The 114,984-nt window shown below is 60.9% G+C and carries 96 protein-coding genes, 6 tRNA genes, 2 pseudogenes and 1 riboswitch (2 of these 105 cut by a window edge); of the genes and pseudogenes, 56 read left to right on the forward strand and 48 right to left on the reverse strand.

The window, feature by feature from the left end; translation table 11 throughout:
- From ACK28C_RS08215 to ACK28C_RS08230, 4 genes are all read left to right on the forward strand, one after another.
- On the forward strand, positions 1-805 hold the end of the coding sequence (locus ACK28C_RS08215) for a hypothetical protein (RefSeq protein WP_409152042.1). It extends 911 nt beyond the left edge of the window; 805 of the gene's 1,716 nt are visible here — the last part of the coding sequence; its start codon lies off the left edge, out of view; its stop codon occupies positions 803-805.
- Positions 806-870: 65 nt separating this feature from the next.
- Positions 871-1,692, forward strand: coding sequence for an aminotransferase class IV (locus ACK28C_RS08220; RefSeq protein WP_015556271.1), 822 nt, complete (start codon positions 871-873; stop codon positions 1,690-1,692).
- A 55-nt stretch (positions 1,693-1,747) separates the two neighbouring features.
- Positions 1,748-2,677: a bifunctional enoyl-CoA hydratase/phosphate acetyltransferase gene (locus ACK28C_RS08225; RefSeq protein ID WP_015556270.1), complete on the forward strand. Its 930-nt coding sequence runs from the start codon at positions 1,748-1,750 to the stop codon at positions 2,675-2,677.
- 155 nt (positions 2,678-2,832) lie between these two features.
- A complete protein-coding gene (locus ACK28C_RS08230; protein WP_015556269.1) occupies positions 2,833-3,045 on the forward strand; it encodes a hypothetical protein in 213 nt (70 codons plus the stop codon).
- 18 nt (positions 3,046-3,063) lie between these two features.
- Here ACK28C_RS08230 and ACK28C_RS08235 read toward each other — a convergent pair whose 3' ends face one another.
- A complete protein-coding gene (locus ACK28C_RS08235; protein ID WP_015556268.1) occupies positions 3,064-4,917 on the reverse strand; it encodes a bifunctional diguanylate cyclase/phosphodiesterase in 1,854 nt (617 codons plus the stop codon).
- 25 nt (positions 4,918-4,942) lie between these two features.
- Positions 4,943-6,298, reverse strand: coding sequence for a hypothetical protein (locus ACK28C_RS08240; protein ID WP_409152043.1), 1,356 nt, complete (start codon positions 6,296-6,298; stop codon positions 4,943-4,945).
- 318 nt (positions 6,299-6,616) lie between these two features.
- On the opposite strand from ACK28C_RS08240, the gene ACK28C_RS08245 reads away from it, so the two are divergent.
- Both ACK28C_RS08245 and ACK28C_RS08250 read left to right on the forward strand, forming a co-directional pair.
- On the forward strand, positions 6,617-7,852 hold the full coding sequence (locus ACK28C_RS08245) for a coenzyme F420-0:L-glutamate ligase (RefSeq protein WP_015556267.1): 1,236 nt from the start codon (positions 6,617-6,619) through the stop codon (positions 7,850-7,852).
- Between the two features lie 457 nt (positions 7,853-8,309).
- Positions 8,310-9,659 carry a TolC family protein gene (locus ACK28C_RS08250; protein WP_409152044.1) on the forward strand — a complete coding sequence of 450 codons (1,350 nt, stop codon included), beginning with the start codon at positions 8,310-8,312 and terminating at the stop codon, positions 9,657-9,659.
- 297 nt (positions 9,660-9,956) lie between these two features.
- On the opposite strand, the gene ACK28C_RS08255 is transcribed toward ACK28C_RS08250, so the two are convergent.
- Positions 9,957-12,083 carry a methyl-accepting chemotaxis protein gene (locus ACK28C_RS08255; RefSeq protein ID WP_015556266.1) on the reverse strand — a complete coding sequence of 709 codons (2,127 nt, stop codon included), beginning with the start codon at positions 12,081-12,083 and terminating at the stop codon, positions 9,957-9,959.
- A 1,100-nt stretch (positions 12,084-13,183) separates the two neighbouring features.
- On the opposite strand from ACK28C_RS08255, the gene ACK28C_RS08260 reads away from it, so the two are divergent.
- A complete protein-coding gene (locus ACK28C_RS08260) occupies positions 13,184-13,417 on the forward strand; it encodes a hypothetical protein (RefSeq protein WP_208872783.1) in 234 nt (77 codons plus the stop codon).
- 2,067 nt (positions 13,418-15,484) lie between these two features.
- Here ACK28C_RS08260 and ACK28C_RS08265 read toward each other — a convergent pair.
- From ACK28C_RS08265 to ACK28C_RS08275, 3 genes are all read right to left on the reverse strand, one after another.
- Positions 15,485-15,760 (reverse strand): hypothetical protein, encoded by a 276-nt coding sequence (locus ACK28C_RS08265; protein ID WP_243440577.1) that lies wholly within the window; start codon positions 15,758-15,760, stop codon positions 15,485-15,487.
- A gap of 262 nt (positions 15,761-16,022) precedes the next feature.
- Entirely contained in the window at positions 16,023-16,352 is a 330-nt protein-coding gene (locus tag ACK28C_RS08270; protein ID WP_243440576.1) for a hypothetical protein, read from the reverse strand.
- On the reverse strand, positions 16,353-16,886 hold the full coding sequence (locus tag ACK28C_RS08275; protein ID WP_243440575.1) for a hypothetical protein: 534 nt from the start codon (positions 16,884-16,886) through the stop codon (positions 16,353-16,355).
- A 1,890-nt stretch (positions 16,887-18,776) separates the two neighbouring features.
- Here ACK28C_RS08275 and ACK28C_RS08280 point away from each other — a divergent pair.
- Positions 18,777-19,739: pseudogene (locus ACK28C_RS08280) on the forward strand (LPD23 domain-containing protein); the annotation flags it as partial.
- A gap of 180 nt (positions 19,740-19,919) precedes the next feature.
- Here ACK28C_RS08280 and ACK28C_RS08285 read toward each other — a convergent pair.
- From ACK28C_RS08285 to ACK28C_RS08300, 4 genes are all read right to left on the reverse strand, one after another.
- The gene (locus ACK28C_RS08285) at positions 19,920-20,708 is read right to left on the reverse strand and encodes a hypothetical protein (protein ID WP_409152045.1); all 789 of its coding nucleotides are present in this window, start codon (positions 20,706-20,708) and stop codon (positions 19,920-19,922) included.
- Between the two features lie 2,341 nt (positions 20,709-23,049).
- Positions 23,050-23,124 (reverse strand) — tRNA-Val (locus tag ACK28C_RS08290).
- A 140-nt stretch (positions 23,125-23,264) separates the two neighbouring features.
- On the reverse strand, positions 23,265-24,380 hold the full coding sequence (locus ACK28C_RS08295) for an aldo/keto reductase (RefSeq protein ID WP_015556264.1): 1,116 nt from the start codon (positions 24,378-24,380) through the stop codon (positions 23,265-23,267).
- A gap of 296 nt (positions 24,381-24,676) precedes the next feature.
- The gene (locus ACK28C_RS08300) at positions 24,677-25,210 is read right to left on the reverse strand and encodes a methylated-DNA--[protein]-cysteine S-methyltransferase (protein WP_015556263.1); all 534 of its coding nucleotides are present in this window, start codon (positions 25,208-25,210) and stop codon (positions 24,677-24,679) included.
- Between the two features lie 301 nt (positions 25,211-25,511).
- On the opposite strand from ACK28C_RS08300, the gene ACK28C_RS08305 reads away from it, so the two are divergent.
- Entirely contained in the window at positions 25,512-26,066 is a 555-nt protein-coding gene (locus tag ACK28C_RS08305) for a YqiA/YcfP family alpha/beta fold hydrolase (protein WP_015556262.1), read from the forward strand.
- Between the two features lie 254 nt (positions 26,067-26,320).
- Here ACK28C_RS08305 and ACK28C_RS08310 read toward each other — a convergent pair whose 3' ends face one another.
- The 4 genes from ACK28C_RS08310 to ACK28C_RS08325 form a co-directional block, all read right to left on the reverse strand.
- Entirely contained in the window at positions 26,321-28,105 is a 1,785-nt protein-coding gene (locus ACK28C_RS08310) for an ATP-binding cassette domain-containing protein (RefSeq protein ID WP_015556261.1), read from the reverse strand.
- Positions 28,102-29,133 carry an HlyD family efflux transporter periplasmic adaptor subunit gene (locus tag ACK28C_RS08315; RefSeq protein WP_015556260.1) on the reverse strand — a complete coding sequence of 344 codons (1,032 nt, stop codon included), beginning with the start codon at positions 29,131-29,133 and terminating at the stop codon, positions 28,102-28,104. The genes ACK28C_RS08310 and ACK28C_RS08315 overlap by 4 nt, the downstream gene beginning before the upstream one ends.
- Positions 29,134-29,240: 107 nt before the next feature.
- Entirely contained in the window at positions 29,241-30,350 is a 1,110-nt protein-coding gene (locus ACK28C_RS08320; RefSeq protein WP_015556259.1) for an ABC transporter permease, read from the reverse strand.
- Between the two features lie 2 nt (positions 30,351-30,352).
- Positions 30,353-31,477 (reverse strand): ABC transporter permease, encoded by a 1,125-nt coding sequence (locus ACK28C_RS08325; protein WP_015556258.1) that lies wholly within the window; start codon positions 31,475-31,477, stop codon positions 30,353-30,355.
- A gap of 478 nt (positions 31,478-31,955) precedes the next feature.
- Between ACK28C_RS08325 and ACK28C_RS08330 the strand changes: the two genes are divergently transcribed.
- The 6 genes from ACK28C_RS08330 to ACK28C_RS08355 are packed head-to-tail and all read left to right on the forward strand — an operon-like array spanning position 31,956 to position 37,851.
- On the forward strand, positions 31,956-32,702 hold the full coding sequence (locus tag ACK28C_RS08330) for a dihydroorotate dehydrogenase electron transfer subunit (protein WP_409152046.1): 747 nt from the start codon (positions 31,956-31,958) through the stop codon (positions 32,700-32,702).
- A 14-nt stretch (positions 32,703-32,716) separates the two neighbouring features.
- Positions 32,717-33,658 carry a dihydroorotate dehydrogenase gene (locus ACK28C_RS08335; protein ID WP_015556256.1) on the forward strand — a complete coding sequence of 314 codons (942 nt, stop codon included), beginning with the start codon at positions 32,717-32,719 and terminating at the stop codon, positions 33,656-33,658.
- A gap of 19 nt (positions 33,659-33,677) precedes the next feature.
- The gene (locus ACK28C_RS08340) at positions 33,678-34,898 is read left to right on the forward strand and encodes a hydantoinase/carbamoylase family amidase (protein ID WP_015556255.1); all 1,221 of its coding nucleotides are present in this window, start codon (positions 33,678-33,680) and stop codon (positions 34,896-34,898) included.
- Entirely contained in the window at positions 34,895-36,178 is a 1,284-nt protein-coding gene (locus tag ACK28C_RS08345) for a dihydroorotase (protein WP_015556254.1), read from the forward strand. Before ACK28C_RS08340 ends, ACK28C_RS08345 begins: the two co-directional genes overlap by 4 nt.
- Positions 36,179-36,180: 2 nt before the next feature.
- Positions 36,181-36,390 (forward strand): hypothetical protein, encoded by a 210-nt coding sequence (locus ACK28C_RS08350; RefSeq protein ID WP_015556253.1) that lies wholly within the window; start codon positions 36,181-36,183, stop codon positions 36,388-36,390.
- A 3-nt stretch (positions 36,391-36,393) separates the two neighbouring features.
- A complete protein-coding gene (locus ACK28C_RS08355; RefSeq protein ID WP_015556252.1) occupies positions 36,394-37,851 on the forward strand; it encodes a sodium:solute symporter family protein in 1,458 nt (485 codons plus the stop codon).
- A gap of 317 nt (positions 37,852-38,168) precedes the next feature.
- On the opposite strand, the gene eno is transcribed toward ACK28C_RS08355, so the two are convergent.
- Positions 38,169-39,464 carry a phosphopyruvate hydratase gene (gene eno / locus ACK28C_RS08360; RefSeq protein ID WP_015556251.1) on the reverse strand — a complete coding sequence of 432 codons (1,296 nt, stop codon included), beginning with the start codon at positions 39,462-39,464 and terminating at the stop codon, positions 38,169-38,171.
- A gap of 106 nt (positions 39,465-39,570) precedes the next feature.
- Positions 39,571-41,205: a hydroxylamine reductase gene (gene hcp, locus ACK28C_RS08365; RefSeq protein WP_208872771.1), complete on the reverse strand. Its 1,635-nt coding sequence runs from the start codon at positions 41,203-41,205 to the stop codon at positions 39,571-39,573.
- A gap of 614 nt (positions 41,206-41,819) precedes the next feature.
- Between hcp and ACK28C_RS08370 the strand changes: the two genes are divergently transcribed.
- The 5 genes from ACK28C_RS08370 (at position 41,820) to ACK28C_RS08390 (ending at position 46,129) form a co-directional block, all read left to right on the forward strand.
- Positions 41,820-43,235 carry a uracil-xanthine permease family protein gene (locus tag ACK28C_RS08370; RefSeq protein WP_015556249.1) on the forward strand — a complete coding sequence of 472 codons (1,416 nt, stop codon included), beginning with the start codon at positions 41,820-41,822 and terminating at the stop codon, positions 43,233-43,235.
- A gap of 264 nt (positions 43,236-43,499) precedes the next feature.
- Positions 43,500-43,733 (forward strand): hypothetical protein, encoded by a 234-nt coding sequence (locus ACK28C_RS08375; RefSeq protein WP_208872769.1) that lies wholly within the window; start codon positions 43,500-43,502, stop codon positions 43,731-43,733.
- A 149-nt stretch (positions 43,734-43,882) separates the two neighbouring features.
- Positions 43,883-44,101 (forward strand): hypothetical protein, encoded by a 219-nt coding sequence (locus ACK28C_RS08380; protein WP_409152048.1) that lies wholly within the window; start codon positions 43,883-43,885, stop codon positions 44,099-44,101.
- Positions 44,102-44,384: 283 nt separating this feature from the next.
- On the forward strand, positions 44,385-44,627 hold the full coding sequence (locus tag ACK28C_RS08385) for a hypothetical protein (protein ID WP_409152049.1): 243 nt from the start codon (positions 44,385-44,387) through the stop codon (positions 44,625-44,627).
- A gap of 632 nt (positions 44,628-45,259) precedes the next feature.
- Positions 45,260-46,129, forward strand: a complete 870-nt coding sequence (locus ACK28C_RS08390) for a hypothetical protein (protein ID WP_015556248.1) — start codon at positions 45,260-45,262, stop codon at positions 46,127-46,129.
- Between the two features lie 1,210 nt (positions 46,130-47,339).
- On the opposite strand, the gene ACK28C_RS08395 is transcribed toward ACK28C_RS08390, so the two are convergent.
- From ACK28C_RS08395 to ACK28C_RS08435, 9 genes are all read right to left on the reverse strand, one after another.
- Positions 47,340-47,416 (reverse strand) — tRNA-Met (locus ACK28C_RS08395).
- An 8-nt stretch (positions 47,417-47,424) separates the two neighbouring features.
- A tRNA-Met gene (locus tag ACK28C_RS08400) sits at positions 47,425-47,501 on the reverse strand.
- 13 nt (positions 47,502-47,514) lie between these two features.
- Positions 47,515-47,601: transfer RNA gene (locus tag ACK28C_RS08405), tRNA-Leu, on the reverse strand.
- Between the two features lie 48 nt (positions 47,602-47,649).
- Positions 47,650-50,949, reverse strand: coding sequence for an FtsK/SpoIIIE domain-containing protein (locus ACK28C_RS08410; protein ID WP_015556247.1), 3,300 nt, complete (start codon positions 50,947-50,949; stop codon positions 47,650-47,652).
- Positions 50,937-51,686, reverse strand: coding sequence for a hypothetical protein (locus tag ACK28C_RS08415; RefSeq protein ID WP_015556246.1), 750 nt, complete (start codon positions 51,684-51,686; stop codon positions 50,937-50,939). The genes ACK28C_RS08410 and ACK28C_RS08415 overlap by 13 nt, the downstream gene beginning before the upstream one ends.
- A 27-nt stretch (positions 51,687-51,713) precedes the next feature.
- Positions 51,714-52,886 (reverse strand): amidohydrolase, encoded by a 1,173-nt coding sequence (locus tag ACK28C_RS08420; RefSeq protein WP_015556245.1) that lies wholly within the window; start codon positions 52,884-52,886, stop codon positions 51,714-51,716.
- A gap of 354 nt (positions 52,887-53,240) precedes the next feature.
- Positions 53,241-54,125: a triphosphoribosyl-dephospho-CoA synthase gene (locus ACK28C_RS08425; protein WP_015556244.1), complete on the reverse strand. Its 885-nt coding sequence runs from the start codon at positions 54,123-54,125 to the stop codon at positions 53,241-53,243.
- A gap of 28 nt (positions 54,126-54,153) precedes the next feature.
- Positions 54,154-54,996: a YitT family protein gene (locus ACK28C_RS08430; RefSeq protein ID WP_409152050.1), complete on the reverse strand. Its 843-nt coding sequence runs from the start codon at positions 54,994-54,996 to the stop codon at positions 54,154-54,156.
- 249 nt (positions 54,997-55,245) lie between these two features.
- Positions 55,246-56,256 carry a hypothetical protein gene (locus ACK28C_RS08435; protein WP_015556242.1) on the reverse strand — a complete coding sequence of 337 codons (1,011 nt, stop codon included), beginning with the start codon at positions 56,254-56,256 and terminating at the stop codon, positions 55,246-55,248.
- 328 nt (positions 56,257-56,584) lie between these two features.
- On the opposite strand from ACK28C_RS08435, the gene miaA reads away from it, so the two are divergent.
- From miaA to mgtE, 5 genes are all read left to right on the forward strand, one after another.
- On the forward strand, positions 56,585-57,577 hold the full coding sequence (gene miaA, locus ACK28C_RS08440; protein WP_243440573.1) for a tRNA (adenosine(37)-N6)-dimethylallyltransferase MiaA: 993 nt from the start codon (positions 56,585-56,587) through the stop codon (positions 57,575-57,577).
- On the forward strand, positions 57,571-58,416 hold the full coding sequence (gene ispH, locus ACK28C_RS08445; protein WP_409152051.1) for a 4-hydroxy-3-methylbut-2-enyl diphosphate reductase: 846 nt from the start codon (positions 57,571-57,573) through the stop codon (positions 58,414-58,416). Before miaA ends, ispH begins: the two co-directional genes overlap by 7 nt.
- A gap of 24 nt (positions 58,417-58,440) precedes the next feature.
- Positions 58,441-59,991, forward strand: coding sequence for a S1 RNA-binding domain-containing protein (locus ACK28C_RS08450; protein WP_015556241.1), 1,551 nt, complete (start codon positions 58,441-58,443; stop codon positions 59,989-59,991).
- A gap of 363 nt (positions 59,992-60,354) precedes the next feature.
- Positions 60,355-61,533 carry an Mbeg1-like protein gene (locus tag ACK28C_RS08455; RefSeq protein WP_409152052.1) on the forward strand — a complete coding sequence of 393 codons (1,179 nt, stop codon included), beginning with the start codon at positions 60,355-60,357 and terminating at the stop codon, positions 61,531-61,533.
- A gap of 565 nt (positions 61,534-62,098) precedes the next feature.
- Positions 62,099-63,520 (forward strand): magnesium transporter, encoded by a 1,422-nt coding sequence (mgtE, locus tag ACK28C_RS08460; protein ID WP_015556240.1) that lies wholly within the window; start codon positions 62,099-62,101, stop codon positions 63,518-63,520.
- Positions 63,521-63,580: 60 nt separating this feature from the next.
- Here mgtE and ACK28C_RS08465 read toward each other — a convergent pair whose 3' ends face one another.
- Positions 63,581-64,522 carry a DMT family transporter gene (locus ACK28C_RS08465; protein WP_015556239.1) on the reverse strand — a complete coding sequence of 314 codons (942 nt, stop codon included), beginning with the start codon at positions 64,520-64,522 and terminating at the stop codon, positions 63,581-63,583.
- A gap of 176 nt (positions 64,523-64,698) precedes the next feature.
- Between ACK28C_RS08465 and ACK28C_RS08470 the strand changes: the two genes are divergently transcribed.
- Positions 64,699-65,598, forward strand: coding sequence for a LysR family transcriptional regulator (locus ACK28C_RS08470; protein ID WP_208872759.1), 900 nt, complete (start codon positions 64,699-64,701; stop codon positions 65,596-65,598).
- A gap of 20 nt (positions 65,599-65,618) precedes the next feature.
- On the opposite strand, the gene ACK28C_RS08475 is transcribed toward ACK28C_RS08470, so the two are convergent.
- Positions 65,619-66,542, reverse strand: coding sequence for a cation diffusion facilitator family transporter (locus ACK28C_RS08475; protein ID WP_015556237.1), 924 nt, complete (start codon positions 66,540-66,542; stop codon positions 65,619-65,621).
- Positions 66,543-66,646: 104 nt separating this feature from the next.
- A riboswitch (NiCo riboswitch) is annotated at positions 66,647-66,756 on the reverse strand.
- Between the two features lie 450 nt (positions 66,757-67,206).
- On the opposite strand from ACK28C_RS08475, the gene ACK28C_RS08480 reads away from it, so the two are divergent.
- The 9 genes from ACK28C_RS08480 to phnE all read left to right on the forward strand — a co-directional run bounded on the left by ACK28C_RS08480 (position 67,207) and on the right by phnE (position 77,427).
- Entirely contained in the window at positions 67,207-68,394 is a 1,188-nt protein-coding gene (locus ACK28C_RS08480) for a CdaR family transcriptional regulator (RefSeq protein ID WP_015556236.1), read from the forward strand.
- Between the two features lie 225 nt (positions 68,395-68,619).
- Positions 68,620-69,789: a M20 family metallopeptidase gene (locus ACK28C_RS08485; RefSeq protein WP_208872757.1), complete on the forward strand. Its 1,170-nt coding sequence runs from the start codon at positions 68,620-68,622 to the stop codon at positions 69,787-69,789.
- 152 nt (positions 69,790-69,941) lie between these two features.
- Entirely contained in the window at positions 69,942-70,880 is a 939-nt protein-coding gene (gene ftcD / locus ACK28C_RS08490; protein ID WP_409152053.1) for a glutamate formimidoyltransferase, read from the forward strand.
- A 158-nt stretch (positions 70,881-71,038) separates the two neighbouring features.
- A complete protein-coding gene (locus ACK28C_RS08495) occupies positions 71,039-71,587 on the forward strand; it encodes a TRAP transporter small permease (protein ID WP_409152054.1) in 549 nt (182 codons plus the stop codon).
- A 4-nt stretch (positions 71,588-71,591) separates the two neighbouring features.
- Positions 71,592-72,863, forward strand: a complete 1,272-nt coding sequence (locus ACK28C_RS08500) for a TRAP transporter large permease (protein WP_409152055.1) — start codon at positions 71,592-71,594, stop codon at positions 72,861-72,863.
- Between the two features lie 58 nt (positions 72,864-72,921).
- Positions 72,922-73,953: a DctP family TRAP transporter solute-binding subunit gene (locus ACK28C_RS08505; RefSeq protein ID WP_208873968.1), complete on the forward strand. Its 1,032-nt coding sequence runs from the start codon at positions 72,922-72,924 to the stop codon at positions 73,951-73,953.
- A 960-nt stretch (positions 73,954-74,913) separates the two neighbouring features.
- Positions 74,914-75,867: a phosphate/phosphite/phosphonate ABC transporter substrate-binding protein gene (locus ACK28C_RS08510; RefSeq protein ID WP_409152056.1), complete on the forward strand. Its 954-nt coding sequence runs from the start codon at positions 74,914-74,916 to the stop codon at positions 75,865-75,867.
- Positions 75,868-75,869: 2 nt separating this feature from the next.
- On the forward strand, positions 75,870-76,610 hold the full coding sequence (gene phnC, locus ACK28C_RS08515) for a phosphonate ABC transporter ATP-binding protein (protein ID WP_015556235.1): 741 nt from the start codon (positions 75,870-75,872) through the stop codon (positions 76,608-76,610).
- Complete coding sequence (gene phnE / locus ACK28C_RS08520) at positions 76,600-77,427, forward strand: phosphonate ABC transporter, permease protein PhnE (RefSeq protein ID WP_015556234.1); 828 nt, start codon at positions 76,600-76,602, stop codon at positions 77,425-77,427. The genes phnC and phnE overlap by 11 nt, the downstream gene beginning before the upstream one ends.
- 300 nt (positions 77,428-77,727) lie before the next feature.
- Here phnE and ACK28C_RS08525 read toward each other — a convergent pair whose 3' ends face one another.
- The 6 genes and pseudogenes from ACK28C_RS08525 to ACK28C_RS08550 all read right to left on the reverse strand — a co-directional run bounded on the left by ACK28C_RS08525 (position 77,728) and on the right by ACK28C_RS08550 (position 82,726).
- Positions 77,728-79,863, reverse strand: a complete 2,136-nt coding sequence (locus tag ACK28C_RS08525; RefSeq protein WP_409152058.1) for an ATP-binding cassette domain-containing protein — start codon at positions 79,861-79,863, stop codon at positions 77,728-77,730.
- 105 nt (positions 79,864-79,968) lie between these two features.
- Positions 79,969-81,414, reverse strand: coding sequence for a FibroRumin system radical SAM peptide maturase (locus ACK28C_RS08530; protein ID WP_208872746.1), 1,446 nt, complete (start codon positions 81,412-81,414; stop codon positions 79,969-79,971).
- Positions 81,408-81,578: a FibroRumin family radical SAM-modified Cys-rich RiPP gene (locus ACK28C_RS08535; protein WP_409152060.1), complete on the reverse strand. Its 171-nt coding sequence runs from the start codon at positions 81,576-81,578 to the stop codon at positions 81,408-81,410. The genes ACK28C_RS08530 and ACK28C_RS08535 overlap by 7 nt, the downstream gene beginning before the upstream one ends.
- Positions 81,563-81,730, reverse strand: a complete 168-nt coding sequence (locus tag ACK28C_RS08540; protein ID WP_208872742.1) for a FibroRumin family radical SAM-modified Cys-rich RiPP — start codon at positions 81,728-81,730, stop codon at positions 81,563-81,565. The genes ACK28C_RS08535 and ACK28C_RS08540 overlap by 16 nt, the downstream gene beginning before the upstream one ends.
- A gap of 168 nt (positions 81,731-81,898) precedes the next feature.
- A pseudogene (locus tag ACK28C_RS08545) lies at positions 81,899-82,321 on the reverse strand (transposase family protein); the annotation flags it as partial.
- A 42-nt stretch (positions 82,322-82,363) separates the two neighbouring features.
- Positions 82,364-82,726, reverse strand: coding sequence for a transposase family protein (locus ACK28C_RS08550; RefSeq protein WP_208872740.1), 363 nt, complete (start codon positions 82,724-82,726; stop codon positions 82,364-82,366).
- 114 nt (positions 82,727-82,840) lie between these two features.
- Between ACK28C_RS08550 and rhuM the strand changes: the two genes are divergently transcribed.
- The gene (gene rhuM / locus ACK28C_RS08555) at positions 82,841-83,545 is read left to right on the forward strand and encodes a virulence RhuM family protein (protein WP_015556232.1); all 705 of its coding nucleotides are present in this window, start codon (positions 82,841-82,843) and stop codon (positions 83,543-83,545) included.
- 6 nt (positions 83,546-83,551) lie between these two features.
- On the opposite strand, the gene ACK28C_RS08560 is transcribed toward rhuM, so the two are convergent.
- Positions 83,552-83,701 (reverse strand): hypothetical protein, encoded by a 150-nt coding sequence (locus tag ACK28C_RS08560; RefSeq protein WP_409152061.1) that lies wholly within the window; start codon positions 83,699-83,701, stop codon positions 83,552-83,554.
- 340 nt (positions 83,702-84,041) lie between these two features.
- Here ACK28C_RS08560 and ACK28C_RS08565 point away from each other — a divergent pair, with 340 nt between their 5' ends.
- From ACK28C_RS08565 to ACK28C_RS08610, 10 genes are all read left to right on the forward strand, one after another.
- Positions 84,042-84,641: a hypothetical protein gene (locus ACK28C_RS08565; RefSeq protein ID WP_015556231.1), complete on the forward strand. Its 600-nt coding sequence runs from the start codon at positions 84,042-84,044 to the stop codon at positions 84,639-84,641.
- 22 nt (positions 84,642-84,663) lie between these two features.
- The gene (locus ACK28C_RS08570; protein ID WP_015556230.1) at positions 84,664-85,380 is read left to right on the forward strand and encodes a DUF6935 domain-containing protein; all 717 of its coding nucleotides are present in this window, start codon (positions 84,664-84,666) and stop codon (positions 85,378-85,380) included.
- Between the two features lie 198 nt (positions 85,381-85,578).
- Positions 85,579-85,652, forward strand: a tRNA-Gln gene (locus ACK28C_RS08575).
- 120 nt (positions 85,653-85,772) lie between these two features.
- Positions 85,773-87,296 (forward strand): sodium:solute symporter family protein, encoded by a 1,524-nt coding sequence (locus ACK28C_RS08580; RefSeq protein WP_015556229.1) that lies wholly within the window; start codon positions 85,773-85,775, stop codon positions 87,294-87,296.
- A gap of 154 nt (positions 87,297-87,450) precedes the next feature.
- Entirely contained in the window at positions 87,451-88,248 is a 798-nt protein-coding gene (gene rpsB / locus ACK28C_RS08585; RefSeq protein ID WP_208872736.1) for a 30S ribosomal protein S2, read from the forward strand.
- Between the two features lie 3 nt (positions 88,249-88,251).
- Entirely contained in the window at positions 88,252-88,848 is a 597-nt protein-coding gene (gene tsf, locus ACK28C_RS08590) for a translation elongation factor Ts (RefSeq protein ID WP_015556228.1), read from the forward strand.
- 151 nt (positions 88,849-88,999) lie between these two features.
- A complete protein-coding gene (pyrH, locus tag ACK28C_RS08595) occupies positions 89,000-89,716 on the forward strand; it encodes a UMP kinase (protein ID WP_015556227.1) in 717 nt (238 codons plus the stop codon).
- A gap of 56 nt (positions 89,717-89,772) precedes the next feature.
- Entirely contained in the window at positions 89,773-90,330 is a 558-nt protein-coding gene (frr, locus tag ACK28C_RS08600; RefSeq protein ID WP_015556226.1) for a ribosome recycling factor, read from the forward strand.
- A gap of 122 nt (positions 90,331-90,452) precedes the next feature.
- Positions 90,453-91,259, forward strand: a complete 807-nt coding sequence (locus ACK28C_RS08605) for a protein-glutamate O-methyltransferase CheR (protein ID WP_015556225.1) — start codon at positions 90,453-90,455, stop codon at positions 91,257-91,259.
- A gap of 106 nt (positions 91,260-91,365) precedes the next feature.
- Positions 91,366-91,439: transfer RNA gene (locus tag ACK28C_RS08610), tRNA-Cys, on the forward strand.
- Between the two features lie 202 nt (positions 91,440-91,641).
- On the opposite strand, the gene ACK28C_RS08615 is transcribed toward ACK28C_RS08610, so the two are convergent.
- The 3 genes from ACK28C_RS08615 to ACK28C_RS08625 all read right to left on the reverse strand — a co-directional run bounded on the left by ACK28C_RS08615 (position 91,642) and on the right by ACK28C_RS08625 (position 96,314).
- Positions 91,642-93,858 carry a methyl-accepting chemotaxis protein gene (locus tag ACK28C_RS08615; RefSeq protein WP_208872734.1) on the reverse strand — a complete coding sequence of 739 codons (2,217 nt, stop codon included), beginning with the start codon at positions 93,856-93,858 and terminating at the stop codon, positions 91,642-91,644.
- 129 nt (positions 93,859-93,987) lie between these two features.
- A complete protein-coding gene (locus ACK28C_RS08620; RefSeq protein WP_015556224.1) occupies positions 93,988-94,830 on the reverse strand; it encodes a class I SAM-dependent methyltransferase in 843 nt (280 codons plus the stop codon).
- A 224-nt stretch (positions 94,831-95,054) separates the two neighbouring features.
- Positions 95,055-96,314 (reverse strand): ZinT/AdcA family metal-binding protein, encoded by a 1,260-nt coding sequence (locus ACK28C_RS08625; RefSeq protein ID WP_208872732.1) that lies wholly within the window; start codon positions 96,312-96,314, stop codon positions 95,055-95,057.
- 208 nt (positions 96,315-96,522) lie between these two features.
- Here ACK28C_RS08625 and ACK28C_RS08630 point away from each other — a divergent pair, with 208 nt between their 5' ends.
- Complete coding sequence (locus ACK28C_RS08630) at positions 96,523-97,002, forward strand: hypothetical protein (protein WP_208872731.1); 480 nt, start codon at positions 96,523-96,525, stop codon at positions 97,000-97,002.
- 162 nt (positions 97,003-97,164) lie between these two features.
- On the opposite strand, the gene ACK28C_RS08635 is transcribed toward ACK28C_RS08630, so the two are convergent.
- The 11 genes from ACK28C_RS08635 to rpsT all read right to left on the reverse strand — a co-directional run bounded on the left by ACK28C_RS08635 (position 97,165) and on the right by rpsT (position 107,500).
- Positions 97,165-98,121 (reverse strand): Rpn family recombination-promoting nuclease/putative transposase, encoded by a 957-nt coding sequence (locus ACK28C_RS08635; RefSeq protein WP_208872729.1) that lies wholly within the window; start codon positions 98,119-98,121, stop codon positions 97,165-97,167.
- A 122-nt stretch (positions 98,122-98,243) separates the two neighbouring features.
- Complete coding sequence (locus ACK28C_RS08640; protein ID WP_015556222.1) at positions 98,244-98,864, reverse strand: V-type ATP synthase subunit D; 621 nt, start codon at positions 98,862-98,864, stop codon at positions 98,244-98,246.
- A gap of 14 nt (positions 98,865-98,878) precedes the next feature.
- Positions 98,879-100,288, reverse strand: coding sequence for a V-type ATP synthase subunit B (locus ACK28C_RS08645; RefSeq protein ID WP_015556221.1), 1,410 nt, complete (start codon positions 100,286-100,288; stop codon positions 98,879-98,881).
- The gene (locus tag ACK28C_RS08650; RefSeq protein ID WP_015556220.1) at positions 100,278-102,002 is read right to left on the reverse strand and encodes a V-type ATP synthase subunit A; all 1,725 of its coding nucleotides are present in this window, start codon (positions 102,000-102,002) and stop codon (positions 100,278-100,280) included. The genes ACK28C_RS08645 and ACK28C_RS08650 overlap by 11 nt, the downstream gene beginning before the upstream one ends.
- A gap of 104 nt (positions 102,003-102,106) precedes the next feature.
- Positions 102,107-102,445, reverse strand: a complete 339-nt coding sequence (locus ACK28C_RS08655) for a V-type ATP synthase subunit F (protein WP_015556219.1) — start codon at positions 102,443-102,445, stop codon at positions 102,107-102,109.
- Positions 102,435-103,439 (reverse strand): V-type ATPase subunit, encoded by a 1,005-nt coding sequence (locus tag ACK28C_RS08660; RefSeq protein WP_015556218.1) that lies wholly within the window; start codon positions 103,437-103,439, stop codon positions 102,435-102,437. Before ACK28C_RS08660 ends, ACK28C_RS08655 begins: the two co-directional genes overlap by 11 nt.
- A gap of 15 nt (positions 103,440-103,454) precedes the next feature.
- A complete protein-coding gene (locus ACK28C_RS08665; RefSeq protein ID WP_015556217.1) occupies positions 103,455-104,033 on the reverse strand; it encodes a V-type ATP synthase subunit E in 579 nt (192 codons plus the stop codon).
- Positions 104,034-104,046: 13 nt separating this feature from the next.
- The gene (locus ACK28C_RS08670) at positions 104,047-104,529 is read right to left on the reverse strand and encodes a V-type ATP synthase subunit K (protein WP_015556216.1); all 483 of its coding nucleotides are present in this window, start codon (positions 104,527-104,529) and stop codon (positions 104,047-104,049) included.
- A 100-nt stretch (positions 104,530-104,629) separates the two neighbouring features.
- Entirely contained in the window at positions 104,630-106,609 is a 1,980-nt protein-coding gene (locus ACK28C_RS08675) for a V-type ATP synthase subunit I (RefSeq protein WP_409152062.1), read from the reverse strand.
- A complete protein-coding gene (locus ACK28C_RS08680) occupies positions 106,602-106,931 on the reverse strand; it encodes a hypothetical protein (RefSeq protein WP_015556215.1) in 330 nt (109 codons plus the stop codon). The genes ACK28C_RS08675 and ACK28C_RS08680 overlap by 8 nt, the downstream gene beginning before the upstream one ends.
- Before the next feature lie 293 nt (positions 106,932-107,224).
- Positions 107,225-107,500 carry a 30S ribosomal protein S20 gene (gene rpsT / locus ACK28C_RS08685; protein WP_015556214.1) on the reverse strand — a complete coding sequence of 92 codons (276 nt, stop codon included), beginning with the start codon at positions 107,498-107,500 and terminating at the stop codon, positions 107,225-107,227.
- A gap of 161 nt (positions 107,501-107,661) precedes the next feature.
- On the opposite strand from rpsT, the gene ACK28C_RS08690 reads away from it, so the two are divergent.
- The 9 genes from ACK28C_RS08690 to ACK28C_RS08730 all read left to right on the forward strand — a co-directional run.
- Positions 107,662-109,662, forward strand: a complete 2,001-nt coding sequence (locus ACK28C_RS08690) for an ATP-dependent DNA helicase (RefSeq protein WP_409152063.1) — start codon at positions 107,662-107,664, stop codon at positions 109,660-109,662.
- 2 nt (positions 109,663-109,664) lie between these two features.
- The gene (locus tag ACK28C_RS08695; RefSeq protein ID WP_409152065.1) at positions 109,665-110,057 is read left to right on the forward strand and encodes a type II secretion system protein J; all 393 of its coding nucleotides are present in this window, start codon (positions 109,665-109,667) and stop codon (positions 110,055-110,057) included.
- Positions 110,058-111,029, forward strand: coding sequence for a prepilin-type N-terminal cleavage/methylation domain-containing protein (locus tag ACK28C_RS08700; protein WP_409152066.1), 972 nt, complete (start codon positions 110,058-110,060; stop codon positions 111,027-111,029).
- Positions 111,026-111,565 (forward strand): hypothetical protein, encoded by a 540-nt coding sequence (locus ACK28C_RS08705; RefSeq protein WP_243440570.1) that lies wholly within the window; start codon positions 111,026-111,028, stop codon positions 111,563-111,565. Before ACK28C_RS08700 ends, ACK28C_RS08705 begins: the two co-directional genes overlap by 4 nt.
- 235 nt (positions 111,566-111,800) lie before the next feature.
- Positions 111,801-112,736, forward strand: a complete 936-nt coding sequence (gene pilM / locus ACK28C_RS08710; RefSeq protein ID WP_208872715.1) for a type IV pilus biogenesis protein PilM — start codon at positions 111,801-111,803, stop codon at positions 112,734-112,736.
- Positions 112,733-113,365 carry a hypothetical protein gene (locus tag ACK28C_RS08715; RefSeq protein WP_015556212.1) on the forward strand — a complete coding sequence of 211 codons (633 nt, stop codon included), beginning with the start codon at positions 112,733-112,735 and terminating at the stop codon, positions 113,363-113,365. The genes pilM and ACK28C_RS08715 overlap by 4 nt, the downstream gene beginning before the upstream one ends.
- Positions 113,365-113,916 carry a hypothetical protein gene (locus ACK28C_RS08720; protein WP_015556211.1) on the forward strand — a complete coding sequence of 184 codons (552 nt, stop codon included), beginning with the start codon at positions 113,365-113,367 and terminating at the stop codon, positions 113,914-113,916. The genes ACK28C_RS08715 and ACK28C_RS08720 overlap by 1 nt, the downstream gene beginning before the upstream one ends.
- A gap of 4 nt (positions 113,917-113,920) precedes the next feature.
- A complete protein-coding gene (locus ACK28C_RS08725) occupies positions 113,921-114,541 on the forward strand; it encodes a hypothetical protein (protein ID WP_015556210.1) in 621 nt (206 codons plus the stop codon).
- Between the two features lie 47 nt (positions 114,542-114,588).
- On the forward strand, positions 114,589-114,984 hold the start of the coding sequence (locus ACK28C_RS08730) for a type II secretion system protein GspD (protein WP_409152067.1). 1,398 nt of this gene lie beyond the right edge of the window; the window shows 396 of its 1,794 coding nt (coding positions 1-396); the start codon lies at positions 114,589-114,591; the stop codon falls past the right edge of the window.

Here is a 114,984-nt window from a genome sequence, read left to right on the forward strand (position 1 = left end):
CGCCTGGTCGGAGACGATCTGGCGCCCCTCCGCCTCCCTGATCTACGAGCGCGACGGCTGGCGCGCGCGGCTGAACTGGCGGCGGGACGAGTACGTGGAGGACCAGAAGGACTCCCTCCACAAGTATAAGGGACGCCTGGACCGCGAGCCGGAACTGGTCCTCCAGACCCCGTGGTTCAGGACCTCCCCCTGGGCCTGGCTCAGCCTGGCCGCCTCCTTCGGCAGCTATCGGGAGAAGCTCCTGGCTCAGGAAGGGGATTTCACGTCCCGGTGGGGACTCGAGGCCCACAGCTATTTCGAGAGGCCTCTCAGCCCGGAGGTGGAACTCTTTGCGGACCTGAGGGGCGCCGCCTGGTTCTACGACCGGGACGACGCGGACCAGCAGATGCTCAAGAGCTTCGTGGGACTGCGCTATCGCCTGGGGGCCTTCGAGATGGGCTCCGCCTACGAGCGCCGGTATGCGTGGGGGAAGAGCGCCATGCTGTGGGACCAGTATCGGAGTGCGGAGAGGATTCACCAGAAGGTGCGCTTCCCGTTGGGGCGCGAGGTCTATGCGGCGTTCCGGGGGAGCTACGACCTGGAAGAGGCCATGATGGACGAGGCGATCTACAGCCTTCAATGGTCCACCGACTGCATGTTGTGGGACCTGCACTTCATGGACGACCGGACGTCGGGGAACGACGACAAGGTGGGGCTGTCGCTCTCCATCCTGGCCTTCCCCGACCGGGACGCTTCTCTGGGCCAGAGCCTCGCCCAGGACCCCTTCCTCCGTCCGAGGGATATCCCCAGGGAAAGCAAAAGGTAAAGACCGGGCGAAGCGGCCACCGGTTTCGCCCGCCTGGTTTTATAATGAAGTGAGGGACGCTTCTCATGAAACTGTGTTACGTGAACGGACGTTTCACCCCGCCGGAGGAGGCGGCGCTCCCGTTGAGCGACCTCCTCGTCCAGCGGGGCGTCGGCGTCTTTGAAGTGATCGGGACCTATGGAGGGCGGCCGCTTCTCTTGACGCCTCACCTGGAGCGCCTCCTGAACGGGGCGGAGCGCGAGCGCATCCGCCCGACGCTCTCCATGGAGGACATGAAGCGCCTGGTGCGCGAGGGGCTGGCCCGGGCCGGGGGCGACGTTCAGGTCAAGGTGTACCTGTCGGGAGGCGACGTCTTCGACGACGTGGAGGGCTTTACGGCCCCCCGCTTCTTCATGATCTTCGAGGAGCTCTCCCCGCCCCCCCGCAAGGCCTACGAAGAAGGTGTTGCCCTGGCGCCCCTGCCCTTCGGGCGGAAAGACCCCGCCGTGAAGAGCGTGGACTACCGCACGACCTATGCCCTGTCGCGGTCTGGCGCCTTTGAGGTGCTCTACTGCCCCGACGGGGAGATCACGGAGGCGGGGCACAGCACCTTTTTCCTCGTCCTGGAGGGTCGGCTTGTGACGGCCCCCCTCTCCCGCGTGCTGAAGGGGACGACGCGGAGCGTCATTCTGGAGTTGGCCCGCGCCGAGGGGATCGAGACGCAGGAGCGCTGCCCGCGCGTTGACGAGCTGCCGCGCGCCAGCGAGGCCTTCATCACGGGGAGCGTGAAGAAGGTGCTGCCCGTGGTCCGGGTCGGGGAGCAGCGGATTGGGACCGGGCGGCCGGGGCCGGTGGCCGCACGGCTTCTGAAGCTCTACCTGGACCGCATTCAGAACTGGCTGGAGTGAGGGGGCGGCCCCCTGACATATTCGCAAATCTCATTTTGAAGGAGGATGCTGCATTATGGAACAGATTCGTTCGTTGTCGCAGTTGATCGAGGGAGCGAAGAAGCTCTGCGCCGAGAAGGGGAAGAAGCGCCTCTCCGTGGCTATGGCGGAGGATGCGGGGCTGATCGCCGCCATCGAGGAGGCCCGCAAGGCCGGGATGGTGGAGGCGACGCTGGTGGGCAACCCCGACAGGGTCAGGGCCTGCATCCAGGAGGCGGGCGCCTCCGAGAAGGACTACAACGTCATCGAGGAGCGCAATGAGGCGAAGTGTGGCATCGTGGCCGTGACGGAGGTCTCCGCGAAGCGCGCTGACATCTACATGAAGGGCCAGCTCCACACGGACCATTTCCTGCGGGGAATGCTGAACAAAGAGGTCGGCCTCCGCAGCGGCAAGACCATCTCCCACTGCTATTTCCACCACATCCCCGGCTACGACCGCGTCCTCTTCATCGCCGATGCCGCGTTCAACATGTACCCCGACGTGAAGCAGAAGGCCGACATCCTTCAGAACACGGTGAACTTCGCGCGGGCGCTGGGCGTGGAGTGCCCGAAGGTGGCCTGCCTCGCGGCGGTTGAGGTGGTGAACCCGGACATGCCCTGCACGCTGGACGCCTGCGCGCTGGTCCAGATGAACCAGCGCGGCCAGATCCGAAACTGCATCGTGGACGGCCCCCTGGCCCTGGACAACGCCATCAACGAGGAGGCCGCGAAGATCAAGAAGATCAACTCGCCGGTGGCCGGACATGCGGACATCCTGTTCGTGCCCCAGATCGAGGTGGGGAACGTCCTGGCGAAGTCCATCACCTACTTTTCCAGGGACAGCGAGACGGCGGGGCTCATCATCGGCGCTGCGGCGCCCGTGATCCTCACGAGCCGCGCGGACCCGATGCGCGCGAAGCTGCTCTCCATCGCCGGCGCGGTGATGATGGCACACCACAAGGGGTAGCGCGGACTGGCAACAGCGACATCGACGGCGGGGGCCTGCGTGGCCCCCGCCGCTTTCGTGTGCCGGGAGTGGGACAGACTTGTCGTGATCTCCGTGGCCAGGTCGTATCCCGTCTCCTGCGGTAAGTGTATAATGAGGACCAGGAGGTGTGCTCTATGTCCATCGCCGTGTCCGAAGTGAGTGCCAACTTGAAGAAGCCCCTTGCACCTGTAGGAGCGAAAGGAATTGATGTTGCAAAGGGCGGCAGGGGAGCAGCGAAGCTATCAACCCCATGTCAGGATCGGGTGGACGTCGCGAAATCCCTCTTTGGAGTCCTTGCTGCAGACGTCACTTTGGAAGAGGCCATGGAGGAGAGGCGGAGCCGCTAGGGGATTTGGCGCCGGACGTCAGAGCTGCGGCATCTCCTTGATGAGTTCGGCAAAGACGGAGACGTCCTTCAGGAACTCATCGGCCTTTTCCACGGGGAGCGGCACGGAGAAGAAGAAGCCCTGGCCCGCCACGTTGTACTCCGCGAGCCACTGGTTCTGGTCCTTCGTCTCGATGCCCTCCGCCACGATGCCGAGGTTGAGGGAGCGGGCCATCTCGATGACGCTCTTCACCAGGCTTGCGGTCTTTCTGGACTTCAGCATCTGATCGATGAAGGAGCGGTCTATCTTCAGGCTGTCCACGGGCAGCTGGCTGATGTACTGCAGCGAGGAGTAGCCCGTCCCGAAGTCGTCCAGCGCGACGCTGATGTTGAGCTTCTTAAGCTTTTCCAAGCGTCCGCGCGCCTCCCCCAGGTTTTCCATCAGGACGTCCTCCGTGATCTCCAGGGTGAAGCGATCCGTGGGGAAGGTCACGTTTTTCAACTTCCCCTCGATGAAGTCGAAGAACGAAGCGTCCTTCAGCGAGAGCCCGGAGGCGTTGGCGTTGAGGTGGAAGTTCAGATTGGGGTACTTCCTGGTGAAGCTCTCCATGACGGCGAGGGCCTGCGAGACGATGGATCGGTCGATGGCCGTCAGCAGGCCCGATTCCTCCGCTTCGGGGATGAAGGCGCCAGGCGGCAGGATGTCGCCCGTTGGATGCCTCCATCGCGCCAGCGTCTCAAAGCCCAGGAGCTGCATGGTGGCCGTGTTGTAGATGGGCTGGAAGTAGGGGATGAACTGGTCGTTCAGAAGGGAGGTCTGGATCTCCGCAGTGACCTTCAGGATATCCTTGTGCTTCGCCTCCTTGTCCCGATGTTCCGTCGCGGGGGAGACGAAGAGGACGCAGCCCAGGCCGCGCTTCTTCGCCGCCTTCATGGAGCTCGACAGGCCTCCCAGCACCTGAAGCGCGGAGAAGTCCTTCGGGATGTCCAGCATTGCGGTGAGGCAGGCGCTTGGAAACACGCTGTCCCCGTCGATCCAGATGGGGAGGGAGATGAGCTTCAAGAGTCGGTCCAGGGTGGACTCCAGGTAGGATTGTGAGCTCACGCCCTTCAGGATCGCCATCACCTCGTCCCCGCCCGTGCGGAAGATCGTGGCGAAGCCGTGGAGGATGGTCTTGGTGCGCTCGATGACCTCGATCAGGACCTTGTCCGCGGTGTCGGAGCCGTACTGCTCGTTGAGCAGCTTGAATCGGTCCATGTTGAGAAGGATGACGCTGAAGGTGTAGCCGTCCGCGCTGTTCAGCTTGCGGAGCTCCTGGTTCAGGGAGTCCATGAAGCAGTCCCGGTTCGGAAGGCCCGTCAGGGAGTCGTAGTAGGCGATGCGCAGCAGGCGCTCGTTGGCGGCCTGCTGCTCGCTGAGGTCGAACAGCGCGGAGAGCGTGAGCTTGTACGCGTTCCACGTCACGGAGCCGGTTAGCTGCTTCACGGGCAGGGCCACCCCCTCGGCTCCCAGGAGGATGAGGGCCTGCCCGTCTGGAAGGTCCTGCCTCTCCCGCTCCGCCGGGTCCTGCGCGTCCTCGGAGTGAGGGTCCAGCTTTGCCCTGGGGACGAGGATGGAGGGGAGTTTTTTGCCCTTCAGGAAGTCCTCCGGGCCGTTGATCAGGGAGAGGAGAGCCCGGTTGGCGTACAGGATGCGGTCCTGCTCGTCGCTGATGACGAGGGGGACCGGCAGCTGATCCAGGATCGCATCACGGGAGGCCAGCAGCTGCTCCGTCGAAAGGGAGGCGGCCTGCCGCCCCGAAAGGGCCGAGTCTCCGTCATCCGCCGGCAGAAGCGCCGACAACGCCTCGTCCAGGAGGCCGAAGGATGGGGCGGCAGGTCGGAATGGCTTCATGGCTGTCCCTTCATCATATCAGTCCTTAAAACCGATGGAACTCGTAGGCTGAGAACTGTGCGATGAGGCGCAGAGCGGCCAGCTGATCCTTCGTCGGCGTCGCGCGGTCGTCCGACCCCAGAGCGGCGAGCCCTATCAGGGACCGGTCGTCGCAGATGGGGAAGAGGCAGGTCATGGAGGCCATGCTTGCCCACGGGCACTTGCCGAGCCCCCAGGCTTTGAGGGCGGTGTCGGCGCTGACGTCCCTGAGGTCGATCTGCGCCTCGTGGACCAGTGGAGCGGCGACGGGGAGGGACGTGAGGAGGACGCCCTCGTCGGGGTCGTCGGCCAGACGGTTGGTCCGTTTGGCCGCGCAGACGTACCCGCCGCGCGCCTGGTCCCAGATGGCCAGGATGCAGTTGGGGAGGCGGCCCTGTTCCATGAGGACGTCGGCCAAGAGAGAGCAGAAGTGGGCCCGGTCCGGCGCGCCCTTCAGGACCTTCAGGACGTTGGAGAGCGTCATGGCGGTGAACTCCCCGGCGAGGTTCTCCTCGGAGGCCCTGCGGCTCTGCTCTCTCAGGGCATTGATGGCGATGGCCCGGACGGCCAGGTTCCCCAGCAGCTCCATGAAGTTCAGCACGTGGGCGTCCGGCAGGTTGTCCCAGGTCAGGACGCAGAAGAGGCGGAGGGGCTCCTCCGCGATGGGCAGGACTGCCTCGAAGGGTGCGCGGTCGGACCGGGTGAGGACGGGGGTCGGGGGGAGGTGCTCCTCCTGATACACCCCCGTCCGGTCCGGGACGGAGTCGGCCCGGCCGGCGATCGGCGTCAGGGCCGTGCCGTCGTCGTTGAGGATGGTCACGGTCTTGGGGAACAGGCTCTCGCGCAGGACGTCCGCCAGAAAGGCGGTGAAGTACTGCAGCGGCATGGGCTCAAAGATGGACGCCAGCGTGTTCTTCGTGGTCAGGATCATGTAGGAGAGGCGGGAGAGGCGCTGTTCCGTGGCGTCGATCTTCTGGAAGGTCTGCCACAGACGGATCATCCCGGCGTAAGGCTGAATCTCCGAGAGCAGGGCGTCCTCCGGCCGCTTTCCCAGGAGGACGAAGATCGCCCACTGCGCCCCGCGGATGCGGAGGACGCAGGGCCAGGGGTCGCTGCCCCGCGCCGCCTCCACCTCGAAGGAGCCCTTGGGGGGGCGCTGGGGAAAGAGGGGCCCCAGCTTCAGGTCGGCCTCCTGGAACGTCAGGGAGTCGGGGGACAGCCCCACGGCGTCCAGAACCTGGTAGCCCGCCTCCCTGGGTTCGAGGATGAGGGCGGTCAGCCCCTTTGACCTGAGGAACTCCGAGAGGTACTCCAGCGCGCCCCCGGATACGATAAAGTCTATTTTGCGATACAGATCTTCCATGAATGCCACCTCCGGCTTGAATGGCGCCCCCATCGACGTGGGGCGGTCGGTCAAAGACACGTCCTGGAGCGCCCTGGGGTCCGCATGTTTGGGAACGCGGACCTCGATGCGTTTTTGCCGCACTGTCCCCGCTATTCTATCGCTTTTCAGACAGAAAATCGACAATCCACGGACCCTTTCGATGATTTTCGGGAAAGGGTGGCGACGGGGCGCCACACGGGACCCTCCTGCTTGTATTATAATAGAAAAAATACGGTATCACACTCTGCCGCCCTCCGCGTCGAGGCGGGGGACGGCGGCATCTGGAGGCTGAAAGTTATGGAAGAGAAGCACGGGGTGGAAAGAGGCGGGCCCGAAGGGCACCGGCGTCGGGTCGGAGTTGAGGCCCACGGGATTCGGCTGCCCGTCATCCAGCGGGGGGACGACCTGGTGCGGATTGTGGCGGAGAGCCTGATCGAGGCGGCGCGCTCCCCCTACGCTCCCTTTGCCCTGCGGGACAGGGATGTCGTCGCGGTGACGGAATCCCTGCTGGCGCGGGCCCAGGGCAACGTCGTCTCCCTGGACGACATCGCCCTGGACGTCGCGGGGAAGCTGGATTCGGATGAGGTGGCCGTCGCGTTCCCCATCCTGAGCCGCAATCGGTTCTTCCCCCTGTTCAAGGCGCTGACGAAGGCCATTCGGGGCCGAGTGCACCTCTTCCTGTCCTGCCCCGCGGACGAGGTGGGCAACCACCTGGTGGACCCCATGGAGTACCTGAAGCGCGCGAGTGGCCTGCCGGAGTGCTTTGGCCTCGATGAGTTCCGCCGGCGCTTCGGGGAGTACCGCCACCCCTTCACGGGCGTGGACTACGTCGAGCTCTACAGGGGCGTGGCTCCGGACCGGATCGAGGTCCACTTCACGAACAACCCCCTGAACGTCCTGAAGGCGACGAAGTGCGTCATCATGGCCAACATCCACCAGCGAGGCACCTATGCGGCGCTTCTGAGAGAGCAGGGCGCGTCGGTCCTGACGCTGGACCAAATCTGCAACGCCCCGTTGCGCGACGGGGGCGGGTACAACGCGGAGTTTGGCCTGCTGGGGTCCAACTTCTCCAGGGAGGGCAGCGTGAAGCTCTTCCCCAGAGACGCGGAGCGCTTCGCCCTGGACCTGCAGCAGGAGGTCCTGCGGCGGTCCGGACGCAGGGTGGAGGCTATGGTGTACGGTGACGGCGCCTTCAAGGACCCCGCCTGCGGCATCTGGGAGCTGGCGGACCCCGTGGTGTCCCCAGGGTTCACGGAGGGGCTGCGGGGCACGCCCTCGGAGATCAAGTTCAAGATGGTGGCGGACAACGCCTCCGGGGACGCAGAGGCGGCCGTACGCGAGGCCATACGCTCCAAGCCCGCGTCGGATGGGAAGGAGTCGGGGCTGGCGGAGTCCCGGAACGCCCTCGGTACGACGCCGCGGCGCTATACGGACCTCCTGGGCTCGCTGTGCGACCTGGTGTCCGGCAGCGGGGATCGGGGAACTCCCGTCGTACACGTCTCCGGGTACTTTGACTCCTGGAACGACGAGTGACGGGCGCTCCTCTGGGCAGCCCTCTTAAAAAGCAGCACTTTTGCGCCGGACCGTCCTTGCGGGGACGGTCCCTTTTTGTGGCGAGGGCAGGATGAGCGTGCCCTTTGGCCTTTTCGCAAGGGCGTTTTGGCGTTCCCCCTTCCCCCTCTTCGATCTTCACAGGAGCCCTTTGCCGCGTTCACATTGTTCTCATATCGGAGGGGTATTTTGTGCCGCATGGAGAGTGCTTCCGTGATGGACGGACCTCCCCTGCGAATGGCGCTGCGGCTGTCCCGATCCTGGGAAGTGCGTAGGACAGGATACGCTCCTGTTTTTTCGTCAAATGGCGGTTTGAAGTTTTGCGATGAAAGCGTAATCTGGTCCGCACAGGTTTTTTTCGTGAGGGGCTCTCTTCTTCCCTGTGGCTGTCCGGTGGATTGGAGCGATCTCCTTTTGAAGTTTGGAGGCTGAGAACGACATGAGATCGGAAAAGAGAAGAAGGGGCGGGAGCGCTGTTCTCCTTGCGGTCCTGCTCTGTTTGGTTCTGGCCGTCTTCCAGGCTTTCCCTGCACGGGGAGAGGAGACGGCCCGTACCCTGACGCTGGAGGACTGCCTGGCCTTGTCGGAGGCGAACCATCCCGACCTTGTCGGGGCGGACGCGAAGAGCGAGGCGGAGCGCCGGCGGCTCTCCCTGGCGGCCGCGGAGGACCGCCTGCAGGCGTCGGTCAGCGCGTCGGCGAACCGCTCCGAAAGGGAGGGGGCGTCCGCGGGCAGCAGCTACACGGTCGGGATTACGGCGAGCCTCAAACTCTTCGACACGAACCGGACGAAGTACGCCGTCGAGGCCCAGCAGAGCGTGCTGTCCGCCACGGAGGCCGAGGGAAGGAAGACGCGGCTGCAGGTCCGTGCCGGGGTCAAGAAGGCCTACATGGACCTGCTGCTGGCGGGGGAGGTCCGGGGCCAGAGGCAGGAATCGGTGGATTCGTTCCGGCGGCATCTGGAGCGCGCGAAGGGCTACTACGAGACGGGGCTCAAGCCGAAGATCGACGTGACGAAGGCCGAGGTGGACCTGGGGAACGCCCAGCTGGCGCTGGTGGAGGCGGAATCTGAGGTTCGGGTTGCGCAGGCCGCGCTGCTGAACGCGATGGGCGTGGACTCGATGGGGCCGTTCGAGGTCCGGATGGCGGAGCGCAAGCTGCCGGAGGCGGCGGAGGACGATGCCGAGGCCCTGGCCCTGGAGCACCGTCAGGATTACGCGGCCGTGGACCTGCGGACGCTCGCCGGAAAGGCCGAGGTGCGCTCCGTGGCGCGGGGCTCCTCCCCTAGCCTGTCGCTGAGGGGCGGGTACAGCGCCGGCGGCGAGGAAATCTCCTCGCTCAGCTCGGAGTGGAACGCGGGCCTTTCCCTCACCGTCCCCGTCGTCGACGGGGGGGCGACGGCGGCCCGAACGGATGCTGCGAGGGCTCAGGTCAAAAGCCTGGAGGCGGCCCGCGAGGCCCTGCGGCAGAACATCCTTTTGGAGGTCCGCAAGGCCGTTCTGAACGTCCGCAACGCCAGGGAACGCATCCGCATCGCGGGACTGACGGTCGCCCAGGCGGAGGAGAACTACTCCCTGGCCGAGGGGCGCTACCGGACGGGCGTCGGCGATTCCCTGGCGCTCTCGGACGCGCTTTTGGCCCTCACCGACGCACGGCTCTCCGTCTACCGGGCCCGCTACGACCTCCAGGTGGCCCAGTTCGCGCTGGAGAGCGCGACGGGGGTCGAGCTGACGGAGCCGGAGGGCTCCCCGAAGGAGGGGGAGGGTAGGGACGGCGAGTGTTTTTCATAAGACGCGCCTGTCTGACATTTCCCGCCAACGCCTCCACAAGGCAATCCATTGCCTTGCTTCGGCACAGCCGACCGACACGACGCCGACCGCCTGTCGGCGTCCGTAAGTCGTGTCGTCTGGCTGAGCTGCGGAAGTCCCCCGGACTTCCTTCGCCCTCAGCCGCCTTTGGCGGCACCTCCCCTAAGGGGAGGCGAGGCAACCCCTCCGACCAAAGTCTGCCTCCCCAACAAGGGGAGGCAGACCATAGTATCTCTTTAAGTTAAGAGCGATTGGGATTGGCCCTTCAGACTTTAGCAATCAGCCTTTTAAAGCCGCCCTCCCGGCGCCCGAAGCGCCCGCGGACACCTTGAAGCGCGAAAGGGCCCCCTTCAGTCTGTCCGCCAGGACCGCAAGGCCGTCCGCCTGCTTCGCAACTTCCTCCGCCACCCTGGCCGTCTCATCCGAGGAGCTCTGTATCCTCTCCATGTTCTGAAGCATGTCCACCGTCGATTTTGTCGCGGCATCGATGCCCGAGGCGATCTCCCGACTTGACGCTGCCTGCTCCTCCGCCACCGCCGCGATGTTCTGGATTCGGTCGTTCGCCTTGTCTATCTGCCCCATGGCCTCGTTCAGGGACTCCTTGGCCTTATCCGCCTTCTCCGTCGTCCGCGTCAGAAGCTCAGAGGACTCCGTGCTCGAATTCATCGTGTCCCTCGCCCCGGCCTGCAGCGTCGTGATCAAGCCCTTGATGTTGTTCGCCGCCTGACCGGAATCCTCCGCCAGCTTACGGACCTCCTCAGCGACAACGGCAAAGCCACGCCCGGCCTCTCCGGCCCGCGCCGCCTCGATCGCGGCGTTCAGCGCCAGCAAGTTCGTCTGATCCGCTATCGACGTGATGACCCCAACAAATCCGCTGATCTGCCCCACGGATTCCACAAGCTCGCGGAGCCTCTCCCCGCTCTCCTCGGACTTCTTGAACAGAAGGCCCATATCCTCGATCGTCTCCTGTACCATCTCCACCGCCTGGCCTGAGACCACCGTGGTCTGAGAGATGAACTCCGCACAGTCCGTCGCCGCCTGTGCCGCGGTCATCGACGCCGCGGACATCTCCTCCGTCCCCGCGTTGCTCTCCTGCAGCGATGACGAGTTCGACTCGCAAAGCGACACAACGCTCTCTATGGCCTGTTTTGCGTTTGCGATGGACTCGCTGGACTGACTTGACGAGGTGCGCATCGTGTCCGCGCTCTCTGCGCTGCGCTCCGCAATCTCCATGGCTTCCGTTATCGTCCGGCGCTGTGCCCCAACCATCTCGATGAGGGCATCCGACAGCTTGCCCAACTCGTCGTTCCTCTCCTCGCCCAGATCCGCCCGTGTCAACGTCAGGTCCCCGCCCCCAGCCCGTTCTGCCACGGACACCAAAAGCGAGAGCGGCTTCGTGATCATCCGTGAGATCAAAAACGCTATCAGCAGCCCGACAACCACAGAGACCACCGTCAAGGCAATCAACATCAGGACGGAGAGGCTCAAATTGTCATCCGTTTGAGTGATGATTCCCCTCGTGCGTTTCTGCGACACATCGAAGATGGCGTCGCTCAGCTCGTCCAGGTCGTCCCCCTGCTGTTTGACGATCTTTGTGAGCTCGCTGATTCGGACGAGCTGGTCCGCCAGCTCCCTCACGCCAGTCGAAAAGGCGTGCAGGTGCGTCAGTGCGTCCGCAAGGTCTCTGCGGATCTCCTCCGAGCGCGTATCATCCAAAAGCTTCTGTCCCCGCTTCCCCATCGCGTCCACCCGCGAGAGGATGGCATCGATGCCCGAGACGTCACGGTTCGCCATCACCCAGGAGTAGCTTCTGCGGACCTCCCCTATCTCCGTGGTCAGCGCCTCGCCCTCGCGGACCCTCTCGAGCCTGCGCTGGGCCTCGGTGGCGTTCCCTGCCGAAATGTCATTCTGCAGCTTCCGGTATATGGGCACAAGGGCTTCGTTGAGCTTGTCCAAAAACTCCTGAGAATCCTTGGCCAGGCCCTGCACCGTGTTCCGCTTCGCCTCCGCGAGGGAGACGACCTCCTCCATGTTTTTGGAGTAGGCCTCGAGGGGACCCTTCAGGTCCGAGATCCTGCTCAGGGCGACCAGTCGGGGGTCCTCCCGATACATCCTCTCACCACGGGCGATACCCTCCTCCAGGGCCTTCAAGGAGTCACGCCCTGTCTTCATATCATCGGCGTCCTCCGCGTACAGATATCCCCTGGCGGAAAAGCGCAGGCCGCTTATTCCGTCGTTCAGGTCCGTGATCAAAGCGAGCACCTCGGATATCTTCGCCATCAAGCGGTTGTCCTCCTGCACCCCCGAGATCTTCGCCCGGGAAAATGCCACCGCGACGACGAACACCAGCAGCACCAGCCCAAACCCCAGAGATAGCTTCAGCGAAATCCTCATGTTGCGAAACATACAGTTCACTCTCCTCAAAATAGCGTCCTGCCCCGATAGCCGATTCGAAAACGCTCCCTATATTAAAGCCAACTCCACGGATAATGTCAATAAAATTCCTGGCAAGTTCAATAACTTAAACTGTTTTTTCAAAAATATAGTAAATACCAAAATAGCCTAAACACACCGGGTGCTCTTTTTTGCCTGTGAGTTGGGATGAAATGAGGGAGGGGAGGGGCACCTCCCCTTGCGGGGGAGGCGAAAGCGAAGAGGCGCGTTTTTCAGGCCCCCTGATGAAGCCCCTAAGCTATGCCCCGTTTCTTGGGCACAGCCCACTGCGTTCGCTGGCAGTCTGCTTGTGCAAGGGGGGCTGTCGAGCCTCGAAGGGAGGACTGAGAGGTTGTTTTGGCCCCGAAGGGGATCGTCCTCTCGCTCTTTCGCTGATCTGCCCCGCCCCCGCGCTTTCAATCCGCCTCGGGGCGTGCGTATTTCTACGATGTCCCCCTCCGTGTATCCTTACGTTGTCCGTCGGAAGCCCATCCCCTAATGCTTCCTCCCGGACGGGACGAGCGTCATCGAGTTCTTCGAGACAGCGAACAGGAGCACGAGCTTCCACGAGTTCCATATCTTCAACAAGAGGGTGGAGTTCAGCGACGGGGAGGATGTGCCCCCAGATGGCCGACGACGTGAAGACGATCCTCGATGAGGCCGGAGTCTCCCGCGAGGCGTTCGACACGGACACGAACGGCGTCCGGGGTCGGCGGGGGAGGAAATAGCGGGGGACAGGGTTTTACCCCCGCCCCCTCCCGTCGCCTACCGTCTTACGACGGTGGAGCCTGGCTTAAAGCAGATGCTTACCGTCAGGTGTCCCAGCTTCAGATGGAGCTTGAAGCTGAGGCTTCTCAGCCAACGAAACACGTGAGGTTCCTCCCTTCAAATCAAAAAGGGATGTTCGCCCCGCTAGAGACGAACCAACACGAGGGGTTGCCCCGTGAAGACTGAAGACGGCAGAGTAGCGGTCCCTCAACTGGCTGATACGGTATCCATATTTTATCAGAGCAGGATAAAAATATCTCCCTTTTCTTCAGCGCTAGCGGACGCTAAGAAAAGGGAGGCACCTCATGATGTTTCATTGGCTGGCTAGATTATACCACAAAAAAAGAGCCTCTTTCCCGTGTTCTTTGAAGCTGGCGAACTCCAAAGAGGAAAGAGGCACGCTCTCATATGCGGCTAGATTATACCACAAAAAGCGCCTCCTTGAAATTTCGGCGCTAGCGAACACCGAAAAAGGAGGCACCCCTGCAATAGCTGAGGTAAGTATACCACACGCCCCTCTCCAGGAGGGGCTTTTTTGATACCAGGAGGGAATCATGAAAATCCACCTGCCCGACAAAGGACTGACCCTCAGTTTCCCCGACGACATGACCGAGGACCAGATGCGCGACGCCATCAACCGAAATTTCTACCCGGAGAAGCTGTCTTCTCAATCGCTCACCCCTGGGGCTGATGCTCTCCGACCCGTTGCAGAACATGGCGACATTTGGGCTGGGCAAGCTGTTCCCCAACGCCGGGGCCGTCACCCGCACCCTGGGAGGGCTCGCGCTCAACATGGGGGGCGAGGGGTTGGAGGAGGTCCTGGAGGGCGTAGCGGCGAACAAGGCCGTGGGAGACCCCAACGACTGGAGCGAGCTGGGGTACGAGGGTCTTCTGGGGGCCCTGTCCGGTGGGTTGTTCGGGGGCGGCGGCATGGCGGTTAATGCCGCAGTCAACGCACTAACGAAGGGCAACAAGAGCACTCCCCCCGCCGCAGAGACAGGCGCTGCACAGGCCCCCACTGACCCTGTGGCCGGGGCCTTGGAGGAGATTCGCAGGGAGGACGACACCCGGCAGGCGCTCTCCGGCACGGAGCGTGCCGAGCTGCTGCGATGGGCACATGGGGAAACCGGGCGCATGGCCGAGGAGGCGCAGTTTGCCGAGGACGGAACGCCGGAGAACCCGCTGAGCGAGGCTGACCTTGTGCGGTATCAGGAGATACAGGACGCTATGAAGCGCAGGGACTACGCTGCGCTCTCAGCGATGCGGGGGGAGGCGGAGGATGCCCGGAATGTAGCCCAGCAGGATGGAGAGCAGTACGAGCAGCAGGGCGTAGGGCCTGCACAGACAGCGCCCCGACAGGCGGAGAGTACAGGGGCTAGGGGAACCGTACGCACCCGGACGCCCGCCGAGCTGCGTCAGCTGGCCAAAGACGTGGAGGCAAGGATGATCGCCGCGGGCCACGACGTTGAGGAATCCAAGGCCATGGGCCTGCTGGCGTCGGAGTTCGCGCATCGCTTTGCGGAGCGCACGGGCACGGAGGCAAAGGACGCGCTGAACATCGAGTTCCGGCGGGGGAAGGCACAGGAGAAACGGGGGACGCAGGGCAAGGGGTACGCTCAATCCTCGACACGCCAGAGCGAGGAGTACGACCCCGGCGACCCGAAGACCTGGCCGGTCGGGGCCGCCCGGGACGAGGCGTTGGCGCTCGAGGCGTGGCAGAACTTCGAGAACGACGATGAGGTAGAGACCTGGCCGGAGAGTCCGGAGAAAACTCGTGCCCTGGAACTCCAAAAGGAGAGCAGGCAGATCGATGCGTGGATTGAAAACCTGCCCCGTGAGGAGTTCGACCGGAGGCTGCGGAGCGACGACCCGGAATTCGTCTGGAAGAACGAGCGGGGGACGGAGCTCGAAAATGAATTGCACGCGCTGAGAAAAAGCCTGAGGAAGGGAAAGCCCAAGGGGGCCGAAAGGCGTCTACTCCAGCTCATCGAGGCCGAGGAGGAGGCCGCGGCACGGGAGGCGGAGGAGGAGTACTACCAGCGGCAGGCCGAGGAGACCAAGAACATCCGCCACGGGCGGGCTGCTATGGAGAAAGTCATCGCCGAGCACACCGACGTGATGGACGCCACGTTAAAAACTTTGCCTGTGGGTTGGGGCGCCCCCAACGGCAGGACGTACTTCCTGCCGGACGGGACGAGCATTATTGATTTCTTCGAGACCGCGAACAAGAGCACCAGCTTCCACGAGTTCGGGCACCACATCCTCAACAAGGTGATGGAGTTCAGCGGCAGGGAGGGCGTGGACCCTCAGATGGCGAAGGACGTGGAGACAATCCTCAAGGAGGTGCACGTCTCCCGAAAATCATTCGACGCCGATATAAAGAACGCCCGCAGGCGAGCGCACGAGTTCTTCGCCCGCGGGTTCGAGAAGTACCTGGCCGAGGGGAAAGCCCCGACAAAGACCCTGCGGGACGTGTTCTCGCGCATCCGCAACTGGATGATCGAGGTTTACGAGAGGATTGCGAACATCCCCGGCAAACAGCTTTCCGACGAGATGCGGGGCGTCTACGACCGGCTGTTCGCCTCGGACGGTGCGTTCGGCGACGTCTACGGCGCGGAGGACGTGAAGGCCGGAACAAACGCCCCGGCCCAAACGCAGGAGATGGTCACGACCACGACCCGGAAGGGTGTGGAGGTTGTCATGCGGAGGGCCAGCAGCCCCGCGTGGCGCACGGCGGAGACGGACGCCGTGGCCGAGGAGCTGGAGCGCAAGATGCTGGCCGTCGGCAAGGACCGCGAGGAGGCGCGGGTGTTCGCCAGGGTCGGTGCATCCGTCGCCGGGATGCTGGCGCGGCGCGCCAATATCTCCCCGGCCGACGCCATGAAGCTGACGCTCCGGCGCGGCGAAGACGCCGTGCAGAGTGAAGGGTTCGCGCAGCCGGTGAACGCCGGCGTGGACCTTGGACAAAAAGTGCCCATACTGGACCTGAGCGGGAAGCTGGAGGACGCTAAGAAAGCGACACCGCAAGAGCTATTTGCATTCTTGAAGGCGGAGTTCATTGGCAGAGAGCCAAATATAAGCTCTGATGGCGAGGCGTTGATAGGTATCCCCTCCAACTCTGCGGCAAGACACGTTGTGCGCTCTTCACGGAAGGGGCTGACCTATGAGGATATGGACACGCGGACGGCGGGGCTGCTGTCGCTGCGTGAGGTTTTGCAGAATGCGCGCCTGATAGAGAGCCATAAGAACCAGAAGGATAATAAAAAGCATCTCAAAAACGTACATCGCTTTTATATCCCTGTCTGGTCTTCCGACGGGCTGAAAACGTTGCGCGTCGTTGCTCATGAAAGAAAATCCAGCGATGGCAGGATACCTGTTGAAGTTGATTTGAATGACGTCATCATTGAGGGGGCAAGCAGAAACCCTGCGCGCCTCTCTGGCACACCCCTTTCGGGAGTTCTTCCAGAACGGCAACTACGCAGGGTTTCTGAGATCACTATAGCCGATATGCTCCGGGGCGTCAAGGACGCGGAGGGCAGGCCGTACGTCGGGGAGGAGTATCGGCAGATCGGCACGAAACGCAAGAACGAGATGGATGCCTCGCTGGCGAAACACAGGCCGGACCTGACGCCGGAGCAGCGCACCGACGCTATCTCCGAGATCGAGAAGCTGGGTGAGGAGGTCAAGGCCGGAGGCTCGCCGAAGCACGAGAAGGCCGCCACAAAGTGGCTGCTGGGCGGGCACATCATCCTGCCGGAGGACAACTACAAAATCCTCGACGCGCTCAAGATCTGTGAGCAGCAGCACCTCGACCCGATGAGCTTTGGCGACCCCAACGAGATACTGGCGAAGTACACCATCAAGGAGAGCGCCGCTGAAAAACGGGTGAACCCGGACACCGTCTCGGAGCTCAGCGACAAGAAGGAGTACCCCGATGGCATAACCGTCTACACGGTGCAGAACGATAAGGCTGGACAGGCCGCTGTAAGGAAGATTATTGATACGCACTGGGGCGAGGACGCCAACCCGTGGTGCCTTGCGGCACGGGGGAAACGCGGCGGAATGACCGACGCATGGAGGATGTGGCGGAATTATGATTCCATCCCGAAGCGTATTGCGTTTCAAAATGGGAAGTTGTTGGCGTTTTGCGCATCCGATAAGGAGGAAACGCAGTGGTGGGACAGGGAGGATGAATCGTTTCCTGCAATCCCATACAGACTGGGGAAAGGCGACGGTGTCATTTATGGTTACCATGAAGATTTGGGACACAGCTCGAAGGTAAAAGAAAAGCTAAAGGATGGAACAATACGCGAGTTCTATCCGAGTAATCAGATTAAACGAATAATCCTACCCGGGAAGTTTCTTCGTGAATGGTACCCGAACGGGCAGATGCAGACGGACTATACTCATGGTGGCACAAAAACAGAATGGCACGAGAATGGACGGAAGGGATACGAATCTCTCCCTGATGGAACTGAACGCCAGTGGCATAAAAATGGACAAATGTTGTACGAAAAACTGCCTGACGGAACATCTCATAAATGGGCTTATGACGGGCTTATATTAAGTGAGAGGTTCTCCGATGGGACACATATTGAATGGACTTGGGCTCATGGCCCCAGAGGCAAAGGTGTGGAAGTGATAGAAACCCTGCCCAACAGGACAAGGCGAGTATGGGTTTTGACCAGCGCCCGAGAAATCAAGCAAATGCCAAACGAGGCAAAGCTGGATTTTATCAGAAGCAAGCAGCCCAAATACATGATTTTGCCTGACGGGACACGGCGCGAGTATGAGCAGGAAGCAGAGGTCTACAACCAGATCGCCTATAACGGGACACCACGCCAGAGCGCCTCCGGTCAGCAGGAGGCACGCGAAGACCCCGGCGCTTTGCTGCGCAGGGTGTGGGGTAACAACCTGGCATACCAGACGCGCGAGGACCTGGAAGGAGTCATCGCCGCCATCAATGGAGGTCTCACCATAGAGGGGTTCCCCGACGATGGAGTAGGGTATTTCCTGACCCGCGAGGCGCTGGACCGCATGGGGCTGGAGCGGCCAAACCGCGTGGGCTATGACGAAAACGACCCCACGACGTGGCCGGAGGGGCCGCGTAAGGAAGAAGCCGTAAAGTATCGCGCACTTTTGGATGAAACACCCCTGGACGGGGACGAATACGAAAAAATCGAGGCAATCCTCGACCGGCTGTGTGATGAAGAAGCCCGTGACGCGGAGAAAGAACGCGAGATATACAGCAGGCTTGAGGAGTGGTATGCCGGTCACCTCAACGCTATGAAGGACGACGCAGAAGATCGCCTGCGGGATATGAGGCTGTTCGGGGTCAACAGCCTTGCGGAGCTCTACGACCGCATGGACGAGGCGGAGGCGACTCCGGCGTCCGAATGGGACCCTGAGCTGCGGGCGTTCATGGAGCGTTTTGTGACGGTCACGAAGTACTACGAGCCGTTTCTGGGGCGGGGGCCGGAGGACTATGCGTTCTATGAGGCGGGGAGCGACCCCGGCGAGACGATGGAGAAGCCGACCCGCTGGCGTGGGGTCCCGGAGCTGGAGGAGCTGTTCCTCGACCTGGCGGAGGTCGAGAAGAACCTGGCGTTCGACGATGACAAGGAGGTGCAAAAAGGCCTTCGTAAAGAGAAGGCCGGCATCGTCAAGGAGGCCCACGCCATCCTGAAGCGAATGCACAAGGAGCTCGACGCCCTCATCGACGAGAACGAGGCGCGGCAGAAGGCACTGTGGGCCAAGGCGGAGGAGGCCGGGATAAAGGTAGAGGACGATCAGCACCCGGAGACGTACTACCAGATCATCGGCAGGCGCGGGGCAGAAACCCTGGATGCTGCTGAAGAAGGCACGGCCCGCCTCGACAACCTGAACGTCGCCCGCGAGATGGAGCAGGCCGGGAAGGACGCCAGGGCGATTCGCCTGGCTACGGGCTGGGAGCGTGGGGCGGATGGGAAGTGGCGGCACGAGATTCTGGACGGGACCTTCCGGCGCGAGGGGTTCATCACCAACCCGGATCTGCTGGAGTTTCGTGAGCTCGAAAGGAAATTTATTGACGGGGATATCACGGAAGAAGAACAGGCCCGGCTTGAGGAGCTGAAGCCTGTTGCACGGCAGATAAGGGAGCCATCCCGGCTCTCTGATTTTTACGACGCGCCGGAACTTTATGCGGCGTACCCGGAATTGGCGGATATCAATGTCAGGTTCCAGACCGGGCACAGGGAAATTAGCGGGAGCTATAACCCATTCGGGAACACAATTTCACTCAATGCGTACCTCCGAAGTGATATCGCAAAGACAGCGCTTATCCACGAGATACAGCACGCGATACAGAACATCGAAGGGTTTGCCGGCGGCGGGAGCTTTGCGATGGAGGGCGAAAACTATCACCGCCTTGCAGGAGAAGCGGAGGCCCGGAATGCCGGGAGACGCACGCTTCTGTCCGACAAAGAACGCAAAGAGCGCCTGCTGGCTGAAACAGAGGACGTGGCACGGGAAGATCAGATCATCCTGGAAGGGATGATGGAGGCATACTCTGAGCAGCAGGCCGAGGAGACCGAGAACATCCGACGTGGGCAGGCCGCCATGGAGAAGGTCATCACAGAGCAGACCGACGTGATGGACGCCATGCACCGGGAGGAGCTTGGAGATATCGCGTTCCTTTGGGGAAATAAGGGGGCCGGGATAGCTCACATCTTGGAATATCATATCCCGGAGGGGACAAGGCCACAGGAGTTTATGAGAACGTTGGTCGATGTTATTGCAAAAGGAGATGTGGGGAAAGAATATCCTATCCAGAATGGGCGGAAACGGCGCGTCAATATAACAAAAGGCCCTTATACCGTCGTGCTGGGTAAAGAGTACGATGGCAAAAAAGTTAATTGGGTTGTATCTGGATGGGATGAAGATGTGCCGGATAAAAGAACCCCCCGCCCCGATACGCCGGACAAGGGCCAAGACTTCTCCGGCGCTACGCTCTCCGAAGCTACATCCTCCGCAACGAAGAGGGAGCGGGCCAGGGGGACTGCCCTAAGTAAACCACCTCTGCCCCAAAAAAGCAAGCCCGAGTCCGCTATCAACGCCCGTTTGACGGTCCAGCCAGACGGCATGAGCTTGATCGAGTTCTTCGAGAACGCGAACCGGAGCACGAGTTTCCACGAGCTGGCGCACCATGTCTTCCGGATGCTGGACGAGCTCAGCAGAGTGGAAGGGGCAGACCCTCAGCTGAGGGCCGACGTGGACGAGGTGCTGCGGCACGCGGGGGTGACGCGGGAGGAGTTCGATTCCGAGGACGCCGAGGTGCGCCGGCAGGCCCGGACGCAGGCTCATGAGTACTTCGCTCAGGGGTTCGAGACGTACATCGCCGAGGGCAGGGCGCCGAGCCGGGCCCTGTGGGGCGTATTCCGCAGGCTGCGGGCGTGGATGATCGAAGTCTACCACGACGTGGTGCAGGCGCTGGGCATCGAGCTCAGCCCGGAGATGCGGGATATCTACGCCCGCCTGCTGGCGACCCCGGAGGAGATCACCGCGGAGACGACCGTGCAGGAACTGGCCGTCGAGAACGCGGCGATCAAGGAGGAGATTAAGCGCTATCAGGCCGAGCTGCGGGAGCGGACGGAACAGGAGCAACTGGGGTACGAGGCCCCCGACGAGTGGAGCTTCTACGAGGTCCCGGAGGATGCCAGGGAGGCCGTGACCGGCTGGCTGGGACAGCTTGAGGAGTACGAGTTCAAGCGCAACGCGCACGAGGCCGTGCAGAACGTGGCGCGGCTCATTCGCGAGAACGGTGGGCTGCGCTTTGGGGATTTCATCGTGCAACTGGGAGAGGACCTGGCGCGGGACGTCCGCAAGCGCTGGCCGGGGCTGTTCCGGAACACGACGGAAGGGCCGCAGCTTGCGTTGGACGTCCTCACCGAGGCGCTTCAGGCGCACGGCATTGATCTTGACGTTCAGGGGCTCGTGGACTGGCTTCAGGAGAACGTCAACGAGGTGGTGAAGAAGCCCGCCCCGCTAGTGGAGGTTAACGCCGACACGCTGAACGCGCTGGTGGAACATCTGGGCGTGGACGGCGCGCGGGAGTACATGACGGACCGCCGGCGGTACCTGACGAGGCTTCAGAAGGCGCTCCAGGCGGAATACGACCAGGACAAGAACAACGCTCAGGTCAAGGCTGACCTCGAGGCGACGTACCGGGAACAGAGGGAGATCGCCGAAAGCGTCAAGGCACTGGACCAGACGCTCTCAGCGGAGGGCGACGTCGTGCCCGAACGCACTATGGAGCCGGTGGCGCTCACTCCGGAATCCGGACGCTCCATCGACGAGGCGGACGACAGCGAGTTGCTGATGTTGCCCGACGGGTCGACAGCCCTTGGCATGATCGACGAGGACGTAGCCGCAGCGGCGGGGATACAGGCCGGGGTCATTCAGGCCAACGTCGGGGCTGTGAGGCACGCGGAAGAGAAACACGGAGCCCAGATACTCGATGCAGGGTATCCTGATGTGCAGACGTTTATTCTGGACAGCCTGGCAGAGTTCAATGAGGTGCGCAGGGGGTCTGGGGATTCTCTTTTGCTCATCCGTCGCGGAGACGAAAAGAAACATCCCACCGTTGCGGTGGAGCTGATCAATGAGGATGGGGTCTATCGTGTAAAGACAGCGTGGTTTGCAAACAAAAATTATGTCAGCAGAAAAAAATTGCTTGCGACGAGGAGCGCAACCCCCGTCAACGGCCCTGCTTCCGTTCTGGCTTCGGGCTCCGGGAGTCAGGAGGTGCAGGGTAACTCCCGGCGTTGGAGCGCTCGCCAGACAAGCAACTCTGTTGAAAGTATAGCATCAGCTAGCAAGGACGGCAACCCCGAAGCCGTGCTCACGCTGTCCGAAGCGATGCGGCGCGGGTACGCCATGGCGGAGAAGTACAGCAAGGCCGCCTGGCGCCAGGGGGTCAAGGAAGGGCACGCCAAAGGACGCGCCGCAGTGGAGGCGCGTATTACCGCGCTCAAACAGAAGCTCAAGGAACGCCAGGAAGTCAAGGCTGAGGTTGGAGAGCTTGTCAAGGGCATCAACCGGATGGCGGGCTCCGAGACGGTCACCTGGGCAGCGCACAAGGAGATCGAACAGCTCCTGTCCTCCTACGACCTGAAACGGCGCAGCAAGAAGACGCTGGAGCACAGAACGGAGGTCGCCCAATGGCTTAGGGAGGACCCGGAGCTTGCGGAGGCCTTGAACGAGAAGGACACCGCGCACCTTGGGGAGACAACGCTCAACGAGATGACCATAGACGACCTGCGCGCCCTGAACGATCAGGTGCAGCAGATCTACGACCGCGGCGCTGAGGAGTACAGGATATGGGACCTTGAACGCACGGAAAGGAAGGACACGATCTACACCGACCTGCGGGACACGCTGGAGAAGCGGAAGGCCGACCTGCCAAAGGTCGTCACCGGGCCGGAGGACCTCAAGAAGCAGTACAAGGGGTTGAGTGGTAAGGCGGCGAAGGCCAGAGACTGGACCTATGCCGTGACGCTGGCAAAGGACCGCTTCTTCGACTGGCTTGACCACGGGCGCACGGGTTATCACGGACCGTTCGTCAAGTACTTCGTCGATATGACGGCAGCAGCCCGAGACGAATCGTTGCGGCACATTCAGGCGCGGCGGGAGTGGGTGGAGACGGGGCTGCGGGAACTGGGGTTCCGGGTGTCCGACTTCGCGCGAATCGCGACCACGTACAACGGGAAGGACTACACCTGGAGCGAGATTCAGGAAATCTACATGGGACTGCGCAACGAGAAGAAGGCACAGGCCATCCTGAACGGCAACTTCAAGAACTCTCTCGACGCCTCGGGCGACACAGCGTACCTGGTCAGCCTCCTGAGCGAGGAGCACAAGCGGGCGGCGGAGCTGGTGGCGGAGGACCACAACCGGAACGTGGACCGCATCGAGGCCGGGATGATCGCGGCGTACCAGAAGGGCATGGAGCGGGAGACGGACTACACGTCGATACACCGGCTGGGATATCCTGCCGAAGGTTTTCAAGGCGGGGATTGTGACGCTGATGTAAAACGGGGCCCTGCGGGGCCCTCTTTTTTTGTTTTTGCTTCAAGGGCGCTTCAAGGAGAACAAAAAAGGTTCAGGAGAAAATCTCCTGAACCCTTGCTGTCACTGGTGGGCGATAGAAGAATCGAACTTCTGACCTCTTCCGTGTCAAGGAAGCGTTCTACCTCTGAACTAATCGCCCCAACGGTGAAACATTATATCAGTCTCTTGCTTTTTGTCAAACCAATGGGCCGTTCCCAGTCCGCAGGTCGTGAGGCTTCATCGATTGAGCGCGTTTAAGATGCCTCCATCGTCCTTTCATATGGCAGGGCTGAAGTGGAATTACGCGAACGCCGCCGCCCTGGCCAGCTCGTCCCGAATCGCGATGTGCTGCGGGCAGACCTGCTCGCAGTGGCCGCACCGAACGCACTCCGCCGCGCGCTTCCTGCCGTGCCCGCCGACCAGCCAGGACTCCTGGTGTTTGGCGGCAGCCAGGTCGCTGTAGAGCGTCAGGGCGTTCATCGCCGTGAACGTCCCGGATATCCCGACCTCCACGGGGCAGACCTTGGAGCAGTAGTTGCAGGTCGTGCAGGGGATCAGCGGGATGTGGGCAAGTTCCTCCCTGGCTTCCTCCAGCGTTCGCCGCTCCGCGTCGGACAGTCCCGTGAAGTCCTTCATGAAGGACAGGTTGTCCTCCATCTGCGCCAGGTCGCTCATGCCGGAGAGGACGGTGAGCACGCCGTCCAGGTCCGCGGCAAAGCGAATGGCCCACGACGCCATGGAGGCGTCGGCATCGGCCCGCCTCAGGATATTCGCCACCGACTCCGGAGGGGTCGCCAGCATTCCTCCCTTCACGGGCTCCATGACGATCACCGGCTTGCCGTACTTCCGGGCCATCTCGTAGCAGGCCCTGGACTGGATGGCCGGGTTCTCCCAGTCGCCATAGTTGATCTGAAGCTGAACGAACTCCATTTCGGGATGTGCCTTCAGGATATCCTCCAGCTCCTCCGGCGTGGAGTGGAAGGAGAAGCCTGCGTGCCGGATGAGCCCTTCCTTTTTCTTCTCCTGCACGAAGCTCCACATGTCGAAGTCATTAAAGAAGTGCGTCCTTCCCTCTCCCAGGTTGTGCAGCAGGTAGAAATCGATGTATCCGGCCCCCGTTTGCCTCAGCGAGGTCTCGAACTGCGCCACGGCGTCCTCGCGGGTCTTGCATTCCAGCCACGCGGCGTTCTTGGTGGCCAGCTGAAATTTCTCCCTTGGATAGCGCTCCACCAGCGCCTCGCGAATCGCGTCCTCGCTGCCCGGATAGGCCCAGGCGGTGTCGAAGTAGGTGAACCCCTCCGCCAGAAAGCGATCCACCATCCGTTTCGTCTGCCCGACGTCGATCGCGTCGCCATCCCTGGGCAGGCGCATCAGGCCGAAGCCCAGCTTTTTGATCCCTTCCTCAAGGCAAGTCATCGTAACTCCCCCCCATGTTTTTCGCCCTGACACAAGTTCCGTCAAACCGCCCAAGTTCAGCGGCATCGGGTCAAAAGCGCCGCCACTTTGGGATAGCGTCAGTGTATATCCTGAAGTCGACTCCGGGTCAAGATGGAAATGGATGAAACCATGTCACGCTGTAAGGGCGATACCGTGTGAAAAAACGACTTCAACTTACCCCAAAGCATTGTTTTTATATGTGCTTCATTGGCAAGACCGGAGGTGAAAAAAGATTGGTCTGCGATGGGGGTAGGGTGTTAAATGCCCGCTGAGGCTCAAAGCGCCGTACCGCGCCGGGGCACGAAAAGGCGCGACATGTCGACGCCCTCCAGGGTCAGGAGCTTTTGCTTTTTGTCCACGCCGCCGGCGTAGCCCGTCAGGCTTCCGTTCGCCCCCACCACTCGATGGCAGGGCACGATGATGGAGATGGAGTTGTGTCCCACGGCACCCCCCACGGCCTGAGCGGACATGCGGGCCAGTCCCCGCTGCCTTGCGAGCCGGCCCGCGATGTCCCCATAGGTCACGGTGTGACCGAAGGGGATGGCGCGCAAAATCTGCCACACCGCAAGCTGGAAGTCGGAGCCGATCTCCTTCAGGGGAGGAGTGAAGTCCGGAGCCCGACCGGAGAAGTAGACGTCGAGCCACCGCCGCGTGGTGTCAAAGACCGGCAGATTCCCTTCCTCCGTATCCTCCGTGATCTTGTCGCAGAAAAATTTTTCGCCGTCAAACCAGAGCCCGATCAGGCTCTCGCCGTCGCTTCCCAAGGTGATGGCTCCCAGGGGCGACGTGTAGCGTCCAAGGTATTGCATGGGTGCTCCTCCTCATACCGGCGCCCTGAAGGCACAGAGGGGCGCGTCGCAGTCGCCGCACCTCTCCACGTTCTGCAGGCAGGTTGCAGCCCTGGGGGGCCCTTCGCCCCGCCAACACGAGTATAGTATAGCGATTTTTTCCTGGGACATACGGTTGTTGTCGGCCATGGAAACGGCCTTCCGAGGCCGGCCTGCGGGGCAAAATGAAAGGCGCGTTCCATCTGTTAGAATGGACGAAAAGACGGGGTCGTCCCCGACACCCCGCCCGCTCCTGGGGACGGCAGATGAGGAGGTCTAGCAGATGTTCATCAACATTCATGGATTCGGAGGGCAGGGGGAGAATACGAAATACCTCTGGCTTCGAAAGACGTACCCGGAGGAGGAGATATTCTGCCCCACCTTCGACTACACCACGGCGCATCCGGAGGAGGTCCTGTCGCGTTACGAGGCGGAGGTGCGCGCCCAAGTCAAGGCGGGCCGGAGCGTGAGGGTCGTGGGCACGTCCTGGGGCGGCTTCTTCGCCTACTGCCTGAACGCCCTGTTCCCCAGCCTGCCCACCGTCCTCGTGAACCCCTCGCTGAACCCCCACCTGTCGAGGCGCTGCATCGTGCTGAACCATGACCTGTTGCTGGAGTACATGGAGGTTCTGAGCCGCCACATGCTGCGCCACAGCGACGCGAGCTGTGCCGTCATCATCGGTTCCCGGGACGAGGTCATCCCCCATGAGGTCGTGACGGTCCCCATCTTCGCGCCGGAGAGCGTACACCGCTTCGACGTGCAGCACAGCTTTGACATGGACGCGGAGCCGGAGTTGCCCCGGCTCATGATGGAGCACTTCGGGAGGACCTTTGCCTGAGCGGAGAACGCTTTGAGGTGGACCGCCCATTGCAGAGGTCAGCGGACGGCAACCGGAAGGCTCTCTGAAGGGCGTAGCTCCTTTTTAAAATTTCAGGGAATCGCTGAAGGATACCCTGAGGTTTGATGTTCCTTGACTTTTAACAACTTTTGAAGATCGATCAACCCTTCCTTAAGTTTCTCGTTTTGGAAGCGATGGGGCGTGAGGGGCTTCGGTCGTTGCCCTCCAGGGATGAGCGCTGTCAAAAATGCCCCCTAAAGCAGGGACGCTGGGGCCGCGTCCTGTCTCTCGATCAGGGCGATGAACGCCTCCTCCAGGGTCGGGTCGGGACAGGCCTCCGTCCGCACGGAGGCCTTGAGCGCGTCGGGAGGGCCGGAGGCGATCGTCCCGCCCCGGTACACCAGCGCGATGCGGTCGCAGTACTCCGCCTCGTCCATGAAGTGCGTCGTCACCATCACGGTGACGCCCTTCAGCGCAAAGCTGTTGATGCAGGTCCAGAACTCGCGCCGCGTCACGGGGTCCACGCCGCTCGTCGGCTCGTCCAGGAACAGGACGTCCGGCCCGTGCATCACGGCGCAGCCCATCGCCAGGCGCTGCTTGAAGCCGAGAGGCAGCGAACCCGCACGGGAGGAGAGGTAGGGGGCGAGGCCAAAGGTCTCGACCACGCGCTCCAGCGCCGCGTCGCCCCTCAGCCCGTAGATGCCGGAGAAGAACCGCAGGTTCTGCAGCACGGTCAGGTCCCCGTACAGCGAGAACTTCTGCGCCATGTAGCCCAGTCGCGCCCGCGCCGCGCCGGGAGCCGTCCTGAGGTCCAGCCCCGAGACGGCGCACTCGCCCTCCGTGGGGGTGAGGAGCCCGCACATCATCTTGAACGTGGTGGACTTTCCGGCTCCGTTGGGCCCCAGGAGGCCAAAGATCTCGCCCCGTTCGATCGAGAAGGAGACGTCGTCCACCGCCGTGAAGTTCCCGAACCGCTTCGTCAGGTGCCGCGCCTCCACGGAGACGCGGCCCGTCCCCTTTTCCTCGAAGAACGCCGCCACCGCGTCGCTGCCGCGCCGGGCTCCGCCCAGGAGCTGCATGAAGGAATCCTCAAAGCGGGGCGGCGCAGGCCTGAGCGTAAGGCGGGAAGAGGGATCGGCCAAAACTTCGGCCTCGCAAGCGATGGCGTCCAGGTTCTCTCTCAGCTCCGCACCGTCGTCGCTGGTCAGAACGCGCACGCTGGAGCCCTGGATGACCGCGTCCAGGGTACACTTACGCTCCATCAGGGGGGCGATTAGCTTCCGACGCCTCCCGCCGGCCCCGCCCAGCAGGAAGACCCGGCCCTCGACGCGCTTTGCCAGGTCCTCCGGCGTCCCGTCGTAGAGCAGCTTGCCCTCGTTGAGGAGCAACACCGCGTCGCAGGCCTCCGCCTCGTCCAGGTAGGCGGTGCTCCAGACGACGATCCGGTCCCGAACCAGGAGCCCCCGCACCATGCGCCACAGCTCCCGCCGCGCCAGGGGGTCCACGCCCACGCCCGGCTCGTCCAGCAGCAGGACGGGAGGCCGGGAGAGCAGCGTACAGGCCAGGCCCAGCTTCTGCTTCATGCCGCCGGAGAGCCGGCCCGCCAGGCGGCCCGTGAAGGGCTCAAGCCCCGTGAAGGCCAGGAGCTCCGCATAGCGGTCGGTCCGCTCCCGGCGGGGCACGGAGCGCAGCTCGGCGTACAGGTTCAGGTTCTCCATGACCGTCAGGTCCTCGTAGAGCCCGAAGCGCTGCGGCATGTAGCCGACCCGCTCGTGGATGGCGTCCGCGTCCTCCGCCGTGTCGCACCCGCACACGGAAACCCGCCCTGCGGTGGGCGCCAGGAGGCCGCAGAACAGGCGCAGGAGCGTCGTCTTGCCCGCGCCGTCCGGCCCCACCAGCCCCGTGATCCGCCCGCCTCCAATGCGGGCCGTGATCCCGTCCAGCGCGGTGCGTTTGCCGAAGGTGCGGACCAGCCCCTCGACGACGATCTCCGAGGTCTTCTGGGAATCGATGGGCAGCCGCTTCTCGACCTCGCTCATCTTGACGCCGCGCCCTCGGAGGCCTCGATGGATTCCATCAAGACGGTGACGGGCATCCCGTTCTTGAGCCGCCCATCCCGATCGTCCTCCACCAGAATTCGAGCGCGGTAGACCAGGTCGGTGCGCAGGTCCTCGGTCTGCACCTGCTTGGGGGTGAACTCGGCCGTCGGGGAGATGAAGGTGAGCGTGCCCTCGATGGGGGCGGGGGACGAGTCCGTGACGATTTGGGCCGGCATGCCCACCCGGACCCGTCCCAGCTGAGGCTCAGGGATGTAGGCCCGGACCTGGATGGGGCGCTCGAGGGCCAGGGCGTAGACGACCTGGCCGGCCCCCACGACGGTTCCCGGTTCGGTGACGCGGGTCAGGATGGTCCCATCGGCCGGGGAGCGCAGCTCCGTGTCCGAAAGGGCGTTCTCGGCCGCCGCAAACCGGGCGCTGGCCGCCTCATAGGCCGCCTCCGCCGCCTCGATGTCCTCCCTGCGGTAGCCCTCGCGCATCAGGGCCAGAGCGTTCTCGGCCGCTGCAAGCTCTGCCCTCAGTGCGTTGCGTTGCGACGACGCCCGGTCCAACTCACTCTTGGCGACGGCCTTCTGGGCGAACAGGTTCGAGATGCGGCTGTAGTCCTTCTCGGCCAGGTCCAGCGACGCCTGGACCCGATCGCGCTGCGCCGCCGCCTCACGGACCTCCTCGGTGCGGAACCCCCGGTGCAGCTTGTCCAGGGCCGCCTTGGCCTGGAGCATGGCCCCCCTGGCCTCGGAGCGTTTGATGCGGTAGGGGACGGGGTCCAGGATGCTCAGCAGGTCGCCGGACGCCACCCTCTCGCCCTCCTCGCGGTAGACCGCCTCGACGCGGCCCGATACGCGAAAGCCCAGGAGCACCTGTCGGATCTCCACGTTGCCGTAGAGCCGAATCCGATGGGGGTCCTTCTCGCGGAAGCGATCGATCAGCCCATCGAGCTCCCCGTTCGCGTAGAGCGCGCCGAGGACGGCAGCGAGAACGAGAAGCAGAAGGGCGAACCGTTTTTTCATGGAAAAGACTCCTTTCTTTCTCCGGGGCTCCTCCCCGGAACCCCGGCAAGGGCCGCGGGCCCTTGCAACCCGATTTATGGACCGATCGGGGAAAAACGGCGCAGGGGTCACTGAACCCTGCGCTTGAAGAACCACCCGGCGGCGCCGAGCGTCACCGTCGCGATCCCGCCGAGCCAGAGGAGCTGCACGGCGACCTCGCGCAGGGGAATGCCCTTGAGGTAGACGCCGAGGGCGATGACGATGATGTGGCGGGAGGGATTGAACAGGGTCAGGGTCTGCAGGGCGTGGGGCATGTTCTCGATGGGCGTGGCGAATCCGGAGAGCAGGACGAAGGGCACCATGCAGGTGAACACCCCCAGGAACGCCTGCTGTTGCGTGTTGCAGAGCGAGGAGACGAAGAGCCCCACCCCCGTGCAGGCCAGGATGAAGATCAGAAAGCCGAAGGCCAGGAGCCCCAGGCTCCCCAGACAGGGCACGCCGAAGACCGTTCGGGCCAGGACGTGGATGGCGACGCCGATCCCGAAGGCGATGGCGACCGCAGGCAGGGTCTTACCGACCACGATCTCCAGGGGCGAGAGCGGCGAGACGAGCAACTGCTCGAACGTCCCGAGCTCCCGCTCACGCGCGACGCTCATGCCCGAAACGACCAGGGACAGCATCTGGGTCAAGACGACCAACAGCACCGGCAGGGTGAACCAGAGGTAGTCGTGGTTCGGGTTGAAGAGCTGCCGGGGCTCCACGGACAGGAGCGCGTCGGTCCCGGTGAGGGTTTTTCTGAGCCCGCGGGCGAAGCCGTTCGCGATGGAGGTGGCGTAGCCATAGGCGATCTGGACCGCGTTGGCCTTCCGTCCGTCCAGGACGACCTGCACGGACGTCGGCTCGCCGCGCATCAGGGACGCCGAGAAGCCTTCGGGGATGCGCAGGACCATCAGCGCCCGCTGTTCGGCGATGGCGGGCTCGATCTCCCGGACGCTCGACAGGGCGAAGGAGCGCGTGAAGGCGGGCCCCGCCGTGAAGGCCGCCTCCAGCCTGCGCCCCAGGTCGCCGTCGTCCTGGTTCAGGACCGCCAGGGAGGCGTTACGCACCTCCATGGTGATGGCGAAGCTGAAGAGAAAGAGCATGACGAAGGGCCCGACGAACACCTGAAATCGCGTCTTGGGGTCCAGCAGGACGGCGTAGAGCTCCTTGACGATCAGGGAGCGAATGCGGGCGAACATGGTCAGGCCAGCACCTTTTTGGTGTATCGGAGCGTCACGGCCAGGAAGAAGAGCCCCAGCAGCCCCAGCCTGATCATGTTGGGGAGCAGGAGCGGCCAGACGTCGCCGGCCAGGAAGAGGGTCTGGAGGCAGGTCACCAGGTATCGCGCCGGCAGGACGGCGGCGATCGCCCTCTGGACGAGCGGCATGGAGTTCAGCTCGAAGATGAAGCCCGACAGGAGCACGACGGGCAGGAAGGCGGAGAGCAGCGCCGCGAAGGAGGCGACGTACTGGTTTTTGGAGAGCGTGGAGATGATGAGGCCCTGCCCCAGCGCCGACATCATGAAGAGCGACGCCACGGCGAAGAGGGCAGGCAGGGAGCCGCGGAACGGGACGCCGAAGAGCGACACGGACAGAGCCAGGCTGAAGAACGTGGAGAAGATCGCCAGGAGGTAGTAGGGGATCAGCTTGCCCAGCAGGAGTTCCAGCGCGCTGACGGGCGTGGAGAACAGCGCCTCCATGGTCCCGCGCTCCCACTCGCGGGCCACCACCAGGGCCGTGAGCATCGTCCCGATCAGGGCCATGATCACGGCCATGATGCCTGGGATCAGCGAGTACCGGCTCTCCAGCCCGTCGTTGTAGCGGAAGTGGGGCTCCACGACGATGGGCAGCGACGTGCGCGACAGCTCCCCTCCCCACTGGAGGATCGCGGCCAGCGCGTAGTTCTCCGCCAGGGCGCCGGAGTTCGGGTAGCTTCCGTCCGTCAGCAACTGAAGGCTGGCCTTTCGGCCCGAATTTTGATTCAGGTTTTGATTGAAGTAGAGGGCGGCGGAGGTGCCCTGGGGGACGATCAGGACGCTCTTGAGCTCTCCCGTGACCAGAGCCGGCAGCAACTCCTGCCGCGACGCGGCGAGGCTGGGGCTGAAGTAGGGGTTGGCGGCGAACCGTCGGGCCAGGTCCCGCGCCGGCTGGCCGCCGTCCTCCAGCGCGATCCCGATGCGAATTTCGCGGGCGTCCAGGGAGAGCCCGTAGCCGAAGAGAAAGAGCAGGGTGAGCGGCAGCACGAACGCGATGACGATGCTGCTGGGGTCCCGCACGATCTGCAGCGCCTCTTTTTTCGTCAAAGCCCAGAGCCTTTGAGCGAACATCGGTCCCATCTCCTTGGCTTGAAGATTTTTCGGAAAGGTCGGCTCGCACGTTTGGGGTCCTGCCCCAGCGGGCGCGGACGCCCTGTCCTCTCAACGTCGTCTCTCAACTTAATTATGATAGCACTTCGATTTTGAAATCCCATACGCTGCTGTAACGATAAACCCCCTGCCGCGGGATGCCGCAGCCCCGTCGACCTTGAAGCCTGTCGGCAGTGCGCCTTGCCCATGGCTGCACCCTCGGTGCAAACTCGCAGTGTCTTTTCCCGCTCATCTATGATAAGGTAAATCCAATGGGTAGAGCCCATGGGGGATTCGGTCCCTCCGTCATCGTCCAGGCGTCACCGCTCCAGCGAAATTCGGGCACCCGTGGGCCGTTTTTTCACCGCCTGCGCAAGGGGCTGCAGGGCCGGGTGTCGATTAAGAGTTTTTTAGACGGAGCCGCAACGGGAAGGAGACAGCAATGTACCTGAAATGCCGTGTGCTTCAACAGGCGAAGGTCGGCGCAGAAGCCTTCGCACTCGACCTCGACGTGCAGGATATGGCCGGGCTCTCCCGCCCGGGGCAGTTCGTCATGGTCCGGTGTTGGGAGGGCGACGACCCCTTCCTGATGCGTCCGTTCAGCATCAACTCGGTGGACAGAAAGAACGGGGTCATGACGTTGCTCTATCAGGTCAGGGGCCGTGGAACCGCCCTCATGGCCGCTCTGAGGCCGGCCGACAGCGTCGCGGTCCTCGGCCCGCTGGGGCGGGGGTTCCCCGTTCGGGAAGGTGCCTCGCGGGTCGCCCTCATCGGTCGGGGCATGGGGATCGCGCCGCTCCTTTTGCTGGCGCAGGACTACGCAGCCCATGGCACGGAGCTGCACGTCTACCTCTCCGCAAGGAGCGAGGAGGGCCTGTTCAACCGATCGCAGTTTGAGCGCCTTGGGGCCAGGGTGACGACGACGACGGCCCCCTCCCTCAACGTCACGGACCGGATGGCGGAGGACTGCCGCAGCCTGAATTTTGACGCCGCCTATTCTTGCGGTTCCCGTCGCCTCGGTCTGGGCATGAAGGAGTTGCACCTCAAGTACGGTTTCCCCGCCTACGTCTCCCTCGAAGAGCACATGGCCTGCGGCCTTGGAGCCTGCAAGGGGTGCGCCTGCAGGACGCGACGCTCCGAGGCGGGGGGAGAGTACGCCCTGGTGTGCAGGGACGGTCCGGTCTTCGACGTGGACGAAGTGCTGTGAGACGGAGGATGACGATGTCGGAGCTCAAGTATCGGACGGATCTGTCGGTGAAGGTCGGCGGCATCACCTTTAAGAATCCGGTCATGCCAGCCTCCGGAACCTGGGATTGTTTTGAGAACAACGCGGGCCTTTTCCCCATGAGCGAACTCGGCGCGGTCCTGGTCAAGAGCGTTCATCGCCTCGTTCGGCAGGGCAACCCGCCGCCGCGCATCGCAGAGGTGACGGGCGGCATGATCAACGCGGTGGGCATCCCCTCCGTCGGCATCGAGGCCTTCATGACGCAGGAGTTGCCGCGCTATGACGGCATCGGCGCGCCGGTCGTCCTCAGCCTATCGGGCAATCGAAAGGAGCACTACCGCGAGGCCCTGGAGATTGTCGCCAACGATCCGCGCATTGCAGCGGTGGAGCTCAACCTCTCCTGTCCCAACATTGGCACGGGGTTGGCCTTCTCCTCCACCCCGGACGTCCTTCGCGAGACCCTCAAGGCGGCGCGGGAGGCGACCCGGCTCCCGATCTTCGTGAAGCTAGCCCCCAACGTGACCGACATCCGTGTCAGCGCGAGGGTCAGCGAGGAAGAGGGGGCGGACGCCGTCACCATCGCCAACACGTGGCGCGCCATGCTGATCGACGTCGAGACGCGCTCCCCCGTCCTGAGCAACGTCTCAGGCGGCATGTCGGGGCCGGCCGTGAAGCCCCAGACCCTGTTCCTGGTCTGGCAGGCCCGCGCCGCAACGGCCATTCCGATCATCGCAAGCGGTGGGATCGCGCGCTGGCAGGACGCGGTCGAGTACTTCCTCGCGGGGGCGTCGATGGTGCAGGTCGGCAGCGCAAACTTCCAAAATCCCGCGGCCATGGTCCAGATCGTCGACGGCATAGACCGCTATCTTGCGGAGCACGGCCACAGGGCCCTCTCCGAGATACGGGGGCTTGCCCATCAGCGCCGTGGAAATTCCTGAACGGAGGCAGGAGAACGTCATGCAGCACAGCGTTTCAGAGATAAGGTACTGCGGGGAGCTCTTTGAGGCCTTTTACGACGTGGGGAGCACGAGGGAAGGAGGGGTTACGCGGCTTGGGTACTCGGCCGTCGAGGACGAGATGCACCGCCGTTTCGAGGCCCTCGCCAGGGAACTGGGGTGCGGTGTCTTTACGGACGAGGTGGGCAACACCTTTGCGTCCAACGGGGAGGAGGGGGACTACTACCTGTTGGGCTCTCACCTGGACTCCGTCGTCGATGGCGGGCGGTACGACGGCGTCGCGGGCGTCATCGCCGGCCTGATGGTCGTCAGGCGCCTTCAGGAGGAGGAGGAGGTCAGGCTCCCCCTCAGGGTCGCGGCCTTTCGGTGCGAGGAGTCCAGCAACTTCGGGCTCTGCACCATCGGCTCTGGCCTGATCGCCGGCCAGGAGAAGTACTCTTCGGACATCGGGAGCCTGAGGTCGCGGGACGGCGAGCGACTCGACGAGATATTTCAAAAGCGGGGGCTGTCCTTCTCCCCGAAGAATATCTCAGGGATAAAGGAGTACCTGGAGCTGCACATCGAGCAGGGCAAGGTCCTCGAGGAGACGGGAACGGAGATCGGCATCGTCAGTACCATAGCGGGGCCGCGGCGTTTTCGGTTCATCCTGCGAGGCATGGCGGAGCACTCGGGCGCCACCCCCATGGGCCTGAGAAACGACGCCCTGTGCGCCGCAGCCGAGGTCATCCTGGCCGTGGAACGGATCGGGCGCGAGGAGGCGGTGCATCAATCCGTCGCGACCGTCGGCGTGGTGGAGAACCGCCCCAACGTCCTGAACGTGATCCCCGGTGAGGTGGCGCTGGGCATCGACCTGCGCGGCATCGAGGAGGAGAGCCTGGATCGGATGGAGCAGGCCCTCCGCTCGAGGGCGCAGGACATCGCCAAAAGCCGCGGCGCGACCTGCCTGGAGATGAAGATCGGCAGCGTTCCGCCCGTCGCCATGAGCCGCCGCGTTCAGCGGGGGCTGGAGCGAGCGGCGTCACGCCTTAAGATCAGCTCAAGGAACATGCCGAGCGGCGCAGGACACGACGCGATGTCGTTTGCCGCGCTGTGCGACACCGGCATGGTCTTTATTCCCTGCCGGCACGGCGTATCTCACAACAGGAAGGAGTTTGCCTCGCTGTCCAGCATCTGTGACGGTGCAGCGGTGATCTGCGAGTACCTGAAAGGAGAAGCGGTATGATCCTGATTCAAAACGGGAGGGTTATCGACCCCAAAAGCGGCCTGGACGAGGTTCTGGACGTCATCGTCCAGGACGGTCGGATCGCCGGCATGGGGAAGTACGCGAGGGGCGGGGAGTTCACGGAGGTCATCGACGCCGAAGGCTGCACCGTTGCGCCGGGCCTGGTGGACACGCACGTGCACTTTCGCGACCCAGGGCTCACCTACAAGGAGGACGTTGCGACGGGGGCGGCGTCCGCCGCGGCGGGCGGCTACACGACGGTCATCTGCATGGCGAACACGAAGCCGCCGTTGGACGACGCGGAGGCGCTGAAGGACCTCAGGCGGCGCGAGTCGGACCTCCCCATCCACGTCCTGAACACGGCCTGTGTGACCCGCGGCATGAAGGGGCAGGAGCTGACGGACATGGACGCCTTGAAGGCCGCGGGGGCGATCGGCTTCACGGACGACGGCCTGCCCATCAAGGACGTCAAGCTGATGATGAGGGCGATGGAGCGGGCGCGGGAGCTCGGCGTGCCCATCAGCCTGCACGAGGAGGACCCGGACCTCATCGGAAGCCCCGGCATCAACCAGGGAAGGATATCGAAGGAGGTCGGGGTGCCCGGCGCCCCTGCCGTCGCGGAGGAGACGCTGATGGCCAGGGACTGCCTTCTGGCCCTGCACACCGGGGCCAGGGTCAACATCCAGCACCTGAGTTCCGGCGTGTCCGTGGAGGTCCTGCGCCTGATGAAGAGGCTGGGCGCGGACGTCTGGGCGGAGGTCACGCCGCAGCACTTCTCCCTGAACGAGGAGATCGTCCTGGAAAAGGGAACGCTGGCCAAGGTCAACCCTCCGATTCGGACCGAGGAGGACCGATACCAGCTCATTCGCGGGCTGAAGGAGGGCGTCATCGACATCATCGCGACGGACCACGCGCCGCACGCCTCCGAGGAAAAGGCCCAGGACCTCCTGCACGCGCCCAGCGGGATGATCGGGCTGGAGACGGCCCTGGCGCTTGGGATCACCAACCTGGTGCGAAAGGGGCACCTCACCCTGCTTGAGCTCCTGGAAAAGATGACCGCAAGGCCGGCAGAGCTCTACGGGCTCTCCTGCGGCAGCCTCCGAGAGGGCGGAGATGCGGACCTGGTGGTCTTTGACGAACGGGAAAGCTGGACCGTGGGGAGCCGCTTCTTCTCGAAATCCTCCAACTCTCCCTTCACGGGCATGACGCTCTACGGACGGGTAAAGCACACGCTCTGCGGCGGCAGGGTGGTCTATACGGACGGAAAGGACGTGAGGTGAACATGAAGCAAAAGCTGTTTGGTTGTGTTTTCCTGGTGTTGCTCCTGTTGGGGGCGCTGCCGCTGTCGATGACCTGGGGTGAGCAGGGATACCTCTTCGGGTGGCTGCCCGTGGCCCTGGCGTACTGGTGGACTCTCATGGTCGTGAACCTGGCCTTTGTCCTCCTGGTCTGTCGGGATTTTGTAAGAAGCAGCAAGAAAGGAGAAAAATAAGGCATGAACACAGGGGTATTGAGCCTCGGAGTGATCGTCCTCTACCTGGTGGCGATGCTGGTCATCACCGTCGTCCATGGGCGCCGCAAGAAAAAAGCCTCCGCGCTGGACTTCTTCCTTGCGAACCGTGGGGTGAACTCCATCCTGCTGCCGCTCACCATGATCGCGGCCATGCAGAGCACCTTTGCCTTTCTGGGGTCGCCCGGAATGTACTACACCCACGGCATCTCCTTCATCGTCCTCGTCCTGAGCCAGGTCTGGGTGGCGCTGATGGTGGTGTACTTCGGGAACAAGATTCGGCTGCTGGCCAACGAGCGCGGCTACATGTCCCTGGGGGACTACCTGGAGGACCGCTTTCAGAGCCGGTATCTGAAGGTCATGGCGGCCTGCGTCTCCGTGCTGATGACGATGATCTTCCTTGCGATGCAGTACGTGGGCAACGCGCGCGCCATGAGCGTGGTGAGCAGCGGGGCCATCAGCTACAACGCGGCGATCCTGGTCAGCGTGGCCTTCTCCCTGCTCTACGTCCTGATCGGGGGGGCGGGCGGCGTCGTGCTGCTGGACGCCGTACAGGCCGTCATCCTGTTGATCGGGATCGTCCTCGCGGCGTGGGTCGCCCTGGTCCCGTCGGGAGGCATCGTCAACCTGTTCACCCAGGTTCGCCAGACGGCCCCGGAGCTCCTGTCGCGGCCCGGCCTGAAGGGGCTGTACACGGACAAGTACTGGGTGATGCAGTTCATCGTCCTGCCGTTCGGGATCTGGCTCTGCCCCCACGTCTGGAACAAGTCCCTGATGGCGCGGGACGAGGAGGCGCTGGCGCGGTCCGCCATCAGCATCCCCATCTCGCAGATCCTGATCTACGGCTTTTCGACGCTGTTCATCGGACTTGCCGGGCACATTCTGGTGAGCGCCTCCGAGGTCCGCGCTGCGGACAACATTTTGCCGATCCTGATGCTGAAGTACTCCAACTGGTTCGTGGCAGCGCTGATCATGGCGGCGGCCATCGCGGCCGGCATCTCCACCATCAACGCCATGCTCCTCGTGAGCTCGCAGCTCGTCTCCCAGGACCTCATCCTGCTGACCCGAAGGGGCCGGATCTCCAATGAGCAGAACATGCGGATATCGCGGATCATCGTGTTCGCGGTCGCTGCGATCTGCGGCCTGATCGCGCTGAAGCCGCCCGCAACCTTCGTGCAGGTCATCCAGGATGTGGCCTATACGGGCCTTGCCCAGCTCGCGCCCCCCTTCCTGCTGGGGATGTACTGGAAAAGGTGCTCTCGGCTGGGGGCCTCCGTGGGGCTGACGGCAGGGATCGCCATCCTGTTCGGCACGCGCATCCTGGGCGTTTCCCCGCTGGGGTGGCCGGGGTTCATGTGGGGTTTCTTCATCAACATCATCCTGACGGTCGTGATCTCCCTTCTGGGGAAAGAAGGGGAGGCGCCGACCGCCGAAGTGCACTGACGGGAGCTGTGGGCTCGATTCAAACCGGGGCCGTCGAAATCCATCGACGGCCCCGGCTCGTACCTTGCTCCCGAGTGAGGAGGCGGCGGACCTGCCGCGTCATACCAATTTGCGTCTAAAGGGAAAGAAAGGCCCCCTGCAAGGGGGGCTGCCCCGAAGGGGCTGGGGGGTGTTGAGCCTGAGAAACAACCCCTCCGGTTCGCTGACGCGAACCACCTCCCCTTTCAGGGGAGGCAATCCATATCAGATCATTTCAATTCCCAATTGCCTCGTCGTCTTTGCCCGACGGCCTCGTCGCTCAGCCGGCCCGGTGCCCTTCAGCGATTGAACGCGTGGACGCCCGGATAGGCGGCCGCGTTCCCCAGCGCCTCCTCGATGCGCAGGAGCTGGTTGTACTTGGCGGTGCGCTCTCCCCTTGACGGCGCCCCCGATTTGATCTGGCCCGTGTTCAGGGCGACGGCGAGGTCCGCGATCGTCGTGTCCGCCGTCTCGCCCGATCGGTGGGAGACGACGGCGGTGTACCCCGCCCTGTGGGCCATGCGGACGGCATCCAGCGTTTCGGACACGGACCCGATCTGGTTCAGCTTGATCAGGATGGAGTTTCCGCAGCCCATCTCGATCCCCCTGGACAGGCGTTCCGTGTTCGTGACGAAGAGGTCGTCGCCGACGAGCTGCACCTTCCCGCCGAGCTGTCGGGTCATCTTTTTCCAGCCGTCCCAGTCCTCCTCGTCCAGCCCATCCTCGATGGACCAGATCGGATACCGATCGACCAGAGCCTCCCAATGGGCGATCAGCTCATCGGAGGTGAGGTCCAGGCCGGACTTCGGCTGATGGTAGAAGCCGACGCCCTTTTCGCTCTTCCACTCGCTGGATGCGGCGTCCATGGCCAGGACGAAATCGCGCCCCGGCTCATAGCCAGCCTTCTGGATGGCCTCAAGGATGGACTGAATCGCATCCTCGTCGTCCTTCAGGTCGGGCGCAAAACCACCCTCGTCCCCAACGCCCGTCGCGCGGCCCCGCCCCTTCAGGATGCCTCGAAGGGAGTGAAACACCTCGGAGCACCAGCGGTACGCCTCGCGGAAGGACGGTGCGCCGACGGGCATGACCATGAACTCCTGGATGTCGAGGGAGTTGGCGGCATGGGCACCCCCGTTCAGGATGTTCATCATCGGCACGGGGAGGAGGCTCGCGTTCACGCCCCCCAGAAAGCGGAACAGCGGCACCCCCATGGACTCCGCCGCGGCCCTGGCACTGGCGATGGACGCGGCGAGGATCGCGTTGGCGCCCAGCCTGGACTTGTTGGGCGTCCCATCCGCCTTCAGCATGGCGAAATCGACGGTGTGGACGCTCTGAGGGTTCAAGCCCCTCAGGACGTCGTTGATGACCGTGTTGACGTTCGCCACCGCCCTGGCCACGCCCTTGCCGCCGAAGCGCTTTTCGTCGCCGTCCCGAAGCTCGACCGCCTCGAACTCGCCCGTCGAGGCTCCGCTGGGGGCGATTCCCCTCCCGACGGTCCCGTCCGACAGGACGACCTCCGCCTCCACGGTGGGGTTGCCGCGGGAATCCAAAATCTCCCTGCCCGTTACCTTCTCAATGGCTGCATGTTTCCACATCGCTTCTACGCGCCTCCTTTAACTGTTGTCCCCGTACCGCAATCCGGAAGGCCGCAGGGCAGTGGGCAGCAATCTGCCCCGTGCCCCTGCGGCCTTCTTTCGGTCGTCAGGCGATCAGCAGTTTCAGGTCCTCGTCCACGGTGCCGATCCCTGCGATGCCGAAGTTCTTCACCAGCACGCCCGCCACGTTGGGGGACAGGAAGGCGGGGAGCGTCGGCCCAAGGTGAATGTTCTTGACCCCCAAGTAGAGGAGCGCCAGCAGGACGATAACGGCTTTCTGCTCGTACCAGGCGATGTTGAAGGCCAGCGGCAGCTCGTTGACGTCCTTCAGGCCGAAGACCTCCTTCAGCTTCAGGGCGATGAGGGCCAGGGAGTAGGAGTCGTTGCACTGCCCGGCGTCCAGCACGCGCGGTATGCCTCCGATGTCCCCCAGGTCCAGTTTATTATACCTGTATTTCGCGCAGCCCGCCGTCAAAATCACCACGTCCTTCGGCAGCTTGTCGGCGAACTCCGTGTAGTACTCCCGCGACTTCATCCGTCCGTCGCAGCCGGCCATGACCACGAACTTCCTGATGGCGCCGGACTTCACCGCGTCCACCACCTTATCGGCCAGCGCGAACACCTGCTCGTGCGCGAAGCCGCCCACGATGCTGCCCCGCTCGATCTCCTCCGGCGCAGGGCACGTTTTAGCCTGCGCGATGATCGCGGAGAAGTCCTTCACCTCGCCGTAGGCGCCGTCGATGTGCCTGCATCCGGGGAAGCCCGCCGCCCCCGTCGTCCACAGTCGGTCCTTGTAGCTCTCCGCCGGAGGGACGACGCAGTTCGTCGTCATCAGGATGGGGCCGTGGAAGCTCGCAAATTCCTCCTTTTGCTTCCACCATGCGTTTCCGTAGTTGCCGGCGAAGTGGGGGTACTTCTTGAAGGCCGGGTAGTAGTGCGCAGGCAGCATCTCGCTGTGCGTGTAGACGTCCACGCCCGTCCCCGCCGTCTGCTCCAGGAGCATCTCAAGGTCCCTCAGGTCGTGTCCGGAGATCAGGATGCCCGGGTTCTTCCTGACGCCGATCTCGACCTTCGTGATCTCAGGATTCCCGTAGGCTCCCGTGTTCGCCCGATCCAGGAGCGCCATGCCCTCCACGCCGTACTTGCCCGTCTCCAGGGTCAGGGCGACCAGGTCGTCCACCGTCAGAGCGTCGTTCAGCGTGCTCGCCAGCGCGCGTTGGATGAAGGCGTCCACGGCCTCGTCGTCCTGCAGCAGGGCGTTCGCGTGCTTCGAATAGGCAGCAAGGCCCTTCAGCCCATAGGTGACCAGCTCGCGAAGGCTGCGGATGTCCTCGTCCGACGTCGCCAGGACGCCCACCTTTGCCGCTTTCGCCTCGAATTCGTCCCTCGTCCCCTTCCAGGAGGCCGCTTCAGGCAGCCCCGACGCATCCTTGACGCGCGCCAAAAGCTCCTCCTTCAACCTCAGCGTCTCCTCGATTCGGGAGACGATCGCGTCCCGGTCGAAGTTCGCGTTCGTGATCGTCGTGAAGAGGTTCACGGTGACCGAATGGTTCACCTTCTTGTCCACTTCCTGCCCCTCGCTCCGCAGGCGTTCCGTAACGCAGGAAAGCCCCTTCGTCACATAGATCAGAAGGTCCTGCATCGCCGCCACGTCCGGCTTCTTGCCGCAGACGCCGCTTTTGGTGCAGCCCTTTCCGCCCGCCGTCTCCTGACACTGAAAACAAAACATGCTGCAATCCATCTTCATATACCCCCCCATGTTTGATTCACGATCCATTTTTAGGCCCCATGAGCCCGATGTCCGCTCATTGCGCGCCGGGCTCGTGGCCTCCTGTCAACCGCGATCCGAACGCCGTTTCGAAAATACTATAGCCCGCTTCGGTCGGTTTGTCCGTTGTTATGACAACGCCCCGTGAATTCATGAACACTCCAGGGCACGTTGATGACGTCGTTGAGGTGATTTTAGGATGAACCTGTGGACGCTGACTCCAAGTTCACGGTGATCGTATACTTCGTTGTTTTTCTCCGGTCATCGACAGACACCTTGACGAAACCGGAAATGCCCGTTAGAATACCGTGGGTTTTAGAAATTGATCCATCTGGGGGCAGCAAAGTGGCCGTTACCAAAAGAGGCAAGCTCGACGTCATACAGAAAATATAAAGGGCACACAGGAAAAATTTTTTTCCGGTGTGTCCTTTTTTTATACAGGGATTTGGAGGCATGACCGCGCGGCGACAGGGAGGGCATCCTCTCCGTGTGCCCAGCTTCCGGCTCCTGCCAGACGGGAAGGCCCGTTCTGGCGCCGGTTCCGTTTTTCGCGGCCGTTCCTGACGTTGAAAGGAGATTGAATAACGATGAGCGGGGAAATGAAAAGTATCGGCAATGAGGCCATCTACGACGCCAGGTCCCTTGGCGTGGGCAGGATGTTGATCCTGGGCGTGCAGCACCTGTTCGCCATGTTCGGGGCCACCGTCCTGGTGCCCCTTCTGACGGGGCTCAGCGTCAGCTCGACGCTCCTCTTTGCGGGGGTGGGCACGCTGCTGTTCCACATGATCGCAAAGTGGAAGGTGCCCGCCTTCCTGGGCTCCTCCTTTGCCTTCCTGGCAGGCTACGCGGCGATCGCACCGAAGGGCGACCCTGCGCTTTTGCCCTATGCGTGCTTTGGGGTTGCCTGTGCGGGGCTGGTCTACCTCCTGCTGGCGGCGGCATTTCGCGCTTTCGGAGCCAGCCGTGTCATGCGATATTTTCCGCCCATCGTCACGGGGCCGATCATTATCGCCATCGGGCTGACCCTGTCGCAGTCCGCGATAGAGAACTGCTCGAAGGACTGGTTCATCGCCCTGGTCGCCATCGTGGTCGTCATCGCCTGCAACATCTGGGGGCATGGCATGGTGAAGATCATCCCGATCCTGCTCGGCGTGGCGGGGTCCTACCTGGCAGCGGTAGCGATTGGCGCCGTGGACTTCAGCACCATTGCGGCGAAGCCCTGGTTCGGCTTCCCCGTCGAATATGGTCAAACGGTGTTCGCGATCTTCACCAACGGAAGGGTCAACTTCGACCTGTTGATCTCCTCGGTCATCACCATCGTGCCCATCGCCTTCGCAGCCATGATGGAGCATATCGGCGACATCTCCGCGATATCCTCCACGGTGGGCATCAACTTCATCAGGGACCCCGGCCTTCACAGGACGTTGACGGGCGACGGCCTGGCGACGACGGCGGCCTCCCTCTTCGGTGCGCCGGCGAACACGACCTATGGCGAGAACACCGGGGTGCTTACGCTGACGAAGGTCTACGACCCAAAGATCATACGCCTGACGGCGGTCTTTGCCGTCCTGCTCTCCTTCTGTCCCAAGTTCGCCGCGGCCATTGAGAGTATGCCCACGGCGACGATCGGCGGAATCTCCCTCATCCTCTATGGCATGATCGCCTCCGTCGGCGTCCGAAACATCGTGGAGACGAACGTCGATTTCTCGCAGAGCCGCAACGTCATCGTCGCCGCCCTGATCCTGGTGCTGTCGATCGGCATCAACTACAGCTCGGCCGGAGCCCTCAACTTCACGCTGGGGGGCATCGGCATCAAGTTTTCCGGCATCGCCACCGGGTCCCTGGTCGGCATCCTGCTAAACGCCGTCCTTCCCGGCAAGGACTACAAGTTTGACGATGACGTGCCCAACCGAACGGGGGTCAACCTGGAGATCGCCCAGGGCAAGAGCCTGGACTGGCGGGCTTCCGATGGCGTGGAAGGGCAGGATACGGTGATATCCTAAGGAGAAACGACCCTGCCGAAAGGCGGGCGGAAAACCGTAAAAACAAGACAGCCGGCGATCGGGTGAGCGACGCCGGCTGCCTTGTTAAAACAGGGATGCGAAAAAAACGTTCTCGGCGGTGAAGGAGAATCCTGAGGAACGGGAGGAGCTGGGCGTTCCGAAGCTGCGGCAGCTATCCGATGTGCCGTGCAAACCCGGACGACAAGGACGGCAGACCTGGGTTTAGGCAATGATACAATATCCTCGGAAAGGAGGAGGGGCTTTATGTTTCAATCGACAATGTCAGAAGCTCGACGTAAGGAAATTGGAAGACAGGTTGCAGATGCAATGAAATTTGGTAATAAGGATCTCGCAATAAAGCTTTCGATGCAAATTCCTTTAGACCTACCAACAGCGAGGGTTCTTAAAGCGGATGGGGGAGTAGAGCGCTTGAAAAATTTTGGATTCAACCTTGATGATGTGGTAGTAGCCTATGGAAAAGAATGGCTTGAGTCCTGATGTTTTTCGTTGAAAGAGAAAATTTTTTCCTTGACCGAAGATTTTTGTCGAGCCGCACAAGGATGGCCAGACGTACAAAGGCGAGATCGTTCATGTAAACGAGGAACGTGACCAAGGAGGTACAGTTACAACTCATGTTTCAATCTACAATGTCAAAAGAACGTCGGAAGGAAATAACAGATCAAGCTCTTGCAGCTTTCAAAACAGGAGATAAGGAACTTGCTTATAGAATCATCATGCAAATTCCATTGGATATCCCTACGGCCCGTGTTCTCAAAGCGGATTGGGGAGTAGAGCGCCTGAAAAATTTTGGGTTCAACCTCGATGACGTGGTAGCAGCCTATGGAAAAGAATGGCTTGAGTCCTGATATTTTTCGTTGAAAGAGAAAATTTTTTCCTTCAAAAGGCCGGACAATTCAGTGCCATCGCTTCAACGGAGGATCGAAGCGGCTGCAACGCGGCGCTGAAGGAGCTTTCGTCCGTGCTGTTCGAGGCGTCTCGGGATGGAAATGCCCTCCACGCCCTCAAGCTGGAGCGCCAGTGTGTCGCATCTGGGCGTTGGAAAACGATACTTTCCGGCACAAGGGGACGCCAGGACGGATAAAGCAGTCCTCTCAATGCTAAAATAGGCATATAAGGAGGTGCGGTTATATGAAAACCATGTTTCAATCCACTATGCCGATGGAACGAAAAAAAGAGATTTGTCAACAAATTATCGATGCAATGAAAGCTGGAAAGAAGAATCTTGCAACGAAACTTGCCATGCAAATTCCACTCCCTTTACCGCTCGCAAACGTTGCAAAACAAGATATGGGCGTAGAACGTATGTTGAAGCTCGGTTGTAATTTGGATGATGCGGTAGCAGCCTATGGAAAAGAATGGCTTGAACAGTAGAGATTGAGAAGGAGCTACCTTAGCTAAATTAACTTCTGCCTTCAGAAGTATTGCTTCAACGGAGGATCGAAGCGGTTACAACGTGGCACTGAAGGAACTTTTGTCCGTATCGTTCGAGGCGTCTCGGGATGGAAATGCCCTCCATGCCCTCAAGCTGGAGCGCCAGTGTGTCGCATCTGGGCGTTGGAAAACGATACTTTCCGGCACAGGGGGACGCCAGGACGGAATACTATGCCGCCCGGCAGGCGAATCTGAGAGCCGGGCTCGAACACTTCCAGGAGCTCTAGCGCGAGGCGCTTTCTCCGGATGCGGTAAAGCTGGAGAAGGAAATCCAGGAACTCGATCTCATCGGGGCGCCGAAGATTTTTGTCGAGCCGCACAAGGATGGCCAGACGTACAAAGGTGAGATCATCCACGTGAACGAGGAACGCGGCTACTGCGTGCAGAGGATCGGCAGTGGCCTATACGTCCATAAACTGGACAGGACTGGATGTTCTCCCGGAGCGTGGTCAGAACCTGAAGATCGTTTGTGCCAGGGACGGCAGCACAGCGCGTATCGAGCCTCTGGAACAAAAGGACAAAAAAACGTTGCACAGATAGCCTGTGTGGCAAGATGGAAAGGAACGGGTTTCATGAAGAAGCTGCAAACGGGAAACGTGGTTATTGTTGTTCTGGTGTTGGGCATTCTGGCTGCCGGGGCGTATTTCCTGATGGGCAGCGGCTTGTTCATCAGTACGCCGGCCGTCGCCTCGATGACGCCGGAGGAGCTCGCCGCAGAGAATGAGGCGCTCATGAAGCAATTTCAGGAGGCTGGAAGATCGATTGGAGGGATGGCCGTCCTTGGAAGGAGCAAGGCGGCTTTGGAATGGCTTGAAAAGTACGCTCCTGATGGGCATCCTACGCCGTTACCGGACGACCCCAAGGCTGCCAATGAGGGGTTGAAGAAGCGCGTTGCCGATGCCAAGGTGATTTTTGAAGCGATGCAGGCCGCTGAAAAACGGGAAAATCCATGGTTGAGGCAATATTACGGCGAGGAAAACGAACAGACGCTTAAGAAACTCGGAATCAAGAGTTTGAAGGTTAAAGAGGCGCAGGACGATGAAATCAAAAAGTTCCTGAAGCCTGCAAGGACAACGGCAAAGGCCTTGAAGGGTTTCCTCTTGAAGCACGGTCGTGAAATCGCTCAGGACAAGAATTACAACCTTGCTTCGGTCTTGGACACCCCTGAGCATATCCTGGGGGTGGTGAAGCCGTATCTTGAGGAAGATGTAGATTACAACGACAGTCGTTTTTCGTTCCACGGCGACAACAAAGAGTGGTGGGTGGGTTACAAACTCGACGGCTTGTCCGACGAGCTTCGTCAGAAGATTGTTGAGGGTAACATCGGCTTGTATCGTGACCTGTACAAGGCCCCTGACAAGGGCAAGTACCTTATGGATATCAACGCACTCTACGATGGCGGAGACATTGTGTTCCTGAACGTGAATTCCATTCTCTTATAATACGTCGAATTGCAGCGTTAATTCTTCTTATTGGGGCGGCGTTTGCCGCCCTGTTCGGTTCCGGCCGACTGGTCCTGATACCAAATCGCGTCTAATATGGATTGCCTCCCCTGAAAGGGGAGGTGCCGCCAAGGGCGGCGGAGGGGTTTGGCCAGACGAGCGGCCTCACGCAAGCCGATCTTTCGGGAGGATTGCGGCGGCCGGTTGGTCGGCTGTGCCGAAGCAAGGCAATGGATTGCCTTGTGGAGGCGTTGACGGGGAATGTCAGACAGGCGCGTCTTATGAAAAACACCCCTCCCCTTCGGGGAGCCTTCCGGCTGCCGTTCGCTACCGCTCACGGGCTGTCAGTCCCAGCCCCTTCGGGGCAGCCCCCCACACCTTGCAGGGGGGCCTTTCTTTCCCTTCTTTAAACGCGAATTGGTATGAGGCTTCGCGGGCCGTTTCATCGTGGGGTGGTCGGGCCTGTGCCGCTCAAGCGCTCAGGGTATTTCTTTTCTACGCCCGCAATTCCGGCGCAAAGAGCCCTTCCAGCTGCGGCAAACGCCCCTGCCGGGGACACGTCACGCACGCCTCTGCGGCGGGCAGCATATGCCAGCCTGTCCATATAGCGGTGTGCGGCTGTTCCTTCAAGGTCAAACATGCATCGAGCGGCAAGGGTTATAAGACGTTTTCTTGTCTCCTGCATGATCATCCCTCCCGCAATTATTGTATCACTCCCGCCTCCGTATGCCCACCAGATTCAGCGCGGCGGCCGGTCGGTCGGCTGAGGGCGAAGGAAGTCCGGGGGACTTCCGCAGCTCGGCCAGACGACGCAGCTTATGCAATCGCGTCAGCGATTGCAGCGCTGCGTTGGTTGGCTGTGCCGAAGCAAGGCAATGGATTGCCTTGTGGAGGCGTTGGCGGGGAATGTCAGACAGGCGCGTCTTATGAAAAACACCCCCCAGCCCCTTCGGGGCAGCCCCCCTTGCAGGGGGGCCTTTCTTGCCCTTTAGACGCGAATTGGTATGAACGCCTAGAGCGCCAGTCACGTCGTCCGACGAAAAGGAGGACGTGTTTAAAAAAACAGACTACGCTCATATCATGATTCCTTCGCTTATCTTGTCCTTTTTCTTGACGATGGTCCAGGTGGGGGCAAGTAAGCGAAGGCCCCCTCCGTGAGGGGGCCTTTCTATTCTCTGAATCCCTTTTGAAACTCAGGGTTTTTCGCTTCTGGTGGCGGCGACTGGAATCGAACCAGTGACACTGCGGGTATGAACCGCATGCTCTAGCCATCTGAGCTACGCCGCCTTGAAAATTGGTTGCGGGGGCAGGATTCGAACCTGCGACCTTCGGGTTATGAGCCCGACGAGCTACCTGACTGCTCCACCCCGCGATGTCGTGTCCGCTGGTGCCGAGCGCGGGACTCGAACCCGCACGGACAAACGTCCACAGGATTTTAAGTCCCGTGTGTCTACCAATTCCACCAGCCCGGCGACACTCGAACATTATACCATCTTTTATCGCTACGTCAAACTTTTTTTTCAGCCCCTCAGGAATTCCGGGCCCAGGAGCGAGATGTCCGCAATCGGGCCCTGAAGGCGCTCGACGGCCGAACCGTTCCCAACCAGCATGTCGCCGTGTCCCAACAGGTGCTGCGCCTGGGTAAACCCCTCGCCCAGGATGATCTGGCTGTTGCTCTTGCTCGCCACCTTCAGCGCCACGCGCAGCTGAAGGTTGGCCTTGATGACGCCGGTGACGACCTTCGCGTCCGGGCGCTGTGTCGCCAGCAGCAGGTGGAATCCGGCGGCCCTTCCCTTCTGGCAGAGTCGCTGGATGAAGTGTTCGAGGTCCTTGGCCGTCTCCTTGTGCATCATGAGGTCGGCGTACTCGTCGATGATGAGAACCCGTCGCCGCAGCCGCTCTTCGGCGACGGCGTTGTAGTCCGTCAGATGAGAGACCTTCGCCCCCTCCATGAGCTCATAGCGCCGCTCCATCTCCTCAACGGCTTCCTTCAGGGCCTCCATGGTTTCCTCGACGTCGCAGAGGATCCGCCCCTCCTCCAGGGCCCGCAGCCCCGCCAGATCGACGAAGGTGAGCCGCTTGGGGTCGATCAGGGTGAAGTTCACGCTGTCCTTCGGCGCGCAGAGCAGGAGCCCCACGACCACGGAGCGGAGCAACACGCTCTTTCCGCTCCCGGAGGTTCCGCCGATCAAGATGCTGGTCATGGAGGGTTCTGCCAGGTCGGCCCAAAAAACGCTTCCATCCACCCTCATCCCCAGGGGGAAGACGGCCTCCGAACGGGGGCGGCTCTCCTCGCCTTGCCGGAGTAAAGTTTTAAGGGAAAGCGCCTGAGGGCTGGACCGTGGAACGTCAACGCCAACGTAGCCGCCATAGGCCTGAATCACGGGGGGCACGGGAAGGGCCATCTGAACTTGAAGGTCGTCCGCCCGGTTGTCTATCTTCTTCACGGTCGTCCCCCTGGCGGCGTCGGGCAGGACCTTCAGGCGTATAAAACGGGGGCCACAGACGACCCCAGCGTCGGCGACCGACAGTCCAAGGTCCTTCAAGGCCTTGAGCAACTGCACCATACGATCAAGACCCTCTGCATGACAAAATATTTCTTGAGGCACTTCGCCAAAGTCATCACGAGCTTTGTCGCCCGATTCGCTTCCTGACTTCTCCGGAACAGTTTGAGGAGTGGGGGCCGCGCCCAAATCGTTACGACAAAATATTTCTTGAGGCACTTCGCCAAAGTCATCACGAGCTTTGTCGCCCGATTCGCTTCCTGACTTCTCCGGAACAGTTTGAGGAGTGGGGGCTGCGCCCAAATCGTTATGACAAAATATTTCTTGATGCACTTCGCCAAAGTCATCACGAGCTTTGTCGCCCGATTCGCTTCCTGACTTCTCCGGAACAGTTTGAGGAGCGGGGGCCACGCCCAAATCGTTGGAGCAGTCCCCGTTCTGCGGACGCTGCTGGCAGAGCTCGGAGTTCACCGCCACGGGCAGAGGCAGGCGCTTCTCCTCCGATGCGCTGCCGCTTGTATCCTTCGGTCCACTGGTGGAAGGTGTGGGGTCTTTCCCGCTCCCTGTGTCCTTGCTCCGGTCGCCATCACCGGGTTTTCCGCTCTCCCCGTCAAGGCCGAGAAGGTTCCAGCGGAAGCCCTCCTTCATGTAGCCCGAAAGGTCCTCCGGCGTCGCCAGGCGAGGTCCACCCGATGGCGGGTAGAGGGTAACGTCTCCGTTACAGACCTTGTTTTGGAACGCCACGAGGCCGTACCAGGCCGCGCGTCCATCCGGTTGGAGGACGACCGTCCTCCCCTTCAGAGCCCTGAACTGTCCGAGGAGCTCATGAACCTGCTTCCAGTTTTCGGGGCCCTTGAGCGCCCGCTCGTCCGTGACGTAACAGCAGAACCCGTTGGGATTTTCTTCCAGAAACTTGATCCCCCTGTCGATTGCGGCTGCCGCGGAACGATGATGTCGGGTCGCCATGATGATGAAGGCGCATGGCGCCTCCGGGCCCTCGGCGGAGCGTTTCCCGGACAGCCGGAGATACTTATCGGCAGAGCGGGACACTTTAAACTCCGGATGTGCACCCAGCCACATCTCAAGCGCACTCAGAAGGTGATTCGCGTTGGGGGGCCAGGAATTGGGGTCCGAGGCCACCTTGTCGCACTCCTCGCGGTAGGCCTCAGCCAGGGCGTGTTCGACCTCATGGGCTGCGTCCGCCCCAGCTCCCGCCTCCTGGATTGCCTGATTGGCCAGGGTTATGACCATTCGAGGAGAGTATCCCGGCTTCAGCGTCGTATTGAGGCGCGCCATCAGCCATTGGTACTTCTGCTCCACCTCATCGTCATCGTCGAAAAAGGCCTTGATACGCTCTTTGATCAATTGCTTCGCCTGCTCCAGGTTGCAGTTTGCCATGGGGAGGCGGTGATTTAAGAACTTCTGCCTTACAGCGTCGTCCAACCTGGGGGAAAAACGCTGTTCCCACGTATCTGCGCGAAGAAAGGCCAGGGGCAGAACTCCGTAAACATCGTTGATCAGGAGGCTTGCCGCCGTCCCCCAGGCGTTGAGCAGGTCCTCTGAAGTCATGCCGTCGAGCTGATCGAAGCAGACCAACATGGGGACGCGGACGTAGCGCAGGACGTGCCCCAGGGAGAGGAGCCTGTCCCGTGCCTTCTTCTCCTGCGCTGCCGGCGTCATCTCGTCCCAATTGCAGGCGATCACATCCAATTTCTCGGAGAAGCTCTCGTCGGACTCCCCCCTCATCCAGCGGAGAATATCATTCTTCAAGGAGGCGTCCTCCGTGCTGGCGTAGAGCAGCAGGCAACGAAGGAAATCGTTATTGACCCTATCCAATTTCATCTGAAGAGGCTCAAGTCGAGCCATTCCGCCAAGGGCATCCTCTCTAAAATCCCTGCGATAAGCTTTGTCCAGCGCCTCGAGCAGCAGATCGATTTGCAGCTTCCCGTCCCCGTGCTCCCGCCCCATGCTGATGAAGACCTCCCGCAGCAGGTCCTGCAAGACGCTCTCCGGGTCCATGAAAGCCCTGACCGTTACGAAGATCGCGATTTCCCCGCTTTCGCGAATCCTGCGGAGGACGCGCTTGAGCATGTGGGTCTTGCCCGCTCCGGCCTCTCCGAGGATCAGGCCGGCAAAGGTCTCTGCAGGGTTCTCTCTCGTCATCTTCAGGAGCAGGTCAATATGGTCGACGACGGTACGGTTGAGGGAGTCGAGGTCGGGGTTGGCGTTGTCCCAGGGATTGGGGGCCGCGGACGAGGCAAAGGGATTCTTCGCCACCAGCTGGCTGCGAATCACGCTGTCGTTCAGGCTATCCATGTCATCGTCCCCATCCTGAAGCCGTTCTCGTCCACAAAGCCGTCCTGAACCTGGTCTGGCGTCATCAGCGTCACGTCCCCGGCGTGAAGCTGCACGGCCTCATCGTCGCGCAGCCGCCGGAGCATGTCATCGAAGACCTCGCGCGGCCAGCCCAGACGACCGCGCAGGTCGCAGATGCGGACGAAAGTACTCCCTCGATCGAGCTCCCGAAAGGCCGCATGAAGCTGTTCCCTGCGTTTGTCGAACGTGTCCGCCAGAGTTTCACATGCTGTCCCGGCTGCATCTTTCTTCACAGGTCCCATCGCCCCAGAGGCGAAGAAACGAGGCGCAAACTCGGCAGCGAGCTTCAACGTGACCTGTCCGCTCTCCAACAGGTTGTTTAAAATCCTTATGAGCTCATCCTTTTTGATAAACGGCATTCCGTTAAGCAGCTGCGGACCACTTTTTCCCGCTTTTCCCCGTATAAAGCACAAAACGACTTCGGCCAGATTGGTCCCGCGCAACAAATAAACAGCATTGCCCTTGCTGCAGATTGCCAGTTTGTCTTCCAAATGGGGTGTAAGGATCTTTATCACATTTGGGTTTGTCAAGTTCCTTCCCGTCAACCCCAGACGCTTGCGGAGCTGGGAGCTCATTGCCTTCCGCATCGCGCTCAGGGTCATGAAATCCCTCCCGCTGCGGCGCAGGACCTCCAGCAGCTCCCCGGCGACGCTCAAATCCCTGTCCTTATCGCTCATGCCCGATTCTCCTTCGTCTCTCTCCGCTTACGCGCTCGCCAGGAAGTCCGCCGCGAACTGGGCCATGACGGCCGCTCCGCGCGTCAGGATGCCCTCGTCCACGGTGTACTTCTCGTGGTGGTTCGTGTAGGTGATGCCCTTCTCCCGATTCCTGCTGCCGATGAAGGCGAAGATGTAGGGGATTCTGCCGCCGTCGGAGAGCCAGGGGAAGTCCTCGCTGCCCATCATGGTGGGCATGTGCCCGACCGCCTGCTCTCCGTAGAGCTTCACCACGGCCTCGCGGGCGATCGCGTTGAGCTTGTCACTGCCGTTGATGAGGGGCGGGGTGAGGCGCTTGTACTCCAGGGTCCCCTTCGCGCCAAAGGCCGCGGCGGTGTCCGCGATGATCCGGCGCATGATCTCCGACTTGCTGAGGTCCTCGTCGAAGGTGCGGACCGTCCCCTCCATGCGCACGCGATTGGAGATGACGTTCCAGCGGGGGCCGCCCTCGATGAAGCCGATCGTCAGCACCAGGGGGTTCAGGGGGTCGTTCATGCGCGAGACGCACTGCTGCAGGTTGTTGATGATGGCCGCCGAGACCGTGATGGCGTCCACGCCGAGGTGGGGGGCGGAGGCGTGGGCCGCGACGCCCTCCACCTCGATGGTGAACTTGTCGCAGCAGGCCATGCGGCTGCCCGGCGTCACGTCGATCAGCGGCGCGTCGAAGTTGCCCCAGACGTGGGCGCCGTAGATCGCGCTGACGCCATCGAGCGCGCCGCCCTTCAGCATGTCGAGGGCGCCCGAAGCGACCTCTTCCGCCGGCTGGACCAGCAGGCGCACCGTGCCGTGCAGCTCCGCCTTCACCTCGTTCAGAATCTGCGCGGCGCCCAGCAGCATGGCGACGTGGTTGTCGTGCCCGCAGGCGTGCATCCGTCCCTCGTTTTTGGAGGCGAAGGGCAGGCCCGTATCCTCCTCGATGGGCAGGGCATCCATGTCGGCCCTCAGGGCCACCGTGGCGCCCTGACTCCCTCCGCGAATGTCGGCGACGAGGCCGTAGCACCCGGAGACCTCCCGGACCGCGATCCCCATCGCCTCCAGGTCGCGCCGAATTTGGGCGCTGGTCTCCTTTTCCTCGTTGGAGAGCTCCGGGCACGAGTGATAGTAACGCCTGCGCTCCACGATGTAGGGCTCGTACCTCTCCGCCAATGCCTTGATGTCCATCTCTCAAAACCCCTCTCTGAAAATTGAGCAGCTAAGGAAACACTGAAAGTCGTTGAGAACTGTCAACCGTATAGACTCCTTCAGTGCCTGAAACTTCATCAGGCCGCGCGAAGCGCGTGGGGATTGGGACTGACGGCCCGTGAGCGCTAGCGAACGGCTGCCGGATGGCTCCCCGAAGTGGGGGGCGTAGCCCCATTTTAAAATTTTAGGGAAGCGCTGAAGGATACCCTTTATTTGATGCTCCTTGATTGCTTTCAACAACTTTTGAAGATTAATCAGCGCTTCCCTAAATTTTCAGGTCAAAAAACAGTATAGCACCGGGGGGGTGTTCGACAGGACGAAACCGGGGCGCAGCTATTCCTCGCGGCCGGACCTCGTGGGGCGGAGCGCCTCGAGGTCCCGGACGAACAGCGCGGCGGCCAGGGCAACCTCCGCCCCTCTGGGGCTTACATCCGCCTCCCTCAGCCGCCTGTCCAGGGCGTCGACGGCCTTGCGGCCCTCTGAAGTGAGGACGCCCCCTGCCAGGAGGGCGGCCTTCGCCTCCGCCTGAACCCGGAGCATCCCGTCGAGCCCCGCCCTCTCCGCCAGGGCGGAGTCCGAGTTCCCGGCCAGGATGCCGAGCAGCGCCTGAGCCGCGCTCTCCCGCCCGGAGGGGGAGTCGTCCCCCTCCTCGAGCTGCCGCAGGAGGTCCACGGCCTGTACCACGACGGGGAAACCCCTCTCCGCCTCGCCTCGCGCGCCGTCCACCCCGTAGAGCGTCCAGGCCCTCTCCCCCGGCGTCAGTTCCGCGCTACCCTCGTCCAGCCCGCGCAGTTCCCGCTCCACCAGGCCGCGAACGCAGGAGGAGGCCGTCAGAGCCAGGGCCAGGGGCGTCAGGTTCCGCTCCTGCGCAAAGAGCCGGCCGGCCGCCGCGCTGAAGAGCCCCAGGAAGAAGATGCTTCCCTTGAAGGAGGTGCGCCCCCGGACGACCCCCTGCACCTCGCGCTCTCCCTGCATCCCCGCGGGCCGCAGCAGCGTCATGACGTCTTCGGGGTTCATCGCCTCCGTCTCAAGCCCGATGGAGGCGCAGTTGATAAAACAGGGGAGGAGCCCCAGAGCTCCCTCGACGATCGTTTGAAACGCCGTCCCCGCCGCGTCGGCCAGGGGCGTGACCAGTCCCGGCTTGGGCCAGGCCGCCCCCGCGTTCAACATCGACTTGACGGCGAGACGGGCGATGTTGAACACCAGGATATCGTTCATTGGGCCACCTCACCCCCCGAGGTCCGGCTCATGCCCTCAGCCAGCTCTTGAAGCCTTCCCCCACGACCTCGGAGACCTCGGAGAAGATGACGAACGCGGTCGGGTCCAGGGAGGCGATATAGCGCTTCAGGGACGCAGCCTGTCGCCTCGGCAGGATCACCAGCAGCAGCTCGAGCGGCGTGTCTCTGTAGGCACCCTTCGCCGGGATCAGCGTGGCCGTGCGCTCCAGGTCCGTCATGATGTAGTTCTTGATCTCAAGGACCCGGCCGCTGATGATCAGGGCCTGGGTGCGGCGGTGGAAGGAGTGTACCACGTTGTCGATGGTCAGCGTCTCCACGTAGAGCATCAGCGCGCCAAAGAGGACCTCTTCCAAAGAAACCGCCACGAAGGAGGCCAGCAGGATGACGAGGTTGATGTAGAGGGACATCGTCCCGATGTCGGCCCCCCAGCGCTTCCTTGCGGCGGCGGAGACCACGTCCATCCCTCCGGAGCTGGCGTCGACGCGGAACAGCATCCCGTAGCCGATCCCGCCGATGATCCCGCCAAGGATGGCAGCCAGAAGCGGCTCCTGGATCACAGGGTACTGAAACATCTCGACGACGGGCAGGACCAGGCTGGTCAGGATGGTGACGTAGAGCGTCCAGAGGGCGAAGCGCATCGACAGGTAGTGCCAGCCCCACAGGAGAAGGAGTGCATTGCCCACCGTGATCACCCAGACCGGCGAGAGCCCCCAGAGGTAATTGGTGATGAGCGCCACCCCGGTCACTCCGCCTGAGGCGAACTTGTAGGGCATCATCAAGGCGATGATGGCAAAACAGGTCAGCACCGTTCCAATGGTCGTGCTGATCAGAGTGTCCAGCTCCTCCGTCATCAACCTGTGCAGAAAATCTGCTGCCCTGCTCCGCTGCGTCCTCTCGCCCATCTGATACCCACCGTCCGTCAAGATAAAATTAGGCCCCGCAGAGGGGCCTTTCAATCATAACACAGACATAACACAGACGGTGCACAACGCAGACCGTGCGCGGCGAGGACGAGGGCGTCCTCTGCGGGAGAGCAAAATTTATAGAGGACAGATGACGGCGAGGTCCCCCGAACGGCGCAGCGTCCCCCTGGGGCATGGTCAAGCTCTCCGCGCCATGCAGGCCATCGAGGCTTTGTGGTACGCCCTGTCCAGGAGCTGAAGCGTTCGGACGGCATCCTGATACTCGACGCTGCCCATCACGAAGGATGCAGGGTTCAGGAGCTCCTTCCTTCGTTCGTAAGCCCTTTGCACCTCGTCCATCGTGGCGCTCCGTGCGATCCCCAGACAGCTGAAGGCCTCTTCGTCCGTGAGGTCCTGCAGCGTTTCGAGCCCACTGCTGGCTGAGAATACGTTCGTCGGCTGCGGCTGCACCTGTGCCTGCGGCTGCGCCTGCACCTGCGGCTCAGCGGCGCCCGTCTCCCAGGGGGGCAGCAGGGCCTGGCCTCGAATGGGCGCTGCTGCGGGGCCGGAGGGAGAAGGAGAGGGGGAGGGGGAGGGGGCAGCGCCTCTCGTAGCGCCTCTTGTGGCGCCTTTAACGTTTCGGTAGGAGCTGAACGTGTAACAGAGGGCCCCGATCGAGGCCACCGCCTGCACAACCTTTCTGTTCAGCGTTTCGTCCTCGTCGTCGAGCACGACGCACCAGCCCGCCAGCAGGGCGATCGTCAGGCCCGTAAGGGCGAGCAGCCTGCCCGTTGAAATCGCGTTTTTGCCGGAAGACCGATACGTGAGAATGTTGTAAGCGCTGAAGAAGTCAAAGACGAGCGGGAAATAGGGCTCCTCGTACACGAGCCAGCAAGCCAGAATGGAAATGACGATCGACAGAACCGTGAAGGCATAGGTCTCCACCCCATACCGCGTCCCCCGCCTCAGGAGCAGAAAGCGTATCACCGTCGGGAACAGGACGCCTCGGAACAGGACGTAAAGACACATATCCAGGATGAGCTGCAGCACGAGCTGCGAGGTTAGCTGTTCCTTCATCCCTGGCATCACCAGCGGGATCAGGACGGGAAGAAGCGAGATAAGGGGAAAGACGAGATAGGCCAGCCACAACTTTCTTCTGTCGATCGCGTTCTGTACCTCGATCGGGCTTCGTTTGCTCTGCATCCTCATGCTCAAGCGCCTCCTCAATTAGAAATAGACTTTACGATTTTTATATATCTTACTATTTTACAATATATCAAAAGGGTCGATTCCGCAAGGCCGTCCTTCCCCAGCCCTCCCGCGCCAGCACCTCGGCGATCGGCACAGACGTGTCGCCTCGCTGACCGGAATTCGGCTTTCAAGCCGGTCCCGTCGCGGAGGGGCCGCCGTCCATTTACGGGGTGGCACCATCGTCTGGAGGGCGAGCCCTTGAATGGGGCGCAATGTGTTATACTTAACGAGTGTTTACCTGAATTTTTTGAAGGGGTCGGACGGATGGCGAAGGGTGGCTGTTCTTTTGAATAACGGTGAACGGCAGCCTGTCATTGCGCTGATCGGGCCCACGGCTGTGGGCAAGACGGCGCTGAGCTTCGACGTCGCAAAAAAGTTGAACGCGGAGATCGTCTCGGTGGACTCACGCCAGGTCTACCGCTATATGGACGTGGGCACGGACAAGGCGCCCGCCTCCGTTCGGCGCGAGGTCCCGCACCACATGATCGACGTCGCGGACCCCGACGTCAGATTTTCCGTGTCCTCGTTCGTGGAAGGCGCGATGGACGCCGTTCGCCGCATCAACGCGCGCGGACGGGTGCCCCTCTTTGTCGGAGGGACGCCCTTCTACTACAACGCGCTGTTCGGCGCCTCCATGAACGCATCCCTGCCCCATGATTCGGACGTCCGCCGCCGCTACGAGGCCATGGCGGAGGCCGAGGGTCCCGCGGCGCTGCACGCACGCCTCATGGAGCTGGACCCCGACACGGCGGGCCGCCTCCACCCCAACGACGTCCTGAGGGTCTCGCGGGCCCTGGAGATATGGGACCTGACGGGGACGCCGCCCTCGCGGCTCTATGCGGAGGGGACGAAGCTGGATTCGGGACTGGACGTCCTCTACCTCGGTTTGGTTCGCCCGCGGGAGGACCTGGCCCGGCGCATTGCCCTCCGGCTGCGCGCGGAGTTCGACGGGGGGTTTCCGGAGGAGGTCGCCTGGCTGATCGACCACGGCTTTGATGAGCGCTTCCCTCCCATGCGGGGCTTGGGGTACCGCGAGCTTGCGGCCTGGAGGCGGGGGCGGATGACTTTGGACGAGGCCTTTGAGGGAGCGGGGTGCCGAACGCGCGCCTTTTGTCGAAGGCAGATGACGTGGTTTCGTCATTTTCGGCCCGCCTTGTGGTATGATACGTTCGCCCTGTCCGTCGAGCGGGTGGAGGAAGCCCTCCTGGAAGCGGCCCTTCGTCACCTGGAGGGACGCCCTGTCGAGGCCGGAGGCTGCGCGGGGGCGCCGGTGTGGTGAAGCAGGTTGTCATGGCGCTTCACGCCGGCTTCTGCTTCGGCGTGAAGCGAGCGGTGGACGCCATCCTGGAGGCCCTGAAGGAGGGACGGCCCGTGTGGACGATCGGGCTGCCGATCCACAATCCTCAGGAGGTGGAGCGGCTCAAGGGGATGGGGCTTCGTGTGGCCTTGGACGAGAGCGAGGTCCCGCCGGGGGCGGACGTGTTTATCCGAGCGCACGGCGAGCCTCTTGAGGTGCTGGAGGCCCTGAGGAAGAAGGGCGCGCGGGTCTTCGACATGACCTGCCCCTTCGTGGGCCGCGCTCAGAACCTCGCCTCCGAGCTGTCTCAGGCGGGGTGGCACGTGGTCCTGCTGGGCGACCGCCAACACCCGGAGATCCGCGGGATCATGGGGCACACGGACGGGCCGTTGGACGTGGTGAAGGACGAGGACGAGGCGGCCCTCCTGCCGGAGCGGCCCCGCATGGCCCTCATCTCTCAGACCACGCAGCAGGAGGAGCGTCTTGCCGCCGTGGCGGGGGTGCTGGTCCGGCGCGCGAAGGAGCTTCACGTCTGCAACACGATCTGCCGCGCTACGATGGAGCGCCAGGAAGCGGTGCGGGCGCTTTTGAAACAGGTGGATGGAATGGTCCTCATCGGCGGACGTGCGAGCGCCAACACGGGCAAGCTGCGGAACATCGCCGAGGCGAACGGCATGGACGTCCTTTGGGTTGAGGATGCTCAGGAACTGGATGACAGCCGGGGGTGGTTTGAGGGCAGGAACAGGATTGGTATTGCCGCGGGGGCGAGCACGCCCGAGTGGCTTATCACAGAAATAAGCAATAAAATCGCGAGAATGTAGGCAGGCAAGGGGGATAAGTGGGTTATGGAACAGGAAATGAACAGGGATATGGAACTGGAGCAGGCTGCACAGAGCGACGGGCAGGAGATGGATCAGGGCAAGCTGATGGAGGAGTACGACGTAGCGACGCGCCTTCATCCGGGCGAGATCATCAAGGACGGCACCGTCGTCGCTGAGACGGAGAACGGCTGGCTCGTCGATGTCGGCTATAAGTGCGAAGGGTTGCTCCCCGAAAAGGAGTGGACGCACCGCATCCTCATCGAGGACGTGGAGAAGCCGAAGACGGGCGACAAGATCGAGGTCCAGGTGGTCAAGATCCGCGACGGCGAGGAGGCACAGCTTCTTCTGAGCCGGTGGCGCAGCGAGTTCGACCGTCGATGGGCTGAGCTCGAGGCCCTGCTTGAGGGGAACGAGACGGTTCAGGTGAAGGGGCTCCGCAAGGTCAAGGGCGGCCTGATGGTGGAGTGCTGCGGCCTGGAGGGCTTCATCCCCATGTCCCATATCGCCGAGAACGGCCGAGGCTCCAACCTGTCGAGCTTCATCGACGAGACCTTTGAGGTCAAGCCCCTGGAGCGGGACAAGCGGAAGCATCGTCTGGTCTTTTCCCGTAAGGACCTCGTGGCGAAGGAAAACGCCGAGAAGCGTGCGAAGTTCTACGACGAAGTCCACGAGGGCGACGTCCTGGAGGGCGAGGTCAGCAGCATCACGGACTTCGGCATCTTCGTGAACCTCAAGGGCGCCATGGACGGCCTCGTCCACGTCAGCGAGATCACGTGGAAGCGCAACGTCCGCATCCGCGACCTCTACAAGAAGGGCGACAAGGTCACCGTCAAAGTCATTGGCCTCGACAAGGAGAAGGACCGCATCTCCCTGAGCATCAAGCAGGTTCAGGGAGACCCCTGGCTGACCGCCGGCGAGCGGATCCACAAGGGCGACGTCATGAAGGGCGTCGTCACCAATGTGACGGACTTCGGGGCGTTCGTCGAGCTGGAGCCGGGCATCGAGGGCCTGATCCACATCGGCGACATCAGCTGGGCCCGCATCAAGCATCCGAGGGACACCTTCCGCAAGGGGCAGGAGGTGGAGGTCCTGGTGATGGATATAGCCCTGAGCGAGGACCCGAAGAAGTGCCGCATCAGCTTGGGCTACAAGCAGCTCAACGACCCGTGGAAGGACATCGACAAGCGCTACGCCGTCGGCCAGGACCTCAAGGTCAAGGTCGTGCGCCTCGCGGAGTTCGGTGCCTTCGTGGAGGCGGAGGAGGGCGTGGAGGCCCTTATCCACATCTCTCAGCTCAGCAACAGGCGCGTCGAGAAGCCGGGCGACGTGCTGCATGAGGGGCAGGAGGTCGTGGCCCGCATGATCGAGGTCAACCCCGAACAGCGCAGGATGCGCCTCTCCCTGAGCGCCCTGGAGGAACCGACGGAGCCCCAGCAGCCCAAGCGCGACGAGCGCCAGCAGCACCGGAAGGAGTCCCGCGAGGATCGCCGTTCCAACGCAGGCGACGCGGGGCTGGACGAGGGCGGCCTGTACCAGAACCCCTTTGCCGAGGCCTTCAAGGACAAGAACTTCTAAGGAAACACTGATTAAGTCGTTGAGAACTGTCAACCGTATGGGCTCCCTTCAGTGCCTGAAACTTCATCAGGCCGCGCGAAGCACGTGGGGATTGGGACTGACGGCCCGTGAGCGCTAGCGAACGGCTGCCGGAAGGCTCCCCGAAGTGGGGGGCGTAGCCCCATTTTAAATTATAGGGAAGCGCTGAAGGATACCCTTTGTTTGATGATCCTTGATTGCTTTCAACAACTTTTGAGGATTAATCAGCACTTCCCTAAAAGACGAGACGACGGCGTTTGCCGTAAGCGGAAACTCGAAGGGGCGGCCGGTCCGCCCCTTTTTGTATCTGCCCCTCACGTTCGGGGGACGGTAAGGGGGAACGCTATGCAGAGGAGGCGAGGACAGGTGGCGAACCTCTTTGACTACCTTGAGTGGCGGGGCGACGTCCCCTTCTCCGTGGACCCGTTCAACGAGGTGGACAACCTCGTCCTCTCCGAGCTGGCGTATGCGGACTTCGAGGGCGTCGTGACGCCGCAGGACGAGCCCGTCCCCGTCCGCGCGGTTCGCGACCGGTACTTCCGCCTGCACACGCGCGAGGAGGTGCGGGCCAGGAGGACCTTTATCGGCCCCGCCCCGTTGCTCCTGGACCCGCTTGCGGACTCCGTCCGGTATCGGGACATGCGGATGGCCTGGTACTGCAACCACATCTCTATGGAAGAGGTCGCGCAGATGGCGGCCGTTACGCTGTGGCCCGGCGACGGCACGGTCTATGCAGCCTTCCGCGGCACCGACAACAGCCTCGTCGGGTGGAGGGAGGACTGCACCTTCAGTTACCTGGCCGAGACGCCCGGTCAGAGAATGGCCGTAGAGTACCTGAACGACCACTTTCGAGACGGCTCCCTGCCCCTCCGCGTGGGAGGGCACTCCAAGGGCGGCAACTTCGCCGTCTACGCCTCCGTCCTCTGCGATGAGGGGATCAGAAAGAGGATTCGGAACGTGTTCACCAACGACGGCCCCGGCCTCGCGAGCGCCGTCACGCGACTGCCGGCCTATCGGGATATCGCTCCCCGGATCGTCAGCATCATCCCGGAGAACTCCCTCGTCGGCATCCTGATGGACAGCGCCGTGGAGCACAGGATCGTCCGGAGTTCCAACGCGGGGCCGACCGCGCACGACGCGCTGTCCTGGCTGGTCAGGGGGAACCGTTTTCTCCCGGCGGAGGGGAGGAGCGGCTTCAGCGTGTTCTTCGAGCGATCCGTGCGGGCCTGGCTTGCGGACCTCTCGGATGAGGAGAAGCGCCGCTTCGTCGAATCCGTCTTTGGCGTCCTGGAGTCCACGGGGGCCCTGACCCTGGAGGAGATGCGCCAAACTCCGCTGCGGAGCGCTCTCGCCATCCTCAAAGCCGCGCGGGCCCTCTCTTCCGATCGGCAGAGGCAGGTCCGTGCGGTCCTGGCGCGACTGGCCGAAAAGGGCGGGACGGTCTTCGCTCAGGCGTTCGGCGGGAGCGCGGCGAAGCTGCAACGGCGTCTGTCCGCGTGGCTGAGGGGCGACCCGAAAGGCTGATGGTGACGCTTCCTTCCCTGTCTTCCCTTTGATTTCGTCGACGTCAATAGCCAGAGAAAAACAAATTCGCAGGCAAAATTTTAAACGTGCGACGGACACCGGTTTTATGCGTTTTCTGCCGCACCGGACGGGTGCAGGGTCAAAGTCGGCTTACCTGTACAACGACGGGCTTGAGCCTCGATCAAGTTGTCGCAACCTGTGGATTGGGGCCCTCCTGGATGCGTTGACTTCCCCGAACGAAGAACATAAAATGAAGGGCGCAGCGTTGTCTGAAGGGGCGTGACCGCCCCCGTTCAGCCTGCGCATCCGAAGGATCGAGCTGGAGGTGAGTTCATGGACGGCGGCGGCAGTCAAAGCGACGGACAAGGCGTTCCCTTATCGCACAGAATCGCGCGGCCCGGCGCCGTTCGCCCCTGACCGTCGGCCCCGGAAAACGCGGAACGTCATCGTCCCTCCCCGTGCGGCGCAGCCGGGGGCTCCGTCCCTTCTGCCTTGCGCCCACGTTGCAGCGGCCCCGACGGGGGTCCGCTCATTGCCTTTAGTCTTTTAAGGAGGCGTGGGACCAATGGACCATACGCGCACCATCCCTGCCGAGGAGAGCGCCTCCACGGCACAGCACCCCAACTACGAGGAGAAAATCGCTCAGGTGGTGCGGGGGAACCTGACCCCGAAGATCATGCGGGAGCAGCTCCTCACCTATCACGAGAACGACGTCGCCGCCGCCCTGGACCTCTTGAAGAAGGAGGACCGCTACCGGCTTTACAGCGTCCTGAATCCCGAAACCCTGGCGGACGTCCTGGAGTACTCCGAGAAGATCAACGAGTACGTCGGCGAGCTCAACCTCAGGAAGAGGGCGGAGGTGCTGGCGCACCTCGAGCCCTCGGTGGCCGTCGATTACCTCCAGGAGGTCGAGAAGGGAGAACGCGCCGCCATCATCGACCTGATGCCGGACGACGCGAAGCAGGAGATATCCCTTCTGAGCTCCTTTGACGAGGACGAGATCGGCAGCCGGATGACGACGAACTTCGTCATGATCCACATGGGGATCAGCGTGCGCCAGGCGATGCGCGAGCTGGTGGAGCAGGCCGCGGACAACGACAACATCTCCACGATCTACGTGGCGGACGACGACGGGATATTTGCGGGAGCCATCGACCTGAAGTCCCTGATCATCGCGCGGGAGGGGACGGAGCTGGACTCCATCATCATGACCTCCTACCCCTACGTCTACGCGAACGAGCTGATCGAGGACTGCATCGAGCGCATCAAGGACTACTCCGAGGACTCGATCCCCGTGCTGGACCAGGAGAACCGGCTGAAGGGGGTCCTCACGGCGCAGGACGTGGCCGAGCTCATCGACGACGAGATGGGGGAGGACTACGCCAGGCTGGCCGGTCTGACGGCGGAGGAGGACCTTCAGGAGCCCCTCTCGATGAGCATCGTCAAACGCCTGCCCTGGCTCCTGGTGCTGCTGGGCCTGGGGCTGGTGGTGTCGAGCGTCGTGGGCCTCTTTGAGGCGGTCGCCGCGGGGCTGACGATCATCGTCGCCTTCCAGTCACTCATTTTGGACATGGCGGGCAACGTCGGAACCCAGTCCCTCGCCGTCACCATCCGCGTTCTGATGGACGACCAGTGTACCGGGCGGCAGAAGCTCTACCTCGTCGCGAAGGAGGCGAAGATCGGGCTCTGCAACGGGCTGATCCTGGGGTCCCTCTCGATCCTCTTCATCGGCCTCTACCTCCTCCTCGTCAAGGGGGAGGCGGCACACTTCGCGTTCTCGATCTCGCTCTGCGCCGGGGCGGCGCTGGCTCTCTCCATGTCCCTGTCCAGCATCTCCGGGACGACGATCCCCATCCTCTTCAAAGGGCTTGGCGTGGACCCGGCCGTGGCGTCGGGCCCGCTCATCACGACGGTCAACGACCTGATCGCCGTGGTGACGTACTACGGGCTGGCCGAGGGGCTCCTGCGCGGGGTTCTGGGGGGCTGAGGGGTTGCGAAGGCCTCGTCGAAGGTTGGTGCCCGGCCCCAGGGGGGCGGGCACCAACCTTCAGGCGTAGCGAACGTCCTCGCCCTGACCGGCGGCGGCCCCTTTGGGGGCCGGTTTGCCCCTGGCGACGAAGAGGACGCTGAGGAGGATCAGGGCCGCGCCGGCGTAGCCTCTGGCGTCCAGCGTCTCCCGCAGAAAGAGGAAGGCGAGGAGCGCGGAGAACACGGGCTCCATGGCGAAGAGCAGCCCTGCGTGCTCCGGCGTCGTGTACCTTTGGGCCACGGGCTGAAGAACGAAGCCGAAGGCGCTGCAAAGGAGGGCGAGCCCGAGGACTGCGGCCCACTGGGCGGCGTTCGCCGGCCAGGCGGGGACCTCCAGCAGTAAGGAGGCGACGAATCCCAACAGGGCCGCGAAGGCGAGCTGCCAGACCCCCAGGAGAAGCCCGTCCTCCTGGTGGGTGAAGATGTCCGTCAGGAGGATTTGACAGGCGTACAGCAGGGCTCCGCCCAGGCAGAGGAGCTCGCCCCATTGCAGCGTCATGGCATCCCGAAGGGTCAGGAGGCCAATGCCCGACATCACAGCAGCCGTCCCGACCACGGTGGCGGCGTCGGGGGCCTTCCGCCGGAAGATCGCCTGGAGGAGGGGGACGAACACGACCGTCGCGCTGGTCAGGAACCCCGCTGCGGAGGCCGAGGTGGTCCTGAGCCCGTACATCAGGAAGGCGAAGAGTCCGAACAGGAACAGCCCCAGGATCGCTCCGTGCCGGAGGGTGCGTGACGTGGTGCGGCGAAGCTGCCGCGCGAAGATCAGCGCCACCGTCAGGAAAGCGATGCCGAAGCGCAGAGCGATCATTGAAAGGGGAGGGATTCCCTCAAGCCCCATCTTCATCAGGAGGTAGGAACTCCCCCACGCCATGGCCACCAGCCCCAGCGCCGCATCCGCCCTCTGCTGCGTCCAGCGGATTCCCCGCGGCCCTGCCACAAAACTCGTCAGCGTCCTCATGCTCATCGCTCCTTTTGCCCCGAAACGACCAAAAAAGCCCGGACTGCGGGCCCCTTTCCACGTTCTCCTGCACCGGCGGGCTCGGAGGACCCGTGCACTTATCCTTAGTTTTATGATAGGGGACGGCTTGTTATTTTGAAATAGAATGTTTATACTGCCCGACAATACATCATGTAATGGGTGAGGCCATGGAATCGACGTTCAATCGTTACGAGGTGTTTCTCAAAGTGGCGGAGCTCGGCAACATTACGCGGGCTGCGGAGGCGCTGAACTACACCCAGTCCGGGGTGAGCCACTCCATTGCAGCCCTGGAAAGGGAGGCGGGCTTTCCCCTGTTCCTGAGGGGCAGCGGTGGCGTCGCGCTGACGGAGAGGGGGCGGCGGCTCCTCGCCCCCGTTCAGGAGCTGGTGAACCGCCAGCGGAACCTGGCTCAGGCCATTCATGAAATCAACGACGTGGTCTGCGGCACGCTGCGCCTCGGCACCTTTACGAGCGTGTCCGCCCAGTGGCTCCCATGGATCATCAGGGACTTCCAGAGAAGCTGTCCCAGGGTGGAGTTCGACCTGCGGGCGGGGGACTACGACGAGATCGGCGAGTGGATTCGGCGGGAGAAGATCGACTGCGGGTTCCTCTCCGCGCCTGTGCCGGAGGGGCTGTCCTTCCGGCCCCTGAAGGAGGACCCCATGAAGGTGATCCTCCCCGTGGGGCACCCCCTTGCGGAGCGCGGGAGCCTGACCCTCCCGGAGATCGCGCAGGAGCCCTTCATCATCCCGATGAAGGGCTCGGACAACGACATACAGGCGTTGCTGCGCCGGTCGGGGGTTTCCGTGCGCGTCCGCTACGCGCTGAACGACGAGTTCTCCGTCATGTCCATGGTGGAGCACGGCTTCGGCGTCAGCATCATGCCGGATCTGATCCTGCGAAACTTCCGCTTCAGCCTCCTGAGTCGGGACCTGTCTCCCGAAGCGCACCGGACGCTGGGCATTGCGTCGCTGCCCCCGGAACGGGTCTCCGTCGTGGGGCGGACCTTCATCCGATACCTGTCGGGGCCCGCTGTGGACCTCTGGAGGCTGTAGGTGCGGGGGAGGGCTGCGCGTCACGCAGCGGGGTTCACGTGGATCATGATGTGCTTGACTCCGGGGAAGCGCTGCTCCACGGAGAGGTGGACGCGCTCCGCCACGGAGTGGGCCTTTCGGAGGGACTCGTCGCCGTCCACCGAGATCTCGAGGTCCACGTAGACCCTGTTGCCGAAGCGCCTGGTGCGGAGCAGGTCGACGCGCACCACGCCCTCCTGCGCGGCGATGAAGTCTGCCAGCTCCCGGTCGTAGCTCCTGCCGCAGGAGGTGTCCAGCAGCTGTCCCAGGGCGTCCCTGGTCGTCCTGAGGGCGACGGTCAGGATCACGAGGCAGATCACGACGCCGGCGGCGGGGTCCAGCGCGGGATAGCCCATCATGGCGCCGGCGATGCCGATGAGCGATCCGATGGAGGAGAGCGCGTCCGACCGGTGGTGCCATGCATCCGCCATGAAGGCCGCCGAGTTGAGATGCAGGGCGCAGCGCCGCGTGTACCAGTACATCGCTTCCTTGACGGCGATGGACACGACCGCCGCCACGAGGGCGATGGAGCCGGGACCGCCACGCTGCGCGTCGTTTCCCGACAGGAGGGCCTCGAGGCCCGCCTTCCCGATCAGCCCTCCCGTCGCCAGCAGGATCAAGCCCAGGAGGAGGGCTGCGACGCTCTCAAATCGTTCGTGCCCGTAGGGGTGGTCGTCGTCCGCCGCCCGCTTTGAGAGGAGCACTCCGACGAGGGCGATGAGCGTAGCGAGGACGTCGGAGAGGGAGTGAGCCGCGTCCGAGACCATGGCGCTCGACCGCCCCGCGACGCCCGCAAACAGCTTGAACGCCGAGAGCGCCGCGTTGCCGGTGATCCCCGTCAACGAGAGGCGTCGGACGACGGCCCTCTCGTCCTGGGCGTCCGCCCCCCTCGTCCCCTTCATCACCGTTTCTCCGCTGGCTGTCATATCAGAGCCTCCGTTCCGCCGCCCGTGCGGCTGTGTGATATCTCCTTTATGGCACTCCGTTCGGGGTATCGGGATAGAAAGAGGCGCACCCGCGGAACGTTCGACACTGTCCCGCAGATGCGCCGGTTTGAACCGTGATCTGCTGCCGCTGACTTCGCGGCCCGGCCCCACGCCCCCGTCCAAACGGGGACATCGCCTGCTCAGTTTGTACTGTCGATCTCGCATCCCCAACAAGAAAAAGTGACCGGGATGTAATGCAGTGCAAAGAGATTGATGACATTATATGGGTCCGTTCGCGATCCGTCAACGACAGGCCGAGGAGCCAAAACCACGGGTTGCGGCGGGCTCATCGAAGGTGAAGCGCGTTGGGACCGTATTGTATAATGTCGGCTGGGCGCCGCTGCGATCCCCTTGGAAGGTTTGTATGCCAACCCGCTTTTGCCAACGGCTTTTGCATAGTTGTCGCCTCCTTGAGGTCGCGTTTGCAGAGCAATGCCGCCTCCTGCCCTCCCGAATGAAAGGAGCCTGAAGCATGGACTGCGCTTACAGCGTTGAACCGAGAGATCGGCCTGCCCATAAGATCGAGACGCATGGAGTCCGATTCGGCCTGAGACTTCGGGACGATCGGGACGTGCGGCCTGTAAAGCTGAGCGCTTGACCTCCCATGAAACGTTCGCTTTCCGACTTCGTCCCCCTTCTGCTGAAGGATGAAGGGCTCCCGGAGATCATCGACGAGATTCGCGCCGAGCTCTCCTTCGGGGTCGCTTGGCGTGAGCTGGATACGGGGAACGTCCTTTGTCGCGGAAACCCCGCCTTCGAGGAGCGAATGCTCTCCTTCCCGCTTCGGGAGATCGTCCGGATCTACGTATCGCATGAGGTCGAGGTTTCGGGAAACGCCATCGGCCTCCTCGTGCTGGACTTGCCGAAGGGGCTGCCGGGTCCCCTTCCGGAGCGTTTGGAGGACTGCCTGTCGGTGCTGAGGCTTTTCTACGGGCAACGGCTGGCGGAGAGCCGTCTGAAAACCCGGTATCGCAACGAATTTGTGCAGGACCTCATCTATGGCCGGATCTATCACGAGGAGGAAATCCGCAACCGCGCCAGGACATTCCACTGGAAGTTGGATGGCGGCATCGTATGCCTCGTCATCTCGCCGGAATTGACAGAGACGACTGGAGCCGTGCTGGACGAAGCGCTGCTGAGCGGCTTCAATCTGATTCAGTCGAGGGTTCTGGCGTTTTTTCCAAAGTCCGTCTACGCCCGTCTCCCGGATTCTCTCGTCGTCGTGTTGACCCTCGCGCTTCCGGAGGAGCGCGGACGGGAGACGCGCCTGCGGGACTTCAGGGCCGCGCTGCGAGAGGTTATGGAGAACGCGCTGCACGATGCCCGCGATCGTTGCAGGATAAGATTTTTCGCTTCGGTCGGAAGCTGGCGCGAAAAGCCCATCCTTGCCTACCAAAGCTATCAGGAGGCCCGTCAGGCCTTGATGATCTTGCGAGGCGGGATGTCTCGGCAGGATTTCGTCTTCTGGGAACAGTTGGGGGGAACCCGCATGATCGCCATGCTGGCGGACATGGAGCCGGCCCGGGAATTTTGCCGGCAGACCCTGGCCCCTCTGCTGCGGGAATCCCGCGGCGGGGAGGAGCTCATCCATACGTTGCTCCGCGTCGAGGAATGCGGCGGAGATCTGAGGCAGGCTGCAAAGTCCCTTTCGCTGCACTACAACACCCTGCGCTACCGGCTGAGGCGGATTCAAGAGATATTGGACCTCTCTCCCCACGACGGGGAGCGTCGATTCAACCTGTCCCTGGCGCTGCGCCTCCACAGGGTCTTGAGCAAAAACAGGACGGCGTGAGGTTTTTTCTGGCCTCACCGTTCTGCTTTCCGAGCCTTCCGAAGGCCTGCCAAAAAACCGTCGGCTTGCCTCTGAAAAAACTTTTAGCCCTTTTTTGTTAAAAAAAACAAAAACACCTTCAAGGTTTCATCGTTTCAGGCAGTGCTTTTACCCCTCTGCCCTTTTAAAATACGGGCAGTCTTTCTTGAAAGAACCTGAGATGCTTATCTTGAGGGGGACACGAGATTGTCTGAGCCCGAGCGGTGCGCCAGAGAGATTTTGGGGCAGCTGGTCCGAATCCGGACGCCTCAGCCTGTCGGCGACGAGAAGGACGCCGTCCTTTTTTTGAAGGAAATCTTTGATCCGTTGACCAGGGAGATCACGGTACTCGACCACGGGGCCAACAGGGCCTCCATGATCCTGACCCTGCCCGGGCGGGATCGCGAGCGGGCTGTCGCCGTGACCGGACATCTGGACACGGTGAACGTGGACTCCGAGGAGGCGTGGACGCACGCGCCCTTCTCCGCCTACTGCGACGGCGAACGGATCTATGGGCGTGGGGCGGCGGACATGAAGGGCGGGGTGACCAGCATCGTTCTGGCGGCGCTCAAATTGCTCCGGGAGCGCTTTGAGCCGGCAGTGGACGTTCACTTTTGCTTCACGGCCGACGAGGAGTACGGCGGAATGGGCGCGGAGGCCCTCTGCAACAGCGGCAGGCTGGATCGCGTAATTGAGTTGATCGTGGTCAAGCCCACCGATGGGCGGGTCGGGTTGGCTGGAAAGGGAGCCTTGGGACTTTCCGTCACCGCGAAGGGACTGAGCGCTCACGCCTCGCGTCCGGGGCAGGGGGTCAATGCGGTTGAGCAGGTTTCCGCCTTTGCCCGATCCATATCGGCGCTGCTTCGCAAGAAGGGGCGATACCCGCTCCTTGGGCTCTCCACCTGCACCATCACCGGGCTCCATGGTTCCATCAGCACCAACGTCATTCCCGACAGGGCGGAGGCCACGTTCGACATCCGCACCTCTCCGGGGATATCCCATGCGGGGCTTCTGGAGCAGATCCACGAGATCGCCCGCGTTCAAATGCAAAGGCATCCGCCCCTGGTGCTGGAGGCGACGCCCTACCTGGACCGCCAGGCTTTGGGCATGGACGAGAAAGCCCCTCTGGTGCGCCGTTTTATCCGCATCTTCGAGGCGCTGGGCCTCCCATGGGAGACGACGGGGATCGCGTACTTCACCGACGCCTCCGTGTTCGTTCCGAGGCTGGGCGTCCCCTTCGTCGTCATCGGTCCGGGGGACGAACGTTTCTTCCATCAGGCCGACGAGTACGTCACCGTAAAGGCCGTGCTCCAGTCGTCGAGGGTCCTGGAGGAATACGTCAGGACGATCCCCGACGCGGAGGGCGGAGAGGAATAGGGCGCTTGACCGTGGCTCCGAAAGGACTTCATTTCGATGCATTGCGGCTGCCGTCGCAGCGGACGGGGCATTGAGCCCGAATCTGCAGCCGATTCGCATAAGGGGTTTGTCCCCGAAGGGTTCCAAAATTTTTTTGAAGAAGGGGAAAGAGAATGGCAAAACAATATGTGCACTCCGCTCCAAACTTCAGCGCCGGTCGGGACAAGGCGGTCGTGGACGCTATCGTCAACGTGGTTCGCGACCTTCCGGGCGTCCGTTTGATCGATTGCTACCCCGATGCGGACTTCAACCGCACGCCCGTGGAGTTGATCGGCGAGCCGGAGCCGCTCGCCAGGGCGCTGGTTGCAATGGCAGGCAAGGCCTACGAACTGATCGATATGCGCGAACAGAAGGGGAAGCACCCCAGGATCGGCGCCCAGGATACCATTCCGCTTTTCCCGCTGCGCAACATCAGCCTGGACGAGGTCAAGGAACTTGCGTTCCGCATCGGACAGGAGTTGTGGAACAAGTACGGCGTGCCCGTATTCTTTGCGGGATTCAACGCGCGCTCCGAGGAACGCCGGGACATCTCCTTTATCCGCCAGGGGCAGTACGAGGGGCTGAAGAAGCTCCTCGAGGAGAATCAGGACAACCCCGCGGTCCTGGAGTCGCGCGCGCCCGACCTGGGGAAGGGGCTGCTGTCCGAGAAGAGCGGCGCGACGATCGTGAGCGCCGGAGAGAGGAACCTGGTGGCCGTCAACGTGCTGTTGAACACGAAGGACCTGGAGGTCGCCAAGAGGATTGCGAAGATGGTCCGCGGACCTTCGGGCGGCTTCAGCACCATCAGGGCCGTGGCCTTTACGCCGGACGGGTACGAGGAGGTGGCCGTCTCTATGAACATGTTCAACACGGACGAGACGCCGCTTTATCGTGTGGTGGAGCTCATCCGGTCCGAGGCTGCCAGCATCGGGGTCTCCGTTAAGGGCGTTCAGATGAGCGGGGTCTTCCCCACGAAGGTCCTGCTGCAGTGTGCGGACCATTACCTGCATCTCCTGGATTTCAAGGAAAATCAGCTGCTGGAGCACAACATGCTGCTGTTGGACGGCGAGTGAGCGCAGGACGGCCGAAAACGGAGTGCGGCGCCGGCGCGGAGACCCCGGCCATCGATCGTCCTGAGGGCCTGAACTTCCGGGCATCGGGTCTTGTGGATGCTACGATATCCGAAAGTCCCTCGGAGGGGTTGGGGGACTTTTCATTGAGGAGGCACAGTATGGCGTTCTTTCAAAAGCTGAACGTGTTTACAGAACGGATTGAAAAGTTCATCATCGCTTACAGCATCCTGGTGATGGCGGGAGTCTCCATCGTCAATGTCATCGCAAGAAATTTCCTTCATCGCAGCTTTTCCTGGGTCGAGGAGGTCACGCAGTTTTCCGTCGTCCTGGTTACCTTTGTGGGGACGTCCTACGCGGCCCGGACCGGGACGCACATCCGAATGAGCGTTCTCTCGGATTTTGCGGGGCGAAGGGGAAGGAAGGTTCTGGCCGTTCTGGTCTCCCTGGGAACGGCGCTTTTCATGAGCTATGTGACCTTTTACAGCGCCCTTTATGTTCATGGCCTCTACACGATGAACAAGTACACTCTGGGGCTCCAGATACCGATCTACGTCATCATGATCTGGGTCCCCATAGGGTTTGCCATGACGGCAGCTCAGTACTTCGGGACCCTCTATCTGAACCTGACGCGCCCGGAGGTCTATATCTCGCCTGCCAAACCGGATGCGGTCGGCAGCGAGGACGACTGGGTCGTAAGGGAGGTGTAGGAGAATGTTGTGGGTCCTGATGGGAACGATGATCGGGCTGTTGGTCCTGGGCTTCCCCATGATGATTCCCCTCGGCGCGGCCGCTTTTCTGACGGTAGGGCTTTATTTCCCCATCGATCCCGCCATGCTGGTGCAGCAGGTGGTCGGCGGCATCCAGCCGATCTCCCTGATCGCGGTCCCCATGTTCATCTTTGCCGCGGACATCATGACGTCGGGGCAGGTGGCGGAACGCCTTTTGAACTTCGTGGTCAGTCTGGTGGGGCACAAGAGGGGCGGTCTTCCCATCTCAACGACCGTAGCCTGTACCCTTTTCGGAGCCGTGTCGGGCTCCACCCAGGCCACCGTCGTCGCCATCGGCGGTCCCCTGCGGCCCCTTTTGTTGGAGGCGGGGTACAGTCCTTCCTTTTCCACCGCCCTCATCATCAATGCGGCGATTATCGCGCTGTTGATCCCTCCCAGCGTGTATATGATCGTCTACGGTGTAGTGGGAGGGTGCTCCGTCGGGGAGCTCTTTATCGCGGGCGTGACGCCGGGCATTCTCTTATGCGTGCTGTTCTGCATTTATTGTTATTTTAAGTCCGGGGACTCCAACCTTCGGGCCGAGGTTTCCGGGGCGGAAAAGTGGCGGGCCTTTCGACGCGCACTCTTGAGCTTTTCCTTTCCCGTCATCATCTTCGGCGGAATCTACTCCGGAAAATTCAGCCCCACGGAGGCCGCCTCGGTTTCGGTCCTCTATGCGTTTCTGGTGGAGTACCTGATCTATCGCTCCATCAAGCTCGCCGACCTTCCGAAAATCGCTCTCAGGACCGGAATCGTCACGGCGATCGTGTTCATCCTCATCGCCATGGGGCAGGCCTTCTCCTGGACGGTTTCGTTTGGCCGGATTCCCAACATGATCCTCCCTCCGCTGCTGGGAGCCGAACCTTCCGCGGTCCGCATCCTGCTCGTTTTGACGCTCGCGTACTTCCTCGGGTGCATGTTCGTGGACCCCATCGTCGTCATCATGATCCTGACGCCTATCTTTAAGCCGGCGATCACGGCTTCCGGTCTGGACAACGTCCTCATAGGCATCATCGTCACCCTTCAGGCCGCCATCGGTTCGACGACGCCGCCTTTCGGGTGCAACATCTTCACGGCCATGGCGATCTTTCGTCAGAAGTATGTGGATGCGACGCGGGGATCGTTTCCCTTCATCGCCATTATGATGGTCGTATCGCTCCTCTTGATCTTTTTTCCTCAAATCGCTCTGTTTTTGCGGGACCTTTCGGTCCGTTAACGGCGTGCGCAGGGTAAGGTCGTTTTACGAAAGACAACACGAGTTGAAGGAGAGGTTGATGAAAGTGAAGAAGTGGTTGCTTGTATTGGTGTTGAGTCTGTCTCTGTTCGCGTCCCCGTCGTTTGCGGCCAAGTACAACTGGCGTCTGGCCAACGAGGAGATCGCAGGCAGCGTCTCGGACCTCTACGCCCAGGAGTTCGCCCGGCTGCTCAAGGAAAAATCCGGCGGGGAAATTCAGTTGGACCTCTTTCCCAGCGGCACGTTGGGGACGCCCACGGAGATGTTCGAGCTGACCCTGAACGGAGCCGTCGAGTTCTGTTTGATCGGGCCGGGGCAGTGCAGCGCCATCGTCCCCGAGAATCAGGTCCTCCTGCTGCAATTCCTGTTTTCGAGCGACGAGGACAAGAACGAGCGCTTTTTGGCAACGAGCCGCTCTTTGAACGAAAAGCTCAACTCCATCTACGAGAGCAAGGGCGTCAAGGTCCTGAGCTTTTTCAGCGAGGGCGCCATGTACTGGTCGTCCAACACGCCAATTCGCAACCCGGAGGACTTCAAGGGCGTCAAATTCCGCGTCATGCCCTCCGAGCTTCTGGTTGACGTTTACAAGGCCTACGGCGCGAGCCCGGTGCCCCTCTCCTTTACGGAGGTCTACAGCGCGCTTCAGCTCAAGATGCTGGACGGCGAGGAAAACGCTCCTTACATCATTCAAGAGATGAAGTTCATGGACGTCCAGAAGTACCTTATAGCGTCCAAACACAATATCTACGTGATGCAGAACATCGTCAACAAAAAGTTCTTCGACGGCTTGCCGGAGGATATCCAAAAGATCGTTCTGGAGAGCGTTGCGGAGACGCGCCCTTACGTGGATAAGGTGCAGCGGGAGCTCAACGCCAAGAGGCTGGATATGATGCTCAAGGAGTTCAAAGACGGTCAGGAATTGATTCAGCTGACGCCCGAGTCGTTCAACGCCTTTCGTGAGGTCGCCAAGGGCGCGGACGAAAAATACTACGAGCTCTCGCGCAATCCCGAATTCGCAAGAGAGCTGCTGAAGACGCTGCGCGAGGAGATGGCGGAGGTGGAGAAGCAATAGCGCAGACCACTATGGGGAAGCGCTGATAATTTACGAAAACTGTTCCTGTGACCGCTGATTGCAGGTTGTCCGACAGCGCTTCTCCGGAATTTTACGTAGGCGTAACAAGGCGTCATTGCCTTGTTACGCCAGCTTGATGGCGTCGCAAAACCTTCAACGTTTGCGCAGATTGGCTGCCCGTTACGCTTAGGCCGTGATCTTTGCCCTCACTTTTGCCCTCACTAAGAAAAACAAGTCACCTGAATTGAATCTGCGTTTTTTCGGAAATTTTACCTCCCGTTCCTGAACGTTGAATTTAAGGTACAACGACACGACGGCACATGGTCCTCCCCAATCCACAGGTTGAGACAGTTTTATCGAGGATCGAGCCCGTTCCTGCACAAGTCGAGCTGACTCCGCTCTTTCTCTCTTCAGGTGCAAAAAAACGCGCAAAACCGGTTTTCGACGCACGTTAAAAATTTTACCTGCGGATTTGAGGTCCTTGACATCGCTTGTTCCTTTTGTTAAAATCGTCAAAATTACGGAAGTAATCTATTCCGTCAAAAACTTTTCAGGAAGGAGGATTCTTGATGCGTTGCGCTGAAACGTGATGTGCGGTCGTTCATGCACGGGCTGCATTTTTATCTCGGTTCGGAGAAGACGCTTAAGGAATCCTCTGTACTTTCCTCCTCGGTACAGGACAAGAAGAAACTCTTGCCTTCGTCATTCAGTTCGAACCCTTTTATTGTTTCGCAGCGGTTGTTGCCCGTTGCTGGGGTCATTATGCTTGTGTGCGTCGTTTGAAATGCTTTACTTGACTGCCAAACTGTTTCAAGTTTGGTGACGAAGATTTGACGGGGACATTTTAAACGGCCGCCAAAAACGGTTTTCTATTGCCTCTGCTCATAACTCGTTTTTGGGAATTTTTCGTCAAATATCTTAATGATTTTGACGAAAGTTGTTATCGAAAGGAAGACTTCGATGAAAAAGTCATGGGGTATCGTTCTCTTGGCAGCGCTTGTTCTTATGGGGATTGCAGTGGTGGTTCTGCAGAAAACGGACACAGGTAAAGGACTCCTTTCAACGTCTACGGCGCTCTCGGAAGACGGGGAAGGGAACCGTGAGGAACAGATTGAGAGCAAGTGCATCAGAATTGGAGCAACACCGGGTGAGGACATAGCGAAGATCACCAGCCAATATGAAGTTTTTCTGAAATTTCTGGAGAAAAAACTGGGCTATAAGGTGGAGTTGTTTACCGCAACGGACTATGCAAGCGTTATTGAGGCGATGAGGTCCAAGAAGATCGATGTTGCGATGTTCGGTCCCCTCTCTTATGTTTTGGCCTCCTCCATTGCGGATGCGGAAGCATTTGCTTCGGATTACAGAAAAAACACGGGTAGCTTTTATAAGGCGTATGTCATCGTACATCCTGACAGCGGCATAGAAAACCTGACGCAGCTGAAAGGAAAAAAATTTGCGTTTGTGGATCCTGCATCTACGGGTGGATACATGATCCCAAAATTAGAGATGTTGAACATGGGAATAGACCCCGATAAAGACTTTGCCTCCGTGATATTTGCGGGCGGACATGACGCGTGTGCGTTGGCAGTGAAAAACAGGAGTGTCGACGGTGCCACCGTAGTGGCGTTTATGTATGATAAAATCATGGAGGAGGGGTTGATCTCGGAGAAGGACGCAAAGATAATCCATACGACGCAAAAATTTCCAGGCAGTGCTTGGGCGTACAGGAGGAGCTTGGACGATAAAACCAAGAGGGAAATCAAATCGATTATGCTGGGTCTGACCGATGAGGAAAAAGAGGAATTGAGAGAATTCCTTGGCTCAACGATAAAGTGGGCGGAGGTTAAGGATTCGGATTATGATTCTCTAAGAGAGGCTGCAAAAAAGCTGAACATCGACTTAGAGGCGCAATGACAATGCTCGAGATTCGCAACCTGTCGAAATCTTTTAAAAATGCCCCCTGGGCACTGAACAATGTGTCGTTGAGTGTCCAGGAGGGTGATTTTATCATGTTGCTTGGGTTGAGTGGATCGGGTAAGACCACTTTGTTGAGGTGCATCAATTTTCTTCAAAGGCCCACCTCAGGTTATGTCTCCTTTAATGGGAGAGAAATAAGAGATAAGAAGAGCATCATATCCGCTAGAAAAAAGATGGGGATGGTCTTTCAAAATTTTAATTTAATCGAGCAATTGACCGTGTTACAAAATGTCCTGTGCGGGAGGTTGTCGTACGCCAATAAGCTGCTGTCCTGCCTTAAGATGTTTTCGGAGGAGGATATTGATATTGCGCTTGATTGCATCAAGCAGGTGGGTTTGGAAGATAAAGCGTATACAAAAACCATGCATTTGAGTGGTGGTCAAAGACAACGTGTCGGAATAGCCAGGGCACTTGCGCAAAGGCCTGTCCTCTTGTTGGCGGATGAACCGGTAGCGAGCCTCGACCCAAGAACCTCAAGGCAGGTTTTGGAAATCTTGAAGGAGATCAATAAAAGTTACAGGATCACAACCGTGGTCAGCAATCATAATTTAAGTCTGGCGTTGGAATATGGAACTAGAATAGTAGGTTTAAAGAACGGTGAACTTGTGTTGGATAAAAAAAGAGATCAAATCACTAATTCAGAAATATCAGCTTTATACGGCAGCAATCATGAAGAATAGCCGGATCGTCAGCACAAAATACAGACTTGTCGTCAACGCCTCGTCAGACGGGTGGCTGTTGCTTAAAAGGATGCTTCAGGTAGTCGCGGTTGTAGCCGTAATTATCTGGAGCTTTTACAGCATTGGCTTTAGCCTCAAGGAGTTGATTCAGGGACTGGACGGAATCGTAGATATTGCCGGAAGAATGTTCCCTCCTAAAGTAAGCAAGTGGAGAGGCATTGTAAAACCGATTGTTGAAACGATCAATATTTCGGTTAGCGGAACATTTATAGCGGTGCTTTTGTCCATTCCGCTGGGAATATTGGCTGCGAAAAACATCAGTCCAAATGGTTTTTTTTATAATTTGAGCAGGCTGTTGCTCAACACGATAAGGACGATTCCCGATATGGTGTTTGCATTAATTTTTGTTGCGGCTGTTGGCTTGGGCCCGTTGCCTGGAGTTCTTGCCATCGGCGTCAGTTCGTCTGGGATGCTGGGAAAGTTTCTTGCAGATTCCATCGAAGGAACAAATCAGGGGAAAATAGATGCGATAAGGGCAACAGGGGCCAATTATATGCAAGTTTTGGTCTATGGAGTCATCCCCCAGATCACGGCGGAATTTATATCCCTCGTGCTGTTTCGATGGGAGATGAATTTTAGGTCCTCAACCGTTCTTGGGATCGTCGGGGCGGGGGGAATCGGGTTTGATCTGATCACGTCGATAAGATTGTTTCAGTACAAGGAGACAACCACGATCTTATTGGGGATTTTACTGGTTGTCATCTTGGTTGATTTTATCTCTAATTCTATTAGAAATTCGTTGAATGCGGATGATTAGGAAACGGCGTGGCTGTCGCCCTTTTTTGTTTGAGAGATTACTTCGAGGTGGGAAACATGACGAGTCAATCAGAAATAAAGATAGCACTGTGCAACAGGGGGTTCAAAGAGATAGATCAATTGTTTCAATTCGCCTATGATAATAACTTTCAAGGAGTGGAATACACGATAGAGGCAGAATCGTATACGGATTTTGATCGTACTTATGACAGATTGTTGAAGTTAAAGGAATCGGAAGAAGAGACGAAATTTGTCAAGGGGTGTTTCTGCGAAATAACACGCATGAAACACCCCTTGGCAATCAGCCATTATTTATGTTTATTAGTATGCCGTTGTCACAAGTCAATTCAATATGCTTAGCGAAATAATGGTCAACCATATCTGAGTGATCTACAACAATGATTGTCTTATTCTTGCTCCTAAGCCTGTCCAAATATTTAACAACACAATAGATTTCAGTATTACTCAAACCCTTAAATGGTTCGTCTATTCCGAATACTTTGGTGGTAGATTTCATAGCCTTCAAGAGTTTAACTCTAATGTTTTCACCACCGGACAATGTCGATATTGGTTGACCTATCTTCAAATGTCCAAGTAGTAGAGAAGCTGCCTCGCTCAAAGAAGCTGCAATTTTACTATTTATTTCATTAAAAAATGGAATTGCTTCATCAATGGTCATGTTCCAAATATCAAAGATGTTTTTACTTTGCAATTTATATTTTTGGAGTTTTTTATTGAAACCCGTGCCACCACAATCTTTGCACACCAACTGAATTTTTGAATCATACCCACTGTCATATTCTATATATCCAGCTCCCATACAAATCTCGCACACGCCCTCACACCCAGTTTGGTTAGAAAAGAAACGCCTGTCCTTTTTATGCTTGGTTGCAAACAAATCCGAAATATGGGTAGAAATATCTAATGCAGTGGCAACTGAGGAGTTCTTGTTACCCAACAAAGGCTTTTGACTAATATAGAGATATTTCTCATAGTATTGAGGAAGGTATTCTCGCAACAAAGTTGATTTCCCTATGCCAGAACGCCCAGTGATTAAATTCATGCAGTTTTCACCGATTTCAAGATTTACACCATTATACAAATAGACGGGATTTTCTATTATGATGTGATTCAGCTTCTGTGCAGGGAATACATCGATTTTGTTTCTAACATTCTGTTCTGATAAATACTTCTTTGAATCAATGATATAGCCACCATTGCATCCACCTTTTTCGCCCAACGCTATAATGCTCTTGGAGCTTTTCACAAAAAGGTCACTGTGGTCAACAATGACAATAGTATGCATTTTTGCTAAATCAATAATAGATTGAAAAACCGCTTTTTTCTCAGCTCCAGATAATCCGGCTAATGGCTCATCTAAAACTAAAAGAAGATTTGATAGTTGCGTGTTTAATACCTGTATCATCCTTAATCGTTGTAATTCTCCACCCGAAAGAGTGGGAATGGCTCTGTGGAAGAATAAATAGCCTAATTTAAGTTCAATAGCTTTTTTTACAAATCTATGAATGTTATTGATTGCAAAAAGAAGATTTGTATCTGTAATATCATCGATTATTTTTTCAATGTAGGTTAGAAGTTGTTCAAATGGTGTGGTCATAAAATCGCCAATCGACAGCCCATTTACCAAATACTGTTCATGTTGTAAAGAATATTTCTTACCTTGGCAAGATTTGCAGGTTTCATCTGTGTAAAACTGTCCGCTAGGGACAAAATTCACCATCATAGGCTTTCCGGTCATTACACCATAATATCGAGTGCTTCTGCGAGATAACCCATTATTTTTTTTGAAACGGATAGAGTACTTCTCATCACTTTCGCCATACAGAATCAAGTTCTTTTCTTTGTCTGTAAGTTGACGAAAAGTCTTTTTATCATCAATATCTTTATCAACGCAAAATTGTTGAATGATTTGTTGATAAAAATCTTTGTATCTGTTCCACCATCGGAACGGATTTTTACCCAGTGGAATGTCATAATTGATGATTCTATTTGGATCTAATACTCTGATGTGGCCTAATCCATGACACTCGCTACAAAGGTTTTCTTCCTTGTTTAGTACAAAAAATTCCTCATCAATTCCCAGCATAGCGGCATAAATTAAGATAATACTTCGGTTCATTCCAAAGTAAGTACCTATTGTGGATCTCATATTGTTATTAAAATTTGATTGCCTAATGGGAACCGCAGCGAGCATATTTTCGTAGCCTTTTATACGGTAAGTCGGATCAGAAATATTATCTGCAAACATCGACATAAATTCATGTTGACCTATTTGTGCAATAGTATCGTATGCCAACGACGATTTACCACTTCCGGAAGGACCGATAATCAGGTTGATCGCATTTCGCTCAATATGAGCATCGATATTTTTTAGGTTATTTGTTTCGATCCCCCAAATGTTAATTGATTTTTCCATGCTCAACCTCTTTTCGATAACCGACCTTGATACATTATCCAAGTAAATTTTATAGTATTATTATGTTTTACGCAAGTAGTGGCTGACACATACAAATGCCAGCCACTACGCATACGCAACCGGCTTTCGACGACAAGGATATTTCCGGATAGAATCAGCCTGTCCTTGAGCAATAATGCGATATAAATCTTTTATGAAAAACTCCAAAGTTTTCTTAGAATGAACACAGAATCGCTCGTCAATAGAGTGAATTGTATTGCCGGGTTTAAGGTACATTGCATTAACCGGACAGCCACCGCCGCAAATGCCGAGAGCAGGGCAATCCATACATTCTTCATGATTTAACGGTGTTAGTTGTGACCACTCAATAAAGTTTTCGTCTTTAACGGCAACAAAGTCATCGTCATCAATGTGTGCCACAAAATACTGTTTGTTATGAAGGCAACCATGACAGATACCAACCTGTCCATTGGGAGCAATAACAATCTGTCCTCCCGTAGTCGCAGCACAATCTGAGAAATAAACTTGCGCTTTGGAAAATGATTTCAGCTTGCGCATCATACGATCTTCGTATATTCCACGCTCTCGTAATTCAAGGAACTCATCGATAATAAACTGAGCAGCTGCCTCATTATAGCTTTGAGGTAACACGAAAGTATCGCTCGACATCATAATATTAAATCCGAACGCTTTAACCCCATAGGTATCCACTAAATCCAAAATGTCCTTCGTGTTTTTAATGGTTTCCTCGCTCAGGGTTACAGAAAGAGATATATCTACGCCCAAACTCTTGCATAGATTGAGTTTGTCCAAGATACGAGAAAAGACGGGTTTACCCGTAATATCTACTCGCATATTGTTTGCTTCTTCTGTAAATCCATCAATCGAGATTGCGATAGACACGCCGAGTTCATGTAATCTCTTTATGCGGGACTCATCGAGCAATAATCCATTGGTAACAATAGACATCTCAATATTACGCATACATTTTTCGGTATCACGCAATTCATTAACTTTTTCCGCCGTATATTCCAACACTTTGAAATTGACTAATGGCTCTCCGCCGTAAAAAATCAACACAGGCTTATTATCTTCGATGTCTAAACCGGATTCTTTGATTTGACGAACAAAAAAAGCAAGTGCCTTGTCTGCGGTTTCAGCAGACATATTTTCTAACAAAAAATTACTCCGCTTATCACAGTCATTGTTACCCAAAAAACAATATTTACATGCCAGATTACACTGCTCACTCATAATCATGTAGCAAACATTGACTGCCGGAGAGGGTATCTTTGATCGAACAAAGCTAAGAACTCTATCATCCTCATTTGGTGTTTGCGTAAGGATTTTATATTTAGCAAGTTCTTGAATTTCTGCTTTAATTTCTTTCGGTGCATTTTCTATCTTGTCGCAAAAGGAGCTTGCAAGCCACGCCTGCAAGCTCCCGAAAGCATTTTTAGATAAATACACCGGCTTCATTCTCAGTGAATGGTAAAGAGCAACAGCTTCCCCAAAATCGTAGGAATGGGTAAACCGAGACATATTTACCATTCGATTTCCTCCATTTTGGGAACCGCACGGCAGGAACAAGCGCAGGTGCAAGAATTGCAAACTACGCAAGCACAACGAGCCATAACAACAGCTTCGTTACAAATCATCCCGAAAAGCTGCATGTATTGAGCATTATTAGCACTCATTCTTACATTACCTCCCATTCAAAATCAGAAACATATCCACCAGAGCAGGAACAACGGCAATTGCACATACACCCCGTACACTGCCCAATACAAGAGGCAGCGTGAGAGAGCATGTCCTTACCGATATTGCCCAGCAGAGCCTCGTATGCGCCAGGGTTAATTTGAATCATGAAAAGCGCCTCCTTAATTCTATTTTTAATTACACTATATCACATTATTTGTCAAGTGTCAACATGCTGAACAAACATACTGAACATACGAATTTTACTTTTTAAAAATACACAACATATAGTACTTGATATAGTACTTGCTTCTCCGCTAAATACTAGACCTGTCCACTAACCATGTTGAAAGTTATATATGCCGCAAATCAAAGAGAAGCGCAAGGCAAATTTCTTACGTCTATTCCTATAGCGGGAAGAGAAGATGCGAACCCTCTTGATATATCGATTAATATGTTCGATATAGATTCCACACTTTGAAACAACAGCATTATAAATCTTCTCAAGAGCAGACAACTGCTTCCCTCTCTTTGCTTTTATCGGCATCACGCTGTTCGTATGAAGTTTCTTGAGCCCCTGAAAACCTTTATCCGCGATGACTTGAATTCGCGGGGAGAAATGCACTTTGCTCTCTTCAAGCATCTTGAAGTCATGTTGCTTGCCCTTGCCCACTGAAATACAAAGAATATCTCGAGTCGAAGCATCGGCGACGATCTGGACTTTCAGAGTATGCATCTTCTTCTTGCCTGAATAGTACTCTCTCTGTTTTTTTTCGGCCGCTCGATTTCACACTCCGTCACATCAACAAGCACTGCTTTTACGTCTTTTGTCTCTAAAAGACTTCTTTTGGAGGGCAAGGAAAACTCCTTGCTCTGAATTCAGAACGTCCTCTACCCAATGAATGCTCTTATGGACCATACTTTTCGATACTCCATAGTCAAAGGCGATATGTCGCATAGTGCGATACTCTCGATAGTATCCCAGAGTAATGATCAGCTTGTCTAAAACAGACAAGTTCTTAAGAGGATTTCCCTCCTTGGAATGTCGTTGTTTGTAGGCTTCTTCCAAAATCGACGGCATCTTATCAAAGGTAGCCTTTGTTACTCCAAATATCCCTTGATACTCTTCTTCCTTCAATTCTTCGCGCCTTTTTAAGTTATTCATGTCCTAAAGAATAACTCTTCACGATCCCTTTTTGCAAGGTTGGTGGACAGGTCTAGTATAATGTCTATAAGAGCCGGGGGAAGAAAACCAGCGAGGAGGATTGAGGTGAAAAACATGGCAGATATCAAAAGGGATAAACTGAAAATCCGTAACAGCACGGTGGATTTTCTTGTGTTTACAAAGGACGCCCATGAGGATGGCATTGAGGTGCGGGTACAGGATCATGATGTCTGGCTGACGCAGAAAGCCATTGCACAGCTTTTTGATGTAGACCGGAGCGTTGTGACAAAGCACCTGAAAAATGTATACGAAAGCGGTGAATTGTCCGAAGATTCAACTTGTGCAAATTTTGCACAAGTTGCGGATAACGGGAAAACCTATCACTATAAGTTCTATTCTCTATCCGCCATCATTGCCGTAGGCTATCGGATCAATTCCGGCAGAGCCACACAGTTCCGTCAGTGGGCAACCAAGGTGCTGGACACCTTCACAAAGCAGGGGTATGTGCTGGACAAGAGCAGGCTTATCAACGGGCAGATTTTTGATGAGGACTACTTCGACCACCTGATTTCCGAGATTCAGGAGATTCGAGCCAGCGAGCGGCGCTTCTATGCGGCTAACGCCGCACGACGCTTCGACCCTGTATTCAAAGAATTCTATGACAGGATGATTGCCAGGGGCAAACATCCCAAACAGGCCTTAGCCGCCGTCGGCACAAAACTCCTGAGGGTGATTCACGCCGTCATGACTTCGCAGAAACCTTACAATCCTCAAAAACTTTTACCCCCTTCGACCAGAATTTCTCAATTAAACCCTTGACTTTTTCTAGCAGGTCTTAAGTTTCATTTCTTTCGGTGGGCCAACCACGACGTTGGCCTTTTCGCGAACTGCCTTCTTGCTCTCCTGGACCTGGATCGCCTTTAGCGTCTTGGCTACCAGCTTGACCTGTGCGATGACAGTCTCGAGCTCCGGCAAAGCCGTCGCGACCCGTGGGTCGGGTGGGAAACACCAGCCTTGACAGCCTCGAAGGCCCTTTGTAGAATGGCGACGATTCAGGCTTTACGAGGGAATCTGTTTCAGTCATATGGAACCTTTGGGGAGGGAGCTGTCATGCGTTGCCATGATGTTGCGAGCCGGTATGGGACGTTGCCTCGTTGCGCGGGCACGCAGGACGCATGGAAGGGCCTCGTCCCCTCTCTTGGGGGGGACATCCTTCTTTGGTGGTGAGGCCGTCGTCCTGGCGTAGGAACTGCGCGTGAAGGGGCGCAGGGGCAAAGCGGTTTGGTGTTAAAAGACGGAATGGAGGTTCTTGAAGATGAGACGGACAGTACGGTTCTTCCTTTGGGCAATCCTGTTGTTCTGTCTGCTGTTCCCCGCGGGGATGGCCCTCGCGGCGACGAAGGTGCAGATCGTGGAGTACCAGTGTCGGGTGTGTGACAAGATATTTTACGGCTTCAAAGGGGATAAGCTGGACGATGATATTTTTATGAAGCAGGATGTCCAGCTTGCCAGGATGTCGAAGCTGTCCGACCGGGGAAAGCCTTTGGACCCCTGCAAGGGGGGAATGAAGTCACACATCCTCGATAAAAAACGCGAGGGCGAGGCCACGATGGAGTTCATCTCCCAGAACCTGGACAAGTTCGTCGTCCTGAAGGGCAGCGGCTCCGTGCACGGGACTTTGAAGGAGTGGGAATGCTTCATGTGCAAAAAACCCTTCTACTCCCTCAACAAGGAGGACCTGAACATCAAGGAGTGGGACGAGCAGCAGAATTACCTCTTCAGTTTGAAGGGAAAAAAACCCATATCTCGTTGTAAGGAGGGTTATCAAGGACATGTCTTCATGCCCAAGAAGGAGGGCAGCTTCAGCTCCAGCGAGCTTGCCATTGTCGTGTATGACTTGTTCTGGTCCAAGTAGGGCTATTGAGGAGGTAAACGTCATGTGGAAAAAACTGTCCACGGTGTTGGCGCTTTCGGCTCTGCTCCTTGCCGTTGGAGGGGAGGCTTGGGCTGCGCTTCCGCGGGACTATCAGGAGTTCAAAGCCCGCTATCAGAAGGAGGGCAAGACGCCGGAAGGCGCGGTGAAGCTGTACTTTGAGGCTGTGTTCTGCTATATCAACGAGGCAACGCGGGCCGAGGGCTCGAAGATGGTGCGCTACGCTCTGCACTACGACAGGCCGATCGAACAGTCGAACAACTTGTCGACGTTCGCGGAGCGCCTGCGGGATCCTGAGATGCACCACATCTTCCGCGGCTTTGCGGAAGGAACCTCGCCCGAGAACGATTACCGGATGTCGCCGGACAACTTCAATCTCGTCGTGGGCAAGAAGGTGCAGGAACAGGGATACCTTAGGGTCTTCCTGCGAAACTCCGGGGCCGACAGCCCGAGGGTCGTGTGGATGAAGGAGTTCGACGGCCTGTGGTACATGATTAACAACGCCAGCACGTACGTTGAAGTGCGCCCCCCCAAGGCCTTCATCGATCGCACGAAGAACGCGCACGACGCGGACTATGACGCTTCTCCGGCACCGGACCCCAGGAAGAGGGACAACGATAATACCCCGTCTCCGTCGGAGGGCAATGCGTCCCCCGAACCCACTGCCCCCTCGGATGAAGGGGAATCGACCGAGGACGACGAGGAAGTCGTCTTCAAGTAGGCAGGAAGCCGTGGCTCTGGGCTTGTCCGCGCGAAGGGGAAGCGTCGGGCGGGGCTGAAACGGCGATGCGCTGAGTATCGACAGGGGCGGCCTTCGGGCCGTCCCTCCTTTTAGGCTCTTGATAGGGGAGACGTTGAACCAGCGGTTTGACTATTGACTTTTTGGGTTCCCCTGATAAAATATCTTTCTGTTGAGCGTTGGGGAATGGTGCAACGGCAGCACGCCTGACTCTGGATCAGGTAATCGGGGTTCGAATCCCTGTTCCCCAGCCATTTTTATTATCTCAATTCGCCTGACATGGAAGACGTGGCCTGCTTGGGGGTGCAGTATGCCTCGGCAGGCCTTTTTTTGCAGTTTTTTCAGGCTTCCCCGTCGGGCGGAGGACGGAGGTCATGGTCATGACTGAGGCGCTGTCGCTTTTGAGCAACGGGTACGTCCTGTTCATCCTCGGCTACGCGGTGCTGCTGATCCTGATCGGTGCGCTGGTGGGGCGGCGCGTTACCAGCGCGGAGGGGTTCTTCGTGGCGGAGCGCAGGCTGGGGCCTGCCCTCCTCTTCACAACGCTGACCGCGGCGAACCTCGGCGCGGGCTCCACGGTGGGCGTCTCGGCCCTGGCCTGGCGCCACGGCCTCTCCGCCTGGTGGTGGATCGGCAGCGCAGGGATCGGCTCGATGATCCTGGCCTTCTGGGTGGGCCCCCGGATCTGGCGCCTGGCGGTCCGGCACAACCTCTACACCTTGAGCGACTGGCTGGACCTACGCTACGGCAAGGCCTTTCGCGGCCTGCTCTCCGCGATGATGGCGGTGGGGACCCTGGCGCTCTTCGCGGGGCAGCTACTGGGCATCGCCTGGATCCTCCAGGTCGCGGCAGGCGTGCCCACGACGGTGGGGGTCGTCGCGGGGGCGGTGGTGACGACGCTCTACTTCGCGGCGGGGGGCCTGTTCTCGGCAGCCGTCGTCAACCTGGTGGAGGTGGCCGTCATCCTCGCGGGGTTCGCGGCGGCGCTGCCCTTCATCTGGTCCTTCGTGGGCGGCTGGGAGGGGCTGACGGCGAAGGTGGGACAGAACCTGGCGGAAGCGGAGCGGACGGACGCCTATTTCTCCATGGGCGGCATGGGGACCACGGCCATCGTCGGCTACCTCGTCATGCTGGTGCCCTCCTTCTTCATCTCGCCGGGGCTCATCGGCAAGGTGTTCGGCGCCCGCGACGAGCGCACCATTCGCTGGGGAACGGCGCTGGGCGGGGTCGTCCAGCTGGTCTTTGCCGTCATCCCGGTGTTCATCGGCGTGGCTGCCTTCGCCTGCTTCCCGGACCTCAGCCGGGCGGACCTGGCCCTGCCCACGGCCATCAAGGAGATGCTGCCCTTCTCCATCGCCACCCTCTCCCTCGCCGCCATCTTCGCCGCGGAGGTCAGCACGGCGGACGCGGTGCTCTACATGTTGGCCGGTTCCATCACAAACGACCTGTACAAGCGCTTCCTGCACCCCTCCCTGTCGGATCGGGGGCTGCTCTGGGGCTCGCGGCTGGTCAGCCTCGCCTCAGGCGTGGCGGGCGTATTCCTCGCGCTGCGGCTGGAGAGCATCATCTCGGCCCTCACGATCTTCTACTCGCTGATGAGCGTCTCCCTGGCGGCCCCCCTCGTCCTCGGCCTCCTCACCTCCCGCGCCTCGACCACGGGAGCCATCCTCTCCGCGGTACTGGGCGTCCTCCTCACGCTCTTCTGCACGTTCTACAGCGGCACAGCGACGGTGAACCTGGGCTTCGGGGTGCTGGACACGGCGACCCACCTGGTGGACGTCGGCTTTGCCCGGCTCAACGCCACCACGTGCGGCATCCTCCTCTCCTTCGTGGCAATGGGGGCGGCAACGCTCCTCATGCCGGCCCGGCGGTCGGCCGGGGAGCGCGGCCTCCACTGACGCTCTCGCCTCTTTGAGGCCTTTCTGTGTTATACTAATCACCGTGTCAAAAAACACACGCACCCGCGCCGGGGAGCCAGAGGTGTCCCTTTGGGATCGCGAAATCCGGAGTTGCAGAGCGGGGCGGAGGCCTAACCTTTGGGAGGTATAAGAATTGGCAGTTGTGAGCATGAAGCAGTTGCTGGAGTGCGGGGTCCACTTCGGGCACCAGACGCGCCGCTGGAACCCCAAGATGAAGCCCTACATCTTCACGGAGCGCAACGGGGTCTACATCATCGACCTGCAGAAGACCGTGAGGGGGCTGGACAAGGCCTACGACTTTATCCGCACCACCGTGTCGGAGGGCGGGCACGTTCTGTTCGTCGGCACGAAGCGCCAGGCGCAGGAGACGATCCGCGAGGAGGCGACGCGCTGCGGTCAGTACTTCATCAACCAGCGCTGGCTGGGCGGGCTTCTGACGAACTTCCCCACGATCCGCAGCCGCGTGCAGCGGATGATGGAGCTCCGGAAGTACGACGAGGACAACGAGTGGGAGAAGCTCAACAAGAAGCAGGTGGCGGCCCTTCGCAAGCAGCAGACGAAGCTTGAGAAGTACCTTGGAGGGATCGCCAAGATGAACGCCGTGCCGGACGCGATCTTCCTGATCGACCCGCGCCGCGAGGAGAACGCCATCGCCGAGGCCCGCAGGCTGGGCATTCCGGTGGTGTCCATCGTTGACACGAACTGCGACCCGGAGGTCATCGACTACCCCATTCCCGGCAACGACGACGCCATCCGCGCCATCAAGTTGGTGACGGGGCTCATGGCCAACGCCGTCATCGAGGGGCGTCAGGGCGAGGACGACGCCTCGGCGGAGGCCGGAGAGGCGCCTGAGGCGAAGGCGGAGGACGCGATCGACACCCGCGAGCGCCTGCACGAGACCTACTCCGACAACAAGTACGAGGAGGCATAAACGATGGCTGAGATCACTGCTGCGATCGTCAAGGAGCTTCGGGAGCGCACCGGCTCCGGAATGATGGACTGCAAGAAGGCCCTGGCCGAGTCGGGCGGGGACATGGAGAAGGCCATCGACTACCTTCGCGAGAAGGGCCTGGCCAAGGCCGCCAAGAAGGCGGATCGCGCGGCCAGCGACGGTCGCGTCTTTCAGTACATCCACACCAACTTCAAGGTGGGCGCCCTGCTCGAGCTGAACAGCGAGACGGACTTCGTGGCCAAGACGGACGAGTTCAACCACCTCGGACATGAGATCTGTATGCAGATCGCCGCTGCGAACCCGCAGTACGTCCGTCCGGAGGACGTGCCTGAGGACGTGCTGCAGCGGGAGCGCGAGATCTACCGGCAGCAGCTCATCGAAGAGGGCAAGCCGGCTCAGGCCATCGACAAGATCCTCGAGGGCAAGGTTCGCAAGTTCTACGAGACGAGCTGTCTCTTGGAGCAGGAGTACATCCGCGACTCCAACAAGAAGATCAAGGACCTGGTCACGGACATGATCGCCAAGCTGGGGGAGAACATCGTCGTCAAGCGTTTTGCCCGTTTTTCCATCGGCGAGTAGGCCCTGTTGGGATTGAAAAGGCTCCGGCGTGGGATTCCTCCGCGCCGGAGTGTTTTGTATGCGAGCGGCGCAGGCGGAGCCCCTGCCGGAGGCATGCGGATGCCTGCGCCGGGCTGGCTGCATGGGGCCTGAGAGAGGAGTGGGGTGCGATATGCCAAGGTACAATCGGGTGCTTCTGAAGCTGTCGGGCGAGGTCCTGGCGGGGGACGAACGCTTCGGCCTGGACTTCGACGCCGTGCGTCGGGTCGGGGCTGAGATGGTGGAGCTGCACGGCGCCGGTATTCAGCTTTCTCTCGTGGTGGGGGGCGGCAACATGCTGCGCGGCCGCGACGTGCAGAAGCTGGGCATCGAGCGCTCCCAGGCGGACTACATGGGGATGCTGGGCACGGTCATCAACGCGCTGGCGCTGCAGGACGTGCTGGAGAAGATGGGCGTGCCCACGCGGGTGCAGACGGCCATCGAGATGCGGGAGGTGGCCGAGCCCTACATTCGCCGCCGCGCCCTGCGCCACATGGAGAAGGGGCGCATCGTGATCTTCGCCGCGGGGACGGGGCATCCCTTCTTTTCGACGGACACGACGGCCGCGCTGCGGGCTGCGGAGATGGGCGTCGACTGCATGGTGAAGGGGACGAAGGTGGACGGCATCTACGAGGCCGACCCCAAGAGCCATCCGGAGGCGAGGTTCTTCCCTCACCTGTCCTACTCGGAAGCCCTGCAGCGCAACATCGAGGTGATGGACGCCTCCGCCTTCTCCCTCTGTCGCGAGAACCGCATCCCCATCCTGGTGCTGAACGTTCAAAAGAAGGGATGTCTCGTTTCGGCTCTTGTCAACGGCGAGCGAATTGGTACAATCGTGGAGGATGCCTGAGGGGCGCTGCCTCATGCCCCGATCGTCAGGACGATACTTTTTAAGGAGGGAACGTTATGCCGAAGGACGAGCTCAAAGAGCTTCAGGAGAGCATGGATAAAGCCATTGACTTTTTGCAGAACGAGTACCTGTCAATCCGCACGGGGCGGGCCCACCCCGGCCTGGTGAGCGACATCAAGCTGGACTACTATGGCACGCCGACCCCACTCAAGCAGATCGCCAACATCACCATTCCGGAGAGCCGGACGATCCAGATCGCCCCCTTCGACCGGACCAGCCTCAAGGCCATCGAGAAGGCCATCCTGGCGGCCAACATCGGGATGACGCCGCAGAACGACGGAGCCAGCATCCGCCTGACGCTGCCGGAGCTGACGCGCGAGCGCCGCGTGGAGCTGACGAAGCTCCTGGCGAAGAAGGCGGAGGACGCGCGGGTTGTCGTCCGCAACTACCGACGGGACGCCATCGAGTCCCTGAAGAAGCAGGAGAAGGCCTCGGAGATCACGGAGGACGACCTGAAAACGCTGACGAAGGGCGTGCAGGACAAGACGGACGCCTACGTCAAGAAGGTGGACGAAATCTACAAGGCGAAGGAGAAAGAGGTCTTGGAGGACTAGCCGCTTCCGGGGTGGCGGAGCGCCCTCCGGAGGCCGTGGATATCGTGGGGCATCAGGGACATCGTGGAATGGAGGGCCGACCCGTGGGTCCCTCCCTCAAACCGGTTCGGGAGGTACCGACCATGCCAGAGGCAACGCAGTACGATTCGCCCGCATACTCAGCGTTCAAGCAGAAGATGCAGAAGATCATCGGCCTGGACCTGAACTCCTACAAGGAGCAGATTCACCGCCGTATCCACATGCAGATGGATCGGTGGGGCGTGAAGGGCAACTACGACGAGTACTTCAACATGATCAAGAACGACTCCAAGCGGCTGCGGGAGTTTCTGGACTATCTGACGATCAACGTGTCGGAGTTCTTTCGGAACGATTCCCAGTGGTGGAAGCTCAGGGACAAGATCATTCCGGAGCTGACGCAAAAGCGCGGTAATCGGCGCCTGAAGCTGTGGAGCGCGGGCTGCGCCACGGGGGAGGAGCCCTACTCCCTGGCCATTCTCTCCGCGGTCTGTGGGCTGGAGGCCTCCGCGCCGGTCCTGGCGATGGACATCGACCAGGGCGCCCTGGACATCGCCCAGAAGGGGCACTACGTCAAGGCTCAGCTGGTCAACGCGCCAAAGGAGTACCTGGCGAAGTACTTCACCACGAAGGACGGCGGCGAATCCTACGACGTCAATCAGGAGATCAAGCGGCGCGTCGCCTTCAAGCGCTTCAACATGATCGACGACTCCTTCGGGACGGGCTTCGACCTCATCCTGTGCCGCAACGTCGTCATCTACTTCACGAACGAGACGAAGGCCGCCCTCTACCAGAAGTTCTTCAACGCTCTGGCCCCCGGAGGCTACTTCTTGGTGGGGTCCACGGAGCAGATATTCGACTACCGCAAGCTGGGCTTTGAGATGGCCGGGCCCTTCCTCTACACGAAAAAATGAGGGGCTGAAGGCGGATGGGCCCTGGCGCTTGACGAAGCGTGCGTTTGCCGTTAGAATAACTGAGGTGAAAGGCGCGTCCGAGGTGTTTTGACGCGCCGATTTTAAGGGCGGCATAGCCAAGTGGTAAGGCAGAGGACTGCAAATCCTTTACCCCCAGTTCGAATCTGGGTGCCGCCTCCAGAAGATCATCCGGCTCCGTCCGTTATGCTATAAAACCCCGCTCAAAAGCGGGGTTTTTGATTTCTGACAGTCCGCCACGATATTGTCTCTATCCGGCGCATGACCGTATCTGTTTCCGTCCCCATCTTTCGTGGGCGCTCCGGAATGCGGTACGGCGGTCCCCTTCGGGACCGCCGTACTATACTGGCCATACTGGCCCGGTCTATCGGCCTGAGGGCAGGGCTGTGCCGCCCTTCCCCTCGTCCTCCTCGTCGAACCGGAAGCGCCCCACCATGACTTCCAGGCGGGCCACGCCCTCGCTCATCCTCTGGGCCTCCGTGGCGACATTCTCGCTGGCCGCGGCCGTCCCGCCCGTCGCCTTTTTGATGTCCTCCAGGGTCCTGCCGACCTCCGCCGTCGCGCTCGACACCTGGCCCACCGAGTTCGCCATCTCGCTGCTTGACGCCGCCTGCTCCTCCGCCGCGGCCGCGATCGTCTGCATGTGTCCGCTCAGCGCGTTCACCTCGTCAAGTCCGCGCTTCAGGCTGTCCTGCGCTTCGCCGGAGCTCTTGACCGTCTCGCTCAGCAGCTCGCCCAGTTCCCGGATGACCGCGCTCGCTTGGTTCGAGTCGTCCTCCAGGTTGGAGATCAGCTTTTGCACCTCCTGCGCCGCATTGCCCGACTCCTCGGCAAGCTTGCGCACCTCCTCGGCCACCACCGCGAACCCGCGGCCGGCCTCGCCCGCGCGCGCCGCCTCGATCGCCGCGTTCAGCGCGAGAAGGTTCGTCTGGTCCGCAATGCCCGTGATCGTCGTGACGAAGCCTGCGATGGCGTTCACCGACCCGTTGACCTTCCCGATCGACTCCCCGCCGGCGCGGGAACGGTCCTCAGCCTGTCGAATCCTGGCGATGACGGAGTCCACCTCGGCGAAGGCGCTTTGCGTGAGGTCCGCCGTGCGGGCGGCGATCCCGGCCCCCTCCTCGGAGGACTGCGCCGTTGCGGCGGCGGCGCGCGAGACCTCGTCAACCGCCGTGTTGGTGCTCACCAGAGCCTTCGCGTTCTCGGCGGAAAGGTGGGCGACCTCGTCTACGGAGGCCTTGACCTCCTCCATGGAGGCTACGGACTCCTCCGAGATGGCCGCGAGGTTCTGTGCCCCGGAGGCAAAGGTCTGCGCCTCCCTGTTCAGGTCGCGGATAAAGTGCGTCAAAGTGCCCTGCAGGAGGGCGTAGTTGTGGGTCATCTCACCGATCTCGTCCCTGTAGTCCAGCAGCCAGTTCTTTGAGCGGTCGTACATGAAGTCGAGCTCCGAGGCGCGGTGAATGATCTCGCTCAACGCGAGGATGGGGCGGACGATGCGCCCGCTGAGCCAGTAGACTACCCCGAAGAGGATGAGAAGACCAACGATGGCGGTCAGGATCGTGTTGCGGGTCATGGCCCTCGACTCCGCCAGCATCACGGACATGGGGACCAGCGCGTTGACGCACAGCGTCTGTTTCGCGGGGGCAAGGGTCACCGGCGCATAGGCCTTCAGCGACTGGTCATTCGTCGCCACGGCGTAGTCGTACTCCATGAACTGCCTACCCTCCCGGACGGCCTGAAGGACCTGCGGGGCCGTCTTCTGGCCCTGAATGATGTCCCCCAGCTGTCGACCGATCATCGACTGGACCGTAGAGTAGATGACGAAGCCGTCGTCGTCGATCAGGAGAAGGGCGGTCCGATCGCTGAGGATCCGGAAGGTCTTCATGCGTTCCTGGATCAGAGCATAGTCCATGTCGATCCCGACCACTCCGGCGGTCCTGCCGTCGATTTTGATGGGGACGGAGATGGAGGAGATCAGGGTCTTGACGCCGTTTTGATAAGTGTAAAACTCCGGGTTCCCGACGATCGTCTCGCCCGTCTTGAGTGGGGTCGTGTAGTACTCGTTGCCGGAGGCGTAGATCGTCTCGGCCGTCACGTCGCGGGTGCGGACGGCCTGGCCGTTCCGTTCGACGAAGCTGGCCGTGAACTGTCCCTTTTTGCCGTACCACTCGCTGTCCGCGAAGTCGCCGTCGCGCCCGTCGAAGGCGTCCGGCTCGAAGGCCACCCACATGGAGACGATCTCCGGCCTCTGGAGGGCGCCCGACTCAAGGAGCGCCAGCACGGTTTCCCGCGCGTTGGGTGCCTTGCTGTCGATGCGGGGGATCGCTCCGGCGACCGTCAGGAGGATGTCGATGTTGCCCTTGATCTGATTCTGGATGTCGAGCGCGACCTCACCGATGGAGGCCAACGTCAGGACCTCGGCGTCGCGGGACGCCATGTTCGACGTGGAGACCGTCACGTAGGCGATGACGGAGCAGAAGACGATCAGGACGACGGACAGGATGCCGAGGAGCAGCTTGCTCCTGAGCCGCAGGGCTCCGGAGCGCGAACCACGGGTGGAACGACTGGAAAAAACCGACACGATCAATCCCTCCAAAAATTGTCAGTTCATTTGGAAATCTGCAGCATCGACAGCCTGCAACGGTCGGGTTGCCTCGATGAGCGGCGGCGAAGAGGGGAGAACGCAGGGTCCTCCCCCCTGCCGAGGCGTTTACTGGGTCGGAGCGGTGAAGTGCCCGCGCTCCGACGGCCTCCACGAGATCAGGGCCAGGACGGCCCGCGCCCGCGTGCGGACGCCTCCCTTCTCCTCGCGCGCGCTCAGGAGCGACCGAAGGTCCGTTCCCCGCTCCGAGGCCGCCCTGCCCAGGCCCATCCCGTAGCGATCAAGGGCTTCCTCCAGGGTGAGCGTCCGATCCTCGATCCGCTCCGCAAAGTCCATGCGAGGGAGAAAGCCGTCCAGCCACAGCCGGTTGAAGATCGCCCACGCGATGCTCCGGTCGTTGTGGGGGTCGTCGCCTCGGTCGAGCCCCAGCTCCCCGGCCATGGACTCCGCCAGGGAGTCCTCCATGGCAACGTACTGCGCGACGACGCAGACCCCCCGGCTGGCCGCGGCCATCTTCGCCAGCCCCGATGAGGTCCGCGCGGGCCTGCACATGCAGGCGAACACCAGGTCGAAGCACCCCTTCAGGTCACCGATTTCATCGAGCTCCCAATCGTGCTTCAGGATCCGCAGGTTGGAGGCTCCGGCCGCTTTGGCCCGCTCCGCACAGAGCTCCAGCATCCTGGAGGAAACGTCCGCGGCGACCACGTCCTTTGCGACGGCGGCGAAGGGGAGCGCATAGCTCCCGTAGGCGCAGCCCACGTCCAGGACGGAGGTTTCCGGGCCGAGCATCCCTCCCCCGGTCAGGCAACGGACTACGCGCTCCGTCAGGTCGGCGCCGTAGGTGCGTTTGCTGGCGAGAAAGGACTCGGCCCTCGCGTCCCAGAAGGCCTCCGCCTCGGAGGCGTCCTGGGACTGACGGTCCAGAATCGCGTTGAAGAAGTCCACGTCCATCGAAAAAATCTCTCCTTCCTAAACTCCTGAAAACCCTTCGGCGAGCGCAGACGCCTTTGGGCATAACGTAAGACATTGTCCTTCGTTGCCCAAAGTATAGCAGAAAAAGTCGGGGCAGGACAACGCCTGCCCTCCGACGGGGGCTGTAAACGAAAGAGGGAAGGGACCCCTCAGGGCCCCTTCCCTCTCAATCTTCCCTTGATCTTTGGCGTGGATAAGCCGGGTTAGGGCAGCATCTCCACCATCTCGTCCGCCTCTTCAAGCATGTCGTGGGCAAACTTCGCAGCCGTCGTCGTGGACTCGCAGAGCGTCGGGAACCACATGGCCAACTTCGGATCGTCCAGCAGGGCCTCCACGCTCTTGTCCCCGTAGCGCATGTGGAAGTGGATGAACCCGTCCTCGCTGTCCTTGCCCTTCGGCAGCAGGGTAAGGTACTTGTAGGGTCCCTCGGCCTCGGCCTTGAAGACGGCCCACGGTATGGGGTACTCTCCAAACTTCCGGGCTTCGATGCCGTCGAAGACGTAGGACACCGTCGCCTTGACGGCCCCCTTGTCGTCCATGAAGGTGAACTTGTTTCCCTCCACCTTCGCCCCGCCGGCGAAGTCGGATTTCAGCATCGTGTCTTTCATGAAGCCCTTCACGGCCTCCGGCGTGTAGGTCTTCCCCTTCACCGCGGCCTTCTTCGACACCGCCTCGTAGACGGGCTTCATCAGGGGGTCGTCCAGGAAGCTGATGGGGTTCACCCAAGTGCCCTTCCAGCCGTCGAGCGGGTTGACGCTCTTGAACATATCGACAATTTCTTTCACGGCCTCAGGGGTCGACATATCCTTTAAGAGGCGGGCGACATCTCCCGGTGCGCAGAGCGTCGGCCACCACATGGCCTTGGCGGCATCGTCGATCAGTGCCTTGAGGCTCTCGCTTCCGTAGCGCATGTGCCAGTGCTTGACTCCCTCCGGAGTATCGCTGTGCACTTTGAGCATCACCAGGTACTTGTATCCCTTCATCTTATCCGACGCGCCGCTTGCCGCCTCGAACTGATGCCACTCGATGTCGAAGGTCCCGAACTTCCGTTTTTCGACCCCGCGGGACGCGTAGGTCAGGGTTCCCAGGGAGGCTCCCTTGGAGTCCATGAAGGTGATCCCGCTTCCCTCCACCTTTATGCTGTCGAAAGCGGTCTGGTAAGAACGACCAAGGGCACTCTTCACACCCTTCTTGGTGTAAGCGGGCAAGGACGCCGCAGCTTTCTCGCAGACGGCGTCAATCTCGGGCGCATCCAAGGAACCGTAGAAACTCTTCCACTCTCCCTCCCAATCCTTCAACACCCCGACCTGAGGCTGAGGATTGGGAGCAGGGTTAGGATTCGGACTGGGGTTCGGGGTGTTCCCCGGGATGTTGTGGGGGCCCCCGCCGCATCCGCCCAGTGCCAGCAGGGCGATGAGGAGCACGGACAACAGAGTACCGAAACGCCATGATTTGTTTCTCACGTTAACCACTCCTTTAAAAATTAAAATGATGAAACAATAGAAGTATAGCTCTAATTTTAGATAGCTGCAACTCTCCATTGCCATTTTGGCGTTTGGGGCGTGGCCAGGCCGTCTTGAGGAGCGCGTCAGCCTCCTGGCGTATTTCAACGTGCTGCGTTTGTCTAAGGGGGGCTGTCGGGGTACAATGGCGCCGGAGGTGTTGGTGTGCATGTCTCGTATCTTTGGAAAGTCCGCTAGGGGAGGGGCCCTTCTGCTGGGGGCACTCTTATTGGCAAATCCGCCGACGCCGGCCCTGGGGGCCGAGGGGGACGCAGCCGCCGAGCAGACGGCAAGGGAGCTTCGGGCGGAGCTGTCCCGCCTGGGGTCCTCCGAGGACCCCGATGCGCGGGAGGTCCTTCTGCGCCAGATCATCGAGCGTTGCCCGGACACGGAGGAGGCGGAAGCCGCCCATTGGGCGCTTGCGGACCTCTGCCTGGACGGTTTCGCCGAACCGAGGGAGGAGCAGGCCCGCAGCGTGCTTGAGCAGTTCCTGAAGCGTTATTCCTCGTCGCGGTGGGCCACGCAGGTGAGGTGTCGCCTGTACTGCCTCTGCGAGGGAGCCGACGCGGAGCGCGCGGCACAGCTGAAGGCGGAGCTCCTGAAGGACAAGGCGCTGCCTCAGGTGATACGGAGGTCCTTCGAGCGATGACACGATAATGGCCCCGCACGATGTGAAAGCAGGTCCCCCTCGCGCGAGGGGGACCTGTTGGCGGTCAAAGATGCCGGCCGCAAGTTTTTGCTCTCATCACCCCTGATGGGACGGGCGGACTGCCGGCGATTCCAGGAAGGGAGCGTGTTGAACCCGAAGTGCTCAGGCCCCGGCGGCGTTGTCCTTCAGTGCTTCGACCTCGTCAAGGGACAGGCCGGTCGCCTGGGATATCTGACTTGGAGATAAACTCATGTCCAGCATCCGCCGCGCCGTTTCAACCCTGCCCAAGTCTCTGCCCCTGTTCTCGCCCTCGGTCATGGCCTCCTGCACCGCGAATTTCAGGTTGCTGCGGTAGTCCGTCTCGGCGCGCTCTCGCATCCTGTAGAGCGCGAGGTTCCCCCGTTTGCGGAAAAACGTCCGGACCCCATCCTCAAGCCGCTCGATCCCCCGGTCGCACTTCACCAATCGCTCCATCTCAACTTCCCCTCCTATCCGGCCAAGGTATTTCATCACGCGGCTCAGGCCCACATCCTCGACGCGGCCCGCCGCCGTCAGGCGTTTCAGCTTCGGCATCTCGATGAAATGAAACTCCATGCCGTCGCAGTAACTCCGCTGTTCCTTCACGTCCAGAAGCCGGTGCAGCGATCGCCAGTCCTCCGCGCGATCCGGAAAAAGGCAGAAGTTCAGGATCGATACGAAGATGACCGGCCTCAGCTTGTCGTAGCTGTCGGAGACGGACAACTGGTCCGAGTAGCTGCACGAGGCGTAATAGAGAGCCCGTTCGAAGAAGTAGCCCTCTCTTCCCAGCTGAACCTCCACGTGGCACACCCGACCGTCCTCCGCGCGGGCCAAGACGTCCACGCAGGAGGTCCGGCCCTCGTCCCGACGGGGATCGTTCTCCCGATCCAGGTACTGCAGGGAGACGATGCCCGGCCCTGGAGCCAGGACGTCGTTCAGGAGGCGCAGAAGGTTCTCCTCGTTCCCCTTCGTGGCGAAGAGGTACTTGAAGACCACGTCGTTCAGGAGGTTTGCGGAACGAACGCAACGCTCCAACTCCTCCGGCGACAACTCGGTCGTCAGGCCTTCGCGTCCGCAGGTCATGGCATTCACCTTCTCCATAACGGGTTGAGGCGCGGCAAGCCACAACCTCTTGAATTTATTATAGCCGATTTCGGCCCCACAGGTAAAAACAGGTCCCCCTCGCGCGAGGGGGACCCTTTTTGACTTGTGGGCCGTCGGCGCTAGGCCGAGACGATCTCCTTGATCTTCATGAGGCGGCTGAGCGTGGAGCGCTCCTGTTCGTCCAGCTTCATGCTGATGTAGCGAATCGTCTCCTTGTAGTTGGGGATCATGACGTACTCCAGGGCGTTGACCCGGCGTCGGGTGCGCTCGATCTCGCCGGCCATCATGCGGATGGCCTTTTCCTCCGCCGCCATCTCCAGGAGCCGGAGGATCAGTTTGCTGAACTGCTCGAGCGCGGTGTCCAGCAGCACGGGGACGGAGACGAAGCCGTAGTTCACGGGGTTGCCCTCCTGCTCGACGTCGTACTCCGGGACCATGACGCTCATGACGTTGCGCCACTTCACGGACAGCGAACAGCTCGCGCCGGGGAACATGAGCGCCTGCTCCAGCACTTCGGGGGTCGTCTGCGCACGGGAGAGCACGAAGGTGCCGTAGCACTCCGCCAGCTCCTTCTCGACCTTTTCCCGCAGCTCCTTGCCCGCGCGCGCCTTCTCCAGGAACGCCTTGATCAGGGCGTCCTGTTTGTCCTTCAGGAGCTTGTGGCCCCTGACGGCCGTCGTCAGCCGCTTCTTGAGCTTGGAGAGCTCCATGCGGTTGGGGTTCACGTTGATGCGTGCCATCGCTCACCGCCCCCTCAGGCCTTCGCGCCCTGTGCCGCCTTTTTCTCGAGCAGAGGCTTCAAGTACTTGTCGATGTAGGCGTCGCGGACGCGCTTCAACTCCTTGGTCGGGACCATGGTGAGCAGGTTCCAGCCCAGGTCGAGGGTCTCCTGGATCGTTCGGTTCTCGTACTCGCCCTGGCGGATGTACGTGTCCTCAAAGACGTCGGAGAACTTGGCGAAGGCCTTGTCCTCATCGGAGAGCGCGCCCTCGCCCAGGATGACCGCCAGCTCCTTCGCGTCCTTGCCGCGGGAGTAGGCGGCGAACAACTGGTTCATCAGGTCCGCGTGGTCCTCGCGGGTCTTGTCCTTGCCGATGCCCTTGTCCTTCAGTCGGGACAGGGAGGGCATGACGTCCACCGGCGGGTAGATGCCCTGGCGGTGCAGGCTGCGGCTCAGGATGATCTGGCCCTCCGTGATGTAGCCCGTAAGGTCCGGGATGGGGTGCGTCTTGTCGTCCTCCGGCATGGTGAGGATCGGGATCTGGGTGATGGAGCCCACCTTGCCCTTCAGACGGCCGGCGCGCTCGTACATCGTCGCGAGGTCCGTGTAGAGGTAGCCGGGGTAGCCGCGGCGACCGGGGACCTCCTTGCGCGCCGCGGAGATCTCGCGCAGGGCCTCGCAGTAGTTCGTGAGGTCCGTCAGGATGACCACGACGTGCATACCGCACTCGAACGCCAGGTACTCCGCGGCGGTCAGGGCGATGCGCGGCGTGCTGATGCGCTCGATCGCGGGGTCGTCCGCCAGGTTGATGTAGAGCACCGTGCGCTCCAGCGCGCCCGTCTTGCGGAAGTCCTCCATGAAGAAGGAGGCTTCCTCGAAGGTGATGCCCATGGCCGCGAACACGACGGCGAAGTCCTCGTGTCCGCTGATGACGGTGGCCTGGCGCGCGATCTGCGCCGCCATGCGGTTGTGGGGGAGGCCTGACGCCGAGAAGATGGGCAGCTTCTGGCCGCGGACCATGGGGTTCAGCCCGTCGATCGTCGAGATGCCCGTCTGGATGAACTCCGAGGGGAAGTCGCGGGAGTAGGGGTTCATGGGCATTCCGTTGATGTCCAGGGTCTGCTCTGCGATCAGGGGAGCACCGCCGTCGATGGGCTCGCCGCGGCCGTTGAAGACGCGGCCCAACATGTCGCGGGATACGGGCAGGGTCTGCACCTTGCCCAGGAAGCGCACCTTCGTCTCGTTCGTGTCGATGCCGGAGGTGCCCTCGAAAACCTGCACCAGCGCGCGGTCGGACTCGATCTCGAGGACGCGGCCGCGCCGCCTCTCGCCGCTTGCCAGCTCGATTTCCGCCAGCTCGTCGTAACGGACGTCCCGGGTGCTCTCCACCATCATCAGGGGGCCGGAGATGTTGGATATGGTCCTGTACTCCTTAGGCAACATTGCCTTCACCTCCCACAGGGACGATTCCGTTGATCTGTTGTTTCATCGTGTCCTCCAGCTTGTCGATCTGCGAGATCTGCGACTCCTCGAGGTAGCGCATACGGGCGATCTGCTCGCGCACCGGAAGGTTGAACAGCTCGTTCATGGGCGCGCCCCTGTGCAGGGCGTCAAGCCCCAGGTGATGGAAGCGGACGATCATCCTCAGCATCTTGAACTGCTTCTCCATCGAGGCGTAGGTGTCGATCTCGTGGAAGGCGTTCTGGTGCAGGAAGTCCTCGCGAAGGGACTTCGCCGTCTCCATGACCATGCGCTCGTCGCGGGAAAGCGCGTCGATACCCACCAGACGCACGATCTCGTTCAACTGGGCCTCCTTCTCCAGAAGGCTCATGGCCTCCACCCGCAGGCCGCTCCACTCGTCGTCGAACTTCTCGTTCCAGTACACGTCCAGCCGGTCCGTGTAGAGCGAGTAGCTGTTCAGCCAGTTGATGGCGGGAAAGTGGCGCTGGTAGGCCAGGTTGGCGTCAAGCCCCCAGAACACCTTCGTGACGCGCAGCGTGTTCTGGGTGACGGGCTCGGAGAGGTCGCCGCCGGGAGGCGAGACGGCCCCGATGACGGTGATGGAGCCCTCGCGGCCCTCCCTGCCCAGGACGACGCAGCGCCCCGCGCGCTCGTAGAAGGAGGCGAGACGGGTGCCCAGGTAGGCGGGGTATCCTTCCTCGCCGGGCATCTCCTCGAGGCGCCCCGACATCTCGCGCAGGGCCTCCGCCCAGCGGCTGGTGGAGTCCGCCATGAGGGCGACGGAGTAGCCCATGTCGCGGTAGTACTCCGCGATGGTGATGGCCGTGTAGACGGAGGCTTCGCGGGCGGCCACGGGCATGTTGGAGGTGTTGGCGATGAGCGTCGTGCGCTTCATCAGGGGCTGCCCCGTCTGGGGGTCGTCCAGCTCCGGGAACTCGAGGAGCACGTCCGTCATCTCGTTGCCGCGCTCGCCGCAGCCGACGTAGACCACGATCTGCGCCTGAGCCCACTTGGCGAACTGGTGCTGGATCACCGTCTTCCCTGAGCCGAAGGGGCCGGGGACGCAGGCGGTCCCGCCGAGGGCCACCGGGAAGAACGTGTCCACGACGCGCTGCCCCGTCGTCATCGGGACGTTGGGGGCAAGGCGCTTCGACACGGGCCGAGGCTTGCGGACGGGCCAGCGCTGGAGCATGGTGACCTCGTGCTTCACGCCGTCGTCATCGAGGACGGCCACCACGTCGAGGACGGTGTGGTCCCCGCCGTTCACGCTCTTTACGGTCCCCTTCATGCCCACGGGCACCAGGATGCGGTGCTCCACCACGACGGTCTCCTGCACGACGCCGAGGACGTCGCCCGCCTCGACCGTGTCGCCCACCTTCACGCGGGGCTCAAACTTCCACTTCTTCGCGTGATCGATGGCGGGCACGCTGATCCCGCGGGAGATGTAGGGGCTCTTCGCCGCCTTCTCGATCAGCTCCAGCGGGCGCTGGATTCCATCGTAGAACTGCTCGATGATCCCAGGCCCCAACTCGACGCTCAGGGGCTCGCCAAGACAGACGACGGGCTCTCCCGGCTTTAGGCCGGACGTCTCCTCGTAGACCTGGATGGACGCCTTGTCCCCGTCCATGTCCATGATCTCTCCGACCAGACCCGCCGTCCCGACGTGAACCACGTCGGACATGCTGGCGCCCAGCATTCCCCTGGCGACGACCAGGGGGCCGGAGATACGCTCTATCGTTCCCTTAACTGCATTTTCGTTAGGCACTCTTATCGCCTCCGCCTGTGCTTTTTCATGTGAGACTACCTCTCAGCAAAGATGTCCATTCCGACGGCCTTCTCGACGCTGCTTCGGATGGATTCAAGCCCCGCCCCGCTCGTCCCGGAGGGACCGGGAATGGGCAGGACGCTCGTGGGGTAGCGGTCGTTGACCTCCTGGACCTTCCCGCCGAAGTCGACGAAGAGGTCCTCCTGGATGAAGACGACCGCGTAGCTCTCGCGGGCCAGCTTCTCCAGGATCTCCTCGAAGGAGCCGCGCTTCTCCCCATCCAGCACCACGGTCTTGACGCCCACGGCCTGGAACGGCAGGACCATCTCGTAGCTGCCGATGGCTGCCATCGGCAGGGAACGGTTATCGGGCATGGCTCAGCAACCTCCTTGAGAACTCGCGGCTCAGTCCGCCCGCCACGCACACCAGCGCGATGCGCAGGTTGCGGGCCTCGGCCTCCTTCGTCAGGAGGTAGAGGAGGACGTTGGCCGGTGCGCTCGTGGAGTACCGCACCCTCTCAAGGACGCGGATGAGGTACTCGTCCAGGGCCTTCGAGACGTCCGACAGCGCGGCCTGCACGTCGGAGCTCTCCTGAAGCGCGTCCAGGACGGCCCCGATATCCGTGTAGGAGAGGATCTTTCCCCACGTCTCCTGCGGCTCGCCCAGGAGGCGCGCGACGTCCGCTGCCCGGATGAAGCCCCCTTCGTGGAAGAAGGGGAGCCCCTTCGCGGCGTCGTAGCGCATACGGGCAAGGCGGACGGCACTCTTGAGGTTCTCGGCGTCGATTCGGTGTCGCACCCACCGAACGACGTCCGGCATCTCAAGCCCTCCGGCGATGCGGAGCATCGCCGCGAACAGGTGGTGGTCCAGCAGGAGCTCCACCGCCTGGGGGTTCTTCGTCTGGTCCCACAGCGTCCAGCAGTGGGGCACGACGTCGCCCAGCCCGTAGGGGAGACGTCCGTACTCCTCCGTCTCGATGGCCTCGACCAGCCCTTCGGAGGGAAAGGCGCCAAGGGGGGAGAGCAGGTCGTGCCTGCGCCCCTCGGCATCGCCTCCGCGGACCCTGAAAAGGCTCTTGAGGGCGACCTTCACGTTGTGGTAGTCGTAGGGCATCCGGAACAGGGTCAGAAGCCCCTCGTCCGGCACGAACTGCCCCAGCTCCCGGCACGTCGCCAGGAGCTCCTCGTCGATGGCCTTGTCGAAGTCCTCGCCCCCGGCCTGCGTCAGCCACTGGGCATAGGACGTCTCGCTCAGGGCCTTCAGGGCGTCCTCGAGGGTGGAGCTGTCGATGAGCCTGGAGAAGAAGGCCGCGTCAAGGAGGTGTGTCTCCATCCCCCTGAGCCTGGCCACGGTGTACACGTAACTCATAGCCGACCCCTCCCCTTAGGAGAACAGCTTCTTGACAACTTCGGATTCGATCTCCGGGCGAACGTCCTCGAGCAGCATCTCCCACGAGCAGTTGGTGTCGATCTTCTCATCCCTCAGCACGAAGCCGCCCGATATGGGCAGGCGCTCCTGCGACAGCGTCAGGGACGTCCCGTGTTCGGCGTTGTAGCCGTCGAGCCACCCCTGGTTCAGGTGTTTCTCGTCCTTTCCCACGACGACGGCCTCGTGCCCGGAGGACACCGCCTCCTTGAGCAGCCTGGAGGCGAACTTGAGGCAGGCGTCGGCGGGGAGGTCCGCGAGCTTGCGCAGGGAGGCCGCAAAGGCGTCGTCCACGAGGCGGCGACGGACGCCCAGGTCAAGTTTGTTGGCGTCGATCCCGGCCACGATCTCGCGGCGCCTCAGGACCTCCGGCTCCTCTTTGGCGAAGCGGGAGGCGTAGGTGTCCTTGACGCTCTTGACCTCCGCGTTCAACTCCTGATTGATCTGACGGACCTTCTCATCGGCCTCGGACTCGATGGCCTGGATCTCGGCCTGCGACTCCGTGCTGATCTTCGCTTTGATATCGGCAAGTGACATGCGAGCCACCTGCCTAAAGTTTAATTCCGAAATTAAGCATCATAATGCTCGTCAGTAGGGCCAGAACCGCGTAGGTTTCCACCATCGCCGGGAGGATGATCGCCTTGCCCATGGCCTCAGGCTTCTTCGAGATCATCTGAATGGAGGCCGCGGAGGTCTTCCCCTGATAGATGGCGGAGATCCAGCCGACGATGGCGATGGGCATGCAGGAGGCGAAGACCTGAAGCCCCTGGTTCCAGTTCAGCGTCACGGCGCCAGCGTCGCCCAGGAGCCCCAGTTTGATGAGGACGAAGAACATGATCAGTAGACCGTAGATGCCCTGCGTTCCGGGAAGGGCCTGAAGGATGAGGCATTTTGAGAACTTATTGGGGTCCTCCGTCATGACGCCCGCAGCGCTCTCGCCGGCGATGCCGATGCCGATGGCCGAGCCGATGCCGGACAGTGCCGCGGCCAGCGCGGCGCCAAGCAGAGCCAGAGAAAGTCCAAGATATTCCATAGTGTCAAGCACTCCCTTCAAATTTTCGGCACGGCGCTCAGGGCCCTGCCGTCGTTTTTATAAAGCGTGTCCTGCGCGAAATCTCTCGCGCCCCGGCGCGTCAGTCGGCGATCTCCACGTACTCCTCCGTGTTGACGAGGGGGATGAAGGGCTCGCCTCCGCCCGTGTAGAACTTGCCGAAGAACTCGACGTACTGCAGACGCAGGGGGTGTACGAAGGCCCCCAGGATGTTGATGAGGATGCTGAAGATGTGTCCGCCGACGATGACGACGACGGCGATGAGCCACCCGACGTAGGGGATATCCGCCGCCATGCTGCCCAGCAGGTTGATGATCATGCCGATGACCGCCGAGCCGAAGCCCAGCGCCAGAAGGCGGCTGTAGCTCAGGATGTCCCCAAGGTAGGACGTGGAGCCGTAGAGGGCCAGGAAGCCTGAGACGACCTTGCCAAAGAGGTTCGTCTTCTCGCGGCCCGCGTACCAGAAGACGATGGCCGCCCCCGCGATCGCCATGAGCTTGCCCAGCAGGACGAAGTGCGGCGGCGTGATGCCGCCCATCCCCGTGCCGAAGAAGCAGAGTCCCACGATCAGGAGGAACCAGGAGATGTCCGCTCCGATGGCGTCGACGAGGTGTCCCTGGCGGAAGTTGTCGTAGGCTGCGATCAGGAGGCCGAACATCAGGTGGACGACGCCCAGCAGGAGGGAGATGCCCAACACCTGTATGGGGTTGTTCATCGGATCGACCAGCATCAGCGCGTTCTTCAGGGGGACCAGGAAGGGGAGGAAGGAGTCGATGAAGTTGCCGAAGAAGCTCCCGCTGACGACGCCGTAGGCGAAGGTCGAGACGGCGCTGAAGGCGAAGAGCGTGATGAAGTCCTTCACGCCCATGGGGATGCGCCGGTACTTCTTGAACGCCCACCAGATGGTCCCCAGCATGACGATGGCGTATCCCGCGTCCCCCAGGCACATGCCGAAGAAGATGAAGAAGAAGGGCGCCAGGAGGGGCGTGGGGTCGATGCCCCGGTACTTCGGGGGCGAGTAGAGCTCCGTCAGAATGTTGAACGGACGGATGAGCCCGCCGTTCTCCAGGAGCGTCGGCGGTTCCTCGTCCTCCGCCGGGTCGCTCAGGGTCAGGGCCACGTTGGGACTGATGGCCTCGACCTTCTTCTGGACCCGTGCCGCGTCCTTCGCAGGCACCCAGAAGCGCGTGTGCATGGTGCGCTCCGTCTCGTCGCTCCTGCCCAGGGCCTGATACCGTTGCGTGAGGCTGTTCCAGTAGTCCGAGAGCTTCTGCACCGCGGGCATCCACCTCTCGGCCTCCCGCTTGAGGTCGCTCATCAGAACGGCCTCCCGTTTTTCGAGGTCGAGCAGGGTGGCGTCGACCTTCGCGGCCTCCTCCTGGACCGTCCCCCTGAAGGAAGCGGGGACCTCGATGGCGGACAGGCCGTTCTTCGTGCAGGCGTCCAAAACCGCCGCGCCCCTGTCGCGCGAGTAGTAGAGGAGGACCTGCACCTCGGCCGCCTTCGCGTCGTGGGGCTCCAGGATGAGCTCCGTGTCCTTTGAAAACGCTTCGAGGGCCCCTTGCAGGGCCTTCAGTTGTTCCGTCTTGACCGCGCCGAGAAGGCCGGCCAGGCGCTGCGTCCCCTCCGTGATGGATGAGAGCGGGTAGGGAAGGAACTCCAGCCCCGCCAGAAGCGCCCGGTTCGCCCTCAGCTGAGAGAGCTCGAGCCGCGCCTCCGCGGTCTCGTGTTCCAGGTCGCGGACGCGAGAGGCGATGGCGCCGAGGTCCGTCTCGCCGGCGAGCTTTGAGAGGTCCGACATGGAGATGAGCGCGCGCTCGCCCAGCGTCCTGTCCAGGGAGGATACGGGGTCGTCGTAGCAGGGCGTCAGCGTGCGCATGAGGTAGCGCACGTCCGACAGGCGTCCCTCGCTCTCGGTCAGCCTGGCCTCGACGTCGGCCGGGCGCAGAGCCTCCTCGGAGGAGCCGATGATCTGGCAGACGCCGGTTTCCTGCAGGGCCTCAGCGATCTCCTCATGAACGGATTTGTGATAATACAGCTCCGCTTTTTTGAGCTTAGCCACGCCCATATCTACCCATCACCTCTTCCGTTATCCAGGAGGCCGCACCGGCGACCTTGTCCTTGTGCTTCGCGTAGAAGGCCTTGGCGTCGGCCTCGCGCTTGGACAGGATATCCTTCGCCTTGATCTCCGCCGCCTCTTCCGCCCTGTGCAGCTTCTCGCGGAACTGACGCGCCGCAGACTGACGGGTCTCCTTCAGCGTGCTCTCCGCGTCCGTTCGGGCCTGGTTCAGCCTGCGGGCGGCCGCCGACTTGGCGTCCTGGACGCCTGCGGCCGCCCTCTCCTCTGCCGCCTTGATCTCCGCTATGGTTGGATTGTCTGCCATCGTTCTTCACCTCCTTCCTGCAACGCAAAAGGGAAACGAAAATAACGGTACGGCACGTCCCAAGCCCCCAAGGGTGGGATGGGTTCGCTGTTTTTCAGAGGGCCTGGGCTTCCTGCGCTTCAAGGCCGTTCCTGCATCGCAGCGCGCTGGAGGAACGGCTGAAAGCACACTTTTCCATTATATTATTTTCGTTCCTGAAAGTAAAACAAAATGGAGCACGCGCGATACTATACAAAAAAAGGGTTGCCGCTGAGGGCCCCCCTCTTCTTGATTCGGACGAACGACCGACGGGCCTATGCCTCTGGCCTGCTCAGGCCTTTGACGGCACGAGCCATCAGTTTCTTGCGGCGGGACGCCGTGTTGCGGTGCATCACGCCCTTCACCACGGCCTTGTCGAGCACGCTCTGGGCCAGGTTGAAATTCCTGGCTGCGGCCTCGCCGTCCCCGGCCTCCACGGATTCCAGAAGCTTCTTGACGGCGGTCTTGCACCGCGTCGTCCAGTAGCGGTTGTAGAGACGATTGCGCTCCTCGATGCGGACGCGCCTCTTTGCCGACTGCTTGTTTGGCATGGACCTTCACCCCCCTCCGGTTCAGACGCCCGTTCGAGCTTGTGCCCGAAAGCCCTGCCCCTTAAAATACAACGCAATGCATTGTAACATTCTGTATAATAGGTGTGCAAGCCTTGACGGCGCTTTCACCAAAATAATCCGCCGTCGCCGGAGAGCGCGCTTTGAGCTTGCCCCTGAGCGGGGTTTTGTGCGTCCTCCAAAAAGTCGTCGGCATCGAGGTGAATTATACCACGGAACTTTCTCTGAAGGACTTTTATTCCCCGTCGGGAAAGATGTCGCGCCTTCCCAGCTACGAGTTTCGACCTCAACAGCTGGAGGCCGCCCTGGCCGTTCAGGGGTTCCTGAGGGACGCCGACGCCGCCGTCCTCGCTCTGGAGGCCCCCACGGGGGTGGGGAAGACCTTTGCCGTGTTGGTCCCCGCCCTCATGGAGGCCCGGCGTCGGGGAGCCGGAATCCTCTTCCTGACGGCCAGCATCGCGCTTCAGGAGCAGGTGATCGGGAAGGACCTGCCGCGCCTGGCGGAGCTCCTGAACTCCGACCTCCGCTTCGGGCTCCTAAAGGGGCGCTCCAACTACGCCTGTCTCCGCAGGGCCGGCAGCCTTTCGGGGCCCTCGCTCTTCGACGCGGGGCCTGATGAACTAAAGGAGATCAAGCGGTGGCTTCAGGAGACGGAGGCGGGGGACCTGGCGGAGCTGGGGCTCTCCCCCTCGAGCCCCCTGACGGCGGACCTGTCGGCGGGGGCGCGGCAGTGCGTGGGACCGGCCTGCCCCTATCGGGACCGCTGCTTCGTGGTGCGGGCCTACCGCAGGGCCCAGGACTGGGACGTCGCCGTCGCCAACTACAACCTGTTCTTCTCTCACATCCTTGAGGGAGGCGGAGCCTTTCCCCTGCGGTACGACTGGCTGCTCTGCGACGAGGCCCATCGCATCCCCGACGCCGTGAGGTCCTCGTCGGCCGTTCGCGTCGGGGCGGAGAGCGGTCCCGGCCTCTTCGGCCCGCGCGTCCTTCAGGGGTTTGCGCCCCTGCTCCGCGCTCAGTCCGTGCCGGTCGAGGAGCTGCAGGCCCACGCGTCCCGCGCCCGGGAGGAGCTGCGGACGCTCTTCACGGCCCTGCCCCTCCTCCTGCCGCGCGGGGGCGAGCTCTCGGCCCCGAACGAGGAGCTGCTCCATCGGGGTCAGGCGGCGGCGGAGGAGGCGGACCTCCTGCTGCGCCCCCTGCGGGCCTTCGAGGAACGCTTCATGGCCGGGAACTTTTCCGACAAGGGGGAGATGGCGCGCGGCGCGGAGCTGATGCGCTGGATCGACGACGTGCGGGAGTTCAAGCGCGACCTGATCTGGTGCCTGTCGGCGGCCCGTTTCCCCAGCTGGGCCTACTGGGCGGAGTCCGGCGCGTTGACCAGCAAGCCCGTGGCGGCCTCGGAGATCGTCCAGGAGGTCCTGCAGAAGGAGGAGCCGGAGAAGCTCGTCCTGACGTCGGCCACGCTGACTCAGGGGGGGAGCTTCGACTTCTGGAGCCGGGAGACGGGCATCGTTCCGGATCGCAGCCTCGTGGTGGACTCCCCCTTCGACTTCTCGCGTCAGATGGAGGTCCTCGTCCTGGACGTTGGACTGCACGTCGGGGAGCCGGGGTACGACGAGCGCATGTGCCGGATCATGGAGCGGCTGTGCGACAAAAACGGCGGGCGCACGCTGGTGCTGCTCTCGTCCCTTAGGCTGCTGAACGCCTTCGCGGATCGGATGAGGGCGGGGGACCGTGGCTACTCGGTGCTGGTTCAGGGGGATATGCCCCAGCGGCAGCTCCTCAAGAGGTTCACGGAGGACGAGACCTCCACCCTCATCGGGAGCATCTCCTTTCGCGAGGGAGTGGACGTTCCAGGGGAGGGGCTGACTCAGGTGATCATCGACCGCATCCCGTTTCCCCATCCCAACGACCCCATGGTCCGGGCGCGCAACGAGCTGGAGGGTGGCAAGGGGTTCGTCCGCGTTACGCTTCCCACGGCCCGAATCCTCCTTCGTCAGGCGGCGGGGAGGCTGATCCGCAGCTCATCGGACCACGGGCGAGTGGTCCTTCTGGACGTCCGGGCCGTGGAGCGGAAGGACTGGAGGATCCTCTCCGCCTTCCCACCCTGCCGCCTTAGAAAGCTTTCCGTGGAGGGGGTTTGACCTTGACGACGACGAACGCCTTTGAAAGTGAAAGGAAGCCTTCACGGGCCGTGGGGCGCGTGTGCCGAGGGGAGACCCTGGTGGAGGTTTTGATGGCCTCCTTCATCCTGGCCCTGATCCTGCCCGCCGTCTTCGGAACGCTGGCCAGCAGCCTTCGCGCCCAGGCGGAGCTGCAGCGCCTGGACGCCTGCCGGTACGGCGCGCAGTGGTGGTTCAGCCGCGTGGACCGCCCCGCGTCGAAGGGGATTCTGGAGGCCATGCCCCGAACGACGCCCGACGGCGCGCTCTCCTTCAGCTGGGAGTGCAGCCCCGGCAGCTGCGGCGCCCTCCGCGTCACCCTGACGGTCCGGGCGCGGGGAGCGAGTGTGCCCCTCGTCCAGGCGAGGACGTTCTAAATGGACGTCCGACGTCGCTGCCGTCCGACCTCGCGTGCCTTCACCCTGGTGGAACTCCTGGTGGGGCTCATGATCGCGGCGTGCCTGGGGGCGATCCTGACGGCGGGATACCGCTGGGTCGTCCTGTCCTCCAGCCGGACTTTGCGACAGCTCCTGGCCCGTGACCGCGCCCTGAGGGCCGTCGCCTTCATCGAGCCGAGGGCCCTGCACGTTGGCCTGGGGCTCTCGGCGTGCTGCGGCAGCGGGGCGCTTCAGAGGGCCCTGGGGCGGGGCGTTTCGGACGCTCCGCAGATGGCGGGCTGGTCCGACTCCTTCCGGGGGGTCCGCGTCTACCGGGAGGGGCCGATTGGCCTCGTCCCGGCGGCGGAGAAGGACGGCGTCTTCGCTGGAACGGCGCTCTGCCTCCTCTACGCCATGCCCTCCGGGATGATCCTGAGGGCGGAAGCGGGGAGCGCGGACCTCAAGCCGGGGCAGAGGGCGCGCTTCACCGTCCTCTCGGCCGCTCCCGGAACGTCCTTCCGCAGCGGGCGCTTTGAGGACCTGCGGAGTTGGGGGGTGCTCCCCCTGGCGGGGCTTCCCCTCCACGTGACCTCCCTGTCCGGGCGACAGGCTACACTCCGGCTTGCCCCCTCCTCCCCCCTGCCCCTCGACGCGCCCTCCGTGGCCGAGCTCTACCTCCTGCGGTGCGAGCGCTTTTGCGTGCAGAACGAGACGCTTTGCTTTCAGGGGATGGAGACGGACTGGTATCCGCCGAACTTCTATCCGCGGGAGGAGGGGGTCCTTGCCCTCTGGGCGGAGTGGCGGCCGGGGCTTAAGTGTCTGGACCTCTGGGTGCTGGCGTCGGGTGGTTCCGCGACTTTTGGCGGAGGAGGGCGTCCCGCGGCGTGGCCGGATGCAGCGCCCTGGAGCGCGGAGTTCGGACGCCGCGAGCTCTACGTGGCCCGCGCGTCCTGGAGGATTGAGAACCTATGAGAAGAAGGCCGGGTGTGGCGCTTCTGGCCGTGATGCTGTTCTGTTTCGCAGCCGCGTTGGTGGGAACGGAAACCTTCCTGCTCCTCGAGTGGGCCCACACCTCCGCCGCGTCGAGCCGATGGCGCTTTGCGGGCAGGGTTCAGCTTGCCTCGATGGTGGAGGTGGGGCGTCGTTGGCTGAGGGAGGAGTTGAAGACGGGCAGGCTGCCCCATCCGGGAGGAGCGCTCCCGCACGACTTCTCGGAGTGCCGGCTGTTTCAGGAGGTGGGGGAGGGCGGTGCCGTGGTGAACGTCTACGACCTGGACTACAGCGTTGAAGGCGTCCCCGTGGCGCGGTGGCAGGAGGAGCGCAGCGCGGAGAGCTTCTTTCCGCCGTGCCGGGGCGCCTTCCTCATCCGGGCCGTCAAACCGGTGGAGTCGGGGCCGGTCATGATGCTGGAGGTCGCGGTGGCCGTCCGGGAGGTAACGCTCCCGGACGGGGGGCGGACTTTCGTGCTGGAACCCGCCCCGCTGCTGTGGCAGGAGGTGTGGCTTTGAGTCGCTTTATCACTTTTTATCATTTTCTTTGATATTCTGTGATAAATTTTGTTCCATATAGGGCTATTTTTAATGTAAAATACTGAGGACTAAGTATAAGTCGGCAGACACTCTGTCGACCGGAGGTGAAGGAGACAGGACGCTTTTCCCTTGGAAAACACGGTAGGTAAAGTGGTTTTGTGCTGCCTCGTACGGGGTGGAATCTTTGCGAACTTGATCGGAAGGAGGCAGGAGGTTGCTTTCTCGAAAAAAGAAAGGCGTGTGTGCGGGCCTGGCCCTTCACGAGGACTCCCTTCGCTACATTGAGCTGGATCTTGACGGGCAGGGCTTCAAAGTCCGTCGGCAGGAGGTCTTTCCTCTGCCTGCGGGATGCATCTCGCGGGAGTCGATACAGCAGTTCAACCTGCTGGAGAAGGCGTTTGATGACTTCAAGGGACAGGTGGGGAAGTTTCCCTGTCCTGTGGCGCTGGGGATTCCGGAACGGGATGTGATCCTGAGGCTGATCGACTATCCCAAGATGCCGGTGGCGGACATTCGGGACGCCCTGTCCCTTGAGTTCGAGGGCTACTTCCCCTATGCCTGGAACGAGGCCGCGGCGGACATCGTGGAGGTCGATGTTCCCGCGGGCGTGGAGCAGAAGACGACGGTCCTGGCGGCCACGGCCCGCCTGGTCTACGTGAACGACCTCCTGAGGCTGATGGAGCGCGCGGACATTCCCGTAGGGGCGGTGGAGCCGATGAACGTGGCCTTCTTCAGGGCCTCGGTGGGACGGACCGCCCGAAACGGCGCCTACTTCGTCCTGGGCGTCGAGCCCGAGGTGACCAACATCATCTTGGGCTATCGGGATAACGGCATCCTGTACCGGTCCACCCTGGCGGACCTCCGCAACCCCATGAGCCGCAGCGCGGACGAGGCGCTGATGCCCATCGCGCAGGACGTTCAGAACACGATCCTCTTCGCCCGCAACCAGTATCGGGACCTCGCGATCCGCCACCTGATCCTGGGGGGCAGCCTGGGAGAAAACCCGAGGCTCAAAGCGCTTTTGGAGAGCGGAGCGTCGCTGAACGTCGTCGTCTCCAACGTTTGGTCTACCTGGCAGATTCGTTCAGACCTTGGCGGCGTCCCCGGTTTTGACGCAGCTGTCGGCCTGGCTTTGAGGGATGCGATATGAGAGTACAATTCGACCTCTGTCCTGCGGAATACCTGGCGAGGAGGAAAAAGCGCCATTCGTTCAACGCCACGCGCATCCTGGCCGTCCTGTTGCTCCTGTTCTTCCTGGTGGCGGGCATCGGCTACATCGTGATGGCCTTCATGGAAACTCGTGCTCTGGCCTCCGACATCGAGATGGTCGAGGACGCGGTAGCCAAGCTCGAAGCCGACCAGAGCGAGTTGACGGCGGAGATCGTCCGTCTGAAGAACAAGGAGCAGCAGTACGCCAAGACCTTGCAGATCATGCGGAACGAGCCCCCCACGATCGAGGCGCTGAGCGCTCTCGAAACCAACATGGACCAGGGGATGGGGATAACTTCCATCCGTTTTGCCCCGGGAGGGACAAATGAGGGAGGGCTTGTCGTCTACACGGCGGACGTGGACGCTACGGCTCTCGTGGAGGACCAGATCACTGCCCTGACGACCGGCCTCAGCGGGAGTGGGGTCTTCAGCGGCGTGACGATGCCGAGCTCCCAGAAGGACGAGAAGACGGGGCGGGTGGACTTCAAGCTGCATCTGGAACTTCGGCCCTTCGGCCAGATCGACATGACGGGCGCCGCCGACTCCACAGGAAAGGAGCCCAACCCATAATGAAGGACAACAAGGTTACAGTACTTACGCTCCTCTTCTTCCTGCTGTGTGCCTCTCTGATCGGTGGCGTCTGGTTCCTGGACAAGCGCGTGCGGGACCTCCAGGAGCAGTACGACGAGGTGGAGCAGCGCCGCGTGGACCTGAACGGTGCGACGGGGGCCCTCATGGAGCAGAAGAAGGTCTTCACGGAGGCCTTCAATGAGCTTGACAACTACCACGTCAACGTGGCCTCGGACGACATGAACTTCTATGCCAACGTCCAGCAGGCGGTTCAGGACAAGGGCGTGGAGATTCTGTCCACGCGCCAGCAGGGCGTCAACGCGGAGGGTGTAGGGGCCATCTCGATGACGCTGCGCGGAGACTACTACGACATGGTGCAGGTTCTGGCCGCGTGGCGCAGCCTCCCCATGACGGTGCGCGTGGTCAACTTGACCGTGCGGCAGAACGAACCCTCCAGGGACAGCGGCAACGGGAAGAATGCGCCGCTGGGGCGCGTCGAGGCCGACGTAACCGTGGAGGCCATCGTCGCCGCCAACAACAGCAGGAGGTAGGGCCATGCAGTCAACTTGGCGCGAGGCGATAGCTTATGCCTGGGGGAACTTCACCGGAGTGATGAGCGAGGGTTCCGCCCGTGCGCTGCGGCTCCTGCTCTTTCTCATCTTCATCGGAGGAACTGCCTGGGCGGTGTACAGCTATCTTGAGCTGCAGCAGCTGCGGGAGGAGAAGACGTTTACGGCATCGAGCACCACCACCAGCGTGAATGAGGACAGAATACGACTGGAGGCCATGGTCACCGAGGTGCGCGACGCTTCGGCCCGCCGTTCGGGCAGTGCGATGACGGCGCAGACCATGAAGGACATGGGGAAGTACCTCTTTGACGACCCATCGCGGCGGATGGCTGCGGTGGTGCCTGAAATACCCCTTCCTGGCGGCGGTGTCGTGGCTCCTCAGGTGGAGGAGGTCGTCGAGCCACCGCCCGAGATCACCCTGCGGGCCATCATGGTCATAGACAAGACGAAGACGGCGCTCATCGACATCGCGGGCGTGGGGACGGGGCTTCTCGTGAAGCAGGGCGACACCTTCCTGAACCGGGAGGGGCGCATCGTTCGCATCACGAACGATAAGGTCGTCGTCCGTTGGAAGAAGAAAACCTGGAACGTCACCCCAGGATTTTGATCAGGAGATGGGAGATACAGATGAGACGACTTACTTTTAAGGCGGCTGTGTGGGCACTGGTTCTTTCGCTGACCCTTGGGTCTCCATCCCTGGTTTGGGGGGCAGGCTACGATAGGGAGACGCGCGAGGCCCTTCGCGGCGCGGACTCGGAGAGGGAGTCCGCGCGGACCTCCTCCGAGAACGGGGACAAAGAATGGAATGGACCGATGCTCCTGAACTACGAGCTCTACCAGCTGGGGGCGTCGGAGGTGGTTTTCGGCCTGTCGGGCAAGGCCCTTCCCGACCCCGAGGTGAGCTGCGAGAGCACCCGAGTGCGCTTCCTCATCCGAAACACCCACGTGGACAGGGCGGAGATGAGCAACCACGCGCTCGTCACCCCGATGATCTCGGACATGCAGATCAACCAGGTTCTGGACGACGTCGAGATCGTCATGCAGACGAAG

The sequence above is a fragment of the Fretibacterium fastidiosum genome (assembly GCF_964642095.1).
GTDB classification, from domain to species: domain Bacteria; phylum Synergistota; class Synergistia; order Synergistales; family Aminobacteriaceae; genus Fretibacterium; species Fretibacterium fastidiosum.

Excerpts from the sequence above, each read along its gene's own strand:
- ACK28C_RS08220 (WP_015556271.1), top strand. The coding sequence starts at position 871 with ATGAAACTGTGTTACGTGAACGGACGTTTCACCCCGCCGGAGGAGGCG.
- ACK28C_RS08225 (WP_015556270.1), top strand. The coding sequence starts at position 1,748 with ATGGAACAGATTCGTTCGTTGTCGCAGTTGATCGAGGGAGCGAAGAAG.
- ACK28C_RS08230 (WP_015556269.1), top strand. The coding sequence starts at position 2,833 with ATGTCCATCGCCGTGTCCGAAGTGAGTGCCAACTTGAAGAAGCCCCTT.
- ACK28C_RS08235 (WP_015556268.1), bottom strand. The coding sequence starts at position 4,917 with ATGAAGCCATTCCGACCTGCCGCCCCATCCTTCGGCCTCCTGGACGAG.
- ACK28C_RS08240 (WP_409152043.1), bottom strand. The coding sequence starts at position 6,298 with ATGGAAGATCTGTATCGCAAAATAGACTTTATCGTATCCGGGGGCGCG.
- ACK28C_RS08245 (WP_015556267.1), top strand. The coding sequence starts at position 6,617 with ATGGAAGAGAAGCACGGGGTGGAAAGAGGCGGGCCCGAAGGGCACCGG.
- ACK28C_RS08250 (WP_409152044.1), top strand. The coding sequence starts at position 8,310 with ATGAGATCGGAAAAGAGAAGAAGGGGCGGGAGCGCTGTTCTCCTTGCG.
- ACK28C_RS08255 (WP_015556266.1), bottom strand. The coding sequence starts at position 12,083 with ATGTTTCGCAACATGAGGATTTCGCTGAAGCTATCTCTGGGGTTTGGG.
- ACK28C_RS08260 (WP_208872783.1), top strand. The coding sequence starts at position 13,184 with ATGATGTTTCATTGGCTGGCTAGATTATACCACAAAAAAAGAGCCTCT.
- ACK28C_RS08265 (WP_243440577.1), bottom strand. The coding sequence starts at position 15,760 with ATGGCGTCGGCCGGGGAGATATTGGCGCGCCGCGCCAGCATCCCGGCG.
- ACK28C_RS08295 (WP_015556264.1), bottom strand. The coding sequence starts at position 24,380 with ATGACTTGCCTTGAGGAAGGGATCAAAAAGCTGGGCTTCGGCCTGATG.
- ACK28C_RS08300 (WP_015556263.1), bottom strand. The coding sequence starts at position 25,210 with ATGCAATACCTTGGACGCTACACGTCGCCCCTGGGAGCCATCACCTTG.
- ACK28C_RS08305 (WP_015556262.1), top strand. The coding sequence starts at position 25,512 with ATGTTCATCAACATTCATGGATTCGGAGGGCAGGGGGAGAATACGAAA.
- ACK28C_RS08310 (WP_015556261.1), bottom strand. The coding sequence starts at position 28,105 with ATGAGCGAGGTCGAGAAGCGGCTGCCCATCGATTCCCAGAAGACCTCG.
- ACK28C_RS08315 (WP_015556260.1), bottom strand. The coding sequence starts at position 29,133 with ATGAAAAAACGGTTCGCCCTTCTGCTTCTCGTTCTCGCTGCCGTCCTC.
- ACK28C_RS08320 (WP_015556259.1), bottom strand. The coding sequence starts at position 30,350 with ATGTTCGCCCGCATTCGCTCCCTGATCGTCAAGGAGCTCTACGCCGTC.
- ACK28C_RS08325 (WP_015556258.1), bottom strand. The coding sequence starts at position 31,477 with ATGTTCGCTCAAAGGCTCTGGGCTTTGACGAAAAAAGAGGCGCTGCAG.
- ACK28C_RS08335 (WP_015556256.1), top strand. The coding sequence starts at position 32,717 with ATGTCGGAGCTCAAGTATCGGACGGATCTGTCGGTGAAGGTCGGCGGC.
- ACK28C_RS08340 (WP_015556255.1), top strand. The coding sequence starts at position 33,678 with ATGCAGCACAGCGTTTCAGAGATAAGGTACTGCGGGGAGCTCTTTGAG.
- ACK28C_RS08345 (WP_015556254.1), top strand. The coding sequence starts at position 34,895 with ATGATCCTGATTCAAAACGGGAGGGTTATCGACCCCAAAAGCGGCCTG.
- ACK28C_RS08350 (WP_015556253.1), top strand. The coding sequence starts at position 36,181 with ATGAAGCAAAAGCTGTTTGGTTGTGTTTTCCTGGTGTTGCTCCTGTTG.
- ACK28C_RS08355 (WP_015556252.1), top strand. The coding sequence starts at position 36,394 with ATGAACACAGGGGTATTGAGCCTCGGAGTGATCGTCCTCTACCTGGTG.
- eno (WP_015556251.1), bottom strand. The coding sequence starts at position 39,464 with ATGTGGAAACATGCAGCCATTGAGAAGGTAACGGGCAGGGAGATTTTG.
- hcp (WP_208872771.1), bottom strand. The coding sequence starts at position 41,205 with ATGGATTGCAGCATGTTTTGTTTTCAGTGTCAGGAGACGGCGGGCGGA.
- ACK28C_RS08370 (WP_015556249.1), top strand. The coding sequence starts at position 41,820 with ATGAGCGGGGAAATGAAAAGTATCGGCAATGAGGCCATCTACGACGCC.
- ACK28C_RS08375 (WP_208872769.1), top strand. The coding sequence starts at position 43,500 with ATGTTTCAATCGACAATGTCAGAAGCTCGACGTAAGGAAATTGGAAGA.
- ACK28C_RS08380 (WP_409152048.1), top strand. The coding sequence starts at position 43,883 with ATGTCAAAAGAACGTCGGAAGGAAATAACAGATCAAGCTCTTGCAGCT.
- ACK28C_RS08385 (WP_409152049.1), top strand. The coding sequence starts at position 44,385 with ATGAAAACCATGTTTCAATCCACTATGCCGATGGAACGAAAAAAAGAG.
- ACK28C_RS08390 (WP_015556248.1), top strand. The coding sequence starts at position 45,260 with ATGAAGAAGCTGCAAACGGGAAACGTGGTTATTGTTGTTCTGGTGTTG.
- ACK28C_RS08410 (WP_015556247.1), bottom strand. The coding sequence starts at position 50,949 with ATGGATAGCCTGAACGACAGCGTGATTCGCAGCCAGCTGGTGGCGAAG.
- ACK28C_RS08415 (WP_015556246.1), bottom strand. The coding sequence starts at position 51,686 with ATGAGCGATAAGGACAGGGATTTGAGCGTCGCCGGGGAGCTGCTGGAG.
- ACK28C_RS08420 (WP_015556245.1), bottom strand. The coding sequence starts at position 52,886 with ATGGACATCAAGGCATTGGCGGAGAGGTACGAGCCCTACATCGTGGAG.
- ACK28C_RS08425 (WP_015556244.1), bottom strand. The coding sequence starts at position 54,125 with ATGAACGATATCCTGGTGTTCAACATCGCCCGTCTCGCCGTCAAGTCG.
- ACK28C_RS08430 (WP_409152050.1), bottom strand. The coding sequence starts at position 54,996 with ATGACGGAGGAGCTGGACACTCTGATCAGCACGACCATTGGAACGGTG.
- ACK28C_RS08435 (WP_015556242.1), bottom strand. The coding sequence starts at position 56,256 with ATGAGGATGCAGAGCAAACGAAGCCCGATCGAGGTACAGAACGCGATC.
- ACK28C_RS08450 (WP_015556241.1), top strand. The coding sequence starts at position 58,441 with ATGGAACAGGAAATGAACAGGGATATGGAACTGGAGCAGGCTGCACAG.
- ACK28C_RS08455 (WP_409152052.1), top strand. The coding sequence starts at position 60,355 with ATGCAGAGGAGGCGAGGACAGGTGGCGAACCTCTTTGACTACCTTGAG.
- mgtE (WP_015556240.1), top strand. The coding sequence starts at position 62,099 with ATGGACCATACGCGCACCATCCCTGCCGAGGAGAGCGCCTCCACGGCA.
- ACK28C_RS08465 (WP_015556239.1), bottom strand. The coding sequence starts at position 64,522 with ATGAGGACGCTGACGAGTTTTGTGGCAGGGCCGCGGGGAATCCGCTGG.
- ACK28C_RS08470 (WP_208872759.1), top strand. The coding sequence starts at position 64,699 with ATGGGTGAGGCCATGGAATCGACGTTCAATCGTTACGAGGTGTTTCTC.
- ACK28C_RS08475 (WP_015556237.1), bottom strand. The coding sequence starts at position 66,542 with ATGACAGCCAGCGGAGAAACGGTGATGAAGGGGACGAGGGGGGCGGAC.
- ACK28C_RS08480 (WP_015556236.1), top strand. The coding sequence starts at position 67,207 with ATGAAACGTTCGCTTTCCGACTTCGTCCCCCTTCTGCTGAAGGATGAA.
- ftcD (WP_409152053.1), top strand. The coding sequence starts at position 69,942 with ATGGCAAAACAATATGTGCACTCCGCTCCAAACTTCAGCGCCGGTCGG.
- ACK28C_RS08495 (WP_409152054.1), top strand. The coding sequence starts at position 71,039 with ATGGCGTTCTTTCAAAAGCTGAACGTGTTTACAGAACGGATTGAAAAG.
- ACK28C_RS08500 (WP_409152055.1), top strand. The coding sequence starts at position 71,592 with ATGTTGTGGGTCCTGATGGGAACGATGATCGGGCTGTTGGTCCTGGGC.
- ACK28C_RS08505 (WP_208873968.1), top strand. The coding sequence starts at position 72,922 with ATGAAAGTGAAGAAGTGGTTGCTTGTATTGGTGTTGAGTCTGTCTCTG.
- ACK28C_RS08510 (WP_409152056.1), top strand. The coding sequence starts at position 74,914 with ATGAAAAAGTCATGGGGTATCGTTCTCTTGGCAGCGCTTGTTCTTATG.
- phnC (WP_015556235.1), top strand. The coding sequence starts at position 75,870 with ATGCTCGAGATTCGCAACCTGTCGAAATCTTTTAAAAATGCCCCCTGG.
- phnE (WP_015556234.1), top strand. The coding sequence starts at position 76,600 with ATGAAGAATAGCCGGATCGTCAGCACAAAATACAGACTTGTCGTCAAC.
- ACK28C_RS08525 (WP_409152058.1), bottom strand. The coding sequence starts at position 79,863 with ATGGAAAAATCAATTAACATTTGGGGGATCGAAACAAATAACCTAAAA.
- ACK28C_RS08530 (WP_208872746.1), bottom strand. The coding sequence starts at position 81,414 with ATGGTAAATATGTCTCGGTTTACCCATTCCTACGATTTTGGGGAAGCT.
- ACK28C_RS08535 (WP_409152060.1), bottom strand. The coding sequence starts at position 81,578 with ATGGGAGGTAATGTAAGAATGAGTGCTAATAATGCTCAATACATGCAG.
- ACK28C_RS08540 (WP_208872742.1), bottom strand. The coding sequence starts at position 81,730 with ATGATTCAAATTAACCCTGGCGCATACGAGGCTCTGCTGGGCAATATC.
- ACK28C_RS08550 (WP_208872740.1), bottom strand. The coding sequence starts at position 82,726 with ATGAATAACTTAAAAAGGCGCGAAGAATTGAAGGAAGAAGAGTATCAA.
- rhuM (WP_015556232.1), top strand. The coding sequence starts at position 82,841 with ATGGCAGATATCAAAAGGGATAAACTGAAAATCCGTAACAGCACGGTG.
- ACK28C_RS08565 (WP_015556231.1), top strand. The coding sequence starts at position 84,042 with ATGAGACGGACAGTACGGTTCTTCCTTTGGGCAATCCTGTTGTTCTGT.
- ACK28C_RS08570 (WP_015556230.1), top strand. The coding sequence starts at position 84,664 with ATGTGGAAAAAACTGTCCACGGTGTTGGCGCTTTCGGCTCTGCTCCTT.
- ACK28C_RS08580 (WP_015556229.1), top strand. The coding sequence starts at position 85,773 with ATGGTCATGACTGAGGCGCTGTCGCTTTTGAGCAACGGGTACGTCCTG.
- tsf (WP_015556228.1), top strand. The coding sequence starts at position 88,252 with ATGGCTGAGATCACTGCTGCGATCGTCAAGGAGCTTCGGGAGCGCACC.
- pyrH (WP_015556227.1), top strand. The coding sequence starts at position 89,000 with ATGCCAAGGTACAATCGGGTGCTTCTGAAGCTGTCGGGCGAGGTCCTG.
- frr (WP_015556226.1), top strand. The coding sequence starts at position 89,773 with ATGCCGAAGGACGAGCTCAAAGAGCTTCAGGAGAGCATGGATAAAGCC.
- ACK28C_RS08605 (WP_015556225.1), top strand. The coding sequence starts at position 90,453 with ATGCCAGAGGCAACGCAGTACGATTCGCCCGCATACTCAGCGTTCAAG.
- ACK28C_RS08620 (WP_015556224.1), bottom strand. The coding sequence starts at position 94,830 with ATGGACGTGGACTTCTTCAACGCGATTCTGGACCGTCAGTCCCAGGAC.
- ACK28C_RS08630 (WP_208872731.1), top strand. The coding sequence starts at position 96,523 with ATGTCTCGTATCTTTGGAAAGTCCGCTAGGGGAGGGGCCCTTCTGCTG.
- ACK28C_RS08635 (WP_208872729.1), bottom strand. The coding sequence starts at position 98,121 with ATGGAGAAGGTGAATGCCATGACCTGCGGACGCGAAGGCCTGACGACC.
- ACK28C_RS08640 (WP_015556222.1), bottom strand. The coding sequence starts at position 98,864 with ATGGCACGCATCAACGTGAACCCCAACCGCATGGAGCTCTCCAAGCTC.
- ACK28C_RS08645 (WP_015556221.1), bottom strand. The coding sequence starts at position 100,288 with ATGTTGCCTAAGGAGTACAGGACCATATCCAACATCTCCGGCCCCCTG.
- ACK28C_RS08650 (WP_015556220.1), bottom strand. The coding sequence starts at position 102,002 with ATGCTGGGCGCCAGCATGTCCGACGTGGTTCACGTCGGGACGGCGGGT.
- ACK28C_RS08655 (WP_015556219.1), bottom strand. The coding sequence starts at position 102,445 with ATGCCCGATAACCGTTCCCTGCCGATGGCAGCCATCGGCAGCTACGAG.
- ACK28C_RS08660 (WP_015556218.1), bottom strand. The coding sequence starts at position 103,439 with ATGAGTTACGTGTACACCGTGGCCAGGCTCAGGGGGATGGAGACACAC.
- ACK28C_RS08665 (WP_015556217.1), bottom strand. The coding sequence starts at position 104,033 with ATGTCACTTGCCGATATCAAAGCGAAGATCAGCACGGAGTCGCAGGCC.
- ACK28C_RS08670 (WP_015556216.1), bottom strand. The coding sequence starts at position 104,529 with ATGGAATATCTTGGACTTTCTCTGGCTCTGCTTGGCGCCGCGCTGGCC.
- ACK28C_RS08680 (WP_015556215.1), bottom strand. The coding sequence starts at position 106,931 with ATGGCAGACAATCCAACCATAGCGGAGATCAAGGCGGCAGAGGAGAGG.
- rpsT (WP_015556214.1), bottom strand. The coding sequence starts at position 107,500 with ATGCCAAACAAGCAGTCGGCAAAGAGGCGCGTCCGCATCGAGGAGCGC.
- ACK28C_RS08700 (WP_409152066.1), top strand. The coding sequence starts at position 110,058 with ATGGACGTCCGACGTCGCTGCCGTCCGACCTCGCGTGCCTTCACCCTG.
- ACK28C_RS08705 (WP_243440570.1), top strand. The coding sequence starts at position 111,026 with ATGAGAAGAAGGCCGGGTGTGGCGCTTCTGGCCGTGATGCTGTTCTGT.
- ACK28C_RS08715 (WP_015556212.1), top strand. The coding sequence starts at position 112,733 with ATGAGAGTACAATTCGACCTCTGTCCTGCGGAATACCTGGCGAGGAGG.
- ACK28C_RS08720 (WP_015556211.1), top strand. The coding sequence starts at position 113,365 with ATGAAGGACAACAAGGTTACAGTACTTACGCTCCTCTTCTTCCTGCTG.
- ACK28C_RS08725 (WP_015556210.1), top strand. The coding sequence starts at position 113,921 with ATGCAGTCAACTTGGCGCGAGGCGATAGCTTATGCCTGGGGGAACTTC.